The organism is Streptomyces flaveolus, from assembly GCF_000716535.1.
Classification (GTDB): domain Bacteria; phylum Actinomycetota; class Actinomycetes; order Streptomycetales; family Streptomycetaceae; genus Streptomyces; species Streptomyces flaveolus_A.
The window spans coordinates 56647-171989 of record NZ_JNWV01000008.1 but is presented as its reverse complement, the minus strand read 5'-3'; the positions used below and the strand labels follow the sequence as shown (position 1 = coordinate 171989).

The 115343-nt window shown below is 72.1% G+C and carries 99 protein-coding genes, 2 tRNA genes and 1 riboswitch (2 of these 102 only partly in view); of the genes, 40 read left to right on the top strand and 61 right to left on the bottom strand.

The genetic code is table 11. The annotated features are described in order from the left end of the window. The 4 genes from OO52_RS10705 to OO52_RS10690 form a co-directional block, all read right to left on the bottom strand. Positions 1-87 carry the start of a dipeptidase gene (locus OO52_RS10705; protein ID WP_030653164.1) on the bottom strand. 1008 nt of this gene lie to the left of the window's left edge, so only the first 87 of its 1095 coding nucleotides appear in the window; it begins with the start codon at positions 85-87; its stop codon lies off the left edge, out of view. Between the two features lie 131 nt (positions 88-218). Then, positions 219-1412: a dipeptidase gene (locus OO52_RS10700; protein ID WP_030653165.1), complete on the bottom strand. Its 1194-nt coding sequence runs from the start codon at positions 1410-1412 to the stop codon at positions 219-221. A gap of 5 nt (positions 1413-1417) precedes the next feature. Further along, positions 1418-1942 (bottom strand): 5-(carboxyamino)imidazole ribonucleotide mutase, encoded by a 525-nt coding sequence (gene purE, locus OO52_RS10695; protein WP_078629645.1) that lies wholly within the window; start codon positions 1940-1942, stop codon positions 1418-1420. Beyond that, complete coding sequence (locus tag OO52_RS10690) at positions 1939-3078, bottom strand: 5-(carboxyamino)imidazole ribonucleotide synthase (protein ID WP_030653170.1); 1140 nt, start codon at positions 3076-3078, stop codon at positions 1939-1941. Before OO52_RS10690 ends, purE begins: the two co-directional genes overlap by 4 nt. A gap of 183 nt (positions 3079-3261) precedes the next feature. Here OO52_RS10690 and OO52_RS10685 point away from each other — a divergent pair, with 183 nt between their 5' ends. Then, on the top strand, positions 3262-3765 hold the full coding sequence (locus tag OO52_RS10685) for a GtrA family protein (RefSeq protein ID WP_030653174.1): 504 nt from the start codon (positions 3262-3264) through the stop codon (positions 3763-3765). 120 nt (positions 3766-3885) lie between these two features. Here OO52_RS10685 and OO52_RS10680 read toward each other — a convergent pair whose 3' ends face one another. Further along, a complete protein-coding gene (locus tag OO52_RS10680; protein WP_030653177.1) occupies positions 3886-5157 on the bottom strand; it encodes an ATP-binding protein in 1272 nt (423 codons plus the stop codon). A gap of 35 nt (positions 5158-5192) precedes the next feature. Beyond that, positions 5193-5870 carry a response regulator transcription factor gene (locus OO52_RS10675; protein WP_030653180.1) on the bottom strand — a complete coding sequence of 226 codons (678 nt, stop codon included), beginning with the start codon at positions 5868-5870 and terminating at the stop codon, positions 5193-5195. A 493-nt stretch (positions 5871-6363) separates the two neighbouring features. On the opposite strand from OO52_RS10675, the gene OO52_RS10670 reads away from it, so the two are divergent. After that, complete coding sequence (locus OO52_RS10670; RefSeq protein ID WP_030653183.1) at positions 6364-7869, top strand: peptide MFS transporter; 1506 nt, start codon at positions 6364-6366, stop codon at positions 7867-7869. Between the two features lie 175 nt (positions 7870-8044). On the opposite strand, the gene OO52_RS10665 is transcribed toward OO52_RS10670, so the two are convergent. From OO52_RS10665 to OO52_RS10640, 6 genes are all read right to left on the bottom strand, one after another. Further along, positions 8045-9331 (bottom strand): hypothetical protein, encoded by a 1287-nt coding sequence (locus OO52_RS10665; RefSeq protein ID WP_420711368.1) that lies wholly within the window; start codon positions 9329-9331, stop codon positions 8045-8047. Then, a complete protein-coding gene (locus OO52_RS10660; protein ID WP_030653190.1) occupies positions 9328-10455 on the bottom strand; it encodes a hypothetical protein in 1128 nt (375 codons plus the stop codon). Before OO52_RS10660 ends, OO52_RS10665 begins: the two co-directional genes overlap by 4 nt. Then, the gene (locus tag OO52_RS54190; RefSeq protein WP_324608273.1) at positions 10452-10910 is read right to left on the bottom strand and encodes a hypothetical protein; all 459 of its coding nucleotides are present in this window, start codon (positions 10908-10910) and stop codon (positions 10452-10454) included. Before OO52_RS54190 ends, OO52_RS10660 begins: the two co-directional genes overlap by 4 nt. Positions 10911-11695: 785 nt before the next feature. Beyond that, entirely contained in the window at positions 11696-12400 is a 705-nt protein-coding gene (locus OO52_RS10650; RefSeq protein WP_030653193.1) for an LPXTG cell wall anchor domain-containing protein, read from the bottom strand. Positions 12401-12566: 166 nt separating this feature from the next. Continuing rightward, entirely contained in the window at positions 12567-13145 is a 579-nt protein-coding gene (locus OO52_RS10645; protein ID WP_030653195.1) for an ATP-binding protein, read from the bottom strand. Between the two features lie 475 nt (positions 13146-13620). Continuing rightward, a complete protein-coding gene (locus tag OO52_RS10640; protein ID WP_030653198.1) occupies positions 13621-13998 on the bottom strand; it encodes an STAS domain-containing protein in 378 nt (125 codons plus the stop codon). A 246-nt stretch (positions 13999-14244) separates the two neighbouring features. On the opposite strand from OO52_RS10640, the gene OO52_RS10635 reads away from it, so the two are divergent. Both OO52_RS10635 and OO52_RS10630 read left to right on the top strand, forming a co-directional pair. Further along, a complete protein-coding gene (locus tag OO52_RS10635) occupies positions 14245-15141 on the top strand; it encodes an RNA polymerase sigma factor SigF (RefSeq protein WP_030653201.1) in 897 nt (298 codons plus the stop codon). A gap of 237 nt (positions 15142-15378) precedes the next feature. Next, positions 15379-16911 (top strand): RICIN domain-containing protein, encoded by a 1533-nt coding sequence (locus tag OO52_RS10630; protein ID WP_030653204.1) that lies wholly within the window; start codon positions 15379-15381, stop codon positions 16909-16911. 13 nt (positions 16912-16924) lie between these two features. Here the strand turns inward: OO52_RS10630 and hutI are convergent, their stop codons facing one another. From hutI to hutU, 4 genes are all read right to left on the bottom strand, one after another. Further along, positions 16925-18136 (bottom strand): imidazolonepropionase, encoded by a 1212-nt coding sequence (hutI, locus tag OO52_RS10625; protein ID WP_030653207.1) that lies wholly within the window; start codon positions 18134-18136, stop codon positions 16925-16927. Between the two features lie 29 nt (positions 18137-18165). Next, complete coding sequence (locus OO52_RS10620) at positions 18166-19503, bottom strand: formimidoylglutamate deiminase (protein ID WP_030653210.1); 1338 nt, start codon at positions 19501-19503, stop codon at positions 18166-18168. Further along, positions 19500-20702 (bottom strand): allantoate amidohydrolase, encoded by a 1203-nt coding sequence (locus OO52_RS10615; protein WP_030653213.1) that lies wholly within the window; start codon positions 20700-20702, stop codon positions 19500-19502. Before OO52_RS10615 ends, OO52_RS10620 begins: the two co-directional genes overlap by 4 nt. Positions 20703-20809: 107 nt before the next feature. Then, positions 20810-22474, bottom strand: a complete 1665-nt coding sequence (gene hutU / locus OO52_RS10610; protein ID WP_030653219.1) for a urocanate hydratase — start codon at positions 22472-22474, stop codon at positions 20810-20812. Positions 22475-22613: 139 nt separating this feature from the next. On the opposite strand from hutU, the gene OO52_RS10605 reads away from it, so the two are divergent. The 5 genes from OO52_RS10605 (at position 22614) to OO52_RS10585 (ending at position 26396) form a co-directional block, all read left to right on the top strand. Next, the gene (locus OO52_RS10605) at positions 22614-24014 is read left to right on the top strand and encodes a diaminopimelate decarboxylase (RefSeq protein ID WP_030653222.1); all 1401 of its coding nucleotides are present in this window, start codon (positions 22614-22616) and stop codon (positions 24012-24014) included. A 152-nt stretch (positions 24015-24166) separates the two neighbouring features. Next, positions 24167-24550, top strand: coding sequence for a hypothetical protein (locus OO52_RS10600; protein WP_030653224.1), 384 nt, complete (start codon positions 24167-24169; stop codon positions 24548-24550). Continuing rightward, the gene (locus tag OO52_RS10595; protein ID WP_030653227.1) at positions 24547-25500 is read left to right on the top strand and encodes a hypothetical protein; all 954 of its coding nucleotides are present in this window, start codon (positions 24547-24549) and stop codon (positions 25498-25500) included. The genes OO52_RS10600 and OO52_RS10595 overlap by 4 nt, the downstream gene beginning before the upstream one ends. A gap of 31 nt (positions 25501-25531) precedes the next feature. Beyond that, positions 25532-26011 (top strand): roadblock/LC7 domain-containing protein, encoded by a 480-nt coding sequence (locus OO52_RS10590; RefSeq protein ID WP_030653230.1) that lies wholly within the window; start codon positions 25532-25534, stop codon positions 26009-26011. A gap of 10 nt (positions 26012-26021) precedes the next feature. Beyond that, positions 26022-26396 (top strand): hypothetical protein, encoded by a 375-nt coding sequence (locus OO52_RS10585; protein WP_030341435.1) that lies wholly within the window; start codon positions 26022-26024, stop codon positions 26394-26396. A 7-nt stretch (positions 26397-26403) separates the two neighbouring features. Here the strand turns inward: OO52_RS10585 and OO52_RS10580 are convergent, their stop codons facing one another. Both OO52_RS10580 and OO52_RS10575 read right to left on the bottom strand, forming a co-directional pair. Next, on the bottom strand, positions 26404-26988 hold the full coding sequence (locus tag OO52_RS10580) for a hypothetical protein (RefSeq protein WP_030653233.1): 585 nt from the start codon (positions 26986-26988) through the stop codon (positions 26404-26406). A 90-nt stretch (positions 26989-27078) separates the two neighbouring features. Continuing rightward, positions 27079-27921 (bottom strand): MurR/RpiR family transcriptional regulator, encoded by an 843-nt coding sequence (locus OO52_RS10575; RefSeq protein WP_030653238.1) that lies wholly within the window; start codon positions 27919-27921, stop codon positions 27079-27081. Between the two features lie 129 nt (positions 27922-28050). Between OO52_RS10575 and OO52_RS10570 the strand changes: the two genes are divergently transcribed. Both OO52_RS10570 and OO52_RS10565 read left to right on the top strand, forming a co-directional pair. Beyond that, the gene (locus OO52_RS10570) at positions 28051-29463 is read left to right on the top strand and encodes a purine-cytosine permease family protein (RefSeq protein WP_030653240.1); all 1413 of its coding nucleotides are present in this window, start codon (positions 28051-28053) and stop codon (positions 29461-29463) included. A 10-nt stretch (positions 29464-29473) separates the two neighbouring features. After that, the gene (locus OO52_RS10565) at positions 29474-29923 is read left to right on the top strand and encodes a hypothetical protein (protein WP_030653243.1); all 450 of its coding nucleotides are present in this window, start codon (positions 29474-29476) and stop codon (positions 29921-29923) included. A gap of 15 nt (positions 29924-29938) precedes the next feature. Here OO52_RS10565 and OO52_RS10560 read toward each other — a convergent pair whose 3' ends face one another. Then, a complete protein-coding gene (locus OO52_RS10560; RefSeq protein ID WP_030653246.1) occupies positions 29939-30700 on the bottom strand; it encodes an SDR family oxidoreductase in 762 nt (253 codons plus the stop codon). A 145-nt stretch (positions 30701-30845) separates the two neighbouring features. On the opposite strand from OO52_RS10560, the gene OO52_RS10555 reads away from it, so the two are divergent. After that, on the top strand, positions 30846-31691 hold the full coding sequence (locus tag OO52_RS10555; protein ID WP_030653250.1) for a helix-turn-helix transcriptional regulator: 846 nt from the start codon (positions 30846-30848) through the stop codon (positions 31689-31691). A gap of 289 nt (positions 31692-31980) precedes the next feature. Here the strand turns inward: OO52_RS10555 and OO52_RS10550 are convergent, their stop codons facing one another. Beyond that, positions 31981-33372: a cystathionine beta-synthase gene (locus OO52_RS10550; RefSeq protein ID WP_030653253.1), complete on the bottom strand. Its 1392-nt coding sequence runs from the start codon at positions 33370-33372 to the stop codon at positions 31981-31983. A 157-nt stretch (positions 33373-33529) separates the two neighbouring features. Here OO52_RS10550 and OO52_RS10545 point away from each other — a divergent pair, with 157 nt between their 5' ends. The 3 genes from OO52_RS10545 to OO52_RS10535 all read left to right on the top strand — a co-directional run bounded on the left by OO52_RS10545 (position 33530) and on the right by OO52_RS10535 (position 36999). Beyond that, positions 33530-34549, top strand: a complete 1020-nt coding sequence (locus OO52_RS10545) for an SGNH/GDSL hydrolase family protein (RefSeq protein ID WP_030653255.1) — start codon at positions 33530-33532, stop codon at positions 34547-34549. A gap of 154 nt (positions 34550-34703) precedes the next feature. Beyond that, a complete protein-coding gene (locus tag OO52_RS10540; RefSeq protein WP_030653259.1) occupies positions 34704-35924 on the top strand; it encodes an acetyl-CoA C-acetyltransferase in 1221 nt (406 codons plus the stop codon). A 292-nt stretch (positions 35925-36216) separates the two neighbouring features. Next, on the top strand, positions 36217-36999 hold the full coding sequence (locus OO52_RS10535; protein ID WP_030653261.1) for a hypothetical protein: 783 nt from the start codon (positions 36217-36219) through the stop codon (positions 36997-36999). 9 nt (positions 37000-37008) lie between these two features. Here OO52_RS10535 and OO52_RS10530 read toward each other — a convergent pair whose 3' ends face one another. Continuing rightward, complete coding sequence (locus tag OO52_RS10530) at positions 37009-37302, bottom strand: hypothetical protein (RefSeq protein ID WP_106971965.1); 294 nt, start codon at positions 37300-37302, stop codon at positions 37009-37011. 117 nt (positions 37303-37419) lie between these two features. Here OO52_RS10530 and OO52_RS10525 point away from each other — a divergent pair, with 117 nt between their 5' ends. After that, positions 37420-37650, top strand: coding sequence for a DUF4287 domain-containing protein (locus OO52_RS10525; protein WP_030653267.1), 231 nt, complete (start codon positions 37420-37422; stop codon positions 37648-37650). A gap of 55 nt (positions 37651-37705) precedes the next feature. Here OO52_RS10525 and OO52_RS10520 read toward each other — a convergent pair whose 3' ends face one another. The 3 genes from OO52_RS10520 to OO52_RS10510 form a co-directional block, all read right to left on the bottom strand. Further along, positions 37706-38560 carry a Bax inhibitor-1/YccA family protein gene (locus tag OO52_RS10520; protein WP_030653269.1) on the bottom strand — a complete coding sequence of 285 codons (855 nt, stop codon included), beginning with the start codon at positions 38558-38560 and terminating at the stop codon, positions 37706-37708. Between the two features lie 149 nt (positions 38561-38709). Next, complete coding sequence (locus tag OO52_RS10515; RefSeq protein WP_030653273.1) at positions 38710-39885, bottom strand: 4-hydroxybenzoate 3-monooxygenase; 1176 nt, start codon at positions 39883-39885, stop codon at positions 38710-38712. Between the two features lie 162 nt (positions 39886-40047). Then, positions 40048-40131: transfer RNA gene (locus OO52_RS10510), tRNA-Leu, on the bottom strand. Positions 40132-40537: 406 nt separating this feature from the next. Between OO52_RS10510 and OO52_RS10505 the strand changes: the two genes are divergently transcribed. Next, the gene (locus OO52_RS10505; RefSeq protein ID WP_030653276.1) at positions 40538-41308 is read left to right on the top strand and encodes an ABC transporter ATP-binding protein; all 771 of its coding nucleotides are present in this window, start codon (positions 40538-40540) and stop codon (positions 41306-41308) included. Next, positions 41308-43836, top strand: a complete 2529-nt coding sequence (locus OO52_RS10500; RefSeq protein ID WP_030653280.1) for an ABC transporter permease — start codon at positions 41308-41310, stop codon at positions 43834-43836. The genes OO52_RS10505 and OO52_RS10500 overlap by 1 nt, the downstream gene beginning before the upstream one ends. 82 nt (positions 43837-43918) lie before the next feature. Here OO52_RS10500 and OO52_RS10495 read toward each other — a convergent pair whose 3' ends face one another. The 15 genes from OO52_RS10495 to OO52_RS10425 all read right to left on the bottom strand — a co-directional run bounded on the left by OO52_RS10495 (position 43919) and on the right by OO52_RS10425 (position 62785). After that, positions 43919-45220 (bottom strand): class I SAM-dependent methyltransferase, encoded by a 1302-nt coding sequence (locus tag OO52_RS10495; protein ID WP_030653282.1) that lies wholly within the window; start codon positions 45218-45220, stop codon positions 43919-43921. A 236-nt stretch (positions 45221-45456) separates the two neighbouring features. Continuing rightward, positions 45457-46836, bottom strand: a complete 1380-nt coding sequence (locus tag OO52_RS10490) for an NAD(P)/FAD-dependent oxidoreductase (RefSeq protein WP_078629643.1) — start codon at positions 46834-46836, stop codon at positions 45457-45459. Between the two features lie 457 nt (positions 46837-47293). Next, positions 47294-48235, bottom strand: a complete 942-nt coding sequence (locus OO52_RS10485; RefSeq protein WP_030653287.1) for a Ppx/GppA phosphatase family protein — start codon at positions 48233-48235, stop codon at positions 47294-47296. Next, a complete protein-coding gene (locus tag OO52_RS10480; RefSeq protein ID WP_030653289.1) occupies positions 48232-48792 on the bottom strand; it encodes a DUF501 domain-containing protein in 561 nt (186 codons plus the stop codon). Before OO52_RS10480 ends, OO52_RS10485 begins: the two co-directional genes overlap by 4 nt. A 49-nt stretch (positions 48793-48841) precedes the next feature. Then, positions 48842-49318, bottom strand: coding sequence for an FtsB family cell division protein (locus tag OO52_RS10475; RefSeq protein WP_030653291.1), 477 nt, complete (start codon positions 49316-49318; stop codon positions 48842-48844). 105 nt (positions 49319-49423) lie between these two features. Further along, complete coding sequence (eno, locus tag OO52_RS10470; protein ID WP_030653294.1) at positions 49424-50710, bottom strand: phosphopyruvate hydratase; 1287 nt, start codon at positions 50708-50710, stop codon at positions 49424-49426. Positions 50711-51020: 310 nt separating this feature from the next. Next, entirely contained in the window at positions 51021-51731 is a 711-nt protein-coding gene (locus OO52_RS10465) for a transglycosylase family protein (RefSeq protein WP_030653307.1), read from the bottom strand. 4 nt (positions 51732-51735) lie between these two features. Further along, positions 51736-51907: riboswitch (cyclic di-AMP (ydaO/yuaA leader) on the bottom strand. Positions 51908-52090: 183 nt separating this feature from the next. After that, positions 52091-53164 (bottom strand): transglycosylase family protein, encoded by a 1074-nt coding sequence (locus tag OO52_RS10460; protein ID WP_030653310.1) that lies wholly within the window; start codon positions 53162-53164, stop codon positions 52091-52093. Between the two features lie 228 nt (positions 53165-53392). Beyond that, positions 53393-54685 (bottom strand): cytochrome P450 family protein, encoded by a 1293-nt coding sequence (locus tag OO52_RS10455; RefSeq protein WP_030653313.1) that lies wholly within the window; start codon positions 54683-54685, stop codon positions 53393-53395. Positions 54686-55073: 388 nt separating this feature from the next. Beyond that, positions 55074-56063 (bottom strand): nucleoside triphosphate pyrophosphohydrolase, encoded by a 990-nt coding sequence (locus tag OO52_RS10450; protein ID WP_030657875.1) that lies wholly within the window; start codon positions 56061-56063, stop codon positions 55074-55076. Positions 56064-56191: 128 nt separating this feature from the next. Further along, complete coding sequence (locus OO52_RS10445; RefSeq protein WP_030657876.1) at positions 56192-56842, bottom strand: SurA N-terminal domain-containing protein; 651 nt, start codon at positions 56840-56842, stop codon at positions 56192-56194. A gap of 158 nt (positions 56843-57000) precedes the next feature. Continuing rightward, positions 57001-57828 carry a glycoside hydrolase domain-containing protein gene (locus tag OO52_RS10440; RefSeq protein ID WP_030657877.1) on the bottom strand — a complete coding sequence of 276 codons (828 nt, stop codon included), beginning with the start codon at positions 57826-57828 and terminating at the stop codon, positions 57001-57003. Between the two features lie 157 nt (positions 57829-57985). Continuing rightward, complete coding sequence (locus OO52_RS10435; protein ID WP_199819908.1) at positions 57986-59497, bottom strand: serine/threonine-protein kinase; 1512 nt, start codon at positions 59495-59497, stop codon at positions 57986-57988. 17 nt (positions 59498-59514) lie between these two features. Further along, on the bottom strand, positions 59515-60171 hold the full coding sequence (locus OO52_RS10430; protein WP_030657881.1) for a hypothetical protein: 657 nt from the start codon (positions 60169-60171) through the stop codon (positions 59515-59517). Positions 60172-60361: 190 nt separating this feature from the next. Beyond that, positions 60362-62785: an N-6 DNA methylase gene (locus OO52_RS10425; protein ID WP_030657883.1), complete on the bottom strand. Its 2424-nt coding sequence runs from the start codon at positions 62783-62785 to the stop codon at positions 60362-60364. A gap of 188 nt (positions 62786-62973) precedes the next feature. On the opposite strand from OO52_RS10425, the gene OO52_RS10420 reads away from it, so the two are divergent. Together OO52_RS10420 and OO52_RS10415 are read left to right on the top strand one after the other, a co-directional pair. Next, complete coding sequence (locus OO52_RS10420) at positions 62974-63684, top strand: hypothetical protein (RefSeq protein ID WP_030657885.1); 711 nt, start codon at positions 62974-62976, stop codon at positions 63682-63684. Positions 63685-63799: 115 nt separating this feature from the next. Next, positions 63800-64552 carry a hypothetical protein gene (locus tag OO52_RS10415; protein WP_030657887.1) on the top strand — a complete coding sequence of 251 codons (753 nt, stop codon included), beginning with the start codon at positions 63800-63802 and terminating at the stop codon, positions 64550-64552. Positions 64553-64615: 63 nt separating this feature from the next. On the opposite strand, the gene OO52_RS10410 is transcribed toward OO52_RS10415, so the two are convergent. Together OO52_RS10410 and OO52_RS10405 are read right to left on the bottom strand one after the other, a co-directional pair. Next, positions 64616-65359 (bottom strand): hypothetical protein, encoded by a 744-nt coding sequence (locus tag OO52_RS10410; RefSeq protein WP_030657890.1) that lies wholly within the window; start codon positions 65357-65359, stop codon positions 64616-64618. A 63-nt stretch (positions 65360-65422) separates the two neighbouring features. Then, positions 65423-66139: an HNH endonuclease family protein gene (locus OO52_RS10405; protein ID WP_030657892.1), complete on the bottom strand. Its 717-nt coding sequence runs from the start codon at positions 66137-66139 to the stop codon at positions 65423-65425. 219 nt (positions 66140-66358) lie between these two features. Between OO52_RS10405 and OO52_RS10400 the strand changes: the two genes are divergently transcribed. Continuing rightward, complete coding sequence (locus OO52_RS10400) at positions 66359-67120, top strand: SDR family NAD(P)-dependent oxidoreductase (RefSeq protein ID WP_030657894.1); 762 nt, start codon at positions 66359-66361, stop codon at positions 67118-67120. 250 nt (positions 67121-67370) lie between these two features. Here OO52_RS10400 and OO52_RS10395 read toward each other — a convergent pair whose 3' ends face one another. The 4 genes from OO52_RS10395 to OO52_RS10380 all read right to left on the bottom strand — a co-directional run bounded on the left by OO52_RS10395 (position 67371) and on the right by OO52_RS10380 (position 74900). Beyond that, entirely contained in the window at positions 67371-67745 is a 375-nt protein-coding gene (locus OO52_RS10395; protein WP_030657896.1) for a MerR family transcriptional regulator, read from the bottom strand. Positions 67746-67773: 28 nt separating this feature from the next. Beyond that, the gene (mfd, locus tag OO52_RS10390) at positions 67774-71304 is read right to left on the bottom strand and encodes a transcription-repair coupling factor (protein ID WP_030657898.1); all 3531 of its coding nucleotides are present in this window, start codon (positions 71302-71304) and stop codon (positions 67774-67776) included. Between the two features lie 228 nt (positions 71305-71532). Then, positions 71533-74115, bottom strand: coding sequence for an ABC transporter permease (locus OO52_RS10385; RefSeq protein WP_030657900.1), 2583 nt, complete (start codon positions 74113-74115; stop codon positions 71533-71535). Continuing rightward, on the bottom strand, positions 74112-74900 hold the full coding sequence (locus OO52_RS10380) for an ABC transporter ATP-binding protein (protein WP_030657902.1): 789 nt from the start codon (positions 74898-74900) through the stop codon (positions 74112-74114). The genes OO52_RS10385 and OO52_RS10380 overlap by 4 nt, the downstream gene beginning before the upstream one ends. A 446-nt stretch (positions 74901-75346) precedes the next feature. Here OO52_RS10380 and OO52_RS10375 point away from each other — a divergent pair, with 446 nt between their 5' ends. The 3 genes from OO52_RS10375 to OO52_RS10365 all read left to right on the top strand — a co-directional run bounded on the left by OO52_RS10375 (position 75347) and on the right by OO52_RS10365 (position 79122). Further along, positions 75347-76843 (top strand): MFS transporter, encoded by a 1497-nt coding sequence (locus tag OO52_RS10375; protein ID WP_030657904.1) that lies wholly within the window; start codon positions 75347-75349, stop codon positions 76841-76843. 186 nt (positions 76844-77029) lie between these two features. Beyond that, positions 77030-77491 carry a DUF485 domain-containing protein gene (locus tag OO52_RS10370; protein WP_030657907.1) on the top strand — a complete coding sequence of 154 codons (462 nt, stop codon included), beginning with the start codon at positions 77030-77032 and terminating at the stop codon, positions 77489-77491. After that, complete coding sequence (locus tag OO52_RS10365) at positions 77488-79122, top strand: cation acetate symporter (RefSeq protein WP_030657909.1); 1635 nt, start codon at positions 77488-77490, stop codon at positions 79120-79122. Before OO52_RS10370 ends, OO52_RS10365 begins: the two co-directional genes overlap by 4 nt. Before the next feature lie 16 nt (positions 79123-79138). Here the strand turns inward: OO52_RS10365 and OO52_RS10360 are convergent, their stop codons facing one another. The 3 genes from OO52_RS10360 to OO52_RS10350 form a co-directional block, all read right to left on the bottom strand. Further along, a complete protein-coding gene (locus OO52_RS10360; RefSeq protein ID WP_030657910.1) occupies positions 79139-80026 on the bottom strand; it encodes a cellulose-binding protein in 888 nt (295 codons plus the stop codon). 203 nt (positions 80027-80229) lie between these two features. Beyond that, entirely contained in the window at positions 80230-83271 is a 3042-nt protein-coding gene (locus OO52_RS47045) for an SUKH-4 family immunity protein (protein ID WP_078876744.1), read from the bottom strand. 10 nt (positions 83272-83281) lie between these two features. Further along, complete coding sequence (locus tag OO52_RS10350) at positions 83282-84322, bottom strand: SMI1/KNR4 family protein (protein ID WP_030657912.1); 1041 nt, start codon at positions 84320-84322, stop codon at positions 83282-83284. Positions 84323-84609: 287 nt separating this feature from the next. On the opposite strand from OO52_RS10350, the gene OO52_RS10345 reads away from it, so the two are divergent. Together OO52_RS10345 and OO52_RS10340 are read left to right on the top strand one after the other, a co-directional pair. After that, positions 84610-85125: a YwqJ-related putative deaminase gene (locus tag OO52_RS10345; RefSeq protein ID WP_030650577.1), complete on the top strand. Its 516-nt coding sequence runs from the start codon at positions 84610-84612 to the stop codon at positions 85123-85125. Between the two features lie 58 nt (positions 85126-85183). Further along, a complete protein-coding gene (locus OO52_RS10340) occupies positions 85184-85678 on the top strand; it encodes an SUKH-3 domain-containing protein (RefSeq protein WP_030650574.1) in 495 nt (164 codons plus the stop codon). Between the two features lie 445 nt (positions 85679-86123). Here the strand turns inward: OO52_RS10340 and OO52_RS10335 are convergent, their stop codons facing one another. Together OO52_RS10335 and OO52_RS10330 are read right to left on the bottom strand one after the other, a co-directional pair. Continuing rightward, on the bottom strand, positions 86124-86957 hold the full coding sequence (locus OO52_RS10335; RefSeq protein WP_030650570.1) for a TIGR04222 domain-containing membrane protein: 834 nt from the start codon (positions 86955-86957) through the stop codon (positions 86124-86126). A gap of 85 nt (positions 86958-87042) precedes the next feature. After that, the gene (locus OO52_RS10330; protein WP_030650565.1) at positions 87043-88356 is read right to left on the bottom strand and encodes a sensor histidine kinase; all 1314 of its coding nucleotides are present in this window, start codon (positions 88354-88356) and stop codon (positions 87043-87045) included. Positions 88357-88522: 166 nt separating this feature from the next. Here OO52_RS10330 and OO52_RS10325 point away from each other — a divergent pair, with 166 nt between their 5' ends. From OO52_RS10325 to OO52_RS10295, 7 genes are all read left to right on the top strand, one after another. Next, positions 88523-89383: a helix-turn-helix domain-containing protein gene (locus tag OO52_RS10325; RefSeq protein ID WP_030650561.1), complete on the top strand. Its 861-nt coding sequence runs from the start codon at positions 88523-88525 to the stop codon at positions 89381-89383. 14 nt (positions 89384-89397) lie between these two features. Next, a tRNA-Gln gene (locus OO52_RS10320) sits at positions 89398-89473 on the top strand. A 124-nt stretch (positions 89474-89597) separates the two neighbouring features. Continuing rightward, positions 89598-91046: a bifunctional UDP-N-acetylglucosamine diphosphorylase/glucosamine-1-phosphate N-acetyltransferase GlmU gene (gene glmU, locus OO52_RS10315; RefSeq protein ID WP_031095684.1), complete on the top strand. Its 1449-nt coding sequence runs from the start codon at positions 89598-89600 to the stop codon at positions 91044-91046. A gap of 155 nt (positions 91047-91201) precedes the next feature. Beyond that, entirely contained in the window at positions 91202-92182 is a 981-nt protein-coding gene (locus tag OO52_RS10310) for a ribose-phosphate diphosphokinase (protein ID WP_030650555.1), read from the top strand. Positions 92183-92391: 209 nt separating this feature from the next. Next, positions 92392-92985 (top strand): 50S ribosomal protein L25/general stress protein Ctc, encoded by a 594-nt coding sequence (locus tag OO52_RS10305; protein WP_030650552.1) that lies wholly within the window; start codon positions 92392-92394, stop codon positions 92983-92985. Positions 92986-93060: 75 nt separating this feature from the next. Continuing rightward, positions 93061-93663 (top strand): aminoacyl-tRNA hydrolase, encoded by a 603-nt coding sequence (gene pth / locus OO52_RS10300; RefSeq protein WP_030650549.1) that lies wholly within the window; start codon positions 93061-93063, stop codon positions 93661-93663. 52 nt (positions 93664-93715) lie between these two features. After that, entirely contained in the window at positions 93716-94222 is a 507-nt protein-coding gene (locus OO52_RS10295) for a hypothetical protein (RefSeq protein WP_030650546.1), read from the top strand. A gap of 75 nt (positions 94223-94297) precedes the next feature. Here OO52_RS10295 and ppc read toward each other — a convergent pair whose 3' ends face one another. Then, positions 94298-97030 (bottom strand): phosphoenolpyruvate carboxylase, encoded by a 2733-nt coding sequence (gene ppc / locus OO52_RS10290; RefSeq protein WP_030650544.1) that lies wholly within the window; start codon positions 97028-97030, stop codon positions 94298-94300. 304 nt (positions 97031-97334) lie between these two features. Between ppc and OO52_RS10285 the strand changes: the two genes are divergently transcribed. Both OO52_RS10285 and OO52_RS10280 read left to right on the top strand, forming a co-directional pair. Further along, positions 97335-98342, top strand: a complete 1008-nt coding sequence (locus tag OO52_RS10285; RefSeq protein ID WP_030650542.1) for an acyl-CoA desaturase — start codon at positions 97335-97337, stop codon at positions 98340-98342. Next, positions 98339-99016, top strand: a complete 678-nt coding sequence (locus tag OO52_RS10280) for a TetR/AcrR family transcriptional regulator (RefSeq protein WP_030650540.1) — start codon at positions 98339-98341, stop codon at positions 99014-99016. The genes OO52_RS10285 and OO52_RS10280 overlap by 4 nt, the downstream gene beginning before the upstream one ends. Before the next feature lie 4 nt (positions 99017-99020). Here OO52_RS10280 and OO52_RS10275 read toward each other — a convergent pair whose 3' ends face one another. Both OO52_RS10275 and OO52_RS10270 read right to left on the bottom strand, forming a co-directional pair. Next, the gene (locus tag OO52_RS10275; protein WP_030650538.1) at positions 99021-99383 is read right to left on the bottom strand and encodes a VOC family protein; all 363 of its coding nucleotides are present in this window, start codon (positions 99381-99383) and stop codon (positions 99021-99023) included. A 22-nt stretch (positions 99384-99405) separates the two neighbouring features. Continuing rightward, complete coding sequence (locus tag OO52_RS10270) at positions 99406-100218, bottom strand: trans-aconitate 2-methyltransferase (RefSeq protein ID WP_030650536.1); 813 nt, start codon at positions 100216-100218, stop codon at positions 99406-99408. An 88-nt stretch (positions 100219-100306) separates the two neighbouring features. On the opposite strand from OO52_RS10270, the gene tamR reads away from it, so the two are divergent. Next, positions 100307-100804, top strand: coding sequence for a MarR family transcriptional regulator TamR (tamR, locus tag OO52_RS10265; protein WP_030650532.1), 498 nt, complete (start codon positions 100307-100309; stop codon positions 100802-100804). On the opposite strand, the gene OO52_RS10260 is transcribed toward tamR, so the two are convergent. Further along, positions 100763-101530, bottom strand: a complete 768-nt coding sequence (locus OO52_RS10260) for a LuxR C-terminal-related transcriptional regulator (RefSeq protein ID WP_030650529.1) — start codon at positions 101528-101530, stop codon at positions 100763-100765. The genes tamR and OO52_RS10260 overlap by 42 nt on opposite strands. Before the next feature lie 321 nt (positions 101531-101851). Between OO52_RS10260 and OO52_RS10255 the strand changes: the two genes are divergently transcribed. After that, positions 101852-102295 carry a GNAT family N-acetyltransferase gene (locus tag OO52_RS10255; RefSeq protein ID WP_037629991.1) on the top strand — a complete coding sequence of 148 codons (444 nt, stop codon included), beginning with the start codon at positions 101852-101854 and terminating at the stop codon, positions 102293-102295. A 7-nt stretch (positions 102296-102302) separates the two neighbouring features. Here OO52_RS10255 and galK read toward each other — a convergent pair whose 3' ends face one another. From galK to galT, 3 genes are read right to left on the bottom strand one after another with little or no spacing between them, the layout of a single operon-like run. Beyond that, entirely contained in the window at positions 102303-103457 is a 1155-nt protein-coding gene (galK, locus tag OO52_RS10250; protein WP_030650524.1) for a galactokinase, read from the bottom strand. Continuing rightward, complete coding sequence (gene galE / locus OO52_RS10245) at positions 103457-104419, bottom strand: UDP-glucose 4-epimerase GalE (RefSeq protein ID WP_030650521.1); 963 nt, start codon at positions 104417-104419, stop codon at positions 103457-103459. Before galE ends, galK begins: the two co-directional genes overlap by 1 nt. Beyond that, positions 104416-105501, bottom strand: coding sequence for a galactose-1-phosphate uridylyltransferase (galT, locus tag OO52_RS10240; protein ID WP_030650518.1), 1086 nt, complete (start codon positions 105499-105501; stop codon positions 104416-104418). Before galT ends, galE begins: the two co-directional genes overlap by 4 nt. 195 nt (positions 105502-105696) lie before the next feature. On the opposite strand from galT, the gene OO52_RS10235 reads away from it, so the two are divergent. Then, positions 105697-107388: a sodium:solute symporter family protein gene (locus OO52_RS10235; protein ID WP_030650515.1), complete on the top strand. Its 1692-nt coding sequence runs from the start codon at positions 105697-105699 to the stop codon at positions 107386-107388. 21 nt (positions 107389-107409) lie between these two features. Continuing rightward, positions 107410-107766 carry a hypothetical protein gene (locus OO52_RS10230; RefSeq protein ID WP_030650513.1) on the top strand — a complete coding sequence of 119 codons (357 nt, stop codon included), beginning with the start codon at positions 107410-107412 and terminating at the stop codon, positions 107764-107766. Between the two features lie 308 nt (positions 107767-108074). On the opposite strand, the gene OO52_RS10225 is transcribed toward OO52_RS10230, so the two are convergent. The 4 genes from OO52_RS10225 to OO52_RS10210 all read right to left on the bottom strand — a co-directional run bounded on the left by OO52_RS10225 (position 108075) and on the right by OO52_RS10210 (position 114728). Beyond that, positions 108075-108764, bottom strand: coding sequence for a helix-turn-helix transcriptional regulator (locus OO52_RS10225; protein WP_030650510.1), 690 nt, complete (start codon positions 108762-108764; stop codon positions 108075-108077). Between the two features lie 159 nt (positions 108765-108923). Further along, complete coding sequence (locus OO52_RS10220; RefSeq protein ID WP_030650507.1) at positions 108924-110723, bottom strand: PQQ-binding-like beta-propeller repeat protein; 1800 nt, start codon at positions 110721-110723, stop codon at positions 108924-108926. 103 nt (positions 110724-110826) lie between these two features. Further along, on the bottom strand, positions 110827-112680 hold the full coding sequence (locus tag OO52_RS10215; protein ID WP_030650504.1) for a PQQ-binding-like beta-propeller repeat protein: 1854 nt from the start codon (positions 112678-112680) through the stop codon (positions 110827-110829). Positions 112681-112919: 239 nt separating this feature from the next. After that, positions 112920-114728 (bottom strand): ABC-F family ATP-binding cassette domain-containing protein, encoded by a 1809-nt coding sequence (locus OO52_RS10210; protein WP_030650501.1) that lies wholly within the window; start codon positions 114726-114728, stop codon positions 112920-112922. A 183-nt stretch (positions 114729-114911) separates the two neighbouring features. Between OO52_RS10210 and OO52_RS10205 the strand changes: the two genes are divergently transcribed. After that, a protein-coding gene (locus tag OO52_RS10205) for a Uma2 family endonuclease (RefSeq protein WP_030650498.1) crosses the window boundary here: on the top strand, positions 114912-115343 show its 5' portion. The gene runs 162 nt beyond the window's last position; only the first 432 of its 594 coding nucleotides appear in the window; it begins with the start codon at positions 114912-114914; its stop codon lies beyond the right edge, outside the window.

Sequence of the window (115343 nt, the reverse complement as noted above, 5' to 3'; positions counted from 1 at the left end):
CGGCCGCTCCGCGAAGGGGTCGTCCGGCAGGACGTCGTCCTCGCCGACCTCGGTCATGGTGGGCAGGTCGTCGTGGAGGTCGGCCAAGGCGGGCTCCGTGCGTCGTCGTGGGCTACGTCGGTCGTGAGCTACGGCGGGGGCTGTGGCTGGCGTACCGACACGGTCGCACGGAGCGGAGGCAACCTTCCTGGCGAGTGGGGCGTTCGGGCGTACTCCGGTCAGTTCCCGCCGGGCGTGCCGTCCAGCGACTCGATCGTGGCGAGGGACGGCGCGCGGGTGGCCCGGAGGTCCCGGGCGACGTCCTCCGCGGCGCCGAGCACGCGCACCGCGTTCTGCCAGGTCAGCTTGGCCAGGTCGGCCTTGGACCAGCCGCGGTCGAGCAGTTCGGCGAGCAGGTTCGGGTAGCCGGAGACGTCGTTCAGGCCGTCCGGGGTGAACGCGGTGCCGTCGTAGTCGCCACCGATGCCCAGGTGGTCGATGCCGGCGACCTCGCGCATGTGGTCCAGGTGGTCGGCGACCGTGGACACCGTGGCGACCGGGCGCGGGTTGCGCTCCTCGAAGGCCCGGTGGATCTTCATCGCCTCGGGGCTGGTGTCCAGGGAGTGCATGCCGTGGGCACGCAGGTTCTCGCCGGCCTCGGCCGTCCAGTCGACGGCGGCCTGGAGCACGAACTTGGGCACGAACGTCACCATCGCCACGCCGCCGTTGGCGGGCAGCCGTTCCAGGACGTCGTCGGGGATGTTGCGGGGGTGGTCGCACACCGCGCGGGAGGAGGAGTGCGAGAAGATCACCGGCGCGGAGGTGGCGTCCAGCGCGTCCCGCATCGTCGTCGCCGCCACGTGGGAGAGGTCGACGAGCATGCCGAGGCGGTTCATCTCCGCCACGACCTCGCGGCCGAAGGCGGACAGGCCGCCCACGCGCGGTTCGTCGGTCGCGGAGTCGGCCCAGTCCACGTTGTCATTGTGGGTGAGCGTCATGTAGCGCACGCCGAGCGCGTACAGACCGCGCAGGGTGCCGAGCGAGTTGGCGATGGAGTGGCCGCCCTCGGCGCCCATGAGCGAGGCGATACGGCCCTCCCCGCGCGCCGCCTCCATGTCGGCTGCGGTCAGCGCGGGTGCCAGATCCTCCGGGTAGCGGTCCAGCAGCCGCCGGACGCAGTCGATCTGCTCCAGCGTCGCCGCGACCGGGTCCGGCTGCTCGCAGGGCACGTACACCGACCAGTACTGGGCGCCGACCCCGCCCTCCCGCAGCCGCGGCAGGTCGGTGTGCAGCCGCTCGCGCCGGTCACCGGCGATGTCCAGGGCGTCCAGGTCGTAGCCGACCTGCTCGCGCAGCGCCCAGGGCAGGTCGTTGTGCCCGTCGACCACGGGGAACTCGCGCAGCAGCGCGCGTGCTTCGTCCAGGGCGGCCACGGCGCTCACTTCCCGAAGCCGAAGCCGCTGCCCGCGCCCTCGACCTTGGAGCGCAGCCGCTTGCCCTTCTCGGTGGCCTGGTCGTTGAGCTCCTGCTGGAAGTCGCGCATCCGGTGAAGCAGGTCCTCGTCGTGCGCGGCGAGGATGCGGGCCGCGAGGAGACCGGCGTTGCGGGCACCGCCGACGGAGACGGTGGCGACCGGGACACCGGCCGGCATCTGCACGATGGAGAGCAGGGAGTCCATGCCGTCGAGGTACTTCAGCGGGACGGGCACGCCGATGACCGGCAGCGGGGTCACGGAGGCGAGCATGCCGGGCAGGTGGGCGGCGCCGCCCGCACCCGCGATGATCACCTTCAGGCCGCGGTCGGCGGCCTGCTCGCCGTACGTGATCATCTCGCGGGGCATGCGGTGCGCGGAGACGACGTCGACCTCGTAGGAGACCTCGAACTCGTCCAGGGCCTTGGCGGCGGCTTCCATGACGGGCCAGTCGGAGTCCGACCCCATGACGATGCCAACAACGGGGCTCATTCGGTGATGGTGCCTCTCAGGTAGCCGGCTGCGTGACGGGCGCGCTCCAGCACGTCGTCCAGGTCGTCGCCGTAGGTGTTGACGTGTCCGACCTTGCGGCCGGGCTTCACGTCCTTGCCGTACATGTGGATCTTGAGCTTGGGGTCACGGGCCATGCAGTGCAAGTACGCGGAGTACATGTCCGGGTAGTCGCCACCCAGGACGTTGACCATCACGGTCCACTTGGCGCGCGGGCGTGGGTCACCCAGCGGCAGGTCCAGGACCGCGCGGACGTGGTTGGCGAACTGCGAGGTGATCGCGCCGTCCATGCTCCAGTGGCCGGAGTTGTGCGGGCGCATCGCCAGTTCGTTGACGAGGATGCGGCCGTCGCGGGTCTGGAACAGCTCGACGGCGAGGTGCCCGACGACGCCCAGCTCCTTGGCGATGGTCAGCGCCATCTGCTCGGCGTGCAGCGCCAGGTCCTCGTCCAGGTCCGGCGCGGGGGCTATGACCGTGTCGCAGACGCCGTTGACCTGCTGCGACTCCACCACCGGGTAGGCGACGGCCTGGCCGTGCGGGGAGCGTACGACGTTGGCGGCCAGCTCGCGGACGTAGTCGACCTTCTCCTCGGCGAGGACGGGCACGCCGGCGCGGAACGGCTCGGCCGCCTCCTCGGCGTTGTCCACGACCCACACGCCCTTGCCGTCGTAGCCGCCGCGGACCGTCTTGAGGACGACCGGGAAGCCGTCGCCCTCCTCGGCGAACCGGACCACGTCCTCCGGGTCGCTCACGATCCGGTGCCGCGGGCACGGGATGCCGATCGCGTCGAGCTTCGCACGCATCACCCCCTTGTCCTGGGCGTGCACCAGCGCGTCCGGCCCCGGGCGCACGGCGATGCCGTCCGCCTCCAGGGCACGCAGGTGCTCGGTGGGCACGTGCTCGTGGTCGAAGGTGATCACGTCGCAGCCGCGCGCGAAGTCGCGGAGCGTGTCGAGGTCGCGATAGTCGCCGATGACGACGTCGTTCACGACCTGCGCCGCGGAATCCTGAGGAGTGTCACTGAGAAGCTTGAACCTGATGCCCAACGGGATGCCCGCCTCGTGCGTCATACGCGCGAGCTGCCCCCCGCCGACCATGCCGACTACCGGGAACGTCACACCCCTAGCGTATCGGCCACGCGGGGGCTGCCCGGATCGCGTCCCTCACACGGACTCTTACCCGGTGCTTCCCCGCCTCTTTCCGACCCGTTTCCACAGCGTGGCCCGGTCCACAGGCACCGGCGTGCCCGCCCGGCTAGCATGGCGGGGTTGAGGAAACCTACCGACGGGAGCTGCACAGCCATGGAACCTCGTTCCTCGGGGCTGCAACGGCTCGTACGCGAGGTGGCCAAATTCGGTGCCGTGGGCGGCGCCGGTGTCCTCGTCAATCTCGGCGTGTTCAACCTGGTCCGGCACGTCTCCGACCTGCCGGTGGTGCGGGCCAGCATCATCGCCACCGTGGTGGCGATCGCCTTCAACTACGTCGGCTTCCGTTACTGGACGTACCGGGACCGCGACAAGAGCGGCCGCACCAAGGAACTCACGCTGTTCCTGCTGTTCAGCGCGATCGGCCTGGTGATCGAGAACGGCGTGCTCTACCTGGCGACCTACGGCTTCGGCTGGGACAGCCCGCTGCAGAGCAACGTCTTCAAGTTCGTCGGCATCGGCGTCGCCACCCTGTTCCGGTTCTGGTCGTACCGCAGCTGGGTGTTCCGGGCGCTGCCCGCCCGGGGCACCGTGGCGAGCGCGGAATCGATTCTGGAGCAGGAGTCGACGAAGCGGTCGCCCGAGCAGCGGGTGCCGTAGGCGCGCGGGCCGGCCAGGGCCTGTCCGACACGTCGTCGCCCGAAGGGCGGCCGCGCGGCGTCAGGTACGTGCTCTGGGGGTCCCCCAGAGACTCGTACTGGACGTACTGTCGGACAGGCCCTAGCGGACCGTCGGGCGGTCGTCGTCCGGGGTGCGCGCCGGGGGCGTGCGGGAGAGGAACAGGCCGAAGACCGGGGGCTGCGCCTGGAGCAGCTCCAGCCGTCCGCCGTCGGCCTCCGCGAGGTCCCGGGCGACGGCCAGGCCGATCCCCGTGGAGTTCCGCCCGCTGATCGTGCGCTCGAAGATCCGCGCGCCGAGGTCGGCCGGCACGCCCGGCCCCTCGTCGGTGACCTCGATCACGGCCTGGTTGCCGGTGACCCGGGTGCGCAGGGCGACGGTGCCGCCGCCGTGCATGAGCGAGTTCTCGATCAGCGCGGCCAGCACCTGGGCGACCGCGCCCGGGGTGCCCACCGCCTGCAGGTGCCGCTTGCCGGAGCTGACGATGGCCCGGCCGGCGCTGCGGTAGGCGGGCCGCCACTCGGCGAGCTGCTGCTGGATGACCTCGTCCAGGTCGAAGGTGACGGCGGAGCCGGTCCGCGGGTCCCGGGAGTTCGTCAGCAGCCGCTGCACGACGTCCGTCAGCCGCTCGACCTGCGTCAGCGCGATGGTCGCCTCCTCCTTCACCGTGTCCGGGTCGTCGGTGAGGGTGATCTCCTCCAGGCGCATGGACAGCGCGGTCAGGGGTGTGCGGAGCTGGTGGGAGGCGTCGGCCGCGAGGCGCCGCTCGGCCGTCAGCATGCGCCCGATCCGCTCGGCGGAGGCGTCCAGCACGTCGGCGACCCGGTCCAGCTCGGGGACGCCGTAGCGCTTGTGCCGGGGGCGCGGGTCGCCGGAGCCGAGGCGTTCGGCGGTCTCGGCGAGGTCGGTCAGCGGGGAGGCGAGCCGGTTGGCCTGCCGTACGGCGAGCAGCACCGCCGCCACCACGGCGAGCAGCGCGACCAGCCCGATGATCAGCAGGGTCCGGCCGACCTCGCGGGTCACCGCGGAGCGGGGCTCCTGCACGGTGACCGTCTCGCCCTCCTCGCCGCGCTGCGTGTAGTGGATGGTGTCGCCCTCGGGCTTGGTGCCGATCTCGATGGGCGGCTTGCCGGGCATGCGGATGACCGCGTACTGGTCCTTGCTGACGGGGTTGCGCAGCACGTCCGCGTTGACGTTCTCCGCGGCGAGGATCCGGCTGTCCACGATGCTGGCCAGCCGCACCGCCTCCGACTCCACCCGCTCCTGGGCGCTGTTGCTGATCGTCCGCGTCTCGACGATCACCAGGGACACGCCGAAGACCGCGATCACCACGAGGACGACGGCGAGGGTGGACTGGATGAGACGTCGGCGCATGCTCCGTTACCTGGGGTGCTCGCTGGGGCCCGGACTCAGCTCTTCTCGAACCGGAAGCCCACGCCACGCACCGTCGCGATGTACCGGGGGTTCGCCGCGTCGTCGCCCAGCTTCTTGCGCAGCCAGGAGATGTGCATGTCCAGAGTCTTGGTGGACGACCACCACGTGGTGTCCCAGACCTCGCGCATGAGCTGGTCCCGGGTCACGACCCGGCCCGCGTCCCGCACCAGCACCCGCAGCAGGTCGAACTCCTTGGCGGTGAGCTGGAGTTCCTCGTCGCCCATCCAGGCGCGGTGCGACTCGACGTCGATCCGCACCCCGTGCGTGGCCGGCGGCTGCTGCGGTTCGGCGGCGCCGCGCCGGAGCAGGGCCCGCACCCGGGCGAGCAGTTCGGCGAGCCGGAACGGCTTGGTGACGTAGTCGTCGGCGCCCGCGTCCAGGCCGACGACGGTGTCCACCTCGTCGGCCCGCGCGGTCAGGATGAGGATCGGCACGGTGTGACCGTCGGCGCGCAGCCGGCGGGCGACCTCCAGGCCGTCCATGCCGGGCAGCCCCAGGTCCAGTACGACCAGATCCACGCCGCCCTGCATTCCGGCGTCGAGCGCGGCGGGTCCGTCCTCGCGCACCTCGACCTCGTAACCTTCCCGGCGCAGGGCGCGGGCCAGCGGCTCCGAGATGGACGCGTCGTCCTCGGCGAGCAGTACACGGGTCATGAGGTGATGGTAGACCGCCCGCGTGCGGTGCCGGGGTGTGATCGGTGCCAGGGGTTCTTACCTTCGTATGCTGCTGGTACGAACCATTGACCTGGGGATGCGATCGTAGGAGAGACCTTCGAATCGGGTTGTGCGGTTCCCGCGACACCTGTGATCCGTGTCTCAAGTCCTTCCATATCCGGCAGTGTCCTGCCGTATGGTGACCTGAACGCCTGTAGTACACCGGGGACCTTTGGCGGGCATCTGTCGCTGAGGGTCTTCTTTGTGTGCGGGCTGGCCCAGACCAGCCTTGAAAGGAACGACCTCTGGCCGGGCTCCGGACGCATCGACGCGTCACGGGGCGTGGATCCCGGTGGTCGCCGTCCGCCGCTCCGCGATCCGGGGCGGACTCCCCCTGGGCGTGGGGGTGGACGACCGACCCCGCCGGTGCCGGCCGACACCCCCAGCGGGCGCGCAACGCTCCACCGCGCGTCCCGACCAGCAAGGAACGACCATGGCGTCCAGCCTGACGAAGGACTCGGTCCGACCGGGCACCCCCGGTTCCGAGAAGACCTTCTTCGGCCACCCCCGCGGACTGGCCACTCTCTTCATGACCGAGATGTGGGAGCGGTTCTCCTACTACGGCATGAGGGCCCTTCTCCCGCTGTACCTGGTGGCCCCGGGTGGCCTGCACCTGAGCGCGGGCACGGCGACGGCGATCTACGCCGTGTACCTGTCGCTCGTGTACCTGCTCGCCCTGCCCGGCGGCTGGTTCGCCGACCGTGTCCTCGGCCCCCGCAAGACGGTCGCCGTCGCGGGCCTGGTCATCATGCTCGGCCACCTGTGCCTGGCGCTGCCCGCCGCCGCGAGCTTCTTCGTCGGCCTGTCTCTCGTCGCCATCGGCTCCGGTCTGCTGAAGGCCAACATCTCCACGATGGTCGGCCACCTCTACGACGGCCCGGAAGACCCGCGCCGGGACGGTGGCTTCACGCTCTTCTACATCGGCATCAACCTCGGTGCCTTCGTCGCCCCGCTGGTCATCGGCACCGTCGGTGAGAACGTCAACTGGCACCTGGGCTTCGCGCTGGCCGCGCTCGGCATGGCGCTGGGTCTCGCCCAGTACCTGCTCGGCGGCCGCCACCTGAACGCCAAGAGCAGCGAGGTCCCGACCCCGCTGACGCCCGCCGAGAAGGCGTCCACCCTGCGCAAGGGCCTGATCTGGCTGGCCATCGCCGTGGTCTTCTACGGCATCGTCGGCGGCACCGGCCACTTCACCCTGAACTGGGCGCTGATCCCGCTCACCCTCATCGGCCTGATCGTGCCGATCCTGGTCATCTCCCGGATCCTGCGCGACAAGGACCTGGAGCCGGCCGAGCGTTCCAAGGTGTCCGCGTACATCTGGTTCTTCGTGGCCGCCGCCGTCTTCTGGATGATCTACGACCAGGGCGGCTCCACCCTCTCGCTGTTCGCCGAGAAGAGCGCCGACAACACCATCTTCGGCTGGGAGTTCCCGGTCTCCTGGTACCAGTCGGTCAACCCGGTCATGATCATGGCCCTCGCGCCGGTCTTCGCCTGGCTGTGGCTGTGGCTGAACAAGCGCGGCAAGGAGCCGAGCACGATCGTGAAGTTCGCCTCCGGTCTGGTGCTGGTCGGCGCGTCCTTCTTCGTCTTCCTCGCCCCGCTGTCGATCGCCGAGGGCGGTCACAAGGCCGCGGCGCTGTGGCTGGTCGCGATCTACTTCGCGCAGACCATCGGTGAGCTGACGCTGTCGCCGGTGGGTCTGTCCGTGACGACGAAGATGGCGCCGAAGAAGTACGCCTCTCAGATGATGGGCGTCTGGTTCCTCGCGGTGACCGCGGGCGACTCCGTCACCGCCCTGCTGTCGAACCCGGCCGTCGGTGGCGTCAACCTCGACAGGATGGGCTTCGTCGCCCTGGAGGCCGTGCTCGCCGTGGTCGCCGGTGTCGCGGTGTGGATGTACCGCGGCAAGGTGAAGAAGCTGATGGGCAACGTCAACTAGACGTCGGACCTGGCCCGAGGGCCGCCGCACCCGGTGGGTGTGGCGGCCCTCTTGGCGTGTGGGGGCGCTGAACGTCGCGGGGATCACGGTGCGTCGGCGGCCGCGGGTCGGGTGTGGCTTCTCGCGCCCACGCGGCGGAGCCGCATGTCGATACAGCCCCGCGCCCCGAGGTCGGCTATCGCGTCCTGCGCCGCGGCAGCACTGTGAACACCGCCGCGCCCAGCAGGATCGCCGTGCCCGCCACCAGGCCCAGGGCCTTCAGGGCGTTGTGGTCGCTCGCTCCGGTTTCGGCGAGGCCGCCTGAGCCGCCGTCACCGCCGGTCGTCGCGGAACCGGAGGAACCGCCCGACGTCGACGTGCCGCCCGCGGCGCCGCCCGGCTGCTCCGTCGTGTCCAGGGTGAGCGAGACCTCCGTCTTCACCGGCGTGCAGGTCGTGGTCGTACCGAGCGCCTTGACCGTCAGCACGCCCGGGGACAGCGTCGAGGTGCCGCTCGCGCCGGGCTTGTAGGTGCCGGTGAGGTCGGGAATCTCGATCGGGGCACCGGACTTGACGGGGTTCGCGTTCGTCGGCCCCTCCACGTGCACCGTGCCCTTGTCGGCGCCGCCCAGCACCACTTCCATGGACGGCTTCACGGAGTCCTTCGGTATGTCGACGGGGCTGTCCGTCACCGACTTCTCGAACCGCACGGTGAGGGCGTAGCTCCCGCCGTCCTTCTTCGCGTCGATCTGCACCGGCGAGGTCGCGCTCTTGTCGCCGATCGGGGTCTTGCAGGCGTACGGGACCTGTACCTCCTTGCCGGTGAAGTCGGTCTGCCCGGTGCCGCCGGTCGCCGTGGCGGTCGCGGACCTGGTGGGGGTCGCGGACTTGGTCGGCGTCGCGGACCGGGTGGGTGTCGAACTGGACGTGCCCCCGCCGCCCGCCGCCACCTGGATCGTCGCCGCCTTCTGCACGGCCTCCTTCGGCGCGCACTTGGTGTCGGTGGACATGGCGTTGACGGTGTACGCGTCCGGCGTCAGCGTCACCTCGCCGACCGCCGTCAGTTTCAGACTGCCCTTCATGTCGGACAGCACCATGGTCCCGCCCTTGGGGATCGCCGGCTTCTCCCGCGGCCCCCGCATCGCGATGTCGGCAGTCTGCGCACCGGCCGCCTTCAGCACACCGGACGGCTGGACCGAGTTCGCGGGCAGGTCGATGATGTCCGGGTTCTTCGAGGCGGCCTGAACGAACTTCCACACGATGTCCACCGTGTCGCCCACCTCGGCCGTGGCCGGCGCGGTGACCTCGACCTTGGTGGTGCCGTCGACGGGGTCGATGCCCGCGGGCGGCACGCAGTGGGTGGCGTACGACACCTCGGCCGCCTGCGCGGGGCTCACCGCCGCGCCCAGCAGGACGCCCGCCGCACCGAGCACCAGCAGGGCGCCCGTGCCCCCGGCCGCTGTGCCTCTCCTTCGCTTGATCACGTGGGTCCCTTCCTGGTGGGAGTGGTGGAAGTGCCGGGAGTCGTGGGACTCGTCGGGCTGTCGTCGTGCGGTGCGGAGGTCTGGCCGGCCGGGCCGCCCGGAGCGGAGTGGGGGGCGAACCACGGCAGGGCGGGGGCCGGGTCGGCCGGGGGCCCGGCGGAACGGGAGCGCGGGAGGAGACGGCGCAGGCGCGGATCCAGCAGGGGCCCGGGGCTCCGGGTGGTGGATCGGTGCGGGTGGTACCGGCCGCGGGAGGCGCCCGGGCGGCGGGGCCGGACCCGGTCCACCACGGGCATGCCGACGCGGAACAGGGCGGCCGGGACGACCAGGCAGAGAAGGAGCCAGAAGAGCGTCACGCCCCAGGGACGGCCCACGCCCCACGGCTGCTCGGCGAGCACCCGGCCGCCGTGCTTCAGTGTCACGGTGTAGTCGCCGTGCGCCCCGGCCGACAGCTCGACCGGCAGCTTGATCCGCGCCTTCTTCCCGGGCGCCAGGGTGCCGTGCCACTGCCGCTCGTCCCATTCGGGGGCGAAGACGCCGTGCGCGGTGCCGACCCGGAACACCGGGTTCTCGATCGGGCTGATGCCGGTGTTGCCGACGGTGAAGACCAGGGTGCGGCCGGGTGGTGCACCGAACCAGGTCAGCAGTCCGCCGCCTCCGGTCAGCCGGGTGTCGGACAGCACCGCCAGCCGGCCGGCGGAGCGCTCGGCGGGCAGCGGGGCCACGGGATGACCGGCGACCTCCAGGACCGCGTCCGCCTCGGCTCCGGCACCGGTCACCGTGGCCACGTGCACCACGCAGGGGCAGGGCACGGGGGGTTCGGCGACCGGCAGTTTCCGGCTGAAGGCGCCGTCGGCGCCGGTGGTCACGGCCCGTCCGTCGCCGTTCGCGCAGGAGTTGGTGCCGCCGACGACCCCTCGCGCCGGGGTGGCCCGCCCGCACACCAGCACCATGAGCAGGGTGCGGGGCCGCCAGCCGGTACCCCTGACGGTGACCGCGCCTCCGGCACCGGCCTGAACCGCCGACAACTGCACCGCCGGCCCCTCGGCGGCCCGCCCCTGTCCGGCGGGCCCCGCGAGGGCCAGCAGCAGGGCACCGATGACCGCGCAGGCGACCCGCCTCACGGCAGTGCTCCGGCCGGCTCCGGCGTGCCGGGCCGGGGTCCGGGCCCCGCGTGACGGCGGCGCCGGTGCCGGGTCCGCAGGAGTACGGCCGTACCCCCCGCCGCGACCGCCGCCGCGCCGCCGGCCACCGCGCCCCACGGCACGTACGCCGCCGTGGTGCCCGCGGTGTCGTGCGCGCCGCCCGCCGCCGTCACCGTCAGCCGTACGCGGACCCTGTCCAGCACCGGCCGGCCGGGCCACGGTTCGCTCAGCGTGCGCCGGGCGCCGGGCGCCAGCCGGACCGGCAGGGTGCGCGGGGCGCGGTCCAGGACCCGGCCGAGGAGTCCGTCGGCGCGCACCGCGAGCGTCGGTACGAGGACGGTCGTACCCCGGTTGACCAGCTCGTACGTGATCCGGTCGGAGCGTACGGCGAGATGCTCGACGGTCAGCGCGGCGAGCCGGGGGCCCGTCGACACGCAGTCGCACCGGCACGGTCGCGGTACGGCCGTGCGCGTCCCGCACGACGACCGCGCCGGTGCGGTCGCCGGGCGCGGCCCCCGACGGCACGGTCAGCGTGAAGGGCACCTCGGCGCGGGTCCGGGCCGGCACCCGCAGGCCGCTTCGGACGAACGCCGTCGGCACACCGGTGCCGCGCAGCCGGACCGTGACCGGCGTCCGGCTCCGGTTGGTGACGGAGACGGTGCCCCGCAGGACCGTCCCGGGGGCGCCCTCGGCGTAGAACGCGGGGCGCCCGGCGCCCAGGGGCGCGACCGACCAGCCCTCCGACCGGGCGGAGGCCTGCGGGGCGGCGGCCAGGAGCGTGAGCGGCAGGAGCAGGGGGACGAGCGCGAGCGGGGTGCGGGAGCGGCGTGGGGTGGGTCGGGTGCCTGGGACGCGCCGGATCCGCGGCGTGAGCGGCGCCGGCGAGGTGCGCGGCTCGGACGAGGCGCGTGGCGAGTGGGGCGGGCCTGGCGCGCGGGCGGCGGGCTGCATGGGCGGCTCCAGCGAGGTGGCCGGGGGTGCGGCGAGGTGGCCGGGAGTACGGCAGGGGGTCGGTGTGCGGCAGGGGGTCGGTGTGCGGCGGCCGGGCGTTCGGGGCGGCGGCGTGCGGACCGGTCGGCCCGGACGTGTGGGCCGGCCGGGCGGGGTGGGCGGTCCCGCCGGGGTGGACAGTCCCGCCGGGGTGGACAGTCCCGCCGGGGTGGACAGTCCCGCCGGGGTGGACAGTCCCGCCGAGGCGGGCGGTCCAGCCGGCCCCGGGTCAGCGCCGAGCGGTCTGACCCCGTCGGGTCAGCCACAGCGCCCCCGCCGCGCCGGCGAGCAGGACCGTGCCGCCGAGCGTGCCGAGGGCGACCGCGGAGTCCTCGGGGCCGGTCCGCGGAAGCTGCCCGGCGGAGGAGGTGCCACCGGAGGAGGCCGACGAGGAGCCCCCGGAGGACGAGGACGACGAACCGCCGGCCGCTGTCACGTCCAGGGTCAGGGACGGCCCGGGACCGTTCGTCGGCGTGCAGGTCGTCGTCGTACCGAGCGCCTTGATCGTGAGCGTGCCCGCCGTGAAGGTGACCTTGCCGCTCTTCTTCGGCGTGTACGTGCCGCTGAGGTCGCTGATCTTGATCGGTGTGTCGGCCGGGATCGCCGCGTCGTTGGCGGGTCCGCTGACCGCGAGCGTGCCGCTGTCCGCACCGCCCAGCTTGACCGTGGCGCTCGGGCTCATCGCCCCCATGCCCAGCTCGACGGGGCTGGAGGAGACGCCCTTCTGCCAGGACATGGTGATCTTGTAGCCGCCGCCGCTCCTGACGCCCTTGATGTCGATCGGCGAGACGGCGGTCTTGACCCCGATCGGCGTCTGACAGCGGTAGTCGACGTCGACGACGTCGGCGTGGGCCGCCGGCGCGGCCAGCAGCACCGCCGAGCCGGCCAGGGCCGCGGCGGACGCGAGCGCGGCGGTTCGTTTCGGGTACGACACGGTCGGTCCACCCCATTCATTCCTGACGGCACATCAGATTTGGCCGTCAAGGTACGCCCGGGGTCGTGAGGAAGGAAGACACGTCACACGCCGGAGTCGTGGTGATCCGGCGTGCGCGAAGGGGTGTCGGAGTGGAGGCGGGGACGGGGGTGGCCTCCGCCGGCGCTCAGGCGGGGGCGCCCAGCTCCGCCCAGACCGTCTTGCCCGGCGTGCCGGGGGCGCGGACCACGCCCCAGTCCAGGCACAGCCGTTGCACGATGAACATGCCGTGCCCGCCGGGCCGGCCGGCGCGGTGCGGGGTGCGCGGGGCCGGCTGGCCGGTGCCCCGGTCGGAGACCTCCAGCCGGATCACCTTGTTGTCGCAGGCGAGGAGCAGTTCGTCGGGGCCCTCGGCGTGCAGGCAGGCGTTGGTGACCAGTTCGGAGACGACGAGCAGCACGTCCTCGGCGGCGGCCCGCTGTTCGGCGCCGGCGGCGGGCAGCCAGCCCCACGCGTACAGCGCCTGGCGGGTGAAGTCGCGCGCGAGCGGGACGACCCCGCTCTCGCCTTCCAGGCGCAGCCTGCGGACCTGACGGCCCCGGGTCTGCGGAGTGCCGTCGGCCGGGCCCGGCGGCCCGGACGGCACGGACGGCGCGGCTGCCCCCGTGGCTGCGCCGACGGCCGACGCAGCCTCCTCGGACGCCCCGGAAGCGCCGCTGGGCTCCGGGCCGCGGTCGCCCGGCGAGTAAGGCCGGGTGGTGCTCATCAGCGCTTCACCTCACCGATTCACCAGTTCACGATTCAAAAGTCCGGTCAATGGTCCGGCCGGCGGTCTCCGGCCGGACGGTCCTGTCGAAGGCCTGGCACCGTCGGCCGGCCTGGGCGCCGCCCGGTCGGCATGCCGTCCGCACGCCGCCCGCACGCCGTTCGTACGCCAGTGCGCGTCCGCACACCGCCCGGCGGCCGTCCGCACGCCGCCCGGCCAGGCATCCATACCCGCCCGTCCGCCGGACGCACGCCCCGTCCCGGGCGCCCGCCGGCCCCCGGGGATCCGGTGACCGACGACCGACCACCGGTAACCGGTGGCCGACGGCCGACAGTCGGCAGCCGGCAGAGCGCCTTCCGCCTTCTTCTGCCCTCTCCTGCCCGACCGATCCGACGGAACACCCCCGATTTGGGCGTGATGCATGTAACGCCCAAGGGAAACCGCGACGGACCGGGTCGGACACCGGGGCGGCGGATCAGTCGGCACCGTCGGCCAGGGCCTCCTCCACGGAGTCGTGGACGGTGAAGACCGCCTCGGCCCCGGTGATCTCGAACACGCGGGCGACCACTGGCAGCATCCCGGCCAGATGGACCCCGCCGCCGGCGGCCTCCGCCTTCAAGCGGGCGCCGAGAAGGACGTTCAGCCCCGTGGAGTCGCAGAACTCCAGGCGCGAGCAGTCCACCACGAGCCGCGAGAAGCCCTTGGCCAAGAGGTCGTCGAGGGGCTCACGCAAAAGATCGGCGGTGTGGTGATCGAGCTCACCCGCCGGTGTCACAACGGCGCTGGAGCCCTCTTCCCGCACCTCCACCAGAAGCCGGCCCGACTGTGCGCTGCCGACCGTCCCGTGGTCCATGCCGTCTCTCTCCCGAGGTCGTGGCTGCTGATGCCCTCGAACATTACGCCTTCCATGCGCACTCCGACACCCGAACATCCGCACAGAAACGGACATATAGCCACAGAACGCACTTGCGACTCGCTCGGTGCAGCGGGTAGGGCTAGTAAAGACACACACCCCTACACGCCGGCTTCGGAGGCGCCGCACACCGCAGTGCACGTACTGGCTTCGGCAGCCATATGCCGAGAACGATGGAGGACACCCATGTCACCCCGGCTCGACGCATCGCCTACCCCGATCGCGACGTCGACACCCCCACCGGAACAACTGGATCATCCCATCGACCCCCTCGATCCCTTCGAGGGACTCCCGGAGATCCCCCCCTACGACGAGATCGGCCCGGTCGACGCGCGGGCCCTGTCCAAGACCCTCTTCGAGCGCCTGGAGTCGCTGGAGGAAGGGACGCACGAGCACGCGTACGTCCGCAACACCCTCGTCGAGCTCAACCTCGCGCTCGTCAAGTTCGCCGCCTCCCGCTTCCGCTCCCGCAGCGAGCCGATGGAGGACATCATCCAGGTCGGCACCATCGGCCTGATCAAGGCGATCGACCGCTTCGAACTCTCCCGCGGCGTCGAGTTCCCCACCTTCGCGATGCCGACCATCATCGGCGAGATCAAGCGGTTCTTCCGTGACACCTCGTGGTCCGTGCGCGTCCCGCGCCGGCTCCAGGAGCTGCGGCTCGACCTGGCCAAGGCCGGCGACGAGCTGGCTCAGCAGCTCGACCGCGCCCCCACGGTCGCGGAACTGGCCGAGCGGCTCGGCATCTCCAACGACGAGGTCGTCGAGGGCATGGCCGCCTCGAACGCCTACACCGCCTCGTCGCTGGACGCCCAGCCGGAGGAGGACGAGTCCGAGGGCGCGCTCGCGGACCGCATCGGCTACGAGGACCACGGGCTCGAAGGCATCGAGTACATCGAGTCGCTCAAGCCCCTGATCGCCGAACTCCCGCCCCGGGACCGGAAGATCCTCTCCCTGCGGTTCGTGGCGAACATGACCCAGTCGGAGATCGGCGAGGAACTGGGCATCTCCCAGATGCACGTGTCCCGGCTGCTGTCCCGCACGCTGGTACGGCTGCGCAAGGGGCTGACGCTGGAGGAGTGACCTCCGCCCCGTGCGTGCGCGACGCGCGTGCCGCCCGTACTGCGGTGAGCGGCCCGGCGAGGAAGCCGGGCCGCCTCGTCGTCCCCGGGACCCGGCTCACCGGGTGCCGGGTGCCCGGCACCCCAACCGTTATGCGGTTCCTCACAGCAACCTCTTTCCGCGACCGCCCTCGTCCACCACTATGGGTCCCCAAACTGGCTGGTATGTCAGCGGCCTTCTCGGGACGGAGGGTGTTGCATGGCTGAGGGGGACCACGCCACGGCGGGGGACCACGAGGACGCGCCGGACGCACGGCTGACCGAACTGCTGCGCTCCCCCACGTCCACGGCCTATCCGGCGTTGCAGGAGCTGCGCCGCCGCCACCACCCGGCGGTCCTCGGCTACGCCCGGCTGTGCGCGACGAGCGACTCCGCGGCCCGCCGGCTGGCGGCGGAGACGTTCACCACGGCGGCCCGCGAGACGGCCCGGGGTGTCGAACCGCCCGTCCCGCTGCGCCACCGGCTCCTGCTGCTCACCGTGCGGCTGGCGGCGGACTGGGCACGCGACGAACGCGCCGCGGGCGTCGACCCGGGCCTGCTGCTGGTGCTGACCACGGCCGGCCCCGAAGGCCCGACCCCGCCCCTCCTCCCGGCCTTCCGGTCGCTGCCGTCCCGCACCCAGGGACTGCTCTGGTACGGCGTCCTCGACGCGGAACCCGAGGAGCGCACCGCCGCCTTCCTCGGCCTCGGCCGCGCGGACGTCTCCTACGACACCCCGCGAGCCCTCACCGCCCTGGCCCAGGCCTGTCTGCGGCACCGGCTGGCCGCCTCCGACGACCCGCGCTGCGCGGACTTCCGGCGGCTGATCGAGGAGGCGGTACGGCCTGACGCCCCGCGCCGCAGCGCCGACCTGGACACCCACATGGCGCGCTGCCCGCACTGCGCGGCCGCGTTCGAGGAGCTGCGGGCGCTGCGGGACGCGCCCCGGCAGACCCTGGCCGAGGGCCTGCTGCCGTGGGGCGGAACGGCGTACCTGCGCGAGGACCAGCACCCCGGGTCCGCCGCCGTACCCACGACGGCCGACGGGCCGGGCCGGCCGCCGCGCGGCCGCGTCCTGCTCGGTTCGGCGGCGCTGGGCGTGGCCCTGACCCCGCTCCTGGTCTTCCTGTTCAGCCCCGCGCACTCCACCGACCGCCGCCCGGCGGCGGCGACCCCCGCGCCCTCGTCGGTGACGGTCACGGCAACGGTCTCGCTGCCCCCGCCCCCGTCCCACTCCCCGTCCCCGTCCCCCACGTCCAAGTCGCCGTCCGCCACCCCTGCTTCGCACCGGCCGGCGCCCACCCCGTCCCGCCGTAAGACCCCGAGCCCGACGCCGCCGCCCGCCCCGCCGGGCGCCGCCTACGCCCAGGTGGTCAACCTCGCCACGGGCCGTTGCCTGGACATCCGCGACGGCGACCTGGCGAAGGGCACCGACGTCGTCACGGCCCCCTGCGACTCCTCCGCGACCCAGCGCTGGAGCGTCGACGCCTCCCTGGGCGTGCTCCGCTCGGCGGCCGACGACGACTTCTGCCTGGACAGCCGGGGCTCGGTCGACCGGGGCGTGGGCATCTGGGAGTGCGACTCGGTCTACGGCCGCAACGGCGCGAACCTCCGCTTCACCGTCGACCCCGACGGCACGATCCGCCCGGCCATCGCCATCGAGACGGCGGTGACCCCGGACGACGGCGACGGAGTGTCCCTGCGCGCCCTGTCCGACGGCCGCGACCAGCGGTGGCGGGCGGGGGCGCGGTGAGCGTCACGCGCGCTCACACCACCCGGACCCCGCGCCGCCACACCCCGCTGACCAGGGGGACGCCCGGACGGTAGGCCAGGTGGACGTGGCTGGGGGCGTCGAGGAGGACCAGGTCGGCGTAGGCGCCGGGGGTGAGGCGGCCGATGTCCGTGCGGCGCAGGGCCGCCGCGCCGCCCGCCGTGGCCGACCAGACCGCCTCGTCGGGGGTCATCCGCATGTCGCGGACGGCCAGGGCGATGCAGAAGGGCACGGAGGAGGTGAAGGACGAGCCGGGGTTGCAGTCGGTGGAGAGGGCGACCGTCACGCCCGCGTCCAGCAGACGGCGGGCGTCCGGCCACTCGGCGCGGGTGGAGAACTCGGCTCCGGGGAGCAGGGTCGCGACCGTCGCGCCGCTCGCCAGGGCGTCGACGTCCGCGTCCGTGAGGTGGGTGCAGTGGTCGGCGCTGGCCGCGTCCAGTTCGACGGCGAGCTGCACGCCGGGGCCGTGGGAGAGCTGGTTGGCGTGGATGCGCGGGTGCAGGCCCTTGGCCTTGCCGGCCGTGAGGATAGCGCGGGCCTGGTCGCCGTCGAAGGCGCCCTTCTCGCAGAAGACGTCGATCCAGCGGGCGTGCGGCGCGCAGGCGTCCAGCATCTCGCCGGTGACCAGGGCGACGTAGGCCGCCGGGTCGTCGGCGTAGTCCGGGGAGACGATGTGCGCGCCGAGGTACGTCACCTCGTCGGTGTGCTTCGCCGCGAGGCGCAGGGCGCGGGACTCGTCCTCGACGGTGAGGCCGTAGCCCGACTTGGTCTCGAAGGTGGTCGTGCCCTGGCGGAGGGCCTCGTCGAGGTAACGGGTGAGGTTCGCCTCCAGTTCCGCGTCGCTCGCGGCCCGGGTGGCGGCGACCGTGGTGCGGATGCCGCCGGCCGTGTAGGAGCGGCCGGACATGCGGGCGTTGAACTCCTGCGTCCGGTCGCCCGCGAAGACCAGGTGGGAGTGGGAGTCCACGAAGCCCGGCAGCACCGCCCGGCCGCCCGCGTCGACCCGGTTGTCAGTGGCGGGTGCTTTGCTTGACTCACCGGTCCACACGACACGGTCGCCGTCGATGACGACGGCCGCGTCCTGGATCAGGCCGAGGGGGGAGCCTCCCCCACTCTCATATTTGCTCGACCGGGGGGACCCCCATCCGAGGGAGGGGTCGTTGGTGACCAGCGTGGCGATGTTGGTGATGACGGTGCTGCTGCTCATGGTGTCGTCCTCGTGGGGGTCGGCGTTGCTCAGCCGCGCAGGGCTTCGACGGCGGCGGCCAGCGCCTGCGGCACATGCGGTACGAGCGTGTGCACGCCGTCGCGTACGACGTGCCGGCCGCCCACGACCGTATGCCGTACGTCCGCCGCGCCCGCCGCGAATACGGCCGTCTCGGCGCCCAGCCTGGGCAGTGGCCCGGCCGTCCTGACCGAGTCCAGGGCGATCGTCGTCAGGTCGGCGAGCGCGCCGGGCTCGATGGCGCCGGCGTCGTCCCAGCCGAGGGCGGCGTGTCCGTCGGCGGTGGCGGCCCGCAGCAGGGCGGCGGCGGTCCAGTGGCCCCGGGTGCGGGTGCGCAGCCGCTCGTTCAGCTCCATGGCGCGCGCCTCCTCGAGCAGGTCGATGACGGCGTGGCTGTCGGAGCCGAGGGAGAGCGGGGAGCCGGCCCGCTGGAGGGCGACGGCCGGGCCGATGCCGTCGGCCAGGTCCCGCTCGGTCGTCGGGCACATGCAGGTGCCGGTGCCGGAGTCGCCGAGCAGGGCGATGTCCTCGTCGGTGAGGTGGGTGTTGTGCACCCCGGTGGTGCGCGGCCCGAGGACGCCGTGGTCGGCGAGCAGCCGGGTGGGCGTGCGGCCGTGCGCGGCGAGGCAGGCGTCGTTCTCGGCGGTCTGCTCCGACAGGTGCACGTGCAGTGGGGCCCGCCGCTCCTCGGCCCACCGTGCCACGGTCGTCAACTGCCCGGCGGGCACGGCCCGTACGGAGTGGATCGCCGCCCCGATCCGTGCGTGGTCCCGCTCCTTGAGAACTGCACAGCGTTCGGCCCAGGCCTCCGCGCTGCCGTCGGAGAACCGCAGCTGGTGGGCGGTGGGCGGCTCGCCGAAGCCGGCGGAGAGGTAGCAGGTGTCGAGGAGGGTGATCCGGATGCCGGCCTCGGCGGCGGCGGCGATCAGCGCCTCCCCCATGGCGTTGGGGTCGGCGTAGCGGGTGCCGCCGGGGGCGTGGTGCACGTAGTGGAACTCGCCGACACAGGTGATGCCGGCGAGGGCCATCTCGGCGTACACCGCGCGGGCCAGGTCGTGGTAGGTCTCCGGGGTCAGCCGGTCGGCGACGGAGTACATCACCTCGCGCCAGGTCCAGAAGGTCCCGGAGCCGACCTGGACGGTGCCGCGCAACGCCCGGTGGAAGGCGTGGCTGTGGGCGTTGGCGAGCCCCGGCAGGGTGAGCCCGCGCAGCACCTCGGCGCCGGGCGGCGGAGTGGGCGTCCCGGTGCGGACGGCCCCGATCCGCCCGTCCGCCACCTCCACCGTGACCCCCGGCTCGACATAGGTGCCGAGCCAGGCGTGCTCCAACCAGTAGGTCCCCTTGGTCACCTGCGGGCCAGCCCTTCCAGTACGTCGGCGAGTGCGCGCACCCCGGCCACGCAGTCGTCCTCGGCCGCGAACTCGGCCGGGGAGTGCGAGACACCGGTGGGGTTGCGCACGAACAGCATGGCGGTCGGGATGCTCCCCGAGAGGATCCCGGCGTCGTGTCCGGCACCGGTTCCGAGGACGGGCACCTTCAGGCCGGTGTCCTTGCCCAGGATGCGGCCGAGTTCGTCCCGCAGGGCGTGGTCGAACTCCACGACCGGGGTGAAGGACTCCCGGACGACGTCGAGGTCGACGCCGTGGGCCTCGGCGTACTCCCGGGCCGCCTTCTCGATGCCGCCCACCACCGTGTCCAGGGTGTCCTGGTCGGCGGCGCGGGAGTCGAGCCACCCGCGCACGAGGGACGGGATTGCGTTGACCCCGTTGGGCTCGACGGCGATCTTCCCGAAGGTGGCGACGGCACCGGCGAGTTCGGCCTCCCGGCGGGCGGCGAGCACGGTCTCGGCGTACGACAGCGTCGGGTCGCGGCGGTCCACCAGCCGGGTGGTGCCGGCGTGGTTGGCCTCGCCCCGGAAGTCGAACCGCCACCGCCCGTGCGGCCAGATGGCACTGGCGATGCCGACCCGGTCGCCGGACAGGTCCAGCGCGCGGCCCTGTTCGACGTGCAGCTCCACGAAGGCGCCGATCCGGGCCAGCCGCTCGGGGTCGGGCCCGATGGCGTCCGGGTCGTACCCGGCCGCCTCCATGGCCCGGGGCAGGGTGATCCCCTCGCCGTCGGTGAGCCGGTGGGCCTGCTCGGCGGTCAGCCGCCCGGCGGTCAGCCGGGAGCCGACACAGGCGAGCCCGAACCGGGCGCCCTCCTCGTCCCCGAAGTTGACGATGGCGAGGGGCTTGGTGAACTCCACGCCCCGGCCGCGCAGTTCGTCCAGGGCGGCGAAGGAGGACACGACCCCGAGGGGCCCGTCGAAGGCCCCGCCGTCCGGCACGGAGTCCAGGTGCGACCCGGTGACGACGGCGTCACCGGCGGCCGGATCCCCCAGCCAGGCCCACTGGTTCCCGTTCCGGTCGACCTCGTGTGTCATCCCGCGCGCCTCGGCCTGCTCCTGGAACCAGGCCCGGCACTCGGCATCGGCCCCGGTCCAGGCGTAGCGCCGGTAACCGCCGGAGCCGGGGTGCCGGCCGACGGGCAGCAGTTCGGCCCACATCTCGTGGAAGGAGCGGCCGGCACCGGCGGACGGTACGGCCGGAGCCGCGCCCGGCGACGAGACGTCAGTCCCCGCCGACCAGTGGCCGGGCCCGCCTTCGCCTACGGTCACGCCTCGTCACCCTCACGCATCGGCACCCGGACCCCCCGCTCGGCGGCGACCGACTCCGCGATGTCGTACCCCGCGTCCACGTGCCGGATGACACCCATCCCGGGGTCGTTGGTGAGCACGCGCCGGATCTTCTCGCCGCCCAGCTTCGTGCCGTCGGCCACGGTGACCTGTCCCGCGTGGATGGAGCGCCCCATCCCCACGCCGCCACCGTGGTGGATGGACACCCAGGAGGCGCCCGAAGCCACGTTGACCATCGCGTTCAGCAGCGGCCAGTCGGCGATCGCGTCGGACCCGTCGAGCATGGCCTCGGTCTCCCGGTAAGGCGAGGCGACGGAGCCGCAGTCGAGGTGGTCGCGGCCGATGGCCAGCGGCGCGGCCAGCTCACCGCTCGCGACCATGTCGTTGAAGCGCTCGCCGGCCTTGTCCCGCTCGCCGTAGCCGAGCCAGCAGATGCGCGCGGGCAGGCCCTGGAAGTGGACCCGCTCACCGGCCATCTTGATCCACCGGGCGAGGGACTCGTTCTCCGGGAACAGCTCCAGGATCGCCTTGTCGGTCTTGGCGATGTCGGCGGGGTCGCCGGACAGGGCCGCCCAGCGGAAGGGGCCCTTGCCCTCGCAGAACAGCGGGCGGATGTAGGCGGGGACGAAGCCGGGGAAGGCGAACGCCCGGTCGTAGCCGGCGAGCTGGGCCTCGCCCCGGATGGAGTTGCCGTAGTCGAAGACCTCGGCACCGGCGTCCATGAAGCCGACCATGGCCTCGACGTGCTTCGCCATGGACTCGCGCGCGCGGGTGGTGAAGCCGGCCGGGTCCTTGGCCGCCTCGGAGGCCATGTCCTCGAACGCCACGCCCACCGGGAGGTACGCCAGCGGGTCGTGGGCGGAGGTCTGGTCGGTGACGATGTCGATGGGGGCGTTCATCGCGAGGAGCTTCGGGACCAGCTCGGCGGCGTTGCCGAGGACGCCGATGGACAGCGGGCGGCGCGCGTCACGGGCCTCCACCGCCAGCTGGAGCGCATGGTCCAGGGAGTCGGCCCTGACGTCGAGGTACCGGTGCTCGATGCGGCGCTCGATGGCGCGCGGGTCGCAGTCGACGCAGATCGCGACACCGTCGTTCATGGTCACCGCGAGGGGCTGGGCGCCGCCCATGCCGCCGAGGCCGGCGGTCAGGGTGATGGTGCCGGCCAGGGTGCCGCCGAACTTCTTCGCGGCGACGGCGGCGAAGGTCTCGTAGGTGCCCTGGAGGATGCCCTGGGTGCCGATGTAGATCCAGGAGCCGGCGGTCATCTGGCCGTACATGGTCAGGCCGAGGGCCTCCAGGCGGCGGAACTCCTCCCAGTTGGCCCAGTCGCCGACCAGGTTGGAGTTGGCGATGAGGACGCGCGGGGCCCACTCGTGGGTCTGCATCACGCCGACCGGGCGGCCGGACTGGACCAGCATGGTCTCGTCCTGCTTGAGGGTCTTCAGGGTGCGGACCATGGCGTCGAAGGAGCGCCAGTCACGGGCGGCCTTGCCGGTGCCGCCGTAGACGACGAGCTTGTCGGGGTGCTCGGCGACCTCGGGGTCGAGGTTGTTCTGCAGCATGCGCAGGGCGGCTTCCTGCTGCCATCCCAGGGCACTCAGTTCCGTGCCGCGCGGTGCTCGTACGGGGCGGGGTCCCGACATCGTCTGCCTCCTCCTGTGCCTACGTCTATTCACATCCTGTCTTCCTGAATAGAGCTAGTCAATACACCGGGACGGCCCCGTCCGCGCCCGGCGGGTGTTTGGCTGGAAGCACCGGTTGCCGAGACAGGACGGAGAAGCCGTGACGGAGATCGAGACGGTCGAGGACATCGGGAGCGAGGCCCGGGGGCGGGCGGCGCGGCGTGACCTGGCCGTGCGGGCGGCCGTCGAGCGGGGACTGCTGGGCCCGGACGCGGCCGTGGTGGGGCTGCTGGACGTCCTCGGCATCCGGGAGTCGGCGGCGGCGCTGCGGGCGGCGTTCGACGCGGTCGTGCCGCCCGGCACCCCGGTTCTGCACGCCTTCGCGGTGAAGGCGACCCCGCTGGTGCCGGTGGTGCGGCTGCTGCACGAGTCGGGCATCGGCGCGGAGGTGGCGAGCCCCGGCGAGCTGGCGCTGGCCCGGGCGGCCGGGGTGCCGCCCGCCCGCACGGTGCTGGACTCGCCGGCGAAGACCCCGGCGGAGCTGCGCGAGGCGCTGGACCTGGGCATCGCGGTGAACGCGGACAACCCGCAGGAGCTGGACCGGCTCGACGCCCTCGTGCACGCCACGCCCACCCGGTCCCCGCTCGGGCTGCGGGTCAACCCGCAGATCGGCGGCGGCTCCATCGGGGCGACCTCCACGGCGACGCGGACCTCGAAGTTCGGGGTGGCGCTGCGGGACGAGGGAGCGCGCGACTGGGTCGTCCGGGCGTACGCGGAGCGGCCGTGGCTGACCCGGCTGCACGCGCACACCGGCTCGCAGGGCATCCCGCTGCCGCTGCTGGCGCGGGGCGCGGCGGAGGTGTACGCGCTCGCGGAGGAGATCAACGCGGTCGTCGGGCGGCGGCAGGTCGACACGATCGACATCGGCGGCGGGCTGCCGGTGAACCTCGCCTCGGAGGAGGCGACGCCGTCGTACGCCGCGTACGCGCGGCTGCTGGCCGAGCAGGTGCCGGGGCTGTTCGACGGGCGGTACGGGCTGGTGACCGAGTTCGGGCGGTCGCTGCTGGCCAAGTACGGGACGGTGGTGGCCCGGGTGGAGTACGCCAAGAGCGCGGGCGGGCGGCGGATCGCGGTGACGCACGCGGGCGTGCAGGTGGCGACGCGGACGGTGTACGTGCCGGGGGCGTGGCCGCTGCGGATCGCCGCGTACGACGCCGGGGGACGGCCGAAGGCGGGGCCGGAGGTGGTGCAGGACGTGGCCGGGCCGGCCTGCTTCTCGGGCGACCTGCTCGCCGAGGGGCGCGCGCTGCCGCTGCTGGAGCAGGGCGACTACGCGGCGGCGCTGGACACGGGCGCGTACTACTTCGCCCACCACTACGCCTACAACTCCCTCGCCCGGCCGGGCATCCACGGCTACGCGCCGGACGGCGAGGGGGGCGTCGCCTTCGCCACCGTACGGGAGCCGCAGACCGTCGCGGAGGTGGTGGCGGAGTCGGGAGGGGCGCACGCGTCCGCGCTGACCGGCCTCCCTGGCGCGACCGGGGCGAGCCCGTCGCCGTGATGATCAACTCCCGCGTCACACAGGTCAGTTGATCCACACTAGTACGCCTGACGCATGTTCCAACGGAAAATGCCAAAGGCCTCACCTCCCGCACACACGTTGCGTAGTGTCGGCGTCACTCAGCCGGAGTCCCAGGCGGGAGGGGAGCCACGGTGCCCGGAATCGACGAGTGCCTGCTGGAAGCGATGCGGTTGCCCGGTGCCCGGGGAGCCGCGCTGGTGGACTGGACGAGCGGACTGGCTCTCGGCGCGGTCGGGGAGGCGCCCGGCGGCGACCACGAGACGACCGCCGCCGAGGCCGCCGAACTGGCCCGGATGGCCGCCGAGCACGGCACCTTCACGGCGGGCGGCGACGACCTGCCCCCCGTGGAGGACGTGATCATCAGCAACGGGGACAGCTACCACCTGCTGCGCTTCGTGGACACGTCCTTCGACAGCAGCGTGTTCCTGCACCTGTGGCTCGGCCGCGAGGAGGGCAACCTCGCGCTCGCCCGGATCCGGCTCGGCGAGATGGCCGCCCGGCTGGTGCTGGGATGACCGTGGTCAGCACCCCGCAGCCGGCCCTCCCGGTCCGGGACAAGGGGGCCGGGCGCGCCCTGTCCCCGATGCTCACCCGGCTCGCCGAGGAGCGGGCCACCGGCATCCTGGTACGCGAACACGGCGTCCTGCACCTCGCCGAGGGCCGCGTGGTGCACGCCGAGAGCCCCCTCGCCCCCGGCCTCGACGTGCTCCTCACGGCCCACGGCACCCTCGCGGCCGCCGCCTGGCAGCAGGCGGCGGCACGGACCACGGGTCCCCTGCACGCGGCCGAACTCCTGCTGTCCTCCGGGGTGTTGCCCACGGGTGCGCTGGAGCTGTGCCATCTGGACGCGCTGTACGACGCCGGGTACTTCGCGCTGGCGCCGAGCAGCACGCCGGGACGGTTCCGGTACGACTCCACGCCCCGGCTCGGCCCGCTGCCCTCGGTCCCGGTCGTCGCGCTGGAACGCGAGACGCTGCGCCGCCGGCTGCTGCTGCACCGGCTGTGGCCCGACCCGGCCGCCGACACGGCCCCGCTGATCCGCGCGGACCCGGCCACCGGCCGCGCCCCGGCCGACCCGGCGGACCCCGCCCACCCGGTGAACCCGGCCGACCCGGCGAACCCGGCGGCCCCGGCCGGTCCCACCGCACCGGCCGTCCAGGCCGCCCACGCCACCCGGGCCGCACCGGCCACCCCCGCGGTCCCGGCGGCCCCGGTGACACCCCGGCAACGGGCCGTCCTGGACCGCGTGGACGGCGTCCGCACGGCCGCCGACATCGCCCGGAACCTGGGCCGGCAGGCGTTCCACACGCTGGTCGACGTGCGCCGGCTGACGGCGGCCGGGCAGATCGCACCCCTGTCCACGGCACCACCCGCTCCGCCGCCCCCGCCCCCGCTCGCCCAGGTCACCACCGACCCCGACATCGCGCTGCTGAAGAGGCTCAGGGATGCGCTGGAGGCGCTTTGAACGGCACCGCCCCGCCGAGAGGAGAGACCTGATGGTGGCCGAAGAGGACCTGCGGACCGTCCTGGAGGAGCTGCTGCGGCTGCGCACCCGGGTACCGCAGCTCACCGGCGCCCTCGCGGCCGGCGTCGACGGCCTCGTCGTCGCCCACGACACCCCCGGGGTCGACCCGGAGGGCCTGGCCGCGCTCACCGCCGCCGCACTCGGCGTCGCCGTGCGGGTCACCGACGCCACCGGGCACGGCGGCTTCCGGGAGCTGCTGGTGCGCGGCGAGGGCGGCTACATCGCCACCTACGCGGCCGGCCGCACCGCCGTCCTGACCCTGCTCGCGCAGGACCGGGTCAACGTCGGCCGGCTGCACCTGGAGGGCCGCCGGGCCGGCGCCCGCATCGGGGAGCTGCTGGACGCCGCCGAGGCCGTACGCCCGCTCCCGAGGACCACCCCCGCACGGACCCGCACTCCCCGCGCGCCCCGCACCACCGCCGCCGAGGCGCGCACCGCAACCGACAGCTGAAAGGACCACCATGGCCAACACCGAGACCGCGCTGAAGGAAGCCCTCACCTCCATAGAGGGCGCCACCGGTGTCGCGCTCGTCGACTACACCAGCGGGATGGCGCTGGGCACGATGGGCGGCAGCAAGAGCTTCGACCTGAACGTGGCCGCCGCCGGCAACACCGACGTCATCCGCGCCAAGATGCGCACGATGGAGATGCTCGGCCTCAAGGCCGGCATCGAGGACATCCTGATCACCCTGTCCGACCAGTACCACCTGATCCGCCTGCTCAGCAGCCGCGGCGGCAACGGGCTGTTCCTGTACCTGGTCCTCGACTCCAGCCGGGCCAACCTGGCGATGGCCCGGCACCAGCTCAAGCGGATCGAGGAGGAACTGGAGGTCTGACGGCGGCTCAGACCAGTGCGGCGGTACGGCGGCGGGCCCCGCCCGGGGCCGCGTCGCCGGCCGCGACGCCCGTACCGCGCAGGCCCTTCACGGCCTTGCCCGCCGGGCGCCCGCCGCGCCGGTCGAGCCAGTCGACGCGCACCCACAGCAGCGTCTCCCGGGCCCGCTCCAGCCGCCCGAGCCACGCGGCCTTCAGCCGCAGCCCGGTGCCGAGCCCGGCCAGCAGCATGCCGCCGGCCGCGGGCACGGCGAAGGCGGAGCCGAGCGCGACCGCCCAGCCCAGCAGCAGCCACCAGCGGTGGCCCCGGCGCCAGGCGCGCACGGTCACCGCCCGGTCCTGCAGGACGTCGTACTTGCCCGCGCGGGCCGCCCCGCCGGCGAGGGCGGCGTACCGGCCCCGCCGGGCCAGCGCCACCACGGCCGCGCCGATCAGGAACAGCGCCGCCCCGGCCAGCACGCCGATCCGGCGCCCGGTCACTCCCTCCGGCACGACCCCGATCCCCGCGGCGACCACCCCGAGCCACCACAGCGGTGCGGCCCCGGCCCGTACGACGACGGCCACCCGGGCCAGCCCGTGTCCTCCGCGCGCCACGTCAGCCTCCCGTGTCACGTGTTCACAGCTTGCGTCTCGTAGGGAAGCTAATAGCAGAACCTGAGACGAATCTGAGAGTGGCGGGGCCCCTCACTCCACGAACAGGCCGCGGGCCGCCGCCTTCGCGTCGAACTCCTCCAGGCGGGCCTGGGCTTCCGGCAGGTCGTCGCAGAGCGCCTCCAGCAGCACCCGGCCGAGCAGCATCGGCGCGCACGCGGTGTCGAAGGCGAGCCCGGTGCCGACGGCGGCGGGCAGCAGCAGGTCGGAGTACTTGGCGACCGGCGCGAACGCGGAGTCGGCGACGGTGACGACGGTCAGGCCGGCGTCCTTGGCGTAGGCGAGGGTGTCCACGACCTCGCGCGGGTGCCGGGGCAGCGCGAAGCACAGCAGGGCGGTGGCGCCCGCGCGGACGGCGGCGTCGATGCGGTCGTGGATCATGGTGCCGCCCTCGTTGAGCAGCCGGACGTCCGGGTGCACCTTGGCGGCGAAGTAGGCGAAACCGTACGCCTGGGAGGCGGCGGCGCGCAGGCCGAGCACCGGCAGCGGGCGGGAGGCGGCGAGGATCCGGCCGGCCCGCTGCACCGGGCGCGGGTCGGCGAGCAGTTCGGCGAGGTGCCTGAGGTTCTCGATCTCGGCCTCGACGGCCTGCTGGTACTCGTTGTAGGCGGAGACCTCGGCGGCCGGTTCGGCCGGGACGACCTCGCGCAGGTGCTTGCGCAGGGCGGGGTAGCCGTCGAAGCCGAGGGCGACCGCGAACCGGGTCACCGACGGCTGGCTGACCCCGGCCAGTTCGGCCAGCTCCACGCTGGACAGGAAGGGCACGTCCGCGGCCCGGCGCACCATGCTGTGCGCGATGCGGCGCTGGGTCGGCGTGAGCCGGTGGCCCTCGAAGAGCGCCTGCAATCGGTTGGCAGGGCTGTCGGTCGCGCTCATCACGTACTCCCCCTCCGGATTCCTCGACGCCCCGGGAGAGTACAGCGCCGAGGCATTGACAAACACGGGCCGTCTATTCAGACAGTGTGTCGCTGCATACCGTTATACAGCCCAGCGTGGGGAGAACGCATGGCTCAGCTCGTGGAACTGCGCTCCATCGACGTCGTCCCGGACGAGGAACGGCACGGCACGGCCTTCAGTCAGTTCACGCTCTGGCTCGGCGCCAACCTCCAGATCACGGCCGTCGTGACGGGCGCCCTGGCGGTCGTCTTCGGCGGGGACGTGGTGTGGTCGGTCGTCGGGCTGCTGCTCGGCAACCTGCTCGGCGGGGCGGTGATGGCCCTGCACTCCGCCCAGGGCCCGAAGCTCGGCCTGCCGCAGATGATCCAGTCGCGGGCGCAGTTCGGGGTGCGCGGGGCGGTCGTACCGCTGCTGCTGGTGATCGTGATGTACGTCGGCTTCTTCGCGTCCGGCAGCGTCCTGGCCGGACAGGCGGTGGGCGAGCTGATCCACACGAGCGACACGACCGGGATCGTCGTCTTCGCGGCCGTCACGGCGGTCATGGCGACCGCCGGCTACCGGGTCATCCACGCCCTCGGCCGGGTCGCGAGCATCGTCTGCGCGCTCGCCTTCGTCTACCTCGCGATACGCCTCCTGGACCGCGCCGACACCTCCGCGCTGCTGCACGACGCGCACTTCTCGCTGCCGATGTTCCTGCTGGCGATGTCCCTGTCGGCGTCCTGGCAGCTCGCGTTCGGGCCGTACGTGGCGGACTACTCGCGCTACCTGCCGCGGACGACGTCCACGAAGGCCACCTTCTGGTGGACGCTGTCCGGCTCGGCGCTCGGCTCCCAGTGGTCGATGACCTTCGGCGTGCTGGTCGCGGCCACGGCGGGCGAGACGTTCCTGGACAGCCAGGTCGGTTACGTCGTCGCCCTCGGCGGCACGGGCCTGGCCGCGTCCTTCTTCTCCTTCGTCATCGCGCTCGGCAAGCTCACCGTCAACGTCCTCAACACCTACGGCGGCTTCATGTCGATGGTGACGAGCGTGAGCGGCTTCCGTGGGCAGCGGCGGCTGTCCCGGGCGGGACGGGCCGCGTACATCGGGCTGGTGATGGTCGCCGGGACCGCGGTGGCCCTGCTGGGCAAGGACAGCTTCCTGTCGTCCTTCAAGGACTTCCTGCTGTTCCTGCTGACCTTCTTCACGCCCTGGTCGGCGATCAACCTGGTGGACTACTACCTGATCTCCAGGGAGCGGTACGACCTCGCGGCCCTCGCCGACCCGCACGGCCGTTACGGCGCCTGGCGCTGGGACGCCCTGGCCGTGTACGCGGCCGGTCTCCTCGCCCAACTCCCGTTCCTCGCCACGAGCTTCTACACCGGCCCCCTGGTGGAGCCGCTGGGCGGCGCGGACATCTCCTGGATCGTCGGTCTGGCCGTACCGGCGCTGCTGTACTGGCTGGTCGCGCGCCGGAACACGGTGGCCGGCCCGAATCCGGACCGGGGGGCTAGCCCCAGTGCCGCCGAGCCGGCCGCTCCCTAGGCTGACCGGCATGAGCACACTCGATCCCCGGGACGCCGACCTCAGGACGGACCCGGACCTCCGGAAGGACCTCGACGCGACCGTGCGCGCCCGCAGGGAACTGGGCGACGACTACGACTCCGCGCTGGTGGAGTCCTTCCTGGAGAAGGTCGAGCAGCGGATCGACGACGCGGTGGACCGCCGGGTGCGGCGGCGGCTGGCCGAGCGGCAGATGGCGACGGCCCGCGAGACCCGGCGGCCGAAGCCGGCCGACTCCTGGGGCGAGCGCTACGGCTTCGCCCTGATCACCCTGGTCCTGGCGATCCCGCTGTCCGCCATCGCGGGTGCCGTCGCCGGGCTGTCCGGCATGGTGGTCACCTGGCTCGGCATCGTCGGCGTCAACGCGGTGCAGGCCGTACGGCTCAACCCGGGCCTCCTCGCCGGCCGGCGCGACCACGACGGCCCGGCGCGGGACGAGTGACCGGCACCGGCGGGGTCAGGCCTGCCGGGTCGGCAGCACCACGATCTGGCGCAGGTTGACGTGCCGGGGGCGGCTGGTGGCGTAGGCGACGACGTCGGCGACCTCCGCCGCGGAGAGTCCCCCGATCGCCCCGAACAGGTCGTCGAGCTGCCCGGACAGCTCCGCGCTGTCGACGTGCGACGCCAGCTCGGTCTCCGTGAGCCCCGGCTCGATGTTGGTGACCCGGACGTCCCGCGGCCCCAGCTCGCCGCGCAGGCTCTGCGACAGGTAGGTGACGGCCGCCTTGGTCGCCCCGTACACCGCGTAGTTCGGGAAGGTCACGTGGGCGCCGATGGAGGAGACGTTCACCAGGTCGGCGGTGCGCCCCTCGGCCGCGGCGGCCAGCAGGTCGGCGCTGAAGGCGCGGATGATCCGCAGCACGCCGGTGACGTTCGTGTCGAGCATCCGCTGCCACTCGTCGAGCCGGCCCGCCTCGACGGGGTTCGGCAGCATGACACCGGCGTTGTTGACGACGAGGTCGACGGCGCCGAACGCCTCGTGGACCCGGTCCCGGGCGGCCTCGACGGCCGCGTCGTCGGTGATGTCGGCGGCCACCGCGAGTGCCCGGCCGCCCTCCGCCCGGATCTTGGCCACCAGCGCGTCCAGCCGGTCCGCGCGCCGGGCGAGCAGCGCCACCGCCGCCCCCTCGGCGGCCAGGTGCAGGGCGACCGCCTCGCCGATGCCGCTGGCGGCCCCGGTGACCACGGCGGTACGGCCGGACAGGTTCTCGTACGACATGGGTGCTCCCTCGATGGATCGGCCGGGGAGGCTCCCCGGCGGCCGACACCACTGTCGTCGCGTCCGGCCGCCGTGCCCAGGGATCCGCTTTTCCTGGGTATGCCAGTACCAGGATGGACGGCCACCGCTCGCCTACGATCGGCGTATGGACGGGGACTGGACCGAAGCAGAGGTGGGCGACTTCCTTCGCTCGCGCCGCGCCCGCATCCGGCCGGAGGAGGTCGGACTGCCCGCGCACGGGCGGCGCCGGGTGCCGGGCCTGCGCCGCGAGGAGGTGGCCCAGCTCGCGGGCGTGAGCGTCGACTACTACATCCGGCTGGAGCAGGGCCGGGGCACGAGCGTGAGCGACGCCGTGCTGGACGCCGTCGCCCGGGTGCTGCGGCTGGACGAGACGGAGCACGCGTACCTGCGTACGGTGGCGCGCCCCGGCCGGCAGCGGCGGAAGCCGGCCGCCGCGCCCCGCGTCCGCCCCGGCGTGCAGATCCTCCTCGACGGCATGGAGCACAGCCCGGCGTTCGTGCTGGGCCGCCGCATGGACGTGCTCGCCTGGAACGCGCTCGGCGACGCGGTGGGCGGCTTCGGCCGCCTGGCGCCGGCCGAGCGGAACGTCCCCCGGCTGGTCTTCCTCGACCCGGCCTCCCGGGAGCTGTACCCCGAGTGGACGGCGGTGGCCGCGCAGACGGTGGCCCAGCTCAGGCTGCTGGCGGGCCGGTACGCCGACGACCCCGCCCTGTGCGCGCTGGTCGGCGAACTGACCATGAAGAGCGAGGACTTCCGCCGGCTGTGGACGGACCACGAGGTCCGTGAGTGCGCGTTCGGCGTGAAGAAGGTACGGCACCCGGTCGCGGGCCTGCTGACCCTGCCCTACGAGACCCTGACGATCCCGGCGGACCCGGAGCAGACGATCGTGGTGTACACGCCGGAGCCGGGTTCGGAGACGGCGGAGCGGCTGGCGCTGCTGGGCAGTTGGGCATCGAGCACCACCCGCTGAGAAGAGTGTGCGCGGGGACCGCCGCACCCCCGTTTCCGGGGGGCGGGACGACGGCGGTCCCCGCGAGGGACGCGGGCCGGGTCAGGGCCGGGCTTGCGCGTCCGTGGCGTCCATGGAGGTCCGGGAGCCGCTCCGGAGGTCCTTGGCGCCGTTCGGCGCCGGCCTGGGCGGGGAGCCGCTCCCACCCCTGCCGACACCCACCAATCTGCCGGACTCGTGTTAAGCCGGTGCTGCGTGCACGTGACACGCTCGTACACCTTCCGCGAACCCCGACCCTCGCCGAAGTCGGCTACTTGGTGCCGCCCTTGGCCAGGAAGGCCAGCAGGTCCTGCCGGCTGACCACACCGGTCGGCTTGCCCTCGACCAGCACGATCGCGGCGTCCGCCGAACCCAGCACCTGCATCAGGTCGCCGACCGGCTCGCCGGAGCCGACCTGGGGCAGCGGGGCGCACATGTGCTTCTCCAGCGGGTCCTCCAGCGAGGCCCGCTTGCTGAACAGGGCGTCGAGCAGTTCCCGTTCCACGACCGAGCCGACGACCTCGGCGGCCATCACGTCCGGGTGACCGGCGCCCGGCTTGACGACGGGCATCTGCGAGACGCCGTACTCGCGCAGCACCTCGATGGCCTGGCCGACGGTCTCCTCCGGGTGCATGTGCACCAGGGACGGGATGGAGCCGCCCGCCTTGTGGCTCAGGACGTCGCCGACGCGGGCGCTGGGGCCCTCGTCCTCCAGGAAGCCGTAGTCGGCCATCCACTCGTCGTTGAAGATCTTGCTGAGGTAGCCGCGGCCGCTGTCGGGCAGGAGCACGACCACCACGTCGTCCGGGCCGAGCCGCTCGGCGACCTTCAGCGCGGCCACGACGGCCATGCCGCAGGAGCCGCCCACCAGCAGGCCCTCCTCCTTGGCCAGCCGGCGGGTCATCTGGAACGAGTCCTTGTCGGAGACGGCGACGATCTCGTCCGCGACGGTGCGGTCGTAGGCGGTCGGCCAGAAGTCCTCACCGACGCCCTCGACCAGGTACGGCCGCCCGGAGCCGCCGGAGTACACGGAGCCCTCGGGGTCGGCGCCGATGACCTTCACCTTGCCCTGGCTGGCCTCCTTCAGGTAGCGGCCGGTGCCGGAGATGGTGCCGCCGGTGCCGACGCCCGCCACGAAGTGGGTGATCCTCCCCTCGGTCTGCTCCCACAGCTCGGGGCCGGTCGAGTGATAGTGCGAGAGCGGGTTGTTGGGGTTGGAGTACTGGTCGGGCTTCCAGGCGCCGGGCGTCTCGCGCACCAGCCGGTCGGAGACGTTGTAGTACGAGTCGGGGTGCTCCGGGGCCACGGCGGTCGGGCACACGACCACCTCGGCGCCGTACGCGCGCAACACGTTGATCTTGTCGGTGCTCACCTTGTCCGGGCACACGAAGATGCACTTGTAGCCCTTCTGCTGGGCCACGATGGCGAGTCCCACGCCGGTGTTGCCACTCGTCGGCTCGACGATCGTGCCGCCCGGCTTCAGCTCCCCGCTCTGCTCCGCGGCCTCGATCATGCGCAGGGCGATGCGGTCCTTCACGGAACCGCCCGGGTTGAAGTACTCCACCTTGGCCAGGACGGTCGCCTGGATGCCCTGGGTCACGTTGTTGAGCCGCACCAGCGGGGTGTTGCCGACGAGGCTGATCATCGAGTCGTGGTATCGCACCGTTGTCTCCGGTCGCTGCAAAAGAACTGTTCGTAGTGGTGCCGCCAGCCTAAGGCCAGCGGTGTGGCGCGGGCGGTCCTTCACTCCCCGTCGAGATTGGCGCACGGTCCGTACGGGGCAAGGAGTGGGTACGGCTACGAGGAGGTGGCGGCGACGCATGACGAGGATGTCGAGGGCACGGGTGGCCCGGCGCATCGCGGCCGGGGCGGCGTACGGCGGGGGCGGGGCCGGGCTCATCGGCGCGGCCGTCGTCGGCCTGGTGCTGGCGGAGGTGCGACTGGCGCGGCGCCATGTGGGCAACGGCAGCGGCGGGCGGGTGCCGGTGGCCGACGGCGTGTACGGGCACGCGTACGACATCCCCGGTGAACCGCCGCTCCGTCTGACCATGCTCGGCGATTCCACGGCGGCGGGACAGGGCGTGCACCGGGCCGGCCAGACCCCGGGGGCGCTGCTGGCCTCCGGGCTGGCGGCGGTGGCGGAACGCCCGGTGGAGCTGCGGAACGTGGCGGTGCCGGGCGCCCGGTCGGACGACCTGGACCGCCAGGTCGCGCTGGTGCTGTCCGCGCCGACCCCCGTCCCGGACATCTGCGTGATCATGGTCGGCGCGAACGACGTGACCCACCGGATGCCCCCGACCCGCTCGGTACGGCACCTGTCGGCGGCGGTACGACGGCTGCGCACGGCCGGCGCCGAGGTGGTGGTCGGCACCTGTCCCGACCTCGGCACGATCGAGCCGGTGCAGCAGCCGCTGCGCTGGCTGGCCCGGCGGGCGTCCCGGCAGCTCGCGGCGGCCCAGACGATCGGGGTGGTGGAACAGGGCGGGCGCACGGTGTCGCTGGGCGACCTGCTCGGCCCCGAGTTCGAGGCGAATCCGCGGGAGCTGTTCGGGCCGGACAACTACCACCCCTCGGCCGAGGGCTACGCGACCGCGGCCATGGCCGTCCTGCCCACGGTGTGCGCGGCGCTGGGCCTGTGGCCGGCGGAGGAGGACCGGCCGGACGTGTCGCGCCACGAGGGGTTCCTGCCGGTGGCCCGTGCGGCGGCCGAGGCCGCGTCGGAGGCCGGCACCGAGGTGACGGCGGCCATGCCGACGGGGCCGCGGGGGCCGTGGGCGCTGCTCAAGCGGAGGCGCCGGCGCCGGGTACCGGAGGCCGAGCCGGCGACCCCGTCGTTCTGACCGCCCTCCGCGGTCGAACCGTCGGAGCGAGGCTCACCAAGCAAGCGCTTAGACAATTGCGGCCAGTGTCACACCGCGACACCGGTGACCTGGCCCCTACGTCCGGGTAACTTCCCACCTGCCCTGCACGAAAAAATCCGCCACTGGAGCCGTGATGCCCGAAGCCGTGATCGTCTCGACCGCCCGCTCCCCCATCGGCCGCGCGAACAAGGGCTCCCTGAAGGACCTGCGCCCCGACGACCTCACCGCCACGATCATCCAGGCGGCGCTCGCCAAGATCCCCGAGCTGGACCCCAGGGACATCGACGACCTGATGCTCGGCTGCGGTCTCCCCGGCGGCGAGCAGGGCCACAACCTCGGCCGGATCGTCGCCGTGCAGATGGGCATGGACCACCTGCCGGGCTGCACGGTCACCCGCTACTGCTCCTCCTCGCTGCAGACCTCCCGCATGGCGCTGCACGCCATCAAGGCCGGTGAGGGCGACGTGTTCATCTCGGCCGGCGTCGAGACGGTCTCCCGCTTCGTCAAGGGCAGCTCCGACGGCCTGCCGGACACGCACAACCCGCTGTTCGCCGAGGCCGAGGCCCGCACCGCGTCCGTCGCCCAGCAGGAGGGCACCAGCTGGCACGACCCGCGCGAGGACGGCCTGCTGCCCGACCCCTACATCGCGATGGGCCAGACCGCCGAGAACCTGGCCCGCTGGAAGGGCGTCACCCGCCAGGAGATGGACGAGTTCGGCGTCCGCTCGCAGAACCTCGCCGAGGAGGCCATCAAGAACGGCTTCTGGGAGCGCGAGATCACCCCGGTGACCCTTCCCGACGGCACGGTGGTCAGCAAGGACGACGGCCCGCGCGCCGGCGTCACTTTGGAGGCCGTGCAGGGCCTGAAGCCGGTCTTCCGCCCGGACGGACTCGTGACGGCCGGCAACTGCTGCCCGCTGAACGACGGCGCCGCCGCGCTCGTCATCATGTCCGACACCAAGGCCCGCGACCTGGGCCTGACCCCGCTCGCCCGGATCGTGTCCACCGGTGTCTCCGGCCTCTCCCCGGAGATCATGGGCCTCGGCCCGGTGGAGGCGAGCAAGCAGGCACTCCGGCGCGCCGGCCTGACCATCGACGACATCGACCTGGTCGAGATCAACGAGGCCTTCGCCGCCCAGGTGATCCCGTCGTACCGTGACCTCGGCATCGACCTCGACAAGCTGAACGTCAACGGCGGCGCCATCGCCGTCGGCCACCCCTTCGGCATGACCGGCGCCCGCATCACCGGAACGCTCATCAACTCGCTTCAGTGGCACGACAAGCAGTTCGGCCTGGAGACGATGTGCGTCGGCGGCGGGCAGGGCATGGCAATGGTCATCGAGCGCCTGAGCTGACACACCGTCCGTAGCGGGTCACGCACGTTACGTCGCAGAAGGGCCCAGAACCCAGGAAAATCCACGGTTCTGGGCCTTTTCGTGATCCAATCTCCCCCAGGATGTGACCTATCTCGCTCGCCAGGCACATCGGTGCAGGTCAGCGCGGGTCAGCATGGCGCACGACGAAACCACGAATGCAAAGTCCTGTCCGTTTCGTGACGTTACGCACTGACAGCTGGTTAGTCCGCCCTTCAAGCTGATGTAGGAAGTCGGGGGTCGACTTTGAACCGGGAGTATGTCAGTGAGCGCCATGCCGATCGCCCTGCTGCTCACCACGGCAGCCACCGGCGCCGTGGGTGTCGCCGTCCTGCGCACCGTGCTGAAGCTGCGCCGCCAGCTCACCGAGCTGCAGCGGCAGCTCGCCGACGGCCAGGCGGCCACGACGCGCGCCCTCCTGCCGAACGCCCGCACCACGGCCGACGCCGACCGGATACGCGCGGCCGTGGCCGAGGCGCTCGCCGAGGAACGGGAGCGCGAACTGGCCGAGGCGCGCGCCTTCTGGGCGGCGCAGGAGGCCCGTGACGCCTCCGACACGCCTTCCCTGTACGGCCTGCCGGAGATCGACGTGTTCCTGCCCCGCCAGGCGGACTTCGCGGGAATGGAGCCGCTGGAGCCGGTGGCCGAGCCGGGCGCCGACGCCGACGAGTTCGCCGGGGAGTCCCCGGAGCTGGCCGCGGCCCGCCGCCGGCACCCCTCGCACCCCGACTTCGTCCCGGTGCAGTCGCCGGCCGTCAACGACCACGAACGCACCGTCACCACGCTGGAGGAGCTGGCCGCCGAGCGCGTCGAACTGTCCGACGTCCGCCCCGGCCCGCTCGGCACGCTCGACGTCTACGTCTTCGCCGACGGCACCACCCTGTGCATGACCCCGGGCCACCGCGAGACGGCGGAACGCCTGGCGAGGGCCCTGGAGTCCGGCGAGAGCCCGTACCTCCTGGGCGGCTCGGGCATCTCCGGGGCGTACACCCTGACGTTCGCGTGCGGCGAGGAGACGGTGTACATCCTGGCCGACAGGGTGATCGCGTCCCTCTGACGGTTGACGTCAGACCCCCGCCCGCTTGCGCGCCTCCTCCACCAACAGCACGGCCTCGGCGACCTGGTCCTCGTTCCGCAGGACGACCGCGAGGTCGTGCGCGGCCACCAGAATCTGATCCGCCGCGGCGAACATCCCCGCGTCCGGCATCTGCCGGGGCTCACACCCCGGCTCCTCGATGAGCTGGGCCCGCCGGGAGAGCTCCCGGGCCAGGGCCAGGGCCTCGGCGGCGGCGCTCCGTTGGAGCCGGCTCTGCGGTGCCGCCCGCAACCGGTCGGCGAAGTGCTCCACTGCTTGGGTCAAGGGCGTCGTATCAACCACCCGCCGAGCGTAACGCCCCGCACTGTTGCCAATACGCGAACGCTCAGGCACGGTGACGTGAAGGACCGGCTTACATCCCCTTTGCGTTCGGAGGCGCCGATGTCCCACGTCTTCTCCGAGGAGACCCACCGCAATCTGCTCGCCCGCATCCCCCACTGCACCGGTCGTGAAGTCTCCGACTGGCTGCGCACCGTCGAAGAAGGCCCGGCACTCTTCCGCTTCGAGGAGAAGGTCAGCTGGCTCCGGCACGAGTACGACCTGGCGTACGGCCACGCCAAGGCGATCGTGCACGAGTACGACCTGAGGAGGGCAGCGCGCAAGCTGCTCTGAACGGCACAGGGCCCCGGGCGGATCGCCCGGGGCCCTGCCACGACCGGCGTCGGCGCTAGTCGTTGCTGCTGAAGATCGCCACCAGCCGCAGCATCTCCACGTAGATCCACACCAGGGTCAGGGTGAGGCCGAACGCGGCGAGCCAGGCCTCGTTGCGCGGGGCGCCGTAGGCGATGCCGTCCTCGATCTGCTTGAAGTCGAGGGTCAGGAAGAACGCGCCGAGGATGATCGCGATGATGCCGACGATCGCGCCGAGCGGGCCGAAGCTGCGCAGTCCGCCGTTTTCGGCGACACCGAAGACGACCAGCAGCAGGTTGACCGCCGTGACCACCAGGAAGGCCATCGCGATGGCGAGGCCGATACGGGCGTAGCGGGCGGTGACGCGGATCCAGCCGGCCTTGTAGATGAGCAGGGTCGCGCCCGAGACGGCCATCGTGCCGAGCACGGCCTGGAAGGGCGCGCCGCTCCAGCGGCTGTTGTACATCTCGCTGAGGACGCCGAGGAAGACGCCCTCGAAGGCGGCGTACCCGAGGATCAGCGCGGGCGACGGGCTGCGCTTGAAGCTCTGGACCATCGCCAGGACGAAGGCGATCAGCGCGGAGCCGACGGCCAGGCCGTAGCTGGTGCCCGAGACGGGCAGCAGGGCCCAGGCGAGGACGGCGCCGACGGCGACCGTGCCGAGCGTGATGGCCGAGCGGACGACGACGTCGTCCATGGTCATCCGGTCGGTGGTGGCCGGGGCCTGGGGCGGGGCGCCGACGCCCTGCTGTGCGTAGGGGTTCTGCGCGTACGGGTTCTGCGCGTACGGGTTGCCCTGTGCGTACCCGGCCTGCGGTGCGGTGTTGAAGCCGGCGTAGCCGTTGTCGCGGCTGAACCCCCGTCGCGAGAAGACCGGGTTGCTGCTCCTCATTTCACTCCTCCATGGCTGCCGAGCGCAGCCTTGGGCTCAAGAGTAATGGATTGGCAAAGGATCGACCATGATACTTGAGGAGGATCTTTCCCCTGCCGTGCTGCGCAACACGCTACGCGGGCGACTGATTCCCGGCCATGGACGGACGGCTAACCGAGCGGAAATCCTGTGTACGCCTCGGCCAGGTCGGTCCCGGCGGCGCGGGAGGAGGCGATCCGCTCCAGCCGGGCCCGCTGGAGGCGGGCGTCGAAGGCGGTGGCGTCCGGGGCGCGGTGCAGCAGGGTCGTCATGTCGTAGGAGAACCGCTCGGCCTGCCAGACCCGGCGCAGACAGGTCGCGGAGTAGGCGTCGAGGAGGTCCGGGGAGCCCGTCTCCTTCTCGTGGGCGAGGGCCCGGGCGAGGGTCACGACGTCACCGACGGCGAGGTTCAGCCCCTTGGCGCCGGTCGGCGGCACGATGTGGGCGGCGTCGCCGGCGAGGAAGAGCCGGCCGTGCCGCATCGGCTCGTGCACGAAGGAGCGCATGGGGGTGACCGACTTCTGGGTGACGGGTCCGCGCTCCAGCCGCCAGCCGTCGTCCGTCTCGAGCCGCCGCTCCAGCTCGTCCCAGATCGCCTCGTCGCTCCACGCCTCGGCGTCCGTCCCCGCGGGCACCTGGAGGTAGAGCCGGGAGACGGCCGGCGACCGCATGGACAGCAGGGCGAAGCCGCGTTCGTGGCGGGCGTAGACGAGTTCGTCGTGCGAGGGCGCGACGTCGGCGAGGATGCCGAGCCAGGCGTAGGGGTACGACCGCTCGAACACCCGGGAGACCCCGGCCGGGAAGGCCTGGCGGGCCACCCCCCGAAACCCGTCGCAGCCGACCACGTAGTCGCACTCCAGCACGTCCTCGCGCCCCTGGTGCCGGAAGGGGACCCGCGGCCGGTCGCTCTCCGCCCCCTCCACGCCCAGCGCCTCGGCCTCGAAGAGCAGCGGCCCGCCCTCCTTCGACTGGAGCGCGATGAGGTCCTTGCAGACCTCGGTCTGGGCGTAGACGGTCACGGACCGCCCGCCGGTGAGCGCGGGGAAGTCGACGCGGTGCCGGCGCCGGTCGAACCGCAGCTCGATCCCGTCGTGCCGCAGCCCCTCCCGGTCCATCCGCTCCCCGGCCCCGGCGGCGCGCAGCACGTCGACCGTCCCCTGCTCCAGGATCCCGGCCCGCTGCCGCTGCTCGACGTAGGCCCGGTCCCGGCTCTCCAGGACGACCGACTCGATCCCGGCACGGTGCAGCAACCGGGCGAGCAGCAGCCCCGCGGGCCCCGCCCCGATGATCCCGACGGTGGTACGCATCGGTCGTCTCCTTGTCCCGCCGCCTCGCGCGATGTTCGCCTGGTGAACTTTCCTTCACCGACTTCCGGGCGTGAGTCTCCGACCGCACGGGCCCCGCTGTCAACGGTCGTGCGGTGGTCGGGTGGTTCGGGGGTGGTTCCAGAGGAAACCGACGGCGGAAGGTGCCCGGAGCCGGACTTGAACCGGCACGCCCGCGAAGGGGCAGCGAGGTTTAAGCTCGCCGTGTCTGCATTCCACCATCCGGGCAGGCCATGGGCTCCGCTTGCGAGGTTCGAGCCTATCGGGACCCATCCCCCGAACAGTGGGTGGGTGGACCGATGTTGTCTTATTTTATTGACGCCTGAGGGTGCATCAGCCCGCGGTACACGCCATCCGCACTTGCCAATAGCCTGACGTGACGGTTGTGCGCGCGTACGCGAAATGACGGAATTTCACCGTCCGAACGAGGGTGTTCCACCTGTTCTCGACACGGTTCCCCGACACGACCAAAGTCAGGGTCACCCGTCCTCCCCAGGTATGACACCGGGCCCCCCCGTCCGACCCGAGTCGCCCCCCAGAACCGGAACAGCGACTGACTACACACGCGCTCCCCGCCGGGACGATGGATCGGTCCCCAACGAACAGACGTCGTACCCGACAGGAGCGCCCTCCCGTGACCACCACACCCACCGCAGGCCGGACCACCGCCGTGGCCGCACGCGCCACGGAGCTGTCGAAGATCTACGGGCAGGGTGAGACCCGGGTGGTCGCCCTGGACCGGGTCTCCGTCGACTTCCGGGCCGCCGAGTTCACCGCGATCATGGGGCCGTCCGGCTCCGGCAAGTCCACGCTGATGCACTGCGTGGCCGGACTGGACACCTTCTCCTCCGGGTCCGTCCGGATCGGGGACACCGAGCTGGGGTCCCTGAAGGACAAGCAGCTCACCAGGTTGCGCCGGGACAAGATCGGCTTCATCTTCCAGGCGTTCAACCTGCTGCCGACGCTGACCGCCCTGGAGAACATCACCCTCCCGATGGACATCGCCGGGCGGAAGCCGGACAAGGCGTGGCTGGACCGGGTCATCGACATGGTCGGGCTGTCCGGGCGGCTCAGCCACCGGCCCTCCCAGCTCTCCGGCGGCCAGCAGCAGCGGGTCGCCGTCGCCCGCGCCCTCGCCTCCCGGCCCGAGATCATCTTCGGTGACGAGCCGACCGGAAACCTGGACTCGCGCTCCGGCGCCGAAGTCCTCGGCTTCCTGCGCAACTCCGTGCGCGAGCTGGGCCAGACCGTCGTCATGGTCACCCACGACCCGGTGGCCGCCGCCTACGCGGACCGGGTGATCTTCCTGGCCGACGGGCGGATCGTCGACGAGATGCACGGCCCGACGGCCGACTCCGTCCTCGACCTCATGAAGCAGTTCGACGCGAAGGGCCGTACCAGCTGATGTTCCGCACCGCCCTGCGCAACGTCCTCGCGCACAAGGCCCGGCTCCTGATGACCGTGCTCGCCGTCATGCTCGGCGTCGCGTTCGTCTCCGGGACGCTGGTCTTCACCAACACCATCTCCGACGCCTACCAGAAGAGCTCCGCCAAGGGCTTCGACCAGGTCGACGTCGCCGTACGGCCCGAGTACCAGGACTCCAAGGGCAACCAGGTCGGCAAGGTCCCCGAGCTGACCCGGGCCCTGCTCGACAAGGCCGCCAAGGTCCCCGGGGCCGCCTCCGCCACCGGTGTCGTCAGCGGCTTCACCGCCCTCGCCGACAAGGACGGCAAGCTGGTCGGCGGCGACTGGCAGTCCGCCGGCGGCAACTACTGGGGCACCAAGGACCCCCGCTACCCGCTGGTCAGCGGCCATGCCCCGCGCGGCAAGGGCGAGGTGCTGATCGACTCGGCGACCGCGAAGCGCGCCGGGTACCGGGTCGGCGACACCGTGCGGCTCTCCGTCGACGGCCCGGTCCTCACCCCCACCGTCAGCGGCATCTTCACGACCGACGACGGCAACGTCGCCGCGGGCGGCAGCCTCACCCTGTTCGACACGGCGACCGCGCAGTCCCTGTTCGGCAAGAAGGGCACGTACGACGAGATCGACGTGCAGGCCGCGCCCGGCACCAGCCAGGCGGCGCTCAAGGCCGAGCTGGACAAGGCGCTGCCGGCGAAGCTGGTGGAGACCACCACCGGCAAGCAGCTCGCCGACGACCAGGCGAAGGCCATCTCCTCGTCCATGAGCAGCCTGAAGCAGGGCCTGCTGGTGTTCGCGGGCATCGCCCTGTTCGTCGGCACGTTCATCATCGCCAACACCTTCACCATGCTGGTCGCCCAGCGCACCCGGGAGCTGGCCCTGCTGCGGGCGGTCGGCGCCTCCCGCCGCCAGATCACCCGCTCGGTGCTGATCGAGGCGTTCGCCGTCGGCGCGGTCGCCGGTGTGACCGGTCTGGCCGCCGGTGTCGGCATCGGCGCGGGCCTGCGCTCCCTGCTCGGCTCGTTCGGCGCGAGCATGCCCGACGGTCCGCTGGTGATCAGCCCCGGCACGGTGGTCACCGCCCTCGCGGTCGGCATCCTCATCACCATGCTGGCCGCCTGGCTGCCCGGCCGCCGGGCCGCGAAGATCCCGCCGGTGGCGGCGATGAGCAGCGTGCACGCCAAGGCCACCACCAAGTCGCTGGTGCTGCGCAACACCCTGGGCTCGCTGTTCACGGCGGCCGGCATCGCGGTGGTCCTCGCGGGCACGAGGATGGACGCCGACACCGGCCAGGGCGCGATGGGCATCGGCGCGGTCCTGCTCATCATCGGCGTGTTCATCCTGACCCCGCTGCTGTCCCGCCCGCTGATCGCCGCGGCCGCGCCGGTGCTGCGCGCCTTCGGGGTGTCGGGCAAGCTCGCCCGGCAGAACTCGGTGCGCAACCCGCGCCGTACCGCGGCCACCGCCTCCGCGCTGATGATCGGCCTGACGCTGATCACCGGTATGACGGTGATGGCGGGCAGCCTCCAGACGTCCATCGACAAGATGGCCAGCTCGGCGATCCGCGCCGACTACGTCGTCTCGATGGCCAACCGCGGTCCGCTCTCCCCCGACGTGGAGAAGAAGATCGCCTCCGCCGACGGCGTCACCGCGAGCAGCCCGCTGCGCAACGGCGAGTCCCGCATCGACGGCGGCACCGAGTTCCTGACCGGTGTCGACGGCGCGACCATCGGCGAACTGACCGACCTGAAGGTGACCGACGGGTCGTTCGGCGTGGGCGGCACCCGGGTCGTCGTGGACCAGGACCGGGCCGCGGACTTCGGCTGGAAGGCCGGTTCGCACTTCACCGCGCACTTCGAGGACGGCAAGGCCCAGCGGCTGACGGTCGCGGGGGTCTACGAGGGCAACGACATGCTCAACGGGATCATCCTCGACAACAAGGTCCTCACCCCGCACCTGTCCGACCCGGCCGACATGCAGGTCATGGTGAAGACGACGGACGGGGCGTCCGACGCGGCCAAGGACAGGCTGGAGAAGGCCCTCGGCACCAACCCGGCGATCAAGGTCCAGGACAAGAAGGACATCTCCAACGAGATCGCGCAGATGTTCACGCTGATGCTGAACATGGTCTACGGCCTGCTCGGCATGGCGGTGATCGTCGCGGTGCTCGGCGTCATCAACACGCTGGCCATGTCCGTCTTCGAGCGGGCCCAGGAGATCGGCATGCTCCGCGCGATCGGCCTGGACCGCAGGGCGGTCAAGCGGATGGTCCGCCTGGAGTCGCTGGTGATCTCCCTGTTCGGCGGGGTGCTGGGCATCGGTCTGGGCGTGTTCTTCGGCTGGGCGGCCGGCGAGCTGCTGGGCACGAAGATGCCGACGTACGAACTGGTGCTGCCCTGGGGCCGGATGACGGTGTTCCTGCTGCTGGCGGGCGTGGTCGGCGTCCTGGCCGCGCTGTGGCCGGCCCGGCGCGCGGCCCGGCTGAACATGCTGACGGCCATCAAGGCCGAGTAGGCGGTCGTACGACGGTGAAGGGGGCCCCGCGGGAAGGGGCCCCCTTCGCCGTACCGCCGTCAGCGGTGTCGTCGTGCCTCTGTCAGCCGTGCCAGGTGCGGGCGCGCAGGGGGAGTCCGGAGGCGCCGGACTCGGGGGTGCGGATCGCGAGGACCTGGTTGACGCCGATGCGGTTGCGTTCGAAGGCGAGCGCGGACGCGGCCATGTACAGCAGCCAGACGCGGGCGCGGCCGGGGCTGGTGAGCCGGACCGCCCGGTCCCAGTCGGCCTCCAGGTTGGCGACCCACCGGCGCAGGGTGCGGGCGTAGTGCTCGCGGATGGACTCCACGTCCCGGACCTCGAACCCGGCCCGTTCGAGCTGGGTGACCGTGGTGCCGACGGGGGCGAGTTCGCCGTCGGGGAAGACGTAGGAGTCGATGAACTCGTCCACCTCGTACGTCGACTCGTCCCGCTGCGGGCGGCGGGCGATCTGGTGGTTGAGCAGCCGGCCGCCGGGCTTGAGCAGGGTGTAGAGCTGGCGGGCGTACTCCAGGTACCTCTCGGCGCCGACGTGTTCGGCCATGCCGATGGAGGAGATCGCGTCGAAGGGGCCGTCCACGACGTCCCGGTAGTCCTGGACCCTGATCTCCACCCGGTCGGTCAGCCCCTCGTCGGCGACGCGCTTGCGGGCGTACGCCGCCTGCTCCTGGGAGAGCGTGACACCGACGACGCTCACGCCGTGCTCGCGGGCCGCGTGGATGGCCATGGAACCCCAGCCGCAGCCGACGTCCAGCAGCCGCTGACCCTTCTTCAGTCCCAGCTTGACGCAGACCAGTTCGAGCTTGTCGCGCTGGGCGGACTCCAGGGTCGGGCCCTTGTCGTCGGCCTCCCAGTACGCGCAGGAGTACACCATGGAGGGGCCGAGGACGATCTCGTAGAAGTCGTTGCCGACGTCGTAGTGGTGGCTGATGGCCCGCTTGTCGGTACGACGGGTGTGCAGACGCCGGCGGGGTCTGCGGACCTCCTCGCGCGGCGGGGCGGGCGGGATCGGCGGGCCGGCCAGTTTCAGCAGCTCGCGGGCGGCGGCCCGGACATCGGGGTCGCGGACGGCCTGGGCGAGGCTGCGGGCGTCCTCCCCGCGCTCCCAGACCAGGCCCGCCATGGCGTCGAGCGCGGTGTACAGGTCACCCTCGATCTCCAGGTCGCCGGAGACCCAGGCGCGGGCGAGGCCCAGTTCGCCCGGTTTGAACAGCATGCGGCGCAGGGCGCGGCGGTTGCGCACGACGAGTGCCGGCGCGTCCGGCGGGCCTGCCTGCGACCCGTCCCAGGCCTTCAGGCGTAGCGGGAGCGGGACTCCCAGCATCTGCTCGGCAAGACTCCTCAGCCGCGACGCGGCGTCGGCCATGGCGCACACCTCCAAGACGACGATCCCGGATGCCGGATACCACGTAAACACCGCGCGGGCCTCGGCGCAGTCCCGCGAAGGAGTTACGACTGGGCAAAACGGCTGTAGAAACCATGCGGATGGGTGCCCGGGAACGCCGGAAGACCTCCCGCACCACGGATGGCGGGAGGTCTTCCGGGCCGGTCAGCGACCGGGGGGTCGATCGAGCGACCGGAGGGCCGGTCGGTGACGGGAGGTCAGGAGGCCTTGGCCTTCTCCTCGGTCTTGCTCGCGGCGACCGGCGCCGGCTTGGCGGCCTCGTAGAACTCCTCGCGCGGGTTCTCCATGGCGCCGAGGGAGACGACCTCGCGCTTGAGGAACATGCCGAGCGTCCAGTCGGCGAAGACGCGGATCTTGCGGTTCCAGGTCGGCATCGCCAGACCGTGGTAGCCACGGTGCATGTACCAGGCGAGGCGGCCCTTGACCTTGATCTTCATCTTGCCCATGACGATCATCGCCACGCCCTTGTGCAGGCCGAGTCCGGCGACGGCACCCTTGTTGGCGTGCTCGTACTCCTTCTGCGGGAAGCCCCGCATACCGGACACCACGTTGTCGCCGAGGACCTTGGCCTGGCGCAGCGCGTGCTGGGCGTTCGGCGGGCACCAGGCGTTCTCCACACCGGCCTTGCGGGCGGCGACGTCCGGGACCTGGGCGTTGTCGCCGGCGGCCCAGATGTAGTCCGTGCCCTTGACCTGGAGCGTGGGCTCGCAGTCGACGTGACCGCGCGGGCCGAGCGGCAGACCGAAGCGGGCGAGGGCCGGGTTCGGCTTGACGCCGGCCGTCCACACGATGGTGTTGGCGTCGACCTCCAGGCCGTTCTTGAGCACCACGTGGCCGTCGACGCAGGAGTCCATGGAGGTGGAGAGGTAGATCTCCACGCCCCGGCTCTCCAGGTGCTCCCTGCCGTACTGGCCGAGCTTGGGGCCGACCTCGGGAAGGATCTTGTCGGCGGCGTCGACGAGGATGAAGCGCATGTCCTCACGGGACACGTTCTTGTAGTACTTGGCCGCGTCCCGGGCCATGTCCTCGACCTCACCGATGGTCTCCGCGCCCGCGAAGCCACCGCCGATGAAGACGAAGGTGAGCGCCTTGCGGCGGATCTCCTCGTCGGTCGTGGAGTCGGCCTTGTCGAGCTGCTCCAGGACGTGGTTGCGCAGGCCGATGGACTCCTCGATGCCCTTCATGCCGATGCCCTGCTCGGCGAGGCCGGGGATCGGGAAGGTGCGGGAGACCGCGCCCATGGCGATGACCAGGTAGTCGAAGGGCAGCTCGTACGCCTCGCCCACCAGCGGGGCGATCGTGGCGACCTTGCGGTCCTGGTCGATGGTGGTGACCCGACCGGTGAGGACCTCCGCCTTCGGCAGCACGCGTCGCAGCGGGACGACGACGTGCCGAGGGGAGATGCTGCCGGCGGCGGCTTCGGGGAGGAAGGGCTGGTAGGTCATGTACGACCGGGGGTCGACGACCGTGACGGTCGCCTCGCCGTAGCGCATCTTCTTGAGGATGCGCCGAGCTGCGTACAGGCCTACGTACCCACCGCCTACTACGAGGATCCTGGGACGCTCCGTGGTGCTCATGCCATCGAGTATCCACCCGCCCCAGGGGGGTCGCTCGTGCGCCCCTTCACAAGGTCTGACAGGCCCTGTGTTAAACTCCGCGGCTCGCTTGTCACAGCCCATGGGCGCACGGGGGGCCCGCGGGGCGCTTCGCCCCGTTGTCAAGGCCGTGTGAGCTGCCTCTCCGGGTCGCCGGGGCCATCGTGAGGGCACCGTGACACCCCCGGAACACCCCTCTCCGGGCCCCTCTCGCACCCTTCATCTGAACATGTTCAAACACCCTTCGAGGCCCCGAAAAGGCCCATGGGCCCCCTTGAGGCGCCCGACGGGAGGGAATTCCTTGTGAAGAACTTCACGAAGGTTCCCGCGCAGGTATGACCAAGGCCCCCCGAAGGGGGCCCCGGACACCGCTCAAACGTTATCCAACCTGCTCAGCAGGTGGCTACCACTCAGTAACAAAAGAGAGCCATGCCACGGCTCACGCCACGGACCAGGCGATGCCGTCGAGGATGTCGTGCTCGCTCACCACGACCTCCTCGGCACCGATCCGCTCCATGATCGCGAGCAGGACGAGGGCGCCCGCGCCGATGACGTCGACCCGGCCCGGGTGCAGGGACGGGATCGCGGCGCGCTCGGCGTGCGTGGAGCGCAGCAGCCGCTCGGTGATCTCGCGCACGCGCTCCCGGGAGACCCGGGAGTGGTGGATGCGCGCGGAGTCGTACGCGGGCAGCTCCTGGGCGATGGCGGACACCGTGGTGACGGACCCGGCCAGGCCCACCAGGGTGTGCGCCTCGCGCAGCGGGACCGACCGCTCGGCGAGGTCCAGGGCGGCCTCGATGTCGGCCCGCATGGCGGCGACCTCCTCCTCGGTCGGCGGGTCGCTCACCTCGCCGCCGTGCACCAGGTGCCGCTCGGTCATCCGCACACAGCCGACGTCCACCGACCGGGCGGCGCGCACGTGGTCGTCGCCGACGACGAACTCGGTGGAGCCGCCGCCGATGTCCACGACCAGGTAGGGCCGGGTGAGGTCGGTGCGGCCGGTGAGCTCCTTCGTGGCACCCGTGAAGGAGAACTCGGCCTCCTGGTCACCGGTGATGACCTCCGGCTCGACCCCGAGGATGTCGAGCACGCCCCGCACGAAGTCGTCGCGGTTCTCGGCGTCCCGGGAGGCGGAGGTGGCGACGAAGCGCAGGCGCTCGACGCCGTGCTCCTTGATGACGTCCGCGTACTCACGGCAGGCGGCGAAGGTGCGCTCCAGCGCCTCGGGCGCGAGCCGGCCGGTCCGGTCGACGCCCTGGCCGAGCCGCACGATCGTCATCCGGCGGTCCAGGTCGGTCAGTTCGCCCGTCGCCGGGTCGGCGTCCGCGACCAGCAGACGGATGGAGTTGGTACCGCAGTCGATGGCGGCCACGCGGGTCACTGTTCGTCCCCCTCGCTGTCGTCGCGCACACCGGTTCCGGTGCTGTCGAGCGTCACGCACGCGCCCTTGCGCCACCACTCCGGCAGCATCGCCAGCGCCTCGTCGCCGAGCGGGTTCACGCCCGGGCCGGCGGCCAGCGAGTGGGCGACGAGCACGTGCAGGCACTTCACCCGGTCCGGCATGCCGCCCGCGCTCGGGAAGCCCTTCAGGACCTCGATCTCGTCCCGGCGCCGGATGTAGTCCTCGTGCGCGGCCCGGTACGCGGCGGCCAGCTCGGGGTCGCGCCCCAGCCGCTCGGTCATCTCCTTCATCACGCCGTTCGCCTCCAGCGTGCCGATGGCGGAGGACGCCTTCGGGCACGTCAGGTAGTACAGCGTCGGGAAGGGCGTGCCGTCGGGCAGGCGCGGTGCCGTCTCCACGACGTCCGGCTGACCGCACGGGCAGCGGTGCGCGATGGCCCTGAGGCCCCGCGGCGGGCGGCCCAGCTGCTGCTTGAAGGCCTCTACGTCCGCGTCGGTGGGCTCGGTGCGCGGAGTGGGCGGCGGAGGGGTTTCCATGACTGCTTTCAGGGTGGCTTTCTGTCGGTTGCCGGACCGGACGGGCCGGTCACTGGTCGGAGGCGTCGGCCTTGTCGACGCCGTCCCAGACGTTCGCGTACCAGGGCCGGTGGGCGGCCCCGAGGTCGGCGCGGGACTGCCTGGCCGCGCCCGGGTCGACGACCACGTACCCGGTCTCGCCGGGCATCACATAGTGCAGCCGGCGGCGGATCTGCTGCTCGGCGTAGGAGTCGTCCTGCCAGCGCGCCTTCAGGTCGCGGAGCTCCTCGACGCGCTGGCGGGCCTGCTCCCGCTCCCGCTGGAGGTCGGCGATCTCCGCGCGCTGGGAGACGTACTGCCGCATCGGGTAGGCGAGGGCGACGATCATCGTGCACAGCACCAGCGCGAGCAGGGCCGCGCGGCCGGTGAGCCGGGAGCGGCGGGCCTGCCGCTTGGTCTGGGAGCGGTAGACACGGGCCGCGGTCTGCTCGCCGAGCAGCCGGAGCCTGGTCGCGGTGGAGAAACGGTCCCGGTCCTTCACGGCCATCTGGCTCTCCGCCTCCCCTTTCACACGTACGTACGTCCCCGGACACGGTACGGGACCGAGTACGGGGACGTACGTACGACTGGCTAAGCCTTACGCCAGGATGGGTCAGCCCTTGAAGCGCGGGAACGCGCTGCGGCCCGCGTACACCGCCGCGTCGTCGAGGATCTCCTCGATGCGCAGCAGCTGGTTGTACTTGGCGACGCGCTCGGAGCGGGCCGGGGCACCGGTCTTGATCTGGCCGCAGTTGGTGGCGACGGCCAGGTCGGCGATGGTGACGTCCTCGGTCTCGCCGGAGCGGTGCGACATCATGCACTTGAAGCCGCTGCGCTGGGCCAGCTCGACGGCGTCCAGGGTCTCGGTCAGCGAGCCGATCTGGTTGACCTTGACCAGCAGGGCGTTGGCGGCGCCCTCCTCGATGCCGCGGGCGAGGCGCTCGGGGTTGGTGACGAACAGGTCGTCGCCGACGAGCTGGACCTTGTCGCCGAGCTTGTCGGTGATGACCTTCCAGCCGGCCCAGTCGTCCTCGAACAGCGGGTCCTCGATGGAGACGAGCGGGTAGGCCGCCACGAGCTCCTCGTAGTACTCCGTCATCTCGGCGGCGGAGCGCTCCTTGCCCTCGAAGAGGTACTTGCCGTCCTTGTAGAACTCGGAGGCGGCCACGTCGAGCGCGAGGGCGATCTGCTGGCCGGGGGCGTAGCCGGCCTCCTTGATGGCCTCCAGGATGAGGTCGAGGGCCTCACGGTTGGAGCCGAGGTTCGGGGCGAAGCCGCCCTCGTCGCCGAGGCCGGTGGACAGGCCCTTGCTCTTCAGGACCTTCTTCAGGGTGTGGTAGACCTCGGTGCCCCAGCGCAGGGCCTCGGAGAAGGACTCCGCGCCGATCGGGGCGATCATGAACTCCTGGATGTCCACGTTGGAGTCGGCGTGCGAGCCGCCGTTCAGGATGTTCATCATCGGCACCGGCAGCAGGTGCGCGTTCGGGCCGCCCAGGTAGCGGAAGAGGGGGAGGTCGCTGGCCTCGGAGGCGGCGTGCGCGACGGCGAGCGAGACGCCGAGGATGGCGTTGGCGCCGAGGGAGCCCTTGTTGTCGGTGGCGTCCAGGTCGAACATGGCCTGGTCGATCAGGCGCTGCTCGGTGGCGTCGTAACCGACCAGCTCCGGGCCGATCTGCTCGATCACGGCGAGGACGGCCTTCTCGACGCCCTTGCCCTGGTAGCGGTTCGGGTCGCCGTCGCGGAGCTCGATGGCCTCGAAGGCGCCGGTCGAGGCGCCGGACGGAACGGCGGCACGACCCGTGCTGCCGTCGTCGAGGCCGACCTCGACCTCGACCGTGGGGTTGCCTCGGGAGTCCAGGATTTCCCGGGCTACGACGACGTCGATGGACGGCACGAGCATCTCCTTCTTGGATGTGACGCTGGAAGTGCGGGGCGGTGTGCCTTACGGCTGTGCCTTGCGACTAGAGCCTAACCGTCCCGGGGGCGTCGGCCACCGACCGACCGCCCCGTGGACAAGCCGACGGTACCTTTTGTTTCTCGCCGAAACAAAGGGTTCGGGCCCGGTGGACGCAAAAAGCCCCGCCCCGGTGCGTACGGGGGAACACGCACCGGGGCGGGGAGCCCGTGGGGACGGGGGGAGGGCCCGCCAGGGGGCCCTCAGCGCGGCCCGCGCGCAGGCGCGGGCCGGTGCTCGGGCCGGGAGCGGGGCCTCACTTCAGGTGGAGCTGCTGGCCCGGGTAGATGAGGTTGGCGTCCTCGACGATGTCCTTGTTCAGCTCGAACAGCTTCTGCCAGCCGCCCTGCACGTGGTGCTTGTCGGCGATGGAGCTGAGGGTGTCACCGGTGACGACCTTGTACTCGCCGTCGCCCTTCTTGACCTTCTTGCCGGTCGGGGTGGTGACGGTCTTGCCCTGGCTCTTGCTCGCGCTCGCGGCCGGACGCTCGGCGGAGCGGGAGGCGGCCTGCCCGTCGGTGGAGCGGGTGGTGGTGGAGCCCGAGTTCGTGGAGGTGCTCGGGGTGGAGGTGCTCGGGGCGGAGCCGTTGTACGGGGTGCCGGACAGGCCCGTGCCGCAGACCGGCCAGGCACCCTTGCCCTGGGCCGCGAGGACCTTCTCGGCGACGGCTATCTGCTGCGCCTTGCTCGCCTTGTCGGCGGTGGAGGCGTACTGCGTGCCGCCGTACGCGGCCCAGGTGGAAGCGGAGAACTGCAGACCGCCGTAGTAGCCGTTGCCGGTGTTGATGGACCAGTTGCCGCCGGACTCGCACTGGGCGACCGCGTCCCACTGGGAGGCGGTGGCGGCGGAGGCGTTGCCGGCCGCCATCAGCGGAGCGGCGACGGCGGCACCGGTGACACCGGCGAGCGCGATGGCGCGGACGGCCTTGGACGGACGACGGTGCTTGCCCTTGCTGGAAAACAGCATGGATCGATCCCCTCACCGACGCCTGCGAGGTGAGCTGTCGGGTTCGGGCCGGTTGAGTTGCCCGGCCGCACTCCGCTTGCGCGGATGCGGCTTCACCCCAAGCCGGTTCCGGCATCAACTGCCGGGCCCGGCACCTACCTTGGGTCCCCCGCTCCTGCCTACGGCGCTTGACGCGACGACTGTTCCCGGGCAACCGCTGGCAGGATTCGGCGTTGCGGCTGCCGGGGCTCGTGGTGACGAGCGGTCCTGACCGTAGACACGTGATCCGCGGAATTTCAAAGACGATCAGGGCTTCTGAGACTCATCCCACACTTTCGCCAATCCGGACATTAGGGCGTTAAGTGGGGCGTCAACTCCCGCTACTCGCCGCCCGTTTCGCCCCCGACTTCCAGGGTCTGACCGGCACTGATGTGATTCGGGTCGGCACCGATGGCCTTCTTGTTGCCGTCGTACAGCGCACGCCACCCGCCGTCGACGTCAAGGGAGTCGGCGATGGAGGCCAGGGTGTCGCCCTGACGGACGGTGTAGGTGTCCGTTTCGCGAGAGGCGTGACGGCCGGAAGACGTGGCGCTCTGACCGTTTGTCACGGTTTCGTCCGCACTGCTCTCGTCCGCGCTCGCGCCCCGGTGGCGTCCGCCGCCGAGGGACCCGGTGTCGACCAGGCTCCAAGAACCGGCGGCCTGCTGCGGGTTGTCCTCGATGCCGGCGTCCGGGGTGACCGTGGGAGAGCTGTCGGCCGCCTGCGAGCTTCCGGTGCTCGGCTCGGTGGACTTGTCGGACTTGGGGGTGTTGGTCCCCGTGGAACCGGTGTCCGCACCGGCGCCCTTGTCCGGCTTGACGCTCGGAGTGCCGGCCTCGCCCGAGGAGGAGCCGGTACCGGAGCCGGAGTTGGCGTCGGAGCTTGCCTCGTCAGAGGGCGACGAATCAGGCAGACCGGACGAGTCGGAGCTGTCGGAGGAACCGGATGTACCGGAGCTGTCGACCGTTCCGGACGAGTCGCCCGAACCACCCGTACCGCCGGAGCCGCCGACGCCCGTGTCGACGTGCGTCGAGCCCGAGTCCTCGGTCAGACCGGACAGCAGGGCGCAGGTGGCCCAGGGCGTGGTGCCCTTGTCGGCGAGGATCTTCTCGGCGACGGCGATCTGCTGGTTGCGGCTGGCCTGGTCGGGGCTGGCCGCGTACCGGCCGCCGCCGTACGCGTTCCAGTCCTCCTGCGAGATCTGAAGGCCGCCGTAGTACCCGTTGCCGGTGTCCGCGCTCCAGGAGCCGCCGCTCTCGCACTCGGCCACCTTGTCCCACGTGGTGCCGTCGGCCGCGTTGGCGCTCGCCGCGCCCAGGAGCGGGATGGCGATGGCGGAGCCGGTCACTCCGGCCGCGACGAGGAGAGCCGGGGCCTGACGGGGGCGACGGTGTCGGCCGTTCCCGGAGAGCATGCAGAAGCCTTTCGAGCGACAGCAGGACCGGCGCGGCGGATCGAGCCGGTCGCCGCGCTGATGGGTGAACGTATAGGCAGACGATCACTTGTCACAAGTTCATGCCGCGCAGATCACGTGAAGATCACAGAGTTGAACGTCTGTCATGTTCCTTGGAGAGGCTGTGTCGGAGCCCGGCCGGACCGCTTCGGACGGTGTGCTCGGGCGGTCTGGCCAGGGCCCTGTGGCTCAGGCGCCGGGTGTGAACTCCACCGGCAGGGTGCGCAGTCCGCGCATGATGAGTCCGCCGCGCCAGCGCAGGTCGGCCGGGTCCGCGGCGAGCCGCAGATCGGGCAGCCGCGTGAGCAGGGTGGCGAGCGCGGTCTGGCCCTCCAGACGGGCGAGCGGCGCACCGAGGCAGTAGTGGATGCCGTGGCCGTAACCGAGGTGCTGGTTGTCGCGGCGGGCGAGGTCCAGCACGTCCGGGTCGGCGAACCGTTCCGGGTCCCGGTCGGCGGCGGCGAGGACGACGAGCACCGGGTCGCCCGGCGCGATGTGCTGTCCGCCGACGGTGAGCGGCTCGGTGGCGAACCGCCAGGTGGCCAGCTCCACCGGGCCGTCGTAGCGCAGCAGTTCCTCCACGCCGGTCGCCAGCAGCTCCGTCTCCCGGCGCGCCAGGGACTCCTCCAGCCGCCGGCGCTGCTCGGGGTGCGTGAGCAGGGCGTAGGTGCCGTTGCCGATGAGGTTGACGGTCGTCTCGAAGCCGGCGAACAGGAGGATGAAGGCCATGGCGGCGGCCTCGTTCTCCGTGAGGTGCTCACCGTGGTCGGAGGCGCGGATGAGGCCCGAGATCAGGTCCTCGCCGGGCGCGGGCTCGGCGGGCAGCGCCTCGCGCTTCTTGTGGATCAGCTCGGCGAGATAGCCGCGCATCTTCTTCACCGACCGGGCGACGCCTCCCCGGGGGCCTCCGCCGTGCCGGATCATCATGCCCGCCCAGTCCCGGAAGTCGTCCTGGTCCTCGCGCGGGACGCCGAGCAGGTCGCAGATGGCGTAGATGGGCAGCGGGAAGGCGAACTCGTGGATGAGGTCGGCGGAGCCGCGCCGCGCGAACTGGTCGATGAGGTGGTCGGTCAGCTCCTGCACCCGGGGCGCGAACTCGGCGACCCGGCGGGGCGTGAAGGCCTTGCTGACCAGCCGGCGCAGCCGGGTGTGGTCCGGCGGGTCGATGTTCAGCAGATGCGTCATCAGCTCGGCCTTGCGCTCGCCGGGGATGCCGGTCTTGCCCTTGGCGTGCGCGGGCTCGTCGTGATGCGCCGGGTTCTTGCTCAGCCGCTGGTCGGCCAGGGCCTGCCGGGCATCGGCGTACCGGGTAACCAGCCAGGCCTCGACCCCGCTCGGCAACCGCGTCCGGCGCACGGGGGCGTGCTCGCGCAGCCAGGCGTAGGCGGGATAGGGGTCGGCGGCGAACTCCCAGGTGAAGAGGGCGGGAGTCGGCTCGCCCGGGTGGGAGGACGGCTGGGCGGGATGGGGCTGGTCGGTCACTCCTCGACCGTATCCGGCTCGCCGAGGAGTGCCGGACGCGGTGGGGGCGGCCCCCGGGGGGGGCGCTGGGGCCGCGGGGGCTGCGGGGGCTGCGGGGGCTGCGGGGCCGGGAGGCCGGGAGGCCACCCTGCCGGGGCTGCCCTGCGGGGCCGTGCCCCGGCAGCGGGGAAGCGGACCGAACAGGTGGCCGGAACCCCGAGGCGGCCCTCGGACGACGGCGCTAAGCGGACAGGCCCTCGGCAGCCCGTATCGCGTCCCGGTACGCCCGCGCCGCCACCCGCAGTGCCGCCGCGGGATCGCGGGGGCCGCCCCGCGCGGGCTGCCCTGCGGGGCCGTGCCCCGGCAGCGGAGAAGCGGACCGAACAGGCGGCCGGAACCCCGAACGGCGCTAGGCGGACAGGCCCTCGGCAGCCCGTATCGCGTCCCGGTACGCCCGGGCCGCCGCCCGCAGTGCCGCCTCGGGGTCGACGCCCGCCGCCTCGGCGCGGACCGCCAGCGCCAGCAGCTCGTAGCCGATGCCGTCCCCCTGCGGCAGGGGGACGTCCAGGTCCGCCGTGCGGGTGCGGGAGGCGAGCTTGGCGGCGAGGGCCAGGCCGGGCTGGCCCAGCGGGACGCCGTCCGTGACCGAGGTGCGCTGCTTCTCCTCGGCCTTGGTGCGCAGCCAGTGCTCCTTGACGTCCTCCGGGGTCTCGGCCTCCTCGTCGCCGAAGACGTGCGGGTGCCGGTGGATGAGCTTGGCGACGATGCCGCCGGCGACGTCGTCGATGGAGAACGGCGCGTCCGGGTCCTCCTCGGCGATGCGGGAGTGGAAGACGACCTGGAGGAGGACGTCGCCCAGCTCTTCGCGCAGCTCCGTGCGGTCGCCGGCCTCGATCGCCTCGACCAGTTCGTACGCCTCCTCGATGCCGTACTTCGCCAGGCCCTCGTGGGTCTGCCGGGAGGACCACGGGCACTCGGCGCGGATGCGGTCCATGACCTGCACGAGGTCCAGCAGGCGGGCGCCGGGCAGGTCGTAGGAGGCGGGGAGCAGTTCCAGCTCCGGCATGGCGACCCGGCCGGAGCCGGCCAGCCGGGCGAGGCCGTCGGTGAGGGCGGGCTCCCCCTCGCCCGTGGCCACGACCACCGCCGTCCGGCCTCCGGCACACGCGTCGACCAGCTCCTGGGCGGTGGGGGACGCCTCGGCCACCGCTATCCCGGCCTCGCGCAGATACGGGAGCTGCGGATGGGCGCCGTCCGCGCACAGCACGGCGTCGGCGGTGCGCAGGGCCTGCCACGCGGGCCAGGACAGCAGACCGGGGGCGACGCGGTGGCTGGTGGTGAGCAGGACGATGCGGCCGGGGGCGGCTTCCCCACGGGCTTCGGGGCTGGTTTCGTTCACGATCCGAACGTAACCCACTGCCCGAGGGACCGGATCGGGTTGTCCACAGACCCGAGGGGGTCATGTGACCGTATGACCGGACTCCGCCGCCCCGCCCGCGCCCCGCTCCTCCTCGCCCGACGCCCCGCCTACGCCGTCACCGGCTCCCCGCCCGCCGTCGTGACCTCCCGTACCCACGGCGTCTCGGCGTCCACCCGGCTGCTCTTCTGGACGTCCCAGGAGCCGTAGCGCGGGTTGAGGTCGACGTGGAGTTCCTCGGAGGCCTTGGACAGGGCCTTCCAGAAGGCGGGCTGGCTCGTGTCGGTGCCGAGCTGCGAGGCCAGCTTCTGGGCCTCCAGTTGCAGGCGCAGGTTGTCGTCGAGGCGGGCCGGGGCGATGCCGTACTTCTGCAGCCAGGCCGTCTCCAGTCCCTTGCCGCCGCCGGCCTGCCGCTCCAGCTCGCCGCGCATCTGCTGGATCTCCTTGCGGGTGACCGAGATGCCCGCGTCCCGCGCGGCGCGGTGCAGCACCCGGTCGAGCACCATGTTGTGCAGGGTGTCGCGGGTGAGGGTGCTGGTGGAGGAGACGACCTGCTGGTACTGCGTCTCGTCCGGCACCGCGGCCCGCTGTGCCCGGCGGACCTCGTCGACCCGGCTCTCGAGCTGGGCCACGGTGATCCGCTGCCCGCCGACGACGGCCGCGGCGCCCGGGTGCGCGTCGCTTCCGCAGGCGGTCAGCAGGGGTGCCGCGGCGGCGATCGCGGCGGTGAGGACGAGCGCGGTGCGACGGCGGCGGTGCAAGTGAACCTCCAAGGGGAGATTGTGCGGCGGTGCACAAGGTCTTGCGGTGATCGATGGTAGGCAGTGGGCAGGCTGCGGCCAACCCATTCGACCAACGATTCGCGCGCGCTTCGGGCACCGCCGCGCCGCTCCCGGAGGGCGCTTCGGGGTCGGCCGGGTCAGCCGGCGATGGCCACCGGCGCGTCCCAGGCGTCCCGGTCGACGGTCAGCGTGACGCCGCCGTGCGCCTCCTTGCTGTTCACCATGTACTGGTGGCCGCGGCTGTGGTCCGTGTACCGGGTCGCGCCCCACGGCCAGTCCGCGGTCGTCGTGTTCTGCTTGTCCCACAGCGCGTACCAGAGATTGCCCGGCAGGTCCGTCTTGTCGGACGCGGTGGCGACGGCCTTGGCGCTGGAGCTGCTGAAGCCGTAGTAGCCGCCCCGGTAGGTCTTGGCGCGCAGCGTCTTCGTGAAGGAGCGCACGTACGTCAGCACGGCGTCGTTGCACGCCTTGTCACCGACGTCGTACGGCTCCATGTCCAGGTAGACCGGGCTGCCGGCCTTCATGCCGAGCGCGGAGGCCTTGGCGACGGCGTCCGCCGCGTCGGTGGCGCCGAGGGAGGCGGCCGTGGTGGCGGTCAGCTTCTCGGGGCTGGAACCGGTCTGGCAGGGCGGCTGGGCGCCGACGTAGATCGGGATGAGCTTCCAGCCCAGGGAGTTGACCGACTTCACCCAGGAGGCGGTGAGGTTGGGCTGGGCGCAGCCGCGGTTCCTGCCGCCCACGTAGACGGCGGCGGCGCCGTAGAAGCCGGTGTGCCAGGCCTTCATGGCCGACAGCGAGGGCGCGGCGCAGGTGTCGAACGCGCGGCCCGTGAAGGTCTTCTGGGCGGGCCAGGCGGTGGCGGCCATGGAGGTCTGCGCGGCGATCCCGGCCCCGGCGACGACGGCCGCACCGGTCACCGCCCAGGTGAGATACCTGCGCTTCTTCGACTGCCGGTGACCGGCCATGAACCCCACCCCTGATCGTCGTACGGCGCCGCACGCGCGTGCGTGCGTGCCTGGCGAAAACGAAGCGCAACGTATCGAGCGCCGGGTCCGCCACCGGGAAACACAAGCCCCCTGAGAGCACAAGATTCTCTCAGGGCCGGGCAAAATCTCCGCGCTGCTACCCGCGGACCTGCCCCAGCCACTGGAGGGTGCGGCGGACCTCCACGGCCAGCGGATGGCCGGGGCCGTGCAGCCGCTCGACGTCCAGGACGAGCCGCGCGAGCGTGTCGTGGGCGGCCGGCCGGTCCCCGAGGGCGAGCAGCAGATGGCCGATGCGGCGGCGCACCTCGTGGGCGAGCTGCGGGTCCCCGGAGACGTACTGGTTCTCGTAGTACGGCAGCAGCGCCCGGTACTCGGCGAGCGCCGCCGCCGGTTCGCCCAGTTGCTCCAGGCACTGCGCGGCCTCGTAGCGGTAGCGCAGCGACTGCGGGTCGGCCTGGCCGGCCTCGGCCGCGCGTTCGTCGGCGAGCCGGCGCAGTTCGGGCAGCGCGCGCCGGTACTGGCCGTCGTCCATGAGCGTGGCCGCGTACTGCTTGCGCAGGGTGCGTACGACCGGGGAGTGCTCGCCGTGCTGCTCGGCGGCGGCCGGCAGGATCGCGCCGAGGATGTCGACGGCCTGCGTGATACGGCCCTCGCCCAGCAGGCGTTTGACCTCGTCCACGGCGGCGGCGACATCGGGCTTCTCGGCCGGCGGCGCCGGCGCGACGGGTGCGGGCTGGGGCGCGGGGGTGCGCGCGCGGTCCGGCCAGGGGGCGTGCGGGCGCAGGAAGGGGCGCGTGGGGTCCAGGGGCGCCCCGGTGGGCGTCCCGCGCGGGGGCAGGAGCAGCGCCAGGTCCTCGTACACCTCCTGGGCGGACGCGGGCCGGTGCTGCGGGTCCTTGGCGAGCAGCCGCAGCACCAGGGTTTCGAGCGCCTCGGGGACCTCGGGGCGGATCCGGCGCACGGGCAGCGGCGGCTCGTACAGGTGCCGGTGCAGCACACCCAGCGCCGTGGAGCCGGCGAACGGCACCTCGCCGCTGAGCAGTTCGTGCATCAGCACGCCGAGCGCGTACAGGTCGGTGTACGGGCCGACCGCGCCGCCCATCGCCTGCTCCGGCGCCATGTAGGCGGGCGAGCCGATCGGGGAGCCGGTGTGCGTGAGGCGGGTGGTGTCGGTGTCCATCACCGAGGCCACGCCCAGGTCGAGGACGGTGACCGCGCCGTCCTGTTTCACCATCACGTTGCGCGGCTTGAGGTCGCGGTGCACGATCGGCACGGCGTGCACGGCGCTCAGCACGGCGCACAGTTGCGCCGCCACCGCGACCGCCCACTGCCACGGGTACGGGTCGTGCTCGGCGAGGTGGTCGGAGAGGTCGGCGCCGTCGACGTACTGCATGACGAGGAACAGCTCCTCGCCCTCGCTGCCCGCGTCGTGCACGGTCACCAGGCCCGGGTGGTCCACCTGCGCGGTCACCCGGCACTCGCGCACGAACCGGCGGCGCAGCTCGTCCGCCTCCTGGCCCGCCACCTTGTCCGGGCGCAGCAGCTTCACCGCCACGCGCCGGTCGAGCCGGCGGTCGTAGGCCGTCCAGACCTGGCCCATGCCGCCCTGCCCGATCAGCGTGGACAGTTCGTAACGGTCGGCGACCATGCGTCCTGTCGTCACGGTCACCGTCCGCCCTCGCCATGGCCCTCGTGTCCGTCGTGCCGGCGCAAATAGTCGCTGAGCTCGTCCAGTTCGGCGCGTACTTGGTCGATGCGGGCGGGCGCGGGACGCTGGGGCGGCTCGGCCGGGGGCACGGGCACCGGGGGTACCGTGCCGGTGTGGGACGGCCCGGGTATCCGGGTGTGCGGCTGGGGTACCGGCGTGGGGTGCGCGGGCGGTACGGGGTGCTGCGGGGCCGGTACGGGCGTCGTGTACGGCGGTGCCGCGTGCCCGAAGCCGTAGGGTCCGGGCGGGGCGTGGGTGGGGGCGTGCGTGTGGGCGAACCCGGCGAACCGCTGGTCCTGGTGCAGCCGGATGTCCACCACCAGGTAGTAGACCGCGGACGCCACGCCGAGCAGCAGGAGCAGGCTCAGCGCCAGGTCGCTGCGCCAGTCCTCCTCGGGCAGTTCACCGACCACCACGAACCCGGTGATGGACAGCGGCAGGCTCAGCCAGGCGGTCAGCCAGTCCAGCCCGCGGCCCCGCACGAAGGCCACCCGGAACAACGGCAGGCACGACAGCAGTCCGCACGTGAGAGCCCCGGCCGCCGCGAACATCACGCGCAGGGAGATGACCTTTCCCCCGCTACGGGGAGGCGGCACCGCGCCGTGGCCGTACATGACTGCTCCTGGACCGAGTGGGACCGATGGGGACGGACGCCGACGGGACGGTGTCCCGGTCGGAGTCCGAGCGTATAGGCCGACAAGGACAACCGGTCCCGGGTTGTACCGAACCGTTGTCGCACTGATCACTTCACACGGTTCGGTCGCTTCACGCGGTTCGGCCGGACCCGTTCGGCCCGGGCCGGGTTCAGTCGGGTGCGACCGTGCCGTCCGTCAGTCCGTCGTACATCCCGCGCACGAGCTGCTCCCCGAGCCGGCTCGCCTGCCTGAGCGCCCGCTCGAACTCGTCCAGCGCGCGGAACCGCTCGCCGTAGCGCCGCTGTTCCTCCAGCGGGAGCCGGGGCAGGTGCAGCCGGCGCACGTCCAGCCGGGTCGCCGTGGAGGCGTAGCTGCTGGCCTGCCGGTTGTTGGCCGTACCCCGCAGGAACCCGGCGAGGAACCACGGTTCGAGCGCCGTCCGGTCCGGGCGCAGCAGCACGAGGTTGCGCCCCAGGACCGCGCCCCCGGTCGCCTCGTCGATCACGCGCGCCACCGACCCCCCGCCGAGCACCGGTACGACGACATCGCCCGGCTCGGTCAGGACGGCCTCCTCCTCGCTCTCCGGAAGCGTGCCCGAAGGCGCCGTTCCGGCGAGGACGTCATGGTCGGTGAGCACCGGCACGCGCGCGTGGCCGCCGTTCCCGCCGGTGCGCATCACCAGCGCGCCCCCGCGCGCGAGTTCACCGATCGTGGTGAGCGGCCAGCGCGCGGCGGGCGACGGGTCGGCCGGGGGCGGGGTGAGGTCGGCGGTCAGGCGCAGGGTCGCGCCCAGGCGCTCGCGCACCCGGGTGAGCTGCTCGGCGCCGTCGGCCACCGCGACCGGCGGCAGATGGCGGGCGGGTGCCAGGTCCACGTCGTCGTCCAGGAGGTCGATGACCGGTACGGAACGGGCTAGCCCCGGCCGCTCCGCGAGCCGCCCCGCGCGCGTGAAGGCACCCCAGGCGTCCGTCACGGCCTCCCGTACCGCCTCCCAGTCCGGGCCGCCCCGCCCCTCCCCGGCGAACCTCCCGGTGTCCACGAGCAGCACCTCGGGCGTCGCCGGCGTCCGGTCGGGCCGGCGCAGCACCCACAGGTGCAGCGGGATGTTGTACGGCGGTGCCGCCCCGACCGGCAGCGCGACCACGGCCCGCAGCGCGCCCCGGCGCAGCAGATCGGCGCGGATCCGGCGCCCGGAACGGCGGGAGGCGGCGGCCGGCGGCATGAGCAGCACGGCGGTGCCGCCGTCGGTCAGCCGGGCCAGCGCGTGCTGCACCCAGGCCAGTTCGGACTCGGTGCGGGCCGGGAAGCCGTACTCCCAGCGGGGGTCGTAGGCGAGTTCGTCGTGGCCCCAGTTGCGCTCGTTGAACGGCGGGTGGCACAGGACCACGTCGGCGCGCAGCCCGGGGTGCGCGTCGGCGCGCAGGGTGTCGCCGGCGGCGGCGCGGACGGTGGCCCGGCTGTGCAGCGCGAGGCGCAGCGCGCTGATCGCGGCGAGTTCGGGGGCGCTGTCCTGGGCGTACAGCTCCTGGTCGGGGCGGGTGGCCACGGCGCGCAGCAGGGCGCCGGTGCCGCAGGCCGGGTCCAGGACGGTGCGGGCCGGGCCGGCGAGGTCGGCCATGAGTCCGGCGAGTTCGGCCGGTGTGAGCGTGTACTGGCGGGGGTTGGCGTCCAGGTGCCGGCCCAGCAGGAACTCGAACGCCTGCCGCGCCCCCGTCTCGGCGGCCAGTTCGGCGGCACCGCGCAGGAGGGGGGCGGAGAGGAGGAGTTGGGGGCCGGTGGGGGTGCGGAGGGCGGAGATGGCTTGGGGGGCTGCGGTGGCCTGCGGGGTGGACGTGGCTCGGGTGGCCGAGGTCGCTTGCGGGGTGGACGGGGCCTGGGCGACCGGTGCGACCTGGGTGGTGTGAACGGCCTCTGCTGTGTGAATAGTTGGCGGGGGGCTCACGGGCGGTGGCGTCTGCGAGGTGTTCACAGCGGGGGCCGGGAGAGCCGGGTTCACACGGGCAGCCTCGGCACCGGCGTTCACACCGGCGGCATCGACACCGACGTTCACACCGGAAGAGCCGGGACCGCTGTTCACACCGGCGGCCCGAGCGCCCGGGTTCACACCACCGGCCCGCGGCCCCCGGTTCACACCACCGGCCTCAGACGCCGGCTTCACCCCAGCCCCGCGCCCGGCCGACCCCGCCGACCCCGCCGGCCCGCCGAGACGCGGGATCAGCACCTGATCCAGTGCCCCGGACAGGATCGCGGCCAGCCGGGCGTCGGAGCCCGCGCTCGCGTCGAGCCAGACGGTGGGCCGCTCGTGGATCAGCAGCAGTACGCAGCCGGTGTGCACCAGGGCCGTCAGCGGTCCTTCCGGGTGCCCGGCGAGTTGCTGCCAGACGCGTTCGCGCAGCGGCACCTCGGCGAGTTTGCCCTGCTTGCGCAGCCAGGCCTCCACCTCGGCGAGCGCGAAGGACGGGCTGGTCTCGGTGCCGCCCACCGGCTTCGGGAAGTCGGCGTGCCGACGGCGCCAGTTGCTGACGGCGGCCCGGCCCACTCCGGCCAGCCGCGCGATACCGGCCGCGGTCACCTCTGTCGCGTTGTCCTGCACCGGCCCCGCTCCCCTCGTCCCATGTGAGCACCGAGCATACCGACGTACACAAGATCTCGTGGTTCACGGCGTGTACTCGTGTCGGTCTGTGAATCGTGTTGACTCGGTTCACAGGCTCTGGTCTTATTGACCCAGCGAACGAGCGGCCACCGGAGGGGGAGGCCGCAGCATTTGGGGAGGGGTTCGCCATGGGTATGAAGGCCAAAGTCGCGCTCGGTGCCGTCGTGGGGATCGTCGTCATCGGTGCCGTGTCCGCCAACGCCGGCAGCGACGGCAAGGACGGCGGTTCCGGCGGTGGCGACAAGGGGTCCTCCGCGTCGGCCGAGCACGAGTCCGGCGGCAGGAAGGGCTCGGGGGGCTCGGGGGACGCCAAGAAGGCCGACGCCAAGGCCGAGGAGAAGAAGGCCGCCTTCGGGGGCGACGGCGAGTACCAGGTCGGCACCGACGTGAAGCCGGGGACGTACCGCACGACCGGCAACGACGACGGCATGTGCTACTGGGAGCGCGCCAAGGACGCGTCCGGCGAACTGGACTCCATGCTCGCCAACGACAACGTCAGCGGCACGAGTTACGTGACCGTCAAGCCCACCGACAAGCTGTTCAAGTCCAGCGGTTGCGAGGACTGGGAGGCCGTGGACCCGAAGGCGAAGGGCACGCCCGCCTCCTCGATGGACGGCGACGGGGGCATGTTCAAGGTCGGTACGGACATCGCGCCCGGCACCTACAGGTCGGCCGGCAACGCCGACGACTCCTGCTACTGGGAGCGTACGAAGGACGCCGGCCACGGGCTGGACTCGATCATCGCCAACAACAACGTCACCGGCACGGCCGTCGTCACCATCAGCCCGTCGGACGCCTACTTCAAGACGAACGACTGCGGCACCTGGAAGAAGGCCTGACCCCTCCGCTCATCCCGGCGCGGGGTTCGACACCCCGCGCCGGCCCCGCACCACCACACCCCACGGAGCCCTGCGGCTCCCCGCTCACCATCCACTTCTCCAGCAAGGAACTGTCATGCGTCGCACCGCACTCGCCGCCCTCTGTCTCGCCGCCGCGGCCACCGCGGGACTCACCACCGGCTGCCTGCCGGGACAGGACTCGGCGGACAGCAAGCCCAAGGGCCCGTTCGCCGGGATGAGCGGCGGCCAGATCGCCGAACGCGCCCTGAAGACCACCACGGACGCCACGTCCGTGCGGCTGAAGGGCCGGGTCACCGACGACGAGAGCAAGGGCGTCATCGAGATCGACATGGCGATCGACCACAAGGGCGAGTGCGCCGGCACGATGAGGATGGACGGCCAGGGCAAGGCTGACCTGATCAAGACGGGCAGCACCGTCTACATGAAGTACGACGCGGCGTTCCTGCGCGCCCAGAGCAAGGGCGAGTCCAAGGAGGACACGCAGGCGGCCGTGGACATGCTGGCCGGCAAGTGGACCAAGATGGCCGTGAAGGGCCAGGACGCCAAGGACATCGCGAGCTTCTGCGACCTGGACTCGGTCCTCGGCGACATGAGCAGCGGCGGCACGGCGGGCACCACCCGCGGGAAGACCACGCGGGTCGACGGCACGCCCGCGATCACCCTGCACGAGAAGGACGGCAAGGAGCGCTACACGGCGTACGTGGCGACCGAGGGCAAGCCGTACCTGCTGCGGGTCGACAGCGTGTCCGGCGGGAAGCAGCCGGAGCACCTGTCGTTCGTCGACTACGGCAAGCCGGTGCCCGCGAAGAAGCCCACGGGCGAGATCGTCGACCTCGACGCGCTGTGACAGCCGACGGCTGAGACAGCCGGCGCGCGGGAACGGCCGGTGCCGAGGGGGCCCGGCGCGGGGTCACAGTGGGTGGCGCATCCATACGTTGGGCTCGGTGTAGACGGCGTACCCGTGCTCCGGTTCGCAGCGGACCGGGACCAGCGCGCCGGGCACCTCGACGTCGCCCGCCGTGTCGAAGGGCAGCCCGGTCCAGCGGCGCCACTCCTCCAGCGAGCCGGTCACGGTCATGGAGGCCGGGGCGATGGAGTCGATGGTGGCGCCGGCCCGGGCGTGCACGCGCAGCCACGGGTCCTCGGGCAGTCCGTCGGGGCGGACCCGGTGGGCGTACTCGGCGATCGGGGTGTGCGGCTCGCGGTGCTTGGCGTTCGGGCGGACGGGGGCGACGACCTCGCGGAAGCCGCGGGCGCGGGCGTTGTCGCGCATCGCCGAGAGCATGACGGAGGACAGGCCCCGGCCCTGGGCGTGCGGGGCGATGGTGACCGCGACGGCGCTGACGGTGTCCGGGCGGGTGCCGTGGCGCAGGTCGGCGAAGGCCCACACCAGGACCTGGTCCCAGCCCCGGGCCGGCAGGGTGCGCCGGCCGTCCAGGCCGAGGGCGAACGGCACGCTGTAGGCGTGGGCGACGACCCGGCCGTCCGCGTCCTCGGCGAACAGGGTGTACTCCGGCAGTTCGGTGGGGATGCGGCCGTAGTGGGCGTTGCCCACGAGGTCGTGGGTGACGAACTCGGGCCAGGTGTCGGTCATGCCGAGCACCGCCGGGAGCCGGTCGGGCCGCTCGGCGAGGCTGCTCACCTTGATGTCCATGACGGTCACGGTAGGCGGTACGTGCCCGGGCGGGACAGCGGTTTCGGCCGGCGGCCGGACGGGTCACCGGGCCCGGAAGCGCTCGGGCGCCTTGGTGGGGTTGCCGCCGGTGGGGAGCTTCTGGTCCGGGCAGCCGGCGAGGACCTTCCTCATGGCGGTCCGCTCGGCGGCGGTGACCCACAGGCCGTACTTCTTCTTGACCGCGACCTGGGCGGCGACATAGGCGCACCGGTAGGACTTGTTGGGCGGCAGCCAGGTGGCCGCGTCGCCGTCGCCCTTGCCGCGGTTGGTGCTCGCGTCGACCGCGAGGAGGTTCAGGGGGTCGTTGGCCAGCGCTATGCGCTTGCCGGCGTCCCAGTACTTGGCGCCCTTCTGCCAGGCGTCGGACAGGGCGACGACGTGGTCGATGTCGACCTGGCTGCGGCCGCGCCGGTAGGTGATGTCCTTGCCGGAGTAGGGGTCGGGGTCCAGCAGGCCGTAGGAGACCTTGCAGCGGCCGCCGGTGAACCGCACCTCCTTCAGGTCGCGCTTGAGGATGTCGTCGCGGGTGTCGCAGGAGTTGGAGTCGGTGTCCGCCCAAGCGGTGCCGAACCGCTCACGGGCGTAACCGGTCTTCGGGGCACGCCCCTTGACGGTCAGCGAGTCGGTGGCGGCCAGGGCCGCGCCCCCGCCTTGGCCCTTCGCGGGCCCGGAGGCCCCCCCGGTCTGCTCGGCCGTGCAGCCGGTCACGACGACCAGCACCGCCACGGCGATGGCCGTTCCACCCCTCGGACGCGTCACGGTGCGTCTCCCTCGCTCACCCTGGTTCCGCCCCGCGGGCGCGGGCGGATCGTTCCGCTCACCACCGTAACTTCCCCCCATGGCCGATCAGATGCGAGCGCAAAGGGGTCGTCGGGAAGCAAATCGGGCGCGGACTGGGAATTTGACGGCCCGTCTCCGTCCGCGCGCGCCCCGGCCGGCTTGACCTTGTCACCGGCGTCAGGGTCCGACGATCCTCGCATGAGCGAGAACAGCCACTCCCAAGGTCCCCGTACCGTCCTCGTGACCGGCGCCGGCACCGGCATCGGCCGCGCCACCGCGCGCGCGTTCGCCGCCGGGGGCGCCCGGGTCGTCGCCGTCGGCCGCCGGTCCGCGCCCCTGGCCGAGACCGCCGAGGGGCACCCCGGGATCACCCCCCTGTCCGCCGACCTGACCCGCGAGGACGGGCCCGGCAGCGTCGTGCGGGCCGCGCTGGAGCGGTACGGCCGGATCGACGTGCTCGTCAACAACGCGGCCGTCGTCACCGCCGACTCGCTGCGCGGCTACACGCGCGCGTCGGTGCGACCGCTGCTGGAGACCAACCTCCTGGCGCCCGTGCTGCTCACCCAGGCCGCGCTGCCCGCGCTGACCGAGAGCCGGGGTGTCGTGGTGAACGTGACCACCGCGGTGGGCCAGCGCGCGTGGCCCGGCAACTCCCTGTACGCGGCGGGCAAGGCGGCCCTGGAGACGCTCACCCGGAGCTGGGCGGTGGAGCTGGCGCCGCACGGCGTCCGGGTGGTCGCCGTGGCCCCGGGCGCGATCGAGACCCCGATCGCCGACCACTCCGGCTACACCCCCGAGCAGCGCGCCGCGCTCCGCGCGTGGCAGCTCGACCACACCCCGCTCGGCCGGATCGGCCGCCCCGAGGAGGTGGCCTGGGCCATCACCCAGCTCGCCTCGCCGGGGGCGTCGTTCGTGACGGGGGTGGTCCTGCCCGTGGACGGCGGGGCGGTGGTCGCCTGACCCGGCCGGTTCCGGGGGCCTGGCCTCCTTGTGGGAACTCCCGCGATTCCGGGACCCGGCCGAATCCGGCGGCCCGCCGCTTCGGGGGACCGGCCGTTCCAGGAGCCCCGCCCGACCCATCGACGGCACCGGCCGCTTTTCCAGGGGGCCCCGGCCGGTTCAGGGTGCACCGATCCAGGGCCCCTCCGCTGCAAGGCCCCACTACCCAGGGCCCCGAATTCAGGGCCCCACCGATCCAGTCGACGCCCGCTCAGGAACCGTCGATTGAGGCGACCGACTCCCCCGCCTCCCGCAACGCCCCCGCCAGCCGTTCCCTGAGCGCCGTCTGGGCCGCGATGCGCGCGTCGAGTACGGCCAGCCGGTCCCGGGCGACCCGAAGTGCCCTGGCGGAGGCCGGGCCGGCCGTGAGGTCGCCGTCCAGGCAGGGCAGGAACACCCGTACGTCGTCCAGGGTGAGGCCCGCCTCCAGCAGCCGGCGGATGTTGCGGACCCGGACGGCCGTACCGGTGTCGTACGCGCGGTAGCCGTTTGCGGTGCGCGCGGAGGTGATCAGGCCCTGCTGCTCGTAGTGGCGCAGGGCGCGCGGTGTCGTCCCGGTGGCCTCGGCCAGCTCACCGATCCGCATGCGCGCCCCCGTCCGCGTACACGCGCCGTCACCCCAGGATGGAGGTGAGGAACTCGCCGACCCAGGCCAGCAGTTCGCGGCCGACCAGCGGCTTGCCGCCCACCTTCGCGGTCTTCGGGCGCGGGACCAGCACCTGGTGCGCGGCGGGCTTGATGACCGTGCCCGGGTAGAGCCGCTTGAGCCGCAGCTCCTGCGACTCGCGCAGTTCCACCGGCGCGAAGCGGATGTTGGTGCCCTGCAGGACGATCTCGCCGACGCCGCACGCCCGCGCGAGCATCCGCAGCCCGGCCACCAGCAGCAGGTTCTCCACCGGTTCGGGCAGCTTGCCGTAGCGGTCGGTGAGTTCCTCGCGGACGGCCTTGATGTCCTCCTCGGAGTTGGCCGAGGCGATCGAGCGGTACGCCTGGAGGCGCAGGCGCTCGCCGGGCGCGTAGTCGTGCGGGACGTGCGCGTCGACCGGCAGCTCGATCTTGACCTCCAGCGGCGGCTCCTCCTCGACCCCGCCGGTCTCCAGCTGCCGCCGGTAGTCCGCGACGGCCTCGCCGACCATGCGGACGTACAGGTCGAAGCCGACGCCCGCGATGTGACCGGACTGCTCGCCGCCGAGCAGGTTGCCGGCGCCGCGGATCTCCAGGTCCTTCATCGCCACGTACATGCCGGCGCCCATCTCGGTGTGCTGGGCGATCGTCGCCAGGCGCTCGTGCGCGGTCTCCGTCAGCGGCTTCTCCGGCGGGTACAGGAAGTACGCGTAGCCGCGCTCGCGGCCCCGGCCGACCCGGCCGCGAAGCTGGTGGAGCTGGGACAGGCCGAAGGTGTCGCCGCGTTCCACGATGAGGGTGTTGGCGTTGGAGATGTCGATGCCGGACTCGACGATCGTGGTGGAGACGAGGACGTCGAACTTCTTCTCCCAGAAGTCGACGACCACCTGCTCCAGCGCGGACTCGGACATCTGGCCGTGGGCCGTCGCGATGCGTGCCTCGGGGACGATGTCGCGGAGCCTGGCCGCCGCGCGGTCGATGGACTCGACGCGGTTGTGGATGTAGAAGACCTGGCCCTCGCGCAGCAGTTCGCGGCGGATGGCCGCGCCGATCTGCTTCTCCTCGTAGGGCCCGACGAAGGTGAGCACCGGGTGGCGCTCCTCCGGGGGTGTGGTGATCGTGGACATCTCGCGGATGCCGGTGACCGCCATCTCCAGGGTGCGCGGGATCGGGGTGGCGGACATGGTCAGGACGTCCACGTTGGCGCGGAGCTTCTTGAGCTGCTCCTTGTGCTCGACGCCGAAGCGCTGCTCCTCGTCGACGATGACCAGGCCGAGGTCCTTGAACTTGGTCTCGGAGGAGAACAGGCGGTGGGTGCCGATGACGACGTCCACGGAGCCGTCCTTCAGGCCCTCCAGGACGGCCTTGGCCTCGGTGTCGGTCTGGAAGCGGGACAGGGCGCGCACGTTCACCGGGAACTGCCCGTACCGCTCGGAGAACGTGCCGAAGTGCTGCTGCACCAGCAGCGTCGTGGGGACGAGCACGGCGACCTGCTTGCCGTCCTGTACGGCCTTGAAGGCGGCCCGCACCGCGATCTCGGTCTTGCCGTAGCCGACGTCGCCGCAGACCAGGCGGTCCATGGGGACCGACTTCTCCATGTCCTCCTTGACCTCGGCGATGGTGGTGAGCTGGTCCGGGGTCTCCGCGTACGGGAAGGCGTCCTCCAGCTCGCGCTGCCAGGGGGTGTCGGTGCCGAAGGCGTGGCCGGGGGCGGCCATGCGGGCGCTGTAGAGCTTGATCAGGTCGGCGGCGATCTCCTTGACGGCCTTCTTCGCGCGCGCCTTGGTCTTCGTCCAGTCGGCGCCGCCCAGGCGGTGCAGGGTGGGTGCCTCGCCGCCGACGTACTTGGTGATCTGCTCGAGCTGGTCGGTCGGGATGTAGAGGCGGTCGCCGGGCTGGCCGCGCTTGGCGGGCGCGTACTCCACGACCAGGTACTCGCGGGTGGCGCCCTGCACGGTGCGCTGCACCATCTCGATGTAGCGGCCGACGCCGTGCTGTTCGTGGACGATGTAGTCGCCCGGTTCCAGGGTGAGCGGGTCGATGGTCTTGCGGCGGCGGGCCGGCATGCGGGTGCCGTCGCGGCCGGCGGCGCGCTGGCCGGACAGGTCGGTCTCGGTGAGCACGGCGAGTCTGAGCGCCGGGTCGACGAAGCCGTACTCGATCGAGCCGCAGGAGACGTGCACCACCGACGGGCTCAGCTCGCCGAGGTCGGAGTCGAGGCGGGCGGCGATGCCCTCGCCGCCGAGGACCTCCACCGTGCGGGCGGCCGGGCCGTGGCCCTCGGTGACGAAGACCGTGCGCCAGCCGTCGGCGAGCCAGCCCTTGGTGTCGGCGAGGGCCCGGGCGGTGTCGCCGCGGTAGGTCTCGGGGGCGTGCATGCCGAGCTTGAGGGTGTCCGCGTCGAGCTCCTCGTCCGCGGCGAACGGCGAGACGGACCACCACATCATGTCCAGCTCGCGCGCGCGGTCGCGGACGTCGGCGATGGACCACAGGGAGGCCGCGCCGACGTCGATCGGGGCCTCGCCGCCGCCGGCGGTGGCCGCCCAGGACGCCTGGAGGAACTCCTGGCTGGTGGCGACGAGGTCGGCGGCGCGGGTGCGGACGCGCTCCGGGTCGCAGACGACGGCCATGGCGCCCTTGGGCAGGACGTCGAGCAGCAGCTCCATGTCGTCCACGAGGACCGGGGCCAGGGACTCCATGCCCTCGACCGCGATGCCCTCGGCGATCTTGTTCAGGAGTTCGCCGAGCTCCGGGTGTTCCTCGGCGAGGGCACGCGCGCGTGCGCGGACGTCGTCGGTGAGCAGCAGCTCGCGGCACGGGGGCGCCCACAGGCCGTGCTCGGCGACTTCGAGGGAGCGCTGGTCGGCGACCTTGAAGTAGCGGATCTCCTCGACGTCGTCGCCCCAGAACTCGATGCGCAGGGGGTGTTCCTCGGTAGGCGGGAAGACGTCCAGGATGCCGCCGCGTACGGCGAACTCGCCGCGCTTCTCGACCAGCTCCACGCGCGCGTAGGCGGCGGCGGCGAGGGCTTCGACGACATCGTTCAGGTCGGCGCTCTGGCCGGTCCTCAGGGCCACCGGTTCCAGGTCGCCGAGGCCCTTGACCTGCGGCTGGAGCACGGAGCGCACGGGGGCCACGACGACGGAGACCGGGCCGGTCTCGGGGTCGTCGGGGCGGGGGTGGGCGAGGCGGCGCAGGACGGCGAGGCGACGGCCGACGGTGTCGCTGCGGGGGCTGAGCCGCTCGTGCGGGAGGGTCTCCCAGGAGGGGTACTCCACGACGCCCTGTTCGGGCAGCAGGGAGCGCAGGGCGGCGGCGAGGTCCTCGGCCTCCCGGCCGGTCGCGGTGACCGCCAGCACCGGGCGGCCGGCCTCACGGGCCAGGGCGGCGATCGCGAAGGGGCGGGCGGCCGGGGGGCCGACGAGGTCGACGTGCGGGCGGTTGCCGTCCGCCGCCGCCTGAATCGCTTCCGCGAGGGCGGGGTCCTTGACTACGGCGTCGAGCAGACCGTGCAGGCTCATGGAGGGGCTTTCCGTCCAGGGGGTCGGCAACACGAAGGGCCCGACTCGTGTGACGGGCCGGGGCTGTCCAGCGTACGACGGTGGCGGCGGCGGTGCGGGAGCCTGTGGACAACCCCGGGCGACCGCACAGCGCGGAGACCCGGTGCCGGGAAGTCCCCCAGGACTTCCCGGCACCGGGTCCTCCTCCGCAACCCCCGTGTGCGGTGGCCGTCGGCCCAGCCTGCGCGGCTAGTCCGTCGCGATGGCGTTCAGGACGTTCATGCGGCCCGCGCGGAAGGCCGGGATCAGCGCGGCGAACAGGCCCACGAAGGCTGAGCCGATGAAGACGCCGGTGATCGTCGGCCAGGGGATCTCCAGGACGTTCAGGCCCTCCAGGGCGAGCAGCTTCTGGGCGGTCGCGCCCCAGCCCATGCCGAGGCCGAGGCCCAGCAGGGCGCCGAAGACGGCGATCACCACGGACTCCAGGCGGATCATGCGGCGCAGTTGGCGGCGGGAGAGGCCGATGGCCCGCATGAGGCCGATCTCCCGGGTCCGCTCGACCACCGACAGGGCCAGGGTGTTCACCACACCGAGGACCGCGACGATGATCGCGAGCGCCAGCAGGCCGTAGATCATGTTCAGGAGCTGGCTGATCTGGTCCTTCAGGGCCTGCTTGTAGTCGGTCTGGTCGCGCACGGTCAGCGCCGGGTCGTCGCGCAGTGCCGACTTCAGCGCCTTGTAGGCGGCGGCTTCCTGCCCGTCCTTGGCGGTGGCGAACATAAGCTGGTCGAGGGGCATCCGGTCGGCCGGGACGTACTTGGCGACGGTGGCGATGGAGGCGTACATGGCGCCCTTGTCGACGACGACCTCGTCGCTGGTGATCGCGCGGACGGTCAGCTTGGCCGTGCGGCCGTCCTCGAAGTGGACGGCGACCGTGGAGCCGATCTTGATGCCGTGGTCCTTGGCGAAGCCCTCGAAGACGGACATCGAGTCGGGCCCGTAGGCGTCGGCGAGGTCACCGGCGACGGTCTTGGTGCGCAGGTCCTGCACGTAGGTCGGGTCGGCCGCGTTGATGGTCTCCTTCTTGGAGACCCGGCCGTCCGGCGTGGTCAGGGACGCGTCCAGGAGCTTGTACTCGGTGACCCGCTCCAGGCCGGGAGTGTCCTTGATCTTCTCCACCATCTGCGGCTTGATCAGGTTGTACTCCTGGTCGCCCTGGATGATGAAGTCCGTGCCCACGGTCTTGTCGAGCTGGTCGGTGGCCGAGGCCACCATGGAGGAGCCGACCACCGACAGGCAGGCCACCAGGGCGAGGCCGATCATCAGGGCGGCGCCGGTGGCGCCGGTGCGGCGCGGGTTGCGCAGCGCGTTGCGCTCGGCCATGCGGCCCACGGGCCCGAAGATCCGCAGGATGACCGCGCCGAGGACACGGACCAGTCCGGCGGCGAGCAGCGGGCCGATGACGACGAAGCCGATGAGCGTGGCCACCACGCCCAGGCCCAGCCAGCCCGAGCCGGTCTTGGCCTGGTCGGCGGTGGCGGCGGTGTACAGGCACCAGCCGCCGGCGGCCGTCAGGAGCAGGCCGATCAGGGCCCGGACGACGCCGGCCCTGGCGTCGGCCGGGGCGCCCGCGTCGCGCAGGGCGGCCATCGGGGAGACCTTGCCGGCGCGCCGGGCGGGCAGGTAGGCGGCGAGGACGGTGACGACCACGCCGAGGAGCAGGCCGATCGCGGGGGTGGTCCAGGCGACGGTGAGGTCGTCGGTGGACAGGTTCATGCCGATCTGGCCCATGAGTTTCATCAGGCCGATCGCGATGCCGACGCCCGCGCCGACGCCGAGCACCGAGCCGATGACGCCGAGCAGCAGCGCCTCGACGAGTACGGAGCGGTTGACCTGCTTGCGGGAGGAGCCGATGGCGCGCAGCAGGCCGATCTCGCGGGTGCGCTGGGCGACCAGCATGGAGAAGGTGTTGATGATCAGGAAGATGCCGACGAGGAAGGCGATCCCGGCGAAGCCGAGCATCGCGTACTTCATGACGTTCAGGAAGCTCTCGACGCTCTTCTGGTTGGCGTCGGCGACCTCCTTGGCGGTCTGCACCTTGTAGTCGTGCCCGAGGACGGCGGTGACGTTCTTCTTCAGCTGCGCGTCGGTCACGCCCGCGGCGGCCGTGACGTTGACGTTGGTGTAGACGCCGGTCCGGCCGACGAGGGTCTGCTGGGCGGTCTTCGTGTCCAGGTAGAAGATCGCGGCGCCGGGGTTGGTGACCTTGAAGGCGGCGATGCCGGACACGCGCGCGTGGTGCGTGCCGACGGCCGTGATCACGCCGATCTCGTCGCCGAGCTTCAGGTGGTGCTTGTCGACGGTGTCGGCGTCGATCATCACCTGGTCCGGGCCCTTGGGCGCCGTACCGGAGGTGATCTCCATGGTGCGGGCGTCGTTGCCGTTCCAGCTTCCGACGATGGTGGGCGCGCCGCTGGTGGGCGACAGCTTGTCCTTGTCGGCGTCGATGACGGTGACCGAGGTGGAGAACACCGTGCCCTCGGCCGACCTGACGCCCTGGGCCTCGCGGATCTTCCCGACGACGGAGGCGGGCAGCACGGGCGGCTTGCCGGTGCGGGAGGTGGTCTCCCCGGTGTCGGAGGAGCCCTTGGCGCTGACCTGGACGTCCGAGGACGTGGCCTGGAACAGCTTGTCGAAGGTGGTGTTCATCGTGTCGGTGAACACGAGCGTGCCGCACACGAACGCCACCGACAGCAGGACCGCGATCGCCGACAGCGCCATGCGGCCCTTGTGCGCGAGGAAGTTGCGCATCGAGGTCTTCAGCACGGTCATGACGTGCGCCCCCGGGCGTCGAAGTCCTTCATGCGGTCCAGGACCTGTTCGGCCGTCGGCTGGTACATCTCGTCGACGATCCGGCCGTCGGCGAGGTAGAGCACGCGGTCGGCGTAGGAGGCGGCCACGGGGTCGTGGGTGACCATGACGATGGTCTGGCCGAGTTCGTCCACCGAGCGGCGCAGGAAGCCGAGCACTTCGGCTCCCGCGCGCGAGTCGAGGTTCCCGGTCGGCTCGTCCCCGAAGATGATTTCCGGGCGGGCGGCGAGCGCGCGGGCCACGGCGACGCGCTGCTGCTGGCCGCCGGAGAGCTGGGTGGGGCGGTGCTTGAGGCGCCCGGCGAGTCCGACGGTCTCCACCACGCGGTCCAGCCAGGCCCGGTCGGGCTTGCGGCCGGCGATGTCCATGGGCAGCGTGATGTTCTCGATCGCGTTCAGCGTGGGCAGCAGGTTGAACGCCTGGAAGATGAAGCCGATCCGGTCCCGGCGCAGCTGGGTGAGCTTCTTGTCCTTCAGGCCGGTGATCTCGGTGTCGGCCAGGTGGATGTGACCGCTCGTCACCGTGTCCAGGCCGGCGAGGCAGTGCATCAGGGTGGACTTGCCGGACCCGGAGGGGCCCATGATCGCGGTGAACTGGCCGCGGGCGATGTCCACGTCGACGTGGTCCAGGGCGACGACACGGGTCTCGCCGGACCCGTACGCCTTCACGACCTGCCGCGCCCGCGCGGCGACGGCCGTAGTCCCTCCAGTGCCCCCGTGCCTGGGAATGGTCACAGCCGAAGTCACGGTATGTCTCCTATGTCGGTTGACAGGTCGTGGTCGATGTCCCGGTGCTCCGGGCGTCGTCCTGGGTTACGTCGATGAGTCTCGCGGTCGGCGAGGGTGCCGCGCGCTGGTGCGAAGCCCCGTCTTTCCGGGGGGTAATCCCCACCCCCGCCGGTGCGGTCCGCCGCCCCCCAACGGCGTAAAGCCAGGTTAAGGAACGTCCCCGGCCGGTCTCGTCCTCCGCCGGGACGAACCCTCCCCGAGCCGTAGTACGGAGGAACCCCTAGGGGTGCTCCACCGCCGGGTGGAGCCGTTCTCGGGGTCCCCTCCACCCTTCGGTGCGGAAAGCCTCCACCCTTCCGTCGCGTCAGGGTCAAGCCCCCGCCCGCCGTGGGAAGCTGTCGTCCCGGTGATACGTGCAGGGGGCACGGGGTAGCGTCCGTCAGGGGCCACGGGAGGGGTGTGCGGTGGGGAGTACGACACCGGCGATACGCGACGGAGCCGGCCGGCGGCAGGGCACCAGGCGGCGGGGCGCTGTGGTAGCCGCGCTCATGCTGGCGATGGCACTGGCCGCGCTCGACTCCACCGTCGTCTCCACGGCCGTACCGCAGATCGTCGGCGACCTCGGCGGGTTCTCCGTCTTCTCGTGGCTGTTCTCCGGCTATCTGCTCGCCGTCACCGTCACGCTCCCCGTGTACGGCAAGCTGTCCGACACCTTCGGCCGCAAGCCGGTGCTGGTGGTCGGCGCGGCCGTGTTCCTGCTCGGTTCGCTGCTGTGCGCGGCGGCCTGGAACATGGGGGCGCTGATCGCGTTCCGGATCGTGCAGGGCCTGGGCGGCGGGGCGTTGCAGGGCACGGTGCAGACGCTGGCCGCCGATCTGTACCCGCTGGCGGAGCGCCCGAAGATCCAGTCCAAGCTCTCCACGGTGTGGGCGGTCTCCGCGGTGGCCGGGCCCGGGCTCGGCGGGGTGCTCGCCACCTACGCCGACTGGCGCTGGATCTTCCTGGTCAACCTCCCGATCGGCGCCGCCGCCCTGTGGCTGATCGTCCGTCATCTGCACGAGCCGGAGCGGGAGGGGGCGCGCCGCGCGCGCGTGGACTGGGCCGGCGCGCTCGCGGTGTTCGCGTGCGGCGGGGTGCTGCTGACCGCGCTGGTGCAGGGCGGGGTGGCGTGGCCGTGGCTGTCGGCGCCGTCGCTGGCCCTGTTCGGCACGGGTCTGCTGCTGGCCGCCGTGGTGGTGTGGGTGGAGCGGCGGGCCGCGGAGCCGATCATCCCGGGCTGGGTGTGGCGGCGCCGGACGATCGCGGCCGTCAATCTGGCGCTGGGCGCGCTGGGGCTGCTGATGGTGGCGCCGAGCGTGTTCCTGCCGACGTACGCGCAGTCGGTGCTCGGGCTGGCGCCGGTGGCCGCCGGGTTCGTGCTGTCGGTGTGGACGCTGAGCTGGCCGGTGTCGGCCGCGCTCAGCCAGCACGTCTACCGGCGGATCGGCTTCCGGGACACCGCGCTGCTCGGCATCGGCCTGGCGGCGCTGATCCTGTTCGCGTTCCCGTTCCTGCCGTATCCCGGGTCGTGGTGGCAGCCGACGCTGCTGATGCTGCTGCTGGGCGGGGCGCTGGGGCTGTTCCAGCTACCGCTGATCGTCGGGGTGCAGTCGACCGTGGGCTGGTCGGAGCGGGGCACCACGACCGCGTCCGTCCTGTTCTGCCGGCAGACCGGCCAGACCCTCGGCGCGTCCCTGTTCGGCGCCGTCGCCAACGGCGTGCTGGCCGCGCGGCTCGGCGGGGCGGGTGACCTGGACTCCGTCACGCGCGCGCTGGACGCCGGCACCGCCCCCGAGGCGACCCGGCGGGCCATCGCGGGCGCGGTCCACGCGGTCTACCTCGGGGCGGCGGGCGCGGCGGCCGTGGCCTTCGTGGTGCTGCTGCTGGTGGCGCCCCGGCGGTTCCCGGTGCTCCAGGACTGACCGCGAGCGGGTTAACGCGGGTAACACCCCAGGTCGGACCCGTTTCCCCGGGGAAAGCGCATACCGACCGGCCAGTTCGGTGAAAACGCCGCGCGGCCCGCGACGCGCGAGTAGCGTGCGTGGCTCAGCTCCCCCACCTCCCTGCGGTCCGCCGCCACGGACCCGAGCCACGCAAGGAGCCCCGGGATGTCCTACGACCCGCCGCACCCCTTCCCCTCACCCGGCCCTTCGTACTCTCCGCCCCCGTCCGGGCCGTCGTACCCGGCGCGGCCGACCTACCCCTGGCAGCCGCCCGAACCACCCGAACCGGCGCGCCCGGTCCGCCGGGCGCCGCGCGAACCCCTCGGCCGCCACAGCGACCTGCGCGTGCTGCGCAGCGCCTACCGCTGGCAGCGGCGCACCGCCACGCTCACCGCGCTGGGCTACTTCACGCTGTTCCTCGTCCTGTCCGCGTACGCGCCCGGCGTCATGACGCGCACGGTCGCCGACGGCATCCCCGCCGGGCTGCTGCTGGCCCTCGTCCAACTCCCCGTGACCTGGCTGGCGATAGCCCTGTACGAGCACACCGCGCGCCGGCACGTCGATCCGCTCGCCGAGCGCATCCGCAGGCACGCCGAACTGGACGCGCGGCGCGGAGCGACCCGATGACGGGCGCCGCCGGTGCGGCATCCACCGGCTTCAGCGACTCCGCGCAGACCATGTCCCTGGTCGCCTTCTCCACCGCCGCCACCGTGACCCTGCTGCTGTGCGTGATGACCGGCCCCGACCGGGACGACCTGGACGAGTTCTACACCGGTTACGGCTCCCTGTCCCCGCTGCGCAACGGCCTCGCCATCGCCGGCGACTACATCTCCGCCGCCACCGTCCTCGGCACCGGCGGAGTGATCGCCCTGTGCGGCTACGACGGTGTCGTCCTCGCCCTCAGCACGGCCCTGTCGCTGATGCTGCTGATGTTCCTGCTGGCCGAACCCCTGCGCAACGCGGGCCGGTTCACCATGGGCGACGCCTTCGCCCGCCGGCTGCCGGGGCGCTGCGTACGCATCACGGCCTGCGCGGTGACCATCGCCGCGCTGCTGCCGCTGATGCTCGTCCAACTGGCCGGAACCGGACAGCTCATGGCCTTCATCCTCGGTTTCACCAACGAGTCCCTGAAGACCGGATGCGTCGTGGGACTCGGCCTCCTCATGATCGCCTACGCCGCGATCGGCGGCATGAAGGGCACCGCGCTCATCCAGATCCTGAAGATCGTGCTGCTGATCGGCTCGGGCGCCGTCGTCGCCCTCCTGGTCCTGCGCCGCTTCGACTGGGACCCGGGCGCCCTGTTCACCGCCGCCGCGCGGCACAGCGGCGCCGGGCCGGCCTTCCTGCGCTCCGGGCTGGAGTTCGGCACCACGCCCACGGGCCGCGTCGACATGATCGCCTCGGAGCTGACCGTCGTCCTCGGCGTCGCCTGCCTGCCGCACATCACCATGCGCATGTACACCGCCTCCAGCGCCCGCCAGGTGCGCCGCTCGATGTCCTGGGCGGTGTCCCTGGTCGCCCTGTTCGTCCTCGTCATCACGGTGGTGGGGTTCGGCGCCACGGCCCTGCTCGGGCGTACGGCGATCTCCGCGGCCGACCCGCAGGGCAACACGGCGTACCTGATGGGCTCGCGCGCGGTGTTCGGCACCGACGTGTCGACGGCGGAGACCTTCCTGTTCACCCTGGTCACCACCGCGCTCTTCCTGACCCTGCTCGCCTCGGTGGCCGGGATGATCCTCGCGTGCGCCAACTCCCTCGCGCACGACGTGTTCGCCGCCCGGGTGCAGGAGATGCCGGCCCGCCGCGAGATGACCCTGGCCCGCGTCTCGGCGCTCGCCATAGGAGTGCCGACGATCCTGCTGGCCACCCTGGTGCAGCACCACAGCCTGCAGCCCCTGGTCACGCTCTCCTTCTGCCTGGGCGCCTCCGCCCTCGCCCCCGCCCTGGTCTACGGCCTCTTCTGGCGCCGCTACACCCGCGGCGGGCTGCTGGGCACGCTGATCGGGGGCTCGCTGACCGTGCTGCTGCTCATGCCGGGCACCAACCTCGTCTCCGGGTCGCCGGTGTCCGCGTTCCCCGGCGCCGACTTCAACTGGTTCCCGTTCACCACCACCGGCATCGTCTCCATCCCGGCCGGCTTCTTCTTCGGCTGGCTCGGCACGGTCCTGTCCGGCCGGGCGAAGGCGGAGCGGCAGCGGCACCAGTACGAGGCGGTGGAGGGGTGGATCCTGGCCGGGGCGGTAAGGAAGGGGAGCTGACCGCCGGTCCGGACGGCTACTCCAGGACCACCCGGCCGGTCAGCGAGATGAGGCTGTCGCGCACGGAGTCCATGTGCGCCTGCATGTCGTCCCACAGCTCGCCGTGCTCGCGCAGCACCTGCTCCGTCTCCCCGGCGATGCGCTCCTCCTGCGCGCGCGCCTCGGCGATGATCTCGTCGGCACGCGCGCGCGCCTCCTCCGGGGAGCGGCGCGCGTACTCCTCGGCGTCCGCGAGGGCACGCTCGGCCTCGGCCAGCGCGGCCTCGGCCCGGCTCGCCCGTCCGGCGTGCCCGGCGTCGAGCGCGGCCATCCGCTCGGCCTCCTCCCGCTCGGCCCGGGCCCAGCGCGCGGCGTGCTCCCGGGACTGCTCGGCGAGCATGCCGTCGGTACGCCGACGCGCCTCACGCAACTCCGCGAGCGCCTCCATGCGCCCCGACTTCACCGCGCGCCGGGCAGCCACCCGGATTCCGTCGGCCTCGATCTGCACCGCGAGGAGCCACTGACGGGCGCGTTCGTCGGCCTCCGCGCGGACCGCGTCCGCCGCCTCCCGCGCCTCCTGGAGTACGCGCTCGCCGTCCGCCTTGCCCCGCTCGATCTCCTCCTCGGCTTCCTTCCGGGCACGTTCCCGCAGGTGGTCCGCCTCGTCGAGCACGAACTGGTACAGCTGCCGGGCGCGTTCCCCGAGCGTTTCGTACGTCTGCGGCGGGAGCTGCTCGACGGCCTCGCGCAACAGCGCGGCCTCCGCCCCCATGTCCTTGGCGAGCACGGTCAGCCGGGCGGCACGCTCCCAGGCGGCGTCCCGGTCCTCGGACAGCGCCTCCAGGTACGCCTCGACCTGGTCGGGACGGTAGCCACGCCCCCGGACGGTCGCGAAGCCGTGCGGTGGCATCGATGCGCTGCTCACCCTGGGGACCCCTCTCCACCGGACCTGCACGACAGGATGATTTCGTGCATATCTTGATGTATCGGAAGTAGGGGTTCATAACGCGACACTCCGCAGATACGTCACGCCGGTGCTCCGAACGGCCCCTGTGAGGGAACGCGTCGGGCCCCGCACGCGCGTGCGGGGCCCGAATGCTCACACCCGGCGACCGGGCGGCGGCTGCACTACAACAGCCCGTCCCACATCTGTTCCAGCAGCACCGACCACCAGCTCTCCGGCGAACCGAGCGCCGCCGGGTCGAGGGCGGCGAGCTGCGCCTGGAAGTCGACGGTCCAGCGGCCCGCCTGCTCCTGGTTCAGCCCGTACCGCAGCCGCCACATCCGGCCCAGCAACGCCAGACACCGGGTGAACTCCGGCAGCCCGGTGTTCACGAACTGCGGCGGCACCGGCGCACCGCCCGGCCCCGCCTCCACCGGCACGGCCACGATGTTCGCCGTCCCGTACTGCACACAGATCGCCTTGCCGAAGTCGGTGCCCATGACGAGGTACGACCCCGCGTCCGGCGCCGGCCGCACCCCGCGCTCCGCCGCCAGCTCCGCCAGCGTCGGCACCGGGCGGCCCGGCTGCGCCTGCGCCCAGAAGAACGGGCCCATGTCCAGCGGCAGCCCCGCCACGACCAGCGTGTGCGCCACGATCGGCGGCACGCCCTGCCGGGACACCGCCTGCTGCTCGAACCGGAAGATCCCCGGCCCGAACGCCCCGGCCAGCTCCTGCGCGATCCCCTCCGGGGGCACCGGCGGCGCGGCCTGCACCGGCGGCAGCGGCGCCCGCACCGGCGCGGGCCGCGCGGGACCGTCCGCCACCTGGTGCAACTCGCCCTGGTGCGCCAGCAACTGCCGCATGCCCTGCTGCCGGCTCGCGTGGTCCGTGCCGTACGGCGCGATGCTCGCGATCCGCGCCTGCGGCCACTGCTCCCGGATCATCCGCGCGCAGTACGCCCCCGGCAGCTCGCACGACTCCAATTCCGTGTGCAGCTCCAGCACCTGGTCCGGCGGCACGTTCATGGCCCGCAGCTCGTGGAAGATCTGCCACTCCGGGTGCGGCGTCCCCGGCGCCGAACGCCGGATCAGCTGCTGCTCGGACCCGTCCTGCGCGCGGTACCGCAGCACGGCCTGATAACCGGGACCGACCGTCGGCTGCCCCTGCTGCGGATACCCGTACGCCGGCGCCTGCCCGGGCATGGCGGCACCCGGGGGCACGGGGGGCTGGACACCGGGAGCGCTGGGGGGCATGCCGGGTGCGCCCGGGGTACCGGGGGGCACGGGCGGCTGACCGCCGACGCCGGGCGGCATGGGCGGCTGACCTCCGGGGCCCGGAGGCATCGGCGGCTGACCACCAGAGCCCGGAGGCATCGGCGGCTGACCACCAGGGCCCGGAGGCATCGGCTGACCACCAGGGCCCGGAGGCATCGGCGGCTGACCGCCCGGAGTGCCGGGAGGCATGGCGGAGGCGCCCGGCACCGGGGGCATGCCCGGGGCGCCGGGGGCGGGCGGCGGGGGCACGCCCGGCCCGGCCACCGGCGGAGCGGCCAGCACGGTCTCCGCGTGGTGCACGGCACCGCGAGCGGAGGGGGTGCCGGGGGCACCGGGAGCAATCGGAGGCTGCGGGGCGCCTGGGGCACCGGGAGCCTGCTGCGCCGGCGGCGCCGGAGGCATGCCCGGAGCTCCCGGAGCCGCAGGGGCGCCGGACGGGTCCGGCATGCCCGGGGCACCCGGCGCACCCGGAGGCTGAGGTGTGCCGCCGCCCAGCCGGCTCGGGTCGGCCAGGACCGTGGCCGCGTGGTGCGCACCGCCCGACGGCGTACCGCCCGGCGTCCGCGCCCCGTCCGCGTCCCCCGGACCGACCTGCCCCTCGGGACCTTCCGGCCCGAGGGACGACACGAGCTGCGTCGGCACGTACCCGCCCGCGGGCGCACCCGGCGCGGACGGCGTCGCCGCGCTCCCCGGGCGCGCGCCCGGCGCTCCCGGGGCGCCCGGCGGCGGAGGCGGCGCGCCCACACCACCGCGCCCCTTCTTCGGCGGCGCCGCCTTGCTCGTCGCGGCGTCCGCGATGTCCCCCGCGTTCGGCGCGAGCCGCCGCGCGTGGGAGCCCGGGGCCCCCGGAGGTTGCGGCGCGTGCGGGGCACCACCCGGCGCCTGCGGATAGCCGTACCCCGGAGCGCCGGGCCCCTGCGGGTAGCCGTACGCCGGGGCGCCCGGCGCACCGGCGGGCGCGGGGGGCGGCGATGGAGTGCCCTGCGCCGGCGGGTAAGGCGGTACGCCCGCCGGGGGCGTGCCCGGGGCCGGCGGAACGTGCGGATGGCCGTACGCCGGCGTGCCCGGCTGCGGGGGCACACTGCCCTGGCCGACACCCGGGGCACCCTGCGGGACAGGCGCCCCGGGCGCACCATCCTGCGCGCCCGGCAGATCGAGTGCCGGCGCGACCGCCGTCGGCGGGAGCTGGCTACCGCCCGACATCAGCGCGGTCGGCGCGTCCGCAGCGACCGCCGGCGGACGCGGCGCCTCGTCCGCGTCGCTCAACGGCGGCGCGAACACCGTCGCGGGCAACGGCACGGAACGGTCGTCCTCACCGGACCCGGCGTTCGTGTCGGTACCGGCCCACGGCGTGGCCCCCACGGGCACATCCGCTCCCGCCGGCACCCCGGCCTGCGTCTCGGCCGGCCCGCTCCCACCCGAGGAGACCGCAGCACCGGAAGAAGCCGCGCCCGAAGCCGTACCGCCAGACGAACCGCCGTCAGCAACCGGAGCACCAGCAGACGCTGAACCGGCGTCAGCGGACGAATCCGCGACCGGAACCGGCGAACCCGCCCCCTCCGTACGCCGCTCCCCCAGCCCCAGCTTGTCCGCCGCCTCCTGCAACCACTCCGGAGGCGTCAGCAGGAACGACGTCTGGTTCAGGTCCAGCCGCGCGGCGGCCGGCGCCGGCACCGCGTCCCGCGGCTCGTCGGCGCGGCCGTACTCCTCCTCGTACCGGCGGATCACCTCACCCACCGGCAGCGCGGGCCAGAGCGTCGCCTCCCCGCTGTCCCGGGCGATGACCAGCCGCTGGCCGCCAGCGTCCGAACGCGGGCCCTCCGCCCGGTCCTCACCCCACACCACGAACCCCAGCTCGAACTCCCGCACCCGCACCTCACGGTGCTGGTACGCGGGCACGTCGCCGTTGATCCACTCCTCGGCGCGCTCCTGCGCCTGCGCGTACGTCACCATCGCCTGCAGCTCACTCCCCCACCGGGCCGGAAGACGCCGAGCCGGAAGACACCGGGACGACACGGGCGAAACCACCGTCCACCATCAGATGGGCCACCGTCTCCAACTCCGGCGGACTACCGGCCAGCCGGGACAGAAACGCGTCGAAGTCGTCGCCGCACGGCAGCAGCAGACGCTCCACCCGTTCCGCCGGCGACCACGACGGATCCACGTCCCGCACATCGTCGTACGCGCAGAACCACACCGAACCGACCCGCTCGCCCTTCACCTTCACCGCGAGCAGCCCGCCCTGCACGAAGGTCACCGCGAGGTAGTCCTTCGTCAGATGGTCGCGCAGGCACTTGTTCACGTACACCAGGTCATTGACCGCGGCCTCGTCCCGCACCGTGAAGAACGGCTGGTCCAGCAGCAGCCCCAACTCGGCGTCCAGCGCCGTACCGACCGGCGCGCAGCCACCCGCCGCCTTCAGGAACGAGCGGTAGGCACCCGGCAGCCGGTAGCCGAGGTCCTCCTCGACCCCCTGCACCTGCGCCTCCGTCACCGCCACACCCGACTTCGGCAACCCGAAGTGCGCCGGCCGCGACTCCTGCAACGGCCGCGTACCCCGCTTGCCGTGGTCCACCGGCGCCGTCGCCACCCCGCCGTGATGCCGCAGCAGCGCCTTCACCTCGACCGGCACCAGCTCCAGCCGCCGCGTACCCGCCACGTGATGCCACGTCCAGCCGTGCGGCGTCGCCACATCCGGCACCGTGTCCCACAACTCGTGCCCCGCCGCCGCCAGCGCCGCGTTCGCCGACACATAGTCCGTCAGCCGCAACTCGTCGACCCCGAACCCCTCCGGCGGCTCGGCGATCTCCACCGCCACACGCGCGTACGGCGAGAAATCCGGGTGACCCCGCTCATCGACCCGTACCCCTCTCGGGTGACGTGCCGCCCGGACCGGATCCGGAAAGTGCACGACCTGCCCGGCGTAGGCCGCGTTCGGCGGCGCGGCTTGCCCCCCGGCCTGGCCGCTGGGCGGTGCACCCAGCCCGAGCCGACCTGTCGTCATGGCGGTTGCCCCCTGCGGCGTTCTCTCTGGCCTGAACGGCGGTGTCGATCGCGGACGGCGACAGCCTATGCGGTACGCCAACCCCGGTCACCGGCCCACCGCATCCCCACCCCGGCACCCCTCGACCCCCACCCGCACCCCCGCCGGCCACCACCGTGACCAGCCGTCACCCCACCGTCACGGACCGCCCGGACACGGGCGTGTCGCACCGCCCCAGCTTCCCCACCAGCCACGGCATTTGGCACCCTGTGTCCTTCGGGGGGATGCCCGGGGAGGGAAGAACGATCATGAATACTCTGCGGACCGGAGGTACCGACGTGCGGGCCGGCGACCCTCGCATCGACTGGAGCGGCACCGACACACCCCCCGCCCCCACCCTCCGACACCGCCGCGACGGCATCCTGCCCACCGTCGCCGCCGCCCTCTCCGTCCGCGGCGCCACCCTCACCGGCACCGCCGCCCGCAGCGACCAGCCCCCGGCCCTGCACCACCTCGTCCAGGACTTCCTCGACACCCTCACCAGCGACCAACGCGACCGCTTCACCGGCCGCTGCGCCGAAGCCATCCTCATCTCCCGGCACATCGCCGCCGCCGACGCCGCCCGCAGCAAACGCGCCGCCCGCAGACCCATGACCAACGGCGAAGCCCGCAAAGCGCTCAAACACGCCAAACTCACCGCCCGCCGCATACGCGAGGACGGCGACCCCCTCCACGGCAGCTTCGCCGCACCCTGCCGCGCCTGCACCGCCCTCAGCGCCCACTTCGGCGTCCGCATCGTCGACCCCGCCGCGACCGACGACTGACCCCCGGCGACCACCCGCACCACCGGAACCACCAGCACGCACGACGATCGAAGGGCAGATGCACCCCGACCGCACCTCCACCACGCGCTTCCCCGTACCCGTCGACGCCGCCCTGCGCGCCGCCGGCTGGCAACCCGGACGCTGGGACATAAAGCAGGCCGAGACCTGGGCCGACACCCTGCGTGAACACACCTCACCCGCAGGACACCGGCACACCGTGTTCCCCGCCGCCGTCGAGGCCTGGGCCGAATTCGGCGGCCTGAACATCACCCCCGCCGGCCCCGGCCGCCAGATCGCCCCCGCCGGCCTCCACGTCGACCCCCTCCACGGCCTCCACCACGCCCGCACCCTCGCCGACCTCGGCCGCGCCCTCGGCACCGAACTCAGCCCCCTAGGCCAGGAGACCGACAACACCGCCCTCCTCGCCATCGACGCCGAAGGCCGCGTCTACACCATCGACCACACCGGCGACTGGTACCTCGGCCCCGACATGGACCACGCCCTGTGCACCCTCATCACCGGCATCCGACCGGTCCGCCTCACCGCCGGCTGACCCACCGGCACGCACCACGGCCGACCGGCCCCGGGCACGCACCACGGCCGACCGGCCCCCGGCACACGCCGCACCGCCGGCCGCCACCGCACACAGCACGGCCGGCCACCACCCCGGCACACACCGCCGACTCCCCCCGGCACGCCACGACCGGCCGACACCCCGCGCGTGCCACCGCCTCACCACCGCCCCGGTACGCCCCGGCCGCCATGCCGACACCCCGGCACCCCGCCGGACGGCACCCCGCACGTACCACCACTTCACCACCGCCCCGGTCCGCCCCCGCCGCCATGCCGACACCCCGGCACCCCGGCACCCCGCCGGACGGCACCCCGCACGTGCCACCGCCTCACGACCACCCCGGCGCGGCCCACCGCCGGCGCGGCCCACCGTCGACCCGCACCCCGGCACCCGCCCGCCCCACCGCCGGACGGCACCCGCGCCCCTACAGCCCGCCCAGCCCCGGCGGGTCGTCGTAGCCGGGGTCCGCGGACCCCGACGAAGGCCACTTCGTCGCCTCCTCCAGACGCCCCAGCTCGTCGTACATCCACCCACGAGCCGCCTTCCCCAGACGCACGGCCGCCTCCCCGCGCAGCCCGTCGTTCCCCTCCGGCGCCCACACCCCACCGGGCCACCGGGCCTCATGCGCGGCAAGCGCCGCCCGCCCCGCCTCCGACAGCCACCCGGACCCCACACCCTCATGACGATGAGCCCGCGCACCGGCGACCATCACCACCACCACGACCGCCGACACGACCCACACCGGCCCGCCCCGCGCCGCCGCGACAGCCACCGCCGCCACCCCCAGCAACCCCGACACCCAGTGAGCCACCCACAACAGGAAGTCGGCCGCACCGAACGCCCGCACCCGCGACGGACTGCCGTCGACCAGCCCCCACTCCGCCAGCCGGTCACCGACCGCGTCGATCGCCGGACGCCTCACCAACCGGTCCATCCGCCGCCACACCCGGCGCCGCGGCCGCACACCCATCACCCCGATCACAGCCGCCTCCACCGCGTCCCGCGGCACCGGATCAGTGATCGTGACCACCTGGCCCCGCACCGACAACCGCCCACCCAGCAGCATCGACGCCATCGCCGTCCGCCCGACGTACGCACCCCGGCCCGAGAGGAACGCCACCTCGTACGGACCCAGCTCCACACCCTCCGGCCACGCACCCACCGGCGCCTCCGCACAGCGCCGGTACGCCCGGCGGAAGAACCAGCCGGCGACCCCCGTCACCACACAGCAAAGACCGAGCAGAACCCCCCACGCCACGGCTCACCCCCCGGCCCGGGCCCAAAAACCCGGCGACCTGCCCCCCGCATGCCCCCACCAGGACAAGGTCACGAACTGCCCACCCCTACGCCGCCGGAATCACCGCCGACACCCGGAAACCCCCCGCATCCGTCGGACCCGACACGAACACCCCACCCAGCGCCACGACCCGCTCCCGCATCCCCACCAGGCCGTTCCCACCCGACGGCAACCCCGCCGCCGACGCCGACGCCGGCTCCGGCGGCGGCTCGTTCTCCACCTGCATCGCGATCTCCGACACCCGATGCGCCAACCGCACATGCGTCTTCGCACCCGCCGCGTGCTTGTGGACGTTCGTCAACGCCTCCTGCACCACCCGGTACGCCGTCTGCTCGATCTCCGCCGCATACGACCGCACCTCCCCCTCGACCGACAGATCCACCACCATCCCCGCGGCGGCCGACTGCCCGATCAACTCATCCAGCTCCGACAGACACGGCCCCTCCCCGGACCCGTCCACCTCGGCCACCCGCGAAGCCGCCGCCGCAGCCGCCTCCCCCACCGCCGCCAACGGCGCCGACGCCGCACGCCGGCCCGCGCCCTCCCCCGCCCGCAGCACCCCCAGCATCTCCCGCAACTCGGTCAACGCCTGCCGCCCCATGTCCCCCACCAACGCGGCATTGCGCACCGCCTTCTCCGGGTCCTTCCGCGCCACCGCCTGCAACGCCGCCGCATGCACCACCATCAGACTCACCCGGTGCGCGACCACGTCATGCATCTCCCGAGCGATCCGCGTCCGCTCCTCGTTACGCGCCCACTCGGCCCGCTCCTCCGCCCGCTCCGCGAGCAACTGCAGCTCCCGCTCCAGACTGTCCGCCCGCTCCCGCAAGCTCTCCATCAACCGCCGCCGCGCCCCCACGTACAGCCCCAGCAACACCGGCGGAGCCGTCAGCCCCAACGCCGTCGTCACCGCCGCGAACGGCACGAACCAGTCACCCAGCGTCAGATCACCACGCGACATGTCCTGCCGCACCCGCACGAACGTCACCACCGCCGTCCCCAGCAGCGACATCCCCGCCAACGCCCCGATGATCCGCCGCGGCAACTCCGCCGCCGCCAGCGTGTACAGACCGACCACACCCATCAGGAAACCCATCTGGGCAGGCGTGATCGCGATCGCCACCAACACCACCGCGATCGGCCACTTCCGGCGCACCAACAACACCGAACCGGCGATCAGACCGAACACGATCCCCACGGACGCCGGGATCCCCGCGTCCCGCGCGAACGGAATCCCCTCCGCCGCGCACTCCATCGCGGACACCAGCGCCAGCGCCCCGTCGAGCGCCGCGCCGCGCCGCCTCACCCACCACCAAGGGCCGGTCAGCGCCCTCTCGTGGTCTTCCCCCGTCGTGGTCATGCCTCCAGCCTACGGGCGAGCGGTGCGGCATTTCCGGTGACTTTCGCCTACCACCACACGCCACCCTCGGTAACCGAACGACCTCGAAACCACCCGCTATCCCTCGAACTGGTGAACCTCTCCCGTTCGCCCCCGGAACCCAACATTCCGTCCGGACGGTATGCGTATGGCACATTCACCGGGCACATACGCCGACTTCGAGGGGCTGCGGGAACAGGCGATCGCCCTGCGCCGGGCAGGCCGCAGCCTCCGCCAGATCCGCGACGAGCTGAAGATCTACAACAACGACATCCTCAACCAACTGGTGAAGGGCGAGCCCCCGCCGGCCTGGACGAGGCGCCCGAGGGCGAAGGACGACCTGCGAGCGCGGGCACGAGAGCTACGGCTCCAGGGCTGGACCTACGACCAGATCGAGGCGGAACTGGGCTGCTCACGGAGTTCGGTGTCGCTGTGGGTGCGCGATCTACCGAAGCCGGCACCCAGGTACACACCAGAGGAGCAACGGGCTCTGATGCAGGAGGGCCTGGCAAAGCGCCGCGCTGCCGACAGGGAGAAGCTGGAGCGGACGAAAGCAGCAGCCCTCGACGAGGTCGGTGAACTCACCGATCGCGAGCTCTTCATGGCGGGAATCGCCCTTTACTGGGCAGAGGGGGCAAAGAGCAAGCCGTACGACCGCCGGGAACGTGCGATCTTCGTCAACAGCGACCCGGGCGTGATCCGGACCTACCTGGCGTGGCTGGACCTGCTCGGCGTGGATCGCGAGCGCCTGACCTTCCGGGTGCTCATCCACGAGTCAGCGGACGTCGCGGCCGCCCATCGCCAGTGGGCGGACATCGCCGATGTCGACCCGGGTGTCTTCGCCAAGCCGACGTTGAAGCGGCACAACCCCAAGACGGTCCGCAAGAACATCGGCGACGACTACCACGGTTGCCTTGTCGTCGGCGTAGCCAGAAGTGCCCATCTGTACAACCGCATCGAAGGATGGTGGAACGGGATCGTGGCCCAGGCCCAGGCACGTCTCGGGTAAGGTCTGAATCGCTGTCCCCCGTGGTGTAACTGGCAGCACACTGGTTTTTGGTACCAGCAGGACAAGGTTCGAATCCTTGCGGGGGAGCCACAGCACACAAGACCTAGGTTCGGGCCCTGACACCACCGTCAGGGCCCGCGCTCATGTCCCCCCCAACCCGCCCCGGTATCCTGCGGCTGTCACCCCCACCCACCCACAGCCGAAGGGCAACCCCGTGAGCGCCATCCGCCCGGCCGCCGTCGTCGTTCTCGCAGCGGGTGAGGGCACCCGTATGAAGTCGGCCACACCGAAGGTCCTGCACGACATCTGCGGCCGTTCCCTGGTCGGACACGTGCTGGCCGCCGCCCGTGAGTTGGACCCGCAGAACCTGGTCGTCGTGGTGGGCCACGCCCGTGAGCAGGTCGGCGCGCACCTCGCCGAGATCGACCCGGCCACCAGGACCGCCGTGCAGGCGGAGCAGAACGGGACCGGGCACGCCGTGCGGATGGGTCTGGAGGAGCTGGGCGGGTCCGTCGACGGGACGGTCGTGGTGGTGTGCGGGGACACGCCGCTGCTCACCGCCGACACGCTCCGCCGGCTCGCCGGGACGCATCACGCCGACGGCAACGCCGTGACCGTGCTGACGGCCGAGGTCCCGGACGCGACCGGTTACGGCCGGATCGTGCGGGACGAGGCGACGGGTGCCGTCACCGCGATCGTGGAGCACAAGGACGCGTCCGAGGCGCAGCGGGAGATCCGGGAGATCAACAGCGGTGTGTTCGCGTTCGACGGGCAGTTGTTGGCGGACGCGCTGAAGAAGGTGCGGACGGACAACAGCCAGGGTGAGGAGTACCTCACGGACGTGCTGGGGATCCTGCGGGAGGCCGGGCACCGGGTGGGGGCGTCGGTGGCGGCCGATCACCGTGAGATCGCCGGGATCAACAACCGGGTGCAGCTCGCTCAGGCGCGGCGGATCCTGAACGACCGGCTGTTGGAGCGGGCGATGCTGGAGGGGGTCACGATCGTGGATCCGGCGTCCACGTGGGTGGATGTGACCGTCAGCTTCGAGCGGGACGCGGTGGTGCATCCGGGGACGCAGCTCATGGGGTCGACGCGGCTGGGTGAGGGTGCCGAGGTGGGGCCCAACTGTCGGCTGAAGGACACCGAGGTGGGTGCGGGGGCGCGGGTGGACAACACGGTGTCCGACGGGGCGGTCGTGGGGCCGCAGGCGTCCGTGGGGCCGTTCGCGTATCTGCGGCCGGGGACCCGGCTGGGTGCGAAGGGCAAGATCGGGACGTACGTGGAGACGAAGAACGCGTCCATCGGGGAGGGCACGAAGGTGCCGCACCTGTCGTACGTGGGGGACGCGAGGATCGGTGAGTACACGAACATCGGCGCGGCGAGTGTGTTCGTGAACTACGACGGTCAGGACAAGCATCACACCACGGTGGGGTCGCATTGCCGGACCGGTGCGGACAACATGTTTGTGGCGCCTGTCACGGTCGGGGACGGTGCTTACACCGCGGCCGGGTCGGTGATCACGAAGGATGTGCCGCCGGGTTCGCTGGCCGTGGCCCGTGGTCAGCAGCGGAATATCGAGGGTTGGGTGGCCCGGAAGCGGCCGGGGAGCGCGGCGGCGAAGGCGGCCGAGGCGTCGTCCCGGCAGGGTGAGAACGAGGACTGACCGGAAACGGGTGCGCCAAACACGGCGTACCGTGATAAGTGCACATCCGCACGTGTGCACCCCGCACCCTTACCAGCTGATATGGCCTCTCACGCCCCAGCCGAGAGGTCGCCGAGCAGCCGGCTGGCTGAGACAACCTCTGAGGAGACTGTGCTGTGACCGGGATCAAGACGACCGGCGAGAAGAAGATGATGTTCTTCTCCGGCCGCGCCCACCCCGAGCTTGCCGAGGAGGTCGCCCAGCAGCTGGGTGTCGGGGTTGTCCCGACGAAGGCCTTCGACTTCGCGAATGGTGAGATCTATGTCCGTTACCAGGAGTCGGCTCGTGGTGCGGACTGCTTCCTGATTCAGAGCCACACGGCTCCGATCAACAAGTGGATCATGGAGCAGTTGATCATGATCGATGCGCTGAAGCGTGCTTCGGCGCGGTCGATCACCGTGATCGTGCCGTTCTACGGTTACGCGCGGCAGGACAAGAAGCACCGGGGTCGTGAACCGATTTCTGCGCGTCTGATCGCGGATCTGATGAAGACGGCGGGTGCGGACCGCATCCTGACCGTGGATCTGCACACCGACCAGATCCAGGGTTTCTTCGACGGGCCGGTGGACCACCTGTTCGCGTTGCCGCTGCTGGCGGACTACGTGGGTGCGAAGGTGGACCGGGAGAAGCTGACGGTCGTGTCGCCGGACGCGGGTCGGGTGCGGGTGGCGGACCGGTGGTGTGACCGGCTCGGTGCGCCGCTGGCGATCGTGCACAAGCGGCGTGACAAGGATGTGGCGAACCAGGTGACCGTCCACGAGGTCGTGGGTGAGGTCAAGGGTCGTGTGTGTGTCCTGGTGGACGACATGATCGACACGGGTGGCACGATCTGCGCCGCTGCCGACGCGCTGTTCGCGCATGGTGCGGAGGATGTCATCGTGACGGCGACGCACGGTGTGCTGTCGGGTCCGGCGGCCGATCGGCTGAAGAACTCGCGGGTGAGTGAGTTCGTGTTCACGAACACGCTGCCGACGCCGGGTGAGCTGGCGGTGGATCTGGACAAGATCAAGGTGCTGTCGATCGCTCCGACGATCGCGAGTGCGGTGCGTGAGGTGTTCGAGGACGGCTCGGTGACCAGCCTCTTCGACGAGCAGTGAGGTTTCTGCAGTCTCCGCTGCACCTCCTTTCGCAGCCCCTGCTGTGATCGTTTTGGGTACGGTCTCCCCCTCCGAGTAGACTGCTGAAGTTGCTCGGCGAGGGAGGCCGTACTCGTGTACGGCGGTCCGTTATCGACGCGCTCTTCGTAGCAGGCCGTTCGTGGCCGGGTGACCACGTCCGTTCCGATTACCTACGAGGAGTGATCCACATGTCCGAGGTGAAGCTCAGCGCCGAGACCCGCACCGAGTTCGGCAAGGGTGCGGCCCGCCGCATCCGCCGCGAGAACAAGGTTCCGGGTGTGCTGTACGGCCACGGCTCCGACCCGCTGCACCTGACCCTGCCGGGCCACGACCTGCTGCTGGCGCTGCGTACGCCGAACGTCCTGATCTCCCTGGACATCGACGGCAAGACCAACGAGCTGGCGATCCCGAAGGCCGTGCAGCGCGACCCGCTGAAGGGCTTCCTGGAGCACGTCGACCTTCAGCTGGTCAAGCGTGGCGAGAAGGTCACGGTCGAGATCTTCGTTCACACCGAGGGTGAGCTGGCGCCGGGCGGCAACCTGCTGGAGCACGTCCTGAACGCGCTGCCCGTCGAGACCGAGGCCACGCACATCCCCGAGTCGGTCACCGTCTCCATCGAGGGCCTGGAGGCCGGCGCCTCCATCCTCGCCAAGGACATCCCGCTCCCGTCCGGCACCACGCTGGCCGTCGAGGAGGACACGGTCGTCCTGCAGGTCCTGGCCGCGCAGGCCGAGGAGACCGCGGGCGAGGGCGCCGAGGGCGAGGAGGCGGCGGAGGCCTGATCCTCGCCGTCGTCATCATCTGTTCAGCCGCCGCCTCCCTCGCCGGGGGCGGCGGCTGGCGCGTATCAAGGAGACATGGACGTGACCACCGCCGCCAGTGATCCCTGGCTCATCGTCGGGCTCGGCAATCCCGGGCCGGAGTACGCCATGAACCGGCACAACGTCGGCTTCATGGTGGCCGACCTGCTCGCGGAGCGGATCGGGGGGAAGTTGAAGCGGGCGGCCAGGGCGCAGGCGCAGGTGCTGGAGGGGCGGATCGGTCCGGCGGGGCCGGGGAGCCGTCGGGTGGTCCTGGCGAAGCCGATGTCGTACATGAACCTGTCCGGTGGTCCGGTGAACGCGCTGCGGGACTTCTACAAGGTTCCGGTGGGGAACGTCGTCGCGGTCCATGACGAGCTGGACATCGACTACGGGACGCTGCGGCTGAAGCTGGGCGGCGGTGACAACGGGCACAACGGTCTGAAGTCGATGACGAAGGCGATGGGGCCGGACTACCACCGGGTGCGGTGCGGGATCGGCCGGCCGCCGGGTCGGATGCAGGTGGCGGACTTCGTGCTGAAGGACTTCTCCTCGGCGGAGCGCAAGGAGCTGGACTGGTTCGTGGACCGTGCGGCGGACGCGGTGGAGTGTCTGGTGACGGAGGGGCTGGAGCGGGCGCAGAGCGCGTACAACTCCTGACTTGTCCGGGCTTGGCCCCGCGGGGAGTTGACCGGTCGTAGGGATATGGCCAATGATCCCGGCCATGCCTGCCACTGCCAGTACCGCTCGTCAGGGGTCCGTGTCCGCGTTGCGGTTCGGGCGGGTCGCGGCGATGGGTGTGCTCGCCGCGCTGATTCTGTTCGCCGGGGTGCGGGGGTCCTGGGGGACCGCGCAGCACGTGATGCTGGCGAAGGGGCGTGAGTCCGGGACGGTCAGGGTGACGCGGTGTGCCGGGGACACCTGTACGGGGCCGTTCACGCCGACGTCGGCGGGGGCGCGGCCACGCGCGCGCGTGGAGATCGAGAAGTCCGTGGCGGTGCGTACGGGGTCGACGTACGCCGTCGTGCTGAAGCCCGGTACCGGGGACGCGGTGCGGTCCGGTCCGGCGGGCATCCTGTTCGCCTGGGTGCCGTTGGGCGGGGCGCTGCTGCTGGCCTCGGTGGTGGTGGCGGGCGGGATGCGGCTGGTGCGGGCGGCGTGGGTGCTGGGGTTGTCCGGTGCGGTGCTGCTGACGGCGGCGTTCGCGGCGTTGCAGTGAGGTGAGCAAAAGAGGGTGCCCCCGGGGTCGTGCGACCTCGGGGGCACCCTCTTTGTCCGGTGGGTCCGGTGGCGGTCAGCCGGTGTTGCGCAGGCCCGCCGCCACGCCGTTGACGGTGAGGAGCAGGGCGCGGGAGAGCAGCGGGTCGGGGTCGGTGCCGGCCGCGGCGGCCTCTCGCTGCCGCTTGAGCAGGGCGACCTGGAGGTAGGAGATGGGGTCCAGGTAGGCGTCGCGGATGGCGAAGGTCTGCTTGAGGACCGGCTGGGCGTCCAGGAGTTCCTGCTCGCCGGTGATCCGCAGGACTTCGCGGACGGTCAGCTCGTGTTCGGCCTTGATGGTGTCGAAGACGTGCTTGAGCTCGTCGGGGACGAGGGTGTCGACGTAGTGCTGGGCGATCCGCAGGTCGGTCTTGGCGAGGGTCATCTCGACGTTGGAGATGAAGTTGCGGAAGAAGTGCCACTGCTGGTGCATCTCGTCGAGCACGGTGTCGAGGCCGGCCTCGCGCAGGGCCTTGAGGCCGGAGCCGACGCCGAACCAGCCGGGGACGATCTGCCGGGACTGGGTCCAGCCGAACACCCACGGGATGGCGCGCAGGCCGTCGAGCGAGACGCCGGAGCCGGGGCGGCGCGAGGGCCGGGAGCCCAGGTGCAGGTCGGCGAGCTGGTCCACCGGCGTCGACGCCAGGAAGTACGTCGGCAGGTCCGGGTCCTCGACGAGGCGGCGGTAGGCGGCGTGGGCGGCGTCGGAGACGACGTCCATGGCCGCGTCCCAGCGGGCGAGGGCCTCGTCGGACTGGCGGGGGGCGGTGTGCAGGGCGGAGGCCTGCAGCGTCGCGGCCACCGTCAGCTCCAGGTTCTCCCGGGCCAGCGAGGGGATGAGGTACTTGTCGGAGATGACCTCGCCCTGCTCGGTGACCTTGATCTCGCCCTCCAGGGTGCCCCAGGGCTGGGCGAGGATGGCGTCGTGGGAGGGGCCGCCGCCGCGGCCGACGGTGCCGCCGCGGCCGTGGAAGAGGCGCAGGCGTACGCCGTAGCGGTGGGCGACGTCGCGCAGCCGGCGCTGGGCGCGGTGGATCTCCCACTGGCTGGTGGTGATGCCGCCGAACTTGGAGGAGTCGGAGTAGCCGAGCATGACCTCCTGGACGTCGCCGCGCAGCGCGACCAGGCGCCGGTAGGACGGGTCGGAGAGCATGTCCTCCAGGATGGTGTCGGCGGCCTTCAGCTCGTCGGTGGTCTCCAGCAGGGGGACGATGCCGATCTTGGCCCAGCCGGCGTGCAGGTCGAGCAGTCCGGCCTCGCGGGCGAGGACGGCGGCGGCGAAGACGTCGTCGGCGCCCTGGCACATGGAGATGATGTAGGACTCGATGACCTCGGGGCCGAAGACCTCCAGGGCCTTCTTGACGGTCTCGAAGACGCCGAGGGTCTTCTGCCCGGCGGCGTCGACGGGGGCCGGGGTGGGGGCGAGCGGCCTTCTGGAGCGCAGTTCCTTGGCGAGGAGCTTGGCCCGGTAGTCGCGGGGCATGTCGGCGTAGCGCCAGGACTCCTCGCCGAGCCGGTCGAAGAGCTGGCCGAGGGCGTGGTGGTGGGCGTCGGCGTGTTCGCGGACGTCCATGGTGGCGAGCTGGAGGCCGAAGGCGGCCAGGGTGCGGATGGTGCGGGCGAGGCGGCCGTCGGCGAACAGGCCGCCGCGGTGCTCGCGCAGGGAGGCCTGGATGATGCGCAGGTCCTTCAGCAGCTCACCGGTGCCGAGGTAGTCGCGGCCCTCCTCGTGCGGGGTGCCCTTGGCGAGGCGCTGCTTGGTGTTCTCCAGCTTCTGCCGGATGCAGGTGGCCTTGAGGCGGTAGGGCTCCTCGGCGTTGAGGCGCTTGTAGCGGGGGCTGATCTCGGGGAGCAGCTCCAGGTCGGTCTTGAGGGAGTCGAGGAGCTCTTCGGTGGCGCCGGCGTAGCGGATGGAGTTGGAGAGCAGTCCGCGCAGCTCGTCGATCGTCTCCAGGGCGTCGTTGATGCCGTGTTCGTGCTGGAGGATGAGGATGTCCCAGGTGACCTGGGGGGTGACGTTGGGGTTGCCGTCGCGGTCGCCGCCGATCCAGGTGCCGAAGGTGAGGGGGCGGGTGTCGTCGGGGAGCTTGACGCCGACGCGTTCCAGTTCGGCGGTCAGGTCCTCCAGGACGTCCCCGACGGCGTCGGCGTGCAGCTCGTCCAGGTAGTAGATCGCGTTGCGGGCCTCGTCCGCGGGTTCGGGGCGTACGACGCGCAGCTCGTCGGTCTGCCAGACGAGGTCGATGTTCTCGGCGAGGCGGACGTCGTGGCGGCGGCGGTCGGTGTCGAGGACGGGGGTGTCCAGGAGCGCGGCGATGCGCCGGAGCTTGTTGAGGACGGACCGGCGCGCGGCCTCGGTGGGGTGCGCGGTGAAGACCGGGCGGACGTTGAGGTTCTGGACGGTCTGCCGCAGGTGCTCGGGGTCGGCGTCCTTGAGCCGGTCGGCCGTGCGGGAGAGCAGGCCGCCCTCGGCGGCGCGCCGGGCGCGCAGTTCGCGGCCGCGGTGCACCTGTTCGGTGATGTTGGCGAGGTGGAAGTAGGTGGAGAAGGCGCGGACCAGCTTGGCCGCGGTCTCCAGTTCGGTGCCCCGCAGCAGCTCGGCGGCGGCGTCACCGTCTTCTCGGGTGAGGCGGCGGACCTTCTCGACCAGTTCGAGGAGCTCGGGGCCTTCCTGCCGGACGAGGGTCTCCCCCAGGAGATCACCCAGCCGGCGGATGTCGGCGCGCAGCTCGCTGCTGGTCGTGGTGGTCTGGTCGTCGGCACTGCTCACAGGTGCGGCTCCTTGCAGTGTTGAAGCTCGTCTGGGAGGGAACCCGACCGGCTGCCACACACGGCGGGTGCCGCATAGGGGCCGGAGGGTCCGGGAAGGAAACTTCAGCGGACCGCGCTGTCCGACCGAGTCCAAGGATAGGTGGCCATGTGGACGCGCAGGGTCTGGGGCTCTTGCCGCCGCACGCCACGCTGCCATACTTACGACGCCGTAGGTTACGGAACCGTAGGGACGTACCGTCGAGTCCCGTACGGTCCCGGGGGCCCGGCATCTGCCTCGACCATCGACCCCACAGGGGACGCGCATGACCTCAAGTTCCGATGTGATCGAAGAAGCCCGTAAGGCCACCGACACACCCCCTCCCTCCGCCACGCTGGGCGGCGAGCAGAAGCGTTCGATCGAGCAGATCACGCTGCTCCTGTTCATCACCGTGCCGTTCCTGGCACTGGTGGCGGCCGTGCCGCTGGCCTGGGGCTGGGGGGTGAGCTGGCTCGATCTGGGCCTGCTGGTCTTCTTCTACTTCCTGGGGTGCCACGGCATCACGATCGGTTTCCACCGGTACTTCACCCACGGTTCGTTCAAGGCGAAGCGGCCACTGCGGATCGCGCTCGCGATCATGGGTTCGCTGGCGGTCGAAGGCCCGCTGGTGCGCTGGGTGGCCGATCACCGCAAGCATCACAAGTTCTCCGACGCGGAGGGTGACCCGCACTCCCCGTGGCGGTTCGGCGAGACGCTTCCGGCACTGATGAAGGGCCTGTGGTGGGCGCACATCGGCTGGATGTTCGACGAGGAGCAGACCCCGCAGGACAAGTACGCGCCGGATCTGATCAAGGACCCGGCGATGCGGGCGATCTCGCGCCAGTTCGTCCTGTGGACGGTCGTGTCCCTGGGGCTGCCGCCGCTGATCGGCGGTCTGGCGACGATGTCCTGGTGGGGGGCGTTCACCGGGTTCTTCTGGGGTTCGCTCGTGCGGGTGGCGCTGCTGCACCACGTGACCTGGTCGATCAACTCGATCTGCCACGCGGTGGGCAAGCGGCCGTTCAAGTCGCGCGACCGCTCGGGCAACGTGTGGTGGCTGGCGGTGCTGTCCTGCGGCGAGTCCTGGCACAACCTCCACCACGCCGACCCGACGTCGGCGCGGCACGGTGTGATGCGCGGGCAGATCGACTCCTCGGCCCGCTTCATCCGCATCTTCGAGCTGCTCGGCTGGGCGTACGACGTGCGCTGGCCGTCACGCTCGCGTATCGATTCGCGCCGTGACACCGGGGAAGGCGGCTCCCGGCGCCGGGGGGAGACGGCCGAGGCGGCATGATTGACGCCGTGGCGACCGACTCCAGCAGCACCTCAGGCAACGACAAACCCCGGCGGACCCGCCGGACCCGTATGACCGGTGCCGAGCGCCGCCAGCAGTTGCTGGAGATCGGTCGCACCCTCTTCGCCGCCAAGGGCTTCGAGGGCACGTCGGTGGAGGAGATCGCGGCGAAGGCCGGGGTGTCCAAGCCGGTGGTGTACGAGCACTTCGGCGGCAAGGAGGGGCTGTACGCGGTGGTCGTGGACCGCGAGATGCGGCGCCTGCTGGACATGGTCACCAGCTCGCTGACGGCCGGCCATCCGCGTGAGCTGTGCGAACAGGCCGCGTTCGCCCTCCTGGACTACATCGAGGAGTACACGGACGGTTTCCGCATCCTGGTCCGCGACTCCCCCATCCCCCAGTCCACGGGCTCCTTCGCGTCCCTCATCTCGGACATCGCCACCCAGGTGGAGGACATCCTGGGCCGCGAGTTCAAGTCACGCGGCTTTGACCCCAAGCTCGCCCCTCTTTACGCCCAGGCGCTGGTCGGCATGGTCGCGCTGACCGGCCAGTGGTGGCTGGACGTGCGCCGCCCGAAGAAGGCGGAGGTGGCGGCCCATCTGGTGAACCTGGCGTGGCACGGCCTGGACGGCCTGGAGCAGAAGCCGCGCCTGATAGGGCACCGCAAGAGCTGAGCGGTCAGGGAGCCGGCTCCAAGAACTCCAGCCGGTTGCCGACGGGGTCCTCGCAGTAGAAGCGCCGGTGGCCGGGGAGATCGTCGTCCCAGGTGACGGGCGCGCCGAGCGCGGTGAGCCGGGCCGCGTAGGCCTCGATGTCCGTGACCCGCAGTCCGGGGTGGGCCTTCTTCGCCGGCCGGAAGTCGTCCTGGATCCCCAGGTGGAGCTGGACGAAGCCCGCTTCGAACCAGCAGCCGCCGCGTGCGGCGAGCGCCGGCGGTTTGGGGATCTCGGTCATGCCGAGGACGCCTGTGTAGTAGGCGCGCAGCAGGTCCTCGGCTCCGGGAGGGGCGGCCAGCTGCACGTGGTCGAGGGCGACGAGCATGCTCGGTTCTCCTTCACCGGGTTCAGGCCTGCTTCACGGCCACGGCGAACAGCCTCCGGAACGGCAGGACCGTGCCGTACGGCGCGCTCGGGTACGCCTCCCGCAGCAGGTCGCGGTACTCGGTGAGGAACGCGTCCCGTTCCCGGGGGTCGTCGGCGAGGGCGGTCAGGGCGGGCCGCAGGCCGGTGCCCTTCACCCAGTCGAGGACGGGGTCCTCGCCCTGGAGGACGTGGAAGTACGTCGTCTCCCACACGTCGGCGACGCAGCCCAGGCGGGTGAGGCGGTCGAGGTAGGTGCCGGGGGTGTGCACGGAGTCCGTGCGGCGCAGGACGTCGGCGAGGCGGTCGCGCCAGCGGGGGGTCCGGGCGAGGTCGCGCATCAGGGCGTGCAGGGGGGCGTCGATGTTGTGGGGGACCTGGAAGGCGAGGGTGCCACCGGGGGTGAGGGCGGTGATCCAGTCGGCGAAGCGGTCGGCGTGGCCCGGCACCCACTGGAGGGTGGCGTTGGAGACGATCAGGTCGTACGGCTCCGTGGGCGTCCAGGTCCGCACGTCGGCGTGGACGAAGTCGAGCCGGCCGCCCCCGGCCGTGGGTCCCTCGTGGTCGACGTGGGCCTCGTCGAGCATCTCGGGGGAGTTGTCGTAGCCGGTGATGCGGGCGGTGGGCCAGCGGTCGGCGAGGAGGGCGGTGACGTTGCCGGGGCCGCAGCCGAGGTCGGCGATGCGGGGCGGGTCGCCGGGCAGGCGCGGGATCCGGGCGAGGAGGTCGGCGAAGGGGCGGGCCCGGTGACCCGCGTGGCGGAGGTACTGGGCGGGGTCCCAGCTGGGCGTCGTCATGCCACCACTCTCCCCGCCAACTTCTCTCGATGTCAAGAGACTCGACATCAAGAGACTTCACATCGACACAACCACTACACTGATCTCCATGGAGGACGAGGTCGATCGGCTGGTCGCAGCGTGGCGCCGGGAGCGTCCGGACCTCGACGTGGAACCGCTGGAAGTGCTCAGCCGGGTGAGCCGACTCGCCCGGCACCTGGACCGCGCCCGCCGGCTCGCCTTCGCCGAGCATCAGCTGGAGCCGTGGGAGTTCGACGTGCTGACCGCGCTGCGGCGCGCGGGTACGCCGTACCAGCTCTCCCCCGGCCAGTTGCTCACCCAGACCCTGGTCACCTCGGGCACGATGACCAACCGCATCGACCGGCTGGCGAAGAAGGGCCTGGTCGAGCGGCTGCCCGACCCCAGCGACCGGCGGGGCGTGCTGGTCCGGCTGACCGACGAGGGCCGCGACCGCGCGGACCAGGCGCTCGCGGGCCTGCTGGAGCAGGAGCGGGCGATCCTCGCCGAGCTGTCCCGCGCCCAGCGCGCTGAACTGGCGAGCCTGCTACGCCAGCTGACCGCCCCGTTCGACAACATCCCCGGTTAGGTCCACCGGCCCCACCCCGGCCCGCCGGGCCAGCGCGACGGCGGCCAGCGTGGAGTGGACGCCCAGCTTGCCGAGGACGTTCTGCATGTGGGTGCGGACGGTGTGCGGGGAGAGGAACAGCCGCTCGGCGACGGCCTTGCGGCCGAGCCCGGCGACCATGCAGCGCAGCACCTCCCGCTCGCGCGGGGTGAGGGACTCCACCAGCCGCTCGCTCTCGGTGCGGTGCTTGCGCGCCGCCGTCAGCTCCTTCAGCACGCCGGTGAGCAGCGCGGGCGGCAGATGCGTCTCGTCGCGCAGCACCCCCCGGATCACCGTCAGCAGCCGGGACAGCGAGCAGTCCTTGGCGACCCAGCCGGACGCCCCGGCCTGCAGGGCGAGGGCCGCGCGGCGCGGGTCGTCCTTCTCGGCGAGGACGACGATCCGTACGGCGGGGTGGGCGGACCGGACCCCGGTGACGAGCGAGATCCCGTCGACCAGGCCCTCCGCGTCGCCCTCCTGCACCGGCACGGCCGGGCGGGCGCCGGGCAGCCGGCCGCCCAGGTCGGCGTCGACCAGCAGGACGTCGTAGCGCCGGCCCTCGCCGGCCGCGCGCTCCAGGCAGCGCAGCGCGGCCGGGCCGCTGCCGGCGGCGGAGACGTCGACGTCGGGCTCGGCGGCCAGGGCGGCGGCGAGCGACTCGGCGAAGATGCGGTGGTCGTCCACGACCAGGACTCGGATGCGAACCACGTAACCCCCTTCCCCAGGCTCCGCGTGGAGCAGGGGATACCCAAGGTCCGGAAAGCTCCGGAATTGGTTGGTCCGGAAAGCCCGGAAAGGATCCGGAGAACGACGACCGGCGCGGGTTCGACACCCGCGGACAGGGGACGCGCTCCGCACGGCCGCCGCCGTTGCGGACACTGCTACCCCCACCGCGGGCGCCGAACCCGCCTGTCTCGCCCCCTGAGCGGCACCGGCCCCCACCGGTGCTGCTCCACAGAGTACGGATGGGAGCACGCGGCGGAAGGCGAATTGCGGAACTGGCCGCCCGACGCGTTTATGGTGTGCCGCATGTTTCGTATTGAGGCGGAAGTCGACAAAGAGCGACGTGAACTGCTCCGCTCACGGCTGTGGGAGACCAACACGGCGGCGTCCCCGGTCCTCGCCGCGCTGCGCGGCACGCCCGACGAACGCGACACGCCCCTCCACCTCTGGGCGCTGGACACCGCGGGCGCCCTGGCGGGCGGCCTGGTCGGCCACACCTGGACGACCTGGCTGCACGTCACCTACCTGTGGGTGGACGCCGCACACCGCGGCACGGGCCTCGGCACCCGCCTGCTGGCGGAGGCGGAACGCATCGCCGCGACCGACCGCGGCTGCACGGCGTCCCGCCTGGAGACCTGGGACTTCCAGGCCCCGGAGTTCTACCGGAAACAGGGCTACGAGGTGGTGTGCGTGATCCCCGACTACCCGCCGGGGATCACGGAGTACACACTGACGAAGCGACTGGGCTGACGGGGGCTCAGACGAGCCGGCGGGCTCCCGCCGAAGGGACCGCCTCGAAGACTCGTGGGGCTTTGAAGTCCGCCGCCGCGAAGGCCTCTTCGACCGCCTTGGTCAGGGTGTCCACGTCCGTCGCCTCCGCCAGGACGATCGCCGAGCCGCCGAAGCCGCCGCCGGTCATGCGGGCGCCCAGGGCGCCGGCGGCGAGGGCCGTGTCGACGACCAGGTCCAACTCCGGGCAGGAGATGCGGAAGTCGTCGCGCAGCGAGGCGTGGCCCTCGGTGAGGACCGGGCCGATGGCGCGGGTGTCGCCGGCGCGCAGGAGGGCGACGGCGCGTTCGACCCGCTGGTCCTCCGTGACCACGTGGCGGACCAGGCGGATGACCTCCTCCTCGTCGCCGAGGCGGGCGAGGGCCGCGTCCAGGCCGTCGTAGGGGATGTCCCGCAGGGCGTCGACGCCGAGCAGGGCCGCCCCCTTCTCGCACCCGGCCCGGCGCTTGCCGTACTCGCCGCCGCTGTGGGCGTGCTTGACCTGGGTGTCGACCACCAGCAGGCGCAGGCCCTCGGCCACGAGGTCGAAGGGGATCTGCTGCTGGGACAGGTCACGGGTGTCCAGGAACAGCGCGTGGCCCTGCTCGCAGCAGGCCGACGCCGTCTGGTCCATGATCCCGGTCGGCGCGCCCACGTAGACGTTCTCGGCGCGCTGGCACAGGCGGGCCAGCCGCCAGCGCTGCAGGCCGAGGTCGTACAGGTCGTTCAGCGCCAGGGCGATCACCACCTCCAGCGCGGCCGACGAGGACAGGCCCGCGCCCGTCGGGACCGTGGAGGACAGGTGGATGTCGGCGCCGGTCACCTCGTGGCCCGCCTCGCGCAGCGCCCAGACCACGCCCGCCGGGTACGCCGTCCACTCCTGGTCGGTCTGAGGGGCGAGGGCGCCCAGCCGCAGCTCCGCGATCCCGCCCTCGACGTCCTCCGAGTGCAGGCGCAGGACGCCGTCGTCACGGCGGGAGACCGCGGCGACCGCCTGGTGCGGCAGCGCGAACGGCATGACGAAACCGTCGTTGTAGTCGGTGTGCTCACCGATCAGGTTGACCCGGCCGGGCGCCGCCCACACGCCCTCCGGCTCGGCCCCGTACAGCTCGGCGAAGCGCTCCGCGACCTGCTCTGCGCCCACTAGTGCTCCTTCGTGATGCTCTGCGCGAACTCCCACGCGTCCGCGACGATGCCCGCGAGGTCCGCGCGGGTCGGGTTCCAGCCCAGTTTCTCGCGGGCGGTGTCCGCGGAGGCGACCAGGACCGCCGGGTCGCCGCCCCGGCGCGGGGCCACCACCTCGGGGACGGGGTGGCCGGTGACCTGGCGGACGGTCTCGATGACCTGGCGGACGGAGAAGCCGTTGCCGTTGCCGAGGTTGCAGATCAGGTGCTCTCCCGGCGCGGCGGCCTGGACGGCCAGCAGGTGGGCCTCCGTCAGGTCGGCTACGTGGATGTAGTCGCGGACGCAGGTGCCGTCGGGGGTCGGGTAGTCGTCGCCGTAGACGGAGATCGCGTCGCGGCGTTCCTGGGCGACCTGGAGGACCAGCGGGATGAGGTGCGACTCGGGGTCGTGCCGCTCGCCGTACGCGCCGTACGCGCCCGCCACGTTGAAGTAGCGCAGGGAGACCGCCGCCAGGCCGTGGGCGTGCGCCTCACCGGTGATCATGTGGTCGACGGCGAGCTTGGAGGCGCCGTAGGGGCTGGTGGGCCGCGTCGGGGCGGTCTCCCGGATCGGGGTCTGCTCGGGCTCGCCGTAGGTGGCGGCGGTGGAGGAGAAGACCAGCTTGCGGACGCCGGCCTCGCGCATCGCGGTGAGCAGGGCCATGCTGCCGCCGACGTTGTTGTCCCAGTACTTCTCCGGCTTCACCACCGACTCGCCGACCTGGGAGAACGCGGCGAAGTGCAGCACGCCGTCGAAGGAGGGGTCGAGCCACTTGGCGGCGTCGCGGATGTCGCCCTCGATGAAGGCCGCACCGGCGGGGACGCCCGCGCGGAAGCCGGTGGAGAGGTTGTCGAGGACGGTGACCTCGTGGCCGGCCTCCAGCAGGTGCTGGGCCACGACACTGCCGACGTATCCCGCGCCACCCGTCACCAGGTACTTCATGAACTCGCTACCTCTCGCAGTCGCTCGGCCGCGCGCTCCGGCGGCACGTCGTTGATGAACACGCTCATGCCGGACTCGGAACCCGCGAGGAACTTCAGCTTGCCGGAAGTACGGCGGATGGTGAAAAGCTCTAGGTGGAGCGCGAAGTCGTCACGCGTCACGCCGTCGAACTCCTCCAGCGCGCCGAACGGGGCCTGGTGCCAGCCCGAGATGTACGGCGTCGGAGACTCGCCCCCGGTGTTCTCGCCTCCGTGCCTCCCGCCGAAGATCCGGTCGAAGCGCCTCAAGAGTTCCAGATAGACCTGGGGGAATTCTGTGCGGGCCGCCTCGTCCAGGGCGAGCAGATCGGGCACGCGGCGCTTGGGGTACAGGTGGACCTCGTACGGCCAGTGCGCCGCGTACGGCACGAAGGCCGCCCAGTGTTCACCCTCAAGGACGACCCGCTCACCGGCGAGCTCCCGCTCCAGGACCGCGTCGAACAGGTTCTCCCCGCCGGTGGCCTCCTTGTGGGCGGCGAGCGAGCGGAGCATCAGCGCGGTGCGCGGGGTGGTGAAGGGGTAGGCGTAGATCTGTCCGTGCGGGTGGCCGAGGGTCACACCGATCTCGGCACCGCGGTTCTCGAAACAGAACACCTGCTCGACGGAGGGCAGATGCGACAGCTCCGACGTGCGGTCCGTCCACGCGTCCAGCACCAGCCGCGCCTGCTCGACGCTCAGGTCCGCGAAGGAGGCGTCGTGGTCGGAGGTGAAGCAGACGACCTCGCAGCGGCCGGAGTCGCCGGCGAGGGAGGGGAACCGGTTCTCGAAGACGACGACGTCGTACCAGGAGTCCGGGATCTCGCTGAGCCGGTCGCCGCGGGTGGGGCACAGGGGGCACTCGTCGGCCGGCGGGTGGTAGGTGCGGCCCTGGCGGTGCGAGGCCACGGCGACCGAGTCGCCGAGCAGCGGGTCGCGGCGGATCTCGGACGTGGTGACCGTACGGTCCAGCGGGCGCCGGTCGACCGCGTCGCGCACGGTGTCGTCCCGCAGGTCGTAGTAGATCAGCTCACGACCGTCGGCCAGCCGGGTCGAGGTCTTCTTCACGCCGGACTCCTTGTTCGGGCCCTACGGGTGTGTCCGCACCCAATCACTCAACACAACCAAACATAACAGACCACAAGTCCACAACACCTCGGTCGATCACAATCAAACAAAGAACACCAGGCGGAGTGTTCAAATATCGAACACGGCGGCGTAGGTTCCGCTCTGGATCAGTTCGCGCAACGAAGCGAGTTCTTCATGCAAACCCCCACATACGCCCCCACCTATCTGGCGGCGGAGCTACGACTCCCCACCAACTGGCTGGACTACACGATCCTGGCGATCTACTTCGTCGTCGTCCTGGGCATCGGCTTCGCGGCCCGCCGCTCGGTCAAGACGAGCCTCGACTTCTTCCTGTCCGGACGCTCGCTGCCCGCCTGGATCACCGGCCTCGCCTTCATCTCGGCGAACCTGGCGGCCACCGAGATCCTCGGCATGGCCGCGAACAGCGCCCAGTACGGCGCGTACACCGTCCACTGGTACTGGGTCGGCGCCATCCCCGCCATGGTCTTCCTCGGCCTGGTGATGATGCCCTTCTACTACGGCAGCAAGGTCCGCTCGGTCCCCGAGTTCCTGCTGCTGCGCTTCGACCGGGGCGCCCACCTGCTCAGCTCGATCCTGTTCGCGTTCGCCGCCATCCTGATCGCGGGCGTCAACCTCTACGCCCTCGCGATCGTCGTCGAGGCCCTGCTCGGCTGGCCGCAGTGGGTCGCCATCGTCGTCGCCGGCGCGTTCGTCCTCGCGTACATCACCCTGGGCGGTCTGTCCTCGGCGATCTACAACGAGGTCCTCCAGTTCTTCGTGATCCTGGCCGCGCTCATCCCGATCACCATCCTCGGCCTGAAGAAGGTCGGCGGCTGGGGCGGCCTGACCGACAAGCTCACCGCGACCCACGGCGCGGACTTCACCACCGCATGGGGCGGCACCGGCATCGGGCACGCCAACCCGCTCGGCGCGAACTGGCTGACCATCGTCCTCGGCCTCGGCTTCGTCCTCTCCTTCGGCTACTGGACCACCAACTTCGCCGAGGTGCAGCGCGCCCTGTCCGCGAAGAACCTCTCGGCGGGCCAGCGCACCCCGCTGATCGCGGCCTACCCGAAGATCTTCATCGTCTTCCTGGTCATGATCCCGGGCCTGGTCGCCGCCGCGATCGTCCCGAAGTTCGGCACCTCCGGCTCCGGCTACCAGTACAACGACGCCATCCCGTTCCTGATGCAGGAGCTGCTGCCCAACGGCGTGCTCGGCATCGCCGTCACCGGTCTGCTGGCGGCCTTCATGGCGGGCATGGCGGCGAACGTGTCGTCCTTCAACACGGTGTTCACCAACGACATCTGGGCGAAGTACGTGGTGCGGGGGCGTGAAGACGGCTACTACGTCCGCTTCGGCCGGCTGATCACCGCGGTCGGTGTCTGCGCCTCCGTCGGTACGGCGTTCCTGGCGTCCTCGTTCTCGAACATCATGAGCTACCTGCAGACGCTGTTCTCCTTCTTCAACGTGCCGATGTTCGTCGTCTTCATCGTCGGCATGTTCTGGAAGCGGGCGTCCGCGAAGTCCGGGTTCTGGGGCCTGCTCGCCGGCACCGTGACCGCGATGGTCAACTACTTCGTCCTCTACAAGAAGGACATCATCTCCATCCCGACCGACCAGGGCGCCAACTTCGTCTCCGCCATCGCGGGCTTCGTCGCCGGCGCGGTGGTAATGGTCGTGGTGTCCCTGTTCACCAAGCCGAAGCCGGTGGAGGAGCTGCAGGGCCTGGTGTACGGCACCCGCTCCCCCGGCATGTCCGAACCGCCCGCCGAAGGCGACGACGCCTGGTACCGCAAGCCGGCCCTGCTGGGCTGGGGCGCGGTCGTGCTGGCCGCCGTCTGCTACATCCCGTTCTCGTTCTGACGCGGGAGGATCGAGGAAACCATGACCGAGCACTCCGAGCACCCCGAGCGGCCCGAGCCTCGTCGTCCGCTGCACTACACCGAGCAGGACGTCCTGCGGGAGGTCTCCGAGCTGGAGACCAAGTCGGCGACCGCGGCGCGCATCTTCGACCTGCGGCGCATCATCGGCGGCCTCTTCGTGGTCTACGGCGTCATCGTCACGATCACCGGGATCACCGACTCGCAGGCCGCGATCGACAAGGCCGAGGGCGTGAACATCAATCTCTGGACCGGGATCGGCATGCTGCTCCTGGGCATCTTCTTCCTGGCCTGGCTGAAGCTGCGCCCCACCCCGCCGGCTCCTCCGGAGGTCTTGCCGGAGGAGAGGGCGGGCGAGTAGGCACCGTTCACGCGTGTGGCGCGGGGGCTGGTCGTCAGGCGGTTCCCCGCGCACTGACAGTCGGCCTGGGGCGGTAGCACCGCAGCACTGCGGGCAGCCCCCGGCCACGGCCACGACGTGGCTGGTCGCGCAGTTCCCCGCGCACGGACAGTCGGCCGGGGGCGATAGCGCCGCAGCACTGCGGGCCGCCCCCGGCCACGGGCGCGTCGTGGCTGGTCGCGTGGTTCACCGCGCCCCTGGGCAAGTGCAGTCACCGCCGGCCGGCCGGCGCGGGCAAGCGATCCCACCCCCGCCCCAGCAGAGGGTGGCTATTCGGGGCCGCCGACGCCCAGCGCGGGGCCCGCGCGGTCCAGCAGGCCTGTGCGAGCGGCCAGTGCCGCCGCCTCCAGCCTGGAGCCCACGCCCAGTTTCATCAGTACCCGTTGGACATGCGTACGCGCCGTGCTCGGTGCGATGCCCATCCCCGCCGCGATCCTCCGCGTGTCCTCGCCGTCGGCCACCCGCACCAGCACCTCGACCTCACGCGGCGTCAGCATCTCCAGCAGCCGCTGGGCCTCGTCATCGGGTTGCGCGGCCGGATTCAGCAGCTCGCTGAAGGCCCCCTGGAGCAACTGCGGGGCCACCGCCGCCTCCCCGGCCCGGGCCTTCATGATGGCCCGCTCGACCCCCTCGATCCGCTCGTCGTGCCGCACGTACCCCGACGCCCCCGCGGCGAAGGCCGCCGCGATCCCGCGCGGTGACGGCACGGGGCCCAGCACCAGCACCGCCACCTGCGGACGCTCCCGTTTGATCTTGACCACCGGGTCGAAGATCCCCGGCTCGGCCGGCGCAGCCGTACCCAGCAGGCACACCTCGGGCGCCCGCGCGATCACGAGGTCCGCCGCGCCCGCGGCCGGCGCCGCCGCGGCGAGCACCCGGTGCCCACGCAGCTTGAGCGCGGACGCCAGCGCCTCCGCGAGCAGCCGATGGTCGTCCACGACCATGAGCCGCACTCCCATAGAGCAACCCCCCAGTCCCCCCGGCACCCCCGCCCTTCATGCCCCCGGAAGCTACACGCTTGTTCGACGTCGCGCTGCCCCTCTTCATGAGAAGTGCCCCGGATCGATGAAATCCGGGGCACTTCTCGGCAAGTCACTCATTCGGGTGAGGCCGGCGGATCAGCCGTCCGTGCCGAACGCCATCACGAGGTACTCCTTGCTGTACGACGACATGTCCCGCTCCTTGGCGAACACGGCGGACATGTACAGCCGGCCCTTGCCGAAGCGGAGTTCCGCGTACTCCGGCAGCAGGTTGACCTCGGAGTCCCGCACGCTCTTCGTGGAGGGGTTCTCCAGCAGCTTGGTCACCTTGAACGAGCCGCCGTCGATGCTGACGACCTGGCCGCCCTTGTTGTACGGCGGCGCGTCGTAGGCGATCAGATTGCCGCCGTCCATGCGCAGCGGGGAGAGCGTGTAGCCGTCGCCGGCCTCGGCGCGCTGGCCGGTCGGCTTGCCGGTCTTCAGGTCGAAGGCGACGATCTCGTTGGTCCGGGTGTACTCGCCCTTGCCGTCGTGCGCCTCGGTCATCAGGTACAGCCTGCCGTTGCCCGCGACGACCTGACGGCAGTCCTCGACGCGGGTGGTGCCGTCGCAGCGGCCTCCGTAGGTGTCGCCGGGCGCGGGGATGCGGGCGAGCAGCTTGCCGGTCTTGTCGTCGATGGAGAAGTAGTCCGAGACACCGCTGCCGTCGCCCGCGCTCTGGCCGACGTCGGCCGCGACCACCAGCGGGTCGGTGGAGACGACGGAGGCGTACGCGACGCCGTCCGGCATCTTGTACTCGGAGATCACCTTGCCGCTGACCGGGTCGATGGTCTGGATGTTCAGCTGCGGGTCGTCGTACTTGCCGCACTTGCGCACCGCGACCAGCCTGGTGCCGCCGCCGTACCCCTCGTCGTAGCAGGTGTCGTCCGGCTTCGGCTGCCACAGCGTCTTGCCGGACTCGATATCGAACGCGGCGCCGCCGTCGGAACCGCCGGCCGCGACGGTGTGCTGGGCGACCGTCACATTGGCGAAGGTGACCGGGTAGTCACCGGACTTGACCGACTTCGTCCACAGCTTCTTGCCCGCGGTGAGGTCGATCGCGGCGACCTGGCTGCACCCCGCGGAGGAGCCCTTCTCCGGCATCTTCGGCTGGAAGGCGATCGCCGTCCGCCCGTGGTCGTCCACGTGCTTGCCGGCCGCGCACACCGGGCCGGGCAGCTTGATCGTCCACAACTCGGTGCCCTTGGCCGGGTCGTAGCCGGTGATCTTCGCGATGCCGCTCTTGGCGTACACCGTGTCCGTCAGCCACGAGCCCGCGGTGCTGACCGTGTCGTCCGCCTTGGGCAGCGGCACCCCGAAGAGCAGCCGGGAGGACGGGTCGGCGGGCACCTTCTCCTTGCCGCCACCGCCGGTCGTGCCCCCGGAGTTCTTGTCGTCCGGGCCGACGGTGCCGCCGCCGGAGGACGCGGTGTCGTGCCGCTCGCCGTCGTCGCCGGAGGACTTGGCGTACCAGATGCCGCCGCCGATGATCAGCGCGATGGCGACGACCGCCGCGACGACGATGAACAGCACGGTGTTGTTCCGCCCGCCGCCGGCCGCTCCCGGCTGGGGCGCCATCGGCACGGTCGGCGGCTGCCCCTGGCCGGGATGGCCCGGGTAGCCGTAACCCGGCTGCATGCCCTGCATGGGCTGCGTGGGCTGGGCGTAGGGGTTGTGCGGCTGGGCGCCGTAGCCGGGAGGCTGCGGGGCGGTGGGGGCCGGGGGCTGCTGCGCGTACGGGTTCTGCTGCGCGCCCGGGTAGCCGTAACCGGGCGGCTGCGGGGGCGGGACCGGCGGATAGCCGTAACCCGGCTGCGGGGGCTGGGCCGGCGGCTGCGGGGGCTGCGCCGGCGGCTGGTTGGGCGGCTGGTTCGGGGGTGGCGGGGGCGGCTGGGTCATGGCGCGGCTACCTCGGTGACGCTCGGAAGGCCGTACGGCGTACGGGACTCGGGAAGGACGGGCTGCGGCCGGCCCGGGGGCCGGCCGGGGCGGTGCGCCGGGCTCAGTTGCCGAAGGCCATCATGAGCTTCTCCTTCGAGTCGTCGTCGCCGGACAGCCGGCCCGAGGAGATGAAGAACCGCCCGTCGGCCCAGTCGACGACCCCGTCGTAGAAGGTGTCCTCGACGTCGGCGGCGCCCTGCGGGTTCTGCAGGAGCCTGGTCGTCCTGTGGGAGGAGCCGGTGACCGGCACCGACACCACCTGGCCGCCCGAGTCGTACGACGGCTGCACGTACGCGATGAGCTTGCCGCCCTCGACCTTCACCGGCGCCATCGGCTGGTCCACCGGGGACTTGACCCGCCACTTCGCCTTGCCGTCGGAGAGGCTGATCGCGACGATCTCGTTGGCGCTGATGGTGGAGTCGGTGGGCAGGTAGAGCGTGTCGGCGTCGACCGCGACGCCCTGGCAGCCCTGCAACTCGCGTTCGAGGACGGCCCAGCCGCAGCGGGGGGCGAACTTCTCGTTCACCTTCACCTCGGAGCGGAACTTGCCGTCCTTGGTGAACGTGGAGATGTTCCAGGCCTTCTTGTCCCGGTTGGTCAGGTAGACCACGAGCGGGTCGACCGAGTACGCCCGGGACACCTCCCAGCCCTTCTTGACCGGCTGGGTCCAGCGCACCTTGCCGGTGGCCGGGTCGAGTTCCTGGATCTCCTCGTGCTCCTTGGCGGTGCCGGCGCCGCAGGAGGCCACCTGGATCAGCCGGTCGGTGCCGCCCGCGAAGGCGGCCGGGAAGCAGGCCGCGCCGTACTTCTTCTTGTCGTACAGCTTCTTGCCGCTGTCGATGGCGTACGCCGTGCCCGACTGCGAACGGCCCACCATCAACGTCTTGCCGCTGACCGTCAGTTCGATGGTCAACGCGCTGTCGAACAGCCCGCCGTCGGCGACCTCGGTGCTCCAGCCCTTCTCGCCGGTGCGCAGGTCGAGCTGCTGGAGCTGGTTGCACTTGGCGCGGTCGCCGCCGCCGCTCATGTACGCCACGACGATCTTGTCGTCGGCCGACTTCTGCGGGGTGACCGCGCAGATCTTCTGCGGGAAGGCGAGCGGCCCCCAGGCGGTGCCGCCGTCACCGGTGCGGAACGCGAAGACCTGCTTGTAGGCCGCCTTCACCGCCGTGTCGCCGGTGATCCACATGCCGGGCGCGTCGGCGCCGGAGGCCGGGGCGTCCGGCGCCGGCTTGTACCAGAGCACCTTCGCCTCGCCTGGCTGACGGCCCTTGTTGAGGTTCTCCGGGTCCTCACCGCCGCCGGACGTGGTCGGCGAGGCGGTGGGGGAGTTCTTGGGGTCGTCGCTCTGCTGGGCGACCGGCTTCTTCTTGCCGCCGCCGCTGTCACCGCCGGTGACCGCGTACACCGTGCCGCCGACGACGAGCAGCGCGGCCACCGCGGCCCCGATGATCAGCGCGGTCTTCTTCCGGGAGGCAGGCTTGCCGCCGAAGGGCCCGCCGGGCGCGGTGCCGGGCACGCCGGGGTACGGCGGCTGCTGCGGGTGCCCGTAGCCGGGCTGCGGGGCGCCGTACGGGCCGGGCTGCGGGGCGCCGTACGGGCCGGGCTGCTGCGGGGAGCCGTAGGGACCGGGGGTGCCGCCGTAGGGGCCCGGCTGCTGCGGATAGCCGTAGCCCGGTGGGGGCTGCGGGGGCTGCTGCGGAGGGCCGGCGGGTGGCTGGGGCGCGCCGAAACCGCCCTGCGCCGGCGGGGTCTGGGGAGCGGCGCCGAAACCGCCCTGCGCCGGTGGCGTCTGCGGGGCCGGGCCGAAACCGCCGGCCTGCGGAGGCTGGTCCTGCGGGGGCCGAGCCCCCGGCGGCTGGTCCTGCGGCGGTCCGAATCCGCCCTGCGGCGGCTGGTTGGGCGGCTGAGTCATCAGCGCTCTTCCCCCTCGTTCACTGATTTTTAGCCACGCCCTGGAGTTCGTGACGGACTCGAGGTCGCTCGTTCTCAGACAGTTCTCAGACCGTTCTTTCTATCACCCGGTACAGACAGCACACGGGGCCGTGTCCTCCCCTGTTCCCAAGGGACGACCGGCCCGTGATACCGCCGTTACGCGCCTTCACGCCCCCTTCACGAGGGGCACGCGCCCCCTCCGTGAGCGGGCGTGAGAGGTCAGGCGTCCTCCGCCAGTTCCAGCCAGCGCAGCTCCAGTTCCTCGCGCTCCCCGGCGAGATCCCGCAACTGGGCGTCGAGTTCGGCGACCTTCGCGAAGTCGGTGGCGTTGTCGGCGATCTGGGCGTGCAGCTTGGACTCCTTCTCGGAGATCCGGTCCAACTGGCGCTCGATCTTCTGGAGTTCCTTCTTCGCCGCGCGCTGGTCGGCCGCGCTCCTCTCCTGCGTGACCGGCTTGGGCGCCGCGGCGGCGGTCTGCGCGGCGACCGCCTCCTCCATCCGCTGCCGCCGCTCCAGGTACTCGTCGATACCGCGCGGCAGCATGCGCAGCGTGCCGTCGCCGAGGAGGGCGAACACCCGGTCCGTCGTCCGCTCCACGAAGAACCGGTCGTGGGAGATGACGATCATCGAGCCGGGCCAGCCGTCGAGGACGTCCTCGAGCTGGGTGAGGGTCTCGATGTCGAGGTCGTTGGTCGGCTCGTCCAGGAAGAGGACGTTGGGCTCGTCCATGAGCAGCCGCAGGAGCTGGAGCCGCCGCCGCTCACCACCGGAGAGGTCCCCGACCGGCGTCCACTGCTTCTCCTTGTTGAAGCCGAACGTCTCGCACAGCTGCCCGGCCGTCATCTCGCGCCCCTTGCCGAGATCGACGCGCTCACGGACCCGCTGCACGGCCTCCAGCACCCGCCAGGTCGGGTCGAGTTCGGCGACCTCCTGGGAGAGATAGGCGAGCTTGACGGTCCGGCCGACGGCGATCCGGCCGCCGGCCGGCTGCTCCTCCCCCTCACTGCGGGCCGCGGCCGCCATGGCCCGCAGCAGCGAGGTCTTCCCGGCGCCGTTGACCCCGACGAGGCCGATCCGGTCGCCCGGGCCGAGCTGCCAGGTGACGTGCTTGAGCAGCACCTTCGGCCCGGCCTGGACGGTGACGTCCTCCAGGTCGAAGACGGTCCTGCCGAGCCGGGAGGAGGCGAACTTCATCAGTTCGCTGCTGTCCCGGGGCGGCGGCACGTCCGCGATCAGCTCGTTGGCGGCCTCCACGCGGAAGCGCGGCTTGGAGGTACGGGCGGGGGCGCCCCGCCGCAGCCACGCCAGCTCCTTGCGGATCAGGTTCTGCCGCTTGACCTCCTCGGTCGCGGCGATCCGCTCGCGCTCGGCACGGGCGAAGACGTAATCGGAGTAGCCGCCCTCGTACTCGTACACGTCACCGCGCTGCACGTCCCACATGCGCGTGCACACCTGGTCCAGGAACCAGCGGTCGTGCGTCACGCACACCAGCGCCGAGCGCCGGTTCTGCAGGTGCTTGGCGAGCCAGGCGATGCCCTCGACGTCGAGGTGGTTGGTGGGCTCGTCCAGGACCAGCAGGTCCTGCTCCTCGATGAGCAGCTTGGCCAGCGCGATCCGGCGCCGCTCGCCACCGGACAGCGGACCGATGACGGTGTCCAGCCCCTTCGGGAAGCCCGGCAGGTCCAGTCCGCCGAACAACCCGGTCAGTACGTCCCTGACCTTCGCGTTGCCGGCCCACTCGTGGTCCGCCATGTCGCCGATGACCTCGTGGCGCACGGTGGCCTCGGGGTCGAGGGAATCGTGCTGGGTGAGCACGCCGATCCGCAGCCCGCCGGAGTGCGTGACCCGTCCGGTGTCGGCCTCCTCCAGCTTGGCGAGCATCCGGATGAGGGTGGTCTTGCCGTCGCCGTTGCGTCCGACGACTCCGATCCGGTCCCCTTCCTGCACACCGAGCGAGACACCGTCCAGCAGGGCACGGGTGCCGTACACCTTGCTGACGTTCTCGACATTGACCAGGTTGACGGCCATTTCACTCCTGTGCGCGGGGCTGTTTCGACGTGCGGCTCCGCCGCGTGGGTCAGCCTTCTAGCGTAGGGCCTGCGGGGGTGGGGGCGGGGCGCGAGGGGGTTGTCACTCTTTGTGATGACGTGATCGGGAAAGGGCCGCTACGGTGGGAAGGCAGGCCGCAGGATCCCGTCCATGGGAGGAACCATGACCGCCGAGCCCGCAGAGCACCGCCGCCAGTGGCCGGTGCCACCCCTGGACGGCTACACCGTGGACGACCTGTTCACGCTGCCGGATCTCCCGCCGCACACCGAGCTGATCGACGGGAGCCTGGTTTTCGTGAGCCCGCAGCGCTACTTCCACTTCGCCGCGATCCACCTGCTGGCGAACGGGCTGCGCAGCACCGTGCCGTCCGACTTGAAAGTCGTGTGTGAGATGACGGTGGTATTGGACCGGCGTAACGGTCCGGAGCCGGACATCTCCGTGGTCCGCGCCGAGGCCGTCACCGGGCCGCGCCAGACCCGTTTCGAAGCGGCCGACGTCCTGCTCGCCGTCGAGGTGATCTCACCGGACTCCGAGGCTCGCGACCGCGACACCAAACCGCACAAGTACGCCGCAGCCGGCATTCCCCACTTTTGG

Excerpts from the sequence above, each read along its gene's own strand:
- OO52_RS10275 (WP_030650538.1), bottom strand. The coding sequence starts at position 99,383 with ATGCTCGTCGCCCTCGACCACGTGCAGCTGGCCGCCCCTCCCGGAGCC.
- OO52_RS10480 (WP_030653289.1), bottom strand. The coding sequence starts at position 48,792 with ATGGAAACCCCTCCGCCGCCCACTCCGCGCACCGAGCCCACCGACGCG.
- OO52_RS10640 (WP_030653198.1), bottom strand. The coding sequence starts at position 13,998 with ATGGACCACGGGACGGTCGGCAGCGCACAGTCGGGCCGGCTTCTGGTG.
- OO52_RS10285 (WP_030650542.1), top strand. The coding sequence starts at position 97,335 with ATGACCTCAAGTTCCGATGTGATCGAAGAAGCCCGTAAGGCCACCGAC.
- OO52_RS10575 (WP_030653238.1), bottom strand. The coding sequence starts at position 27,921 with ATGAGCGCGACCGACAGCCCTGCCAACCGATTGCAGGCGCTCTTCGAG.
- OO52_RS10235 (WP_030650515.1), top strand. The coding sequence starts at position 105,697 with ATGCAAACCCCCACATACGCCCCCACCTATCTGGCGGCGGAGCTACGA.
- OO52_RS10325 (WP_030650561.1), top strand. The coding sequence starts at position 88,523 with ATGGCACATTCACCGGGCACATACGCCGACTTCGAGGGGCTGCGGGAA.
- OO52_RS10435 (WP_199819908.1), bottom strand. The coding sequence starts at position 59,497 with ATGGTCGCCGACCGTTACGAACTGTCCACGCTGATCGGGCAGGGCGGC.
- OO52_RS10460 (WP_030653310.1), bottom strand. The coding sequence starts at position 53,164 with ATGCTCTCCGGGAACGGCCGACACCGTCGCCCCCGTCAGGCCCCGGCT.
- OO52_RS10540 (WP_030653259.1), top strand. The coding sequence starts at position 34,704 with ATGCCCGAAGCCGTGATCGTCTCGACCGCCCGCTCCCCCATCGGCCGC.
- OO52_RS10330 (WP_030650565.1), bottom strand. The coding sequence starts at position 88,356 with ATGACCACGACGGGGGAAGACCACGAGAGGGCGCTGACCGGCCCTTGG.
- OO52_RS10630 (WP_030653204.1), top strand. The coding sequence starts at position 15,379 with ATGGCTGAGGGGGACCACGCCACGGCGGGGGACCACGAGGACGCGCCG.
- OO52_RS10525 (WP_030653267.1), top strand. The coding sequence starts at position 37,420 with ATGTCCCACGTCTTCTCCGAGGAGACCCACCGCAATCTGCTCGCCCGC.
- OO52_RS10365 (WP_030657909.1), top strand. The coding sequence starts at position 77,488 with ATGACGGGCGCCGCCGGTGCGGCATCCACCGGCTTCAGCGACTCCGCG.
- OO52_RS10415 (WP_030657887.1), top strand. The coding sequence starts at position 63,800 with ATGCGTCGCACCGCACTCGCCGCCCTCTGTCTCGCCGCCGCGGCCACC.
- OO52_RS10645 (WP_030653195.1), bottom strand. The coding sequence starts at position 13,145 with ATGAGCACCACCCGGCCTTACTCGCCGGGCGACCGCGGCCCGGAGCCC.
- OO52_RS10545 (WP_030653255.1), top strand. The coding sequence starts at position 33,530 with ATGACGAGGATGTCGAGGGCACGGGTGGCCCGGCGCATCGCGGCCGGG.
- OO52_RS10295 (WP_030650546.1), top strand. The coding sequence starts at position 93,716 with ATGATCCCGGCCATGCCTGCCACTGCCAGTACCGCTCGTCAGGGGTCC.
- OO52_RS10340 (WP_030650574.1), top strand. The coding sequence starts at position 85,184 with ATGCACCCCGACCGCACCTCCACCACGCGCTTCCCCGTACCCGTCGAC.
- OO52_RS10370 (WP_030657907.1), top strand. The coding sequence starts at position 77,030 with ATGTCCTACGACCCGCCGCACCCCTTCCCCTCACCCGGCCCTTCGTAC.
- OO52_RS10230 (WP_030650513.1), top strand. The coding sequence starts at position 107,410 with ATGACCGAGCACTCCGAGCACCCCGAGCGGCCCGAGCCTCGTCGTCCG.
- tamR (WP_030650532.1), top strand. The coding sequence starts at position 100,307 with ATGGAGGACGAGGTCGATCGGCTGGTCGCAGCGTGGCGCCGGGAGCGT.
- OO52_RS10220 (WP_030650507.1), bottom strand. The coding sequence starts at position 110,723 with ATGACCCAGCCGCCCCCGCCACCCCCGAACCAGCCGCCCAACCAGCCG.
- OO52_RS10495 (WP_030653282.1), bottom strand. The coding sequence starts at position 45,220 with ATGGCCGACGCCGCGTCGCGGCTGAGGAGTCTTGCCGAGCAGATGCTG.
- OO52_RS10255 (WP_037629991.1), top strand. The coding sequence starts at position 101,852 with ATGTTTCGTATTGAGGCGGAAGTCGACAAAGAGCGACGTGAACTGCTC.
- OO52_RS10680 (WP_030653177.1), bottom strand. The coding sequence starts at position 5,157 with ATGCGCCGACGTCTCATCCAGTCCACCCTCGCCGTCGTCCTCGTGGTG.
- OO52_RS10615 (WP_030653213.1), bottom strand. The coding sequence starts at position 20,702 with ATGTGGGCCGAACTGCTGCCCGTCGGCCGGCACCCCGGCTCCGGCGGT.
- OO52_RS10225 (WP_030650510.1), bottom strand. The coding sequence starts at position 108,764 with ATGGGAGTGCGGCTCATGGTCGTGGACGACCATCGGCTGCTCGCGGAG.
- OO52_RS10515 (WP_030653273.1), bottom strand. The coding sequence starts at position 39,885 with ATGCGTACCACCGTCGGGATCATCGGGGCGGGGCCCGCGGGGCTGCTG.
- OO52_RS10595 (WP_030653227.1), top strand. The coding sequence starts at position 24,547 with ATGACCGTGGTCAGCACCCCGCAGCCGGCCCTCCCGGTCCGGGACAAG.
- OO52_RS10410 (WP_030657890.1), bottom strand. The coding sequence starts at position 65,359 with ATGGACATCAAGGTGAGCAGCCTCGCCGAGCGGCCCGACCGGCTCCCG.
- eno (WP_030653294.1), bottom strand. The coding sequence starts at position 50,710 with ATGCTCGTGCCGTCCATCGACGTCGTCGTAGCCCGGGAAATCCTGGAC.
- OO52_RS47045 (WP_078876744.1), bottom strand. The coding sequence starts at position 83,271 with ATGGTGACGTACGCGCAGGCGCAGGAGCGCGCCGAGGAGTGGATCAAC.
- OO52_RS10635 (WP_030653201.1), top strand. The coding sequence starts at position 14,245 with ATGTCACCCCGGCTCGACGCATCGCCTACCCCGATCGCGACGTCGACA.
- OO52_RS10500 (WP_030653280.1), top strand. The coding sequence starts at position 41,308 with ATGTTCCGCACCGCCCTGCGCAACGTCCTCGCGCACAAGGCCCGGCTC.
- OO52_RS10440 (WP_030657877.1), bottom strand. The coding sequence starts at position 57,828 with ATGGCCGGTCACCGGCAGTCGAAGAAGCGCAGGTATCTCACCTGGGCG.
- OO52_RS10280 (WP_030650540.1), top strand. The coding sequence starts at position 98,339 with ATGATTGACGCCGTGGCGACCGACTCCAGCAGCACCTCAGGCAACGAC.
- OO52_RS10305 (WP_030650552.1), top strand. The coding sequence starts at position 92,392 with ATGTCCGAGGTGAAGCTCAGCGCCGAGACCCGCACCGAGTTCGGCAAG.
- galE (WP_030650521.1), bottom strand. The coding sequence starts at position 104,419 with ATGAAGTACCTGGTGACGGGTGGCGCGGGATACGTCGGCAGTGTCGTG.
- pth (WP_030650549.1), top strand. The coding sequence starts at position 93,061 with ATGGACGTGACCACCGCCGCCAGTGATCCCTGGCTCATCGTCGGGCTC.
- OO52_RS10210 (WP_030650501.1), bottom strand. The coding sequence starts at position 114,728 with ATGGCCGTCAACCTGGTCAATGTCGAGAACGTCAGCAAGGTGTACGGC.
- OO52_RS10430 (WP_030657881.1), bottom strand. The coding sequence starts at position 60,171 with ATGTACGGCCACGGCGCGGTGCCGCCTCCCCGTAGCGGGGGAAAGGTC.
- OO52_RS10400 (WP_030657894.1), top strand. The coding sequence starts at position 66,359 with ATGAGCGAGAACAGCCACTCCCAAGGTCCCCGTACCGTCCTCGTGACC.
- OO52_RS10555 (WP_030653250.1), top strand. The coding sequence starts at position 30,846 with ATGGACGGGGACTGGACCGAAGCAGAGGTGGGCGACTTCCTTCGCTCG.
- OO52_RS10670 (WP_030653183.1), top strand. The coding sequence starts at position 6,364 with ATGGCGTCCAGCCTGACGAAGGACTCGGTCCGACCGGGCACCCCCGGT.
- hutU (WP_030653219.1), bottom strand. The coding sequence starts at position 22,474 with ATGTCGGGACCCCGCCCCGTACGAGCACCGCGCGGCACGGAACTGAGT.
- OO52_RS10345 (WP_030650577.1), top strand. The coding sequence starts at position 84,610 with ATGAATACTCTGCGGACCGGAGGTACCGACGTGCGGGCCGGCGACCCT.
- purE (WP_078629645.1), bottom strand. The coding sequence starts at position 1,942 with ATGAGCCCCGTTGTTGGCATCGTCATGGGGTCGGACTCCGACTGGCCC.
- OO52_RS10560 (WP_030653246.1), bottom strand. The coding sequence starts at position 30,700 with ATGTCGTACGAGAACCTGTCCGGCCGTACCGCCGTGGTCACCGGGGCC.
- OO52_RS10420 (WP_030657885.1), top strand. The coding sequence starts at position 62,974 with ATGGGTATGAAGGCCAAAGTCGCGCTCGGTGCCGTCGTGGGGATCGTC.
- OO52_RS10520 (WP_030653269.1), bottom strand. The coding sequence starts at position 38,560 with ATGAGGAGCAGCAACCCGGTCTTCTCGCGACGGGGGTTCAGCCGCGAC.
- OO52_RS10395 (WP_030657896.1), bottom strand. The coding sequence starts at position 67,745 with ATGCGGATCGGTGAGCTGGCCGAGGCCACCGGGACGACACCGCGCGCC.
- OO52_RS10465 (WP_030653307.1), bottom strand. The coding sequence starts at position 51,731 with ATGCTGTTTTCCAGCAAGGGCAAGCACCGTCGTCCGTCCAAGGCCGTC.
- OO52_RS10270 (WP_030650536.1), bottom strand. The coding sequence starts at position 100,218 with ATGACGACGCCCAGCTGGGACCCCGCCCAGTACCTCCGCCACGCGGGT.
- OO52_RS10685 (WP_030653174.1), top strand. The coding sequence starts at position 3,262 with ATGGAACCTCGTTCCTCGGGGCTGCAACGGCTCGTACGCGAGGTGGCC.
- mfd (WP_030657898.1), bottom strand. The coding sequence starts at position 71,304 with ATGAGCCTGCACGGTCTGCTCGACGCCGTAGTCAAGGACCCCGCCCTC.
- OO52_RS10565 (WP_030653243.1), top strand. The coding sequence starts at position 29,474 with ATGAGCACACTCGATCCCCGGGACGCCGACCTCAGGACGGACCCGGAC.
- OO52_RS10350 (WP_030657912.1), bottom strand. The coding sequence starts at position 84,322 with ATGACGACAGGTCGGCTCGGGCTGGGTGCACCGCCCAGCGGCCAGGCC.
- OO52_RS10675 (WP_030653180.1), bottom strand. The coding sequence starts at position 5,870 with ATGACCCGTGTACTGCTCGCCGAGGACGACGCGTCCATCTCGGAGCCG.
- hutI (WP_030653207.1), bottom strand. The coding sequence starts at position 18,136 with ATGAGCAGCAGCACCGTCATCACCAACATCGCCACGCTGGTCACCAAC.
- OO52_RS10535 (WP_030653261.1), top strand. The coding sequence starts at position 36,217 with ATGCCGATCGCCCTGCTGCTCACCACGGCAGCCACCGGCGCCGTGGGT.
- OO52_RS10590 (WP_030653230.1), top strand. The coding sequence starts at position 25,532 with ATGGTGGCCGAAGAGGACCTGCGGACCGTCCTGGAGGAGCTGCTGCGG.
- OO52_RS10570 (WP_030653240.1), top strand. The coding sequence starts at position 28,051 with ATGGCTCAGCTCGTGGAACTGCGCTCCATCGACGTCGTCCCGGACGAG.
- OO52_RS10385 (WP_030657900.1), bottom strand. The coding sequence starts at position 74,115 with ATGACCGTGCTGAAGACCTCGATGCGCAACTTCCTCGCGCACAAGGGC.
- OO52_RS10490 (WP_078629643.1), bottom strand. The coding sequence starts at position 46,836 with ATGAGCACCACGGAGCGTCCCAGGATCCTCGTAGTAGGCGGTGGGTAC.
- OO52_RS10215 (WP_030650504.1), bottom strand. The coding sequence starts at position 112,680 with ATGACTCAGCCGCCCAACCAGCCGCCGCAGGGCGGATTCGGACCGCCG.
- OO52_RS10475 (WP_030653291.1), bottom strand. The coding sequence starts at position 49,318 with ATGGCCGTGAAGGACCGGGACCGTTTCTCCACCGCGACCAGGCTCCGG.
- OO52_RS10585 (WP_030341435.1), top strand. The coding sequence starts at position 26,022 with ATGGCCAACACCGAGACCGCGCTGAAGGAAGCCCTCACCTCCATAGAG.